At 52.3% G+C, this 111,110-nt stretch carries 127 protein-coding genes, 4 pseudogenes and 1 riboswitch (2 of these 132 only partly in view); of the genes and pseudogenes, 70 read left to right on the top strand and 61 right to left on the bottom strand.

What is annotated here, in order from left to right; genetic code table 11:
- Window positions 1-532, top strand: partial view of a glycoside hydrolase family 10-like protein gene (locus PU624_RS01230; RefSeq protein ID WP_502921563.1) — the final stretch only. 812 nt of this gene lie to the left of the window's left edge; only the last 532 of its 1,344 coding nucleotides appear in the window; the start codon falls outside the window, past its left edge; the stop codon is at window positions 530-532.
- 368 nt (window positions 533-900) lie between these two features.
- On the opposite strand, the gene PU624_RS01225 is transcribed toward PU624_RS01230, so the two are convergent.
- On the bottom strand, window positions 901-1,230 hold the full coding sequence (locus PU624_RS01225; RefSeq protein ID WP_283545046.1) for a hypothetical protein: 330 nt from the start codon (window positions 1,228-1,230) through the stop codon (window positions 901-903).
- Between the two features lie 207 nt (window positions 1,231-1,437).
- Here PU624_RS01225 and PU624_RS01220 point away from each other — a divergent pair, with 207 nt between their 5' ends.
- The 3 genes from PU624_RS01220 to PU624_RS01210 all read left to right on the top strand — a co-directional run bounded on the left by PU624_RS01220 (window position 1,438) and on the right by PU624_RS01210 (window position 5,499).
- Complete coding sequence (locus tag PU624_RS01220) at window positions 1,438-2,109, top strand: SOS response-associated peptidase family protein (protein WP_283545045.1); 672 nt, start codon at window positions 1,438-1,440, stop codon at window positions 2,107-2,109.
- Window positions 2,110-2,425: 316 nt separating this feature from the next.
- Entirely contained in the window at window positions 2,426-3,916 is a 1,491-nt protein-coding gene (locus tag PU624_RS01215; protein WP_502921562.1) for a sensor domain-containing diguanylate cyclase, read from the top strand.
- Between the two features lie 410 nt (window positions 3,917-4,326).
- On the top strand, window positions 4,327-5,499 hold the full coding sequence (locus PU624_RS01210) for a dienelactone hydrolase family protein (protein ID WP_283545044.1): 1,173 nt from the start codon (window positions 4,327-4,329) through the stop codon (window positions 5,497-5,499).
- A 350-nt stretch (window positions 5,500-5,849) separates the two neighbouring features.
- Here the strand turns inward: PU624_RS01210 and PU624_RS01205 are convergent, their stop codons facing one another.
- On the bottom strand, window positions 5,850-6,830 hold the full coding sequence (locus tag PU624_RS01205) for an NAD-dependent epimerase/dehydratase family protein (protein ID WP_283545043.1): 981 nt from the start codon (window positions 6,828-6,830) through the stop codon (window positions 5,850-5,852).
- 94 nt (window positions 6,831-6,924) lie between these two features.
- On the opposite strand from PU624_RS01205, the gene PU624_RS01200 reads away from it, so the two are divergent.
- From PU624_RS01200 to PU624_RS01190, 3 genes are all read left to right on the top strand, one after another.
- Window positions 6,925-7,884 carry a LysR family transcriptional regulator gene (locus tag PU624_RS01200; RefSeq protein WP_283545042.1) on the top strand — a complete coding sequence of 320 codons (960 nt, stop codon included), beginning with the start codon at window positions 6,925-6,927 and terminating at the stop codon, window positions 7,882-7,884.
- Between the two features lie 430 nt (window positions 7,885-8,314).
- A complete protein-coding gene (locus PU624_RS01195; RefSeq protein WP_283545041.1) occupies window positions 8,315-9,055 on the top strand; it encodes a nitroreductase family protein in 741 nt (246 codons plus the stop codon).
- A gap of 165 nt (window positions 9,056-9,220) precedes the next feature.
- On the top strand, window positions 9,221-10,423 hold the full coding sequence (locus PU624_RS01190; protein ID WP_283545040.1) for an MFS transporter: 1,203 nt from the start codon (window positions 9,221-9,223) through the stop codon (window positions 10,421-10,423).
- 63 nt (window positions 10,424-10,486) lie between these two features.
- Here the strand turns inward: PU624_RS01190 and PU624_RS01185 are convergent, their stop codons facing one another.
- On the bottom strand, window positions 10,487-10,702 hold the full coding sequence (locus tag PU624_RS01185; RefSeq protein WP_003848189.1) for a YdgH/BhsA/McbA-like domain containing protein: 216 nt from the start codon (window positions 10,700-10,702) through the stop codon (window positions 10,487-10,489).
- Window positions 10,703-10,911: 209 nt separating this feature from the next.
- Here PU624_RS01185 and PU624_RS01180 point away from each other — a divergent pair, with 209 nt between their 5' ends.
- Window positions 10,912-12,150, top strand: coding sequence for a tyrosine-type recombinase/integrase (locus PU624_RS01180; protein ID WP_283545039.1), 1,239 nt, complete (start codon window positions 10,912-10,914; stop codon window positions 12,148-12,150).
- Between the two features lie 593 nt (window positions 12,151-12,743).
- On the opposite strand, the gene PU624_RS01175 is transcribed toward PU624_RS01180, so the two are convergent.
- From PU624_RS01175 to PU624_RS01095, 19 genes are all read right to left on the bottom strand, one after another.
- Complete coding sequence (locus tag PU624_RS01175; RefSeq protein WP_283545038.1) at window positions 12,744-13,037, bottom strand: hypothetical protein; 294 nt, start codon at window positions 13,035-13,037, stop codon at window positions 12,744-12,746.
- A 172-nt stretch (window positions 13,038-13,209) separates the two neighbouring features.
- Window positions 13,210-13,440 carry a SecDF P1 head subdomain-containing protein gene (locus tag PU624_RS22265; RefSeq protein ID WP_502921561.1) on the bottom strand — a complete coding sequence of 77 codons (231 nt, stop codon included), beginning with the start codon at window positions 13,438-13,440 and terminating at the stop codon, window positions 13,210-13,212.
- Window positions 13,441-14,034: 594 nt separating this feature from the next.
- A complete protein-coding gene (locus PU624_RS01170; protein ID WP_283545037.1) occupies window positions 14,035-14,547 on the bottom strand; it encodes a hypothetical protein in 513 nt (170 codons plus the stop codon).
- Window positions 14,548-14,615: 68 nt separating this feature from the next.
- A complete protein-coding gene (gene afaD, locus PU624_RS01165; protein ID WP_283545036.1) occupies window positions 14,616-15,059 on the bottom strand; it encodes an AfaD family invasin in 444 nt (147 codons plus the stop codon).
- A gap of 11 nt (window positions 15,060-15,070) precedes the next feature.
- Window positions 15,071-17,554 carry a fimbria/pilus outer membrane usher protein gene (locus PU624_RS01160; protein ID WP_283545035.1) on the bottom strand — a complete coding sequence of 828 codons (2,484 nt, stop codon included), beginning with the start codon at window positions 17,552-17,554 and terminating at the stop codon, window positions 15,071-15,073.
- A gap of 26 nt (window positions 17,555-17,580) precedes the next feature.
- A complete protein-coding gene (locus PU624_RS01155) occupies window positions 17,581-18,357 on the bottom strand; it encodes a fimbria/pilus periplasmic chaperone (protein ID WP_283545034.1) in 777 nt (258 codons plus the stop codon).
- Between the two features lie 105 nt (window positions 18,358-18,462).
- Entirely contained in the window at window positions 18,463-18,771 is a 309-nt protein-coding gene (locus PU624_RS01150; protein WP_283545033.1) for a hypothetical protein, read from the bottom strand.
- Window positions 18,772-18,946: 175 nt separating this feature from the next.
- On the bottom strand, window positions 18,947-19,162 hold the full coding sequence (locus tag PU624_RS01145; RefSeq protein WP_283545032.1) for an ANR family transcriptional regulator: 216 nt from the start codon (window positions 19,160-19,162) through the stop codon (window positions 18,947-18,949).
- Between the two features lie 35 nt (window positions 19,163-19,197).
- Window positions 19,198-20,277 (bottom strand): RecT family recombinase, encoded by a 1,080-nt coding sequence (locus PU624_RS01140; RefSeq protein ID WP_283545031.1) that lies wholly within the window; start codon window positions 20,275-20,277, stop codon window positions 19,198-19,200.
- A gap of 14 nt (window positions 20,278-20,291) precedes the next feature.
- Window positions 20,292-21,095, bottom strand: coding sequence for a PD-(D/E)XK nuclease-like domain-containing protein (locus PU624_RS01135; RefSeq protein WP_283545135.1), 804 nt, complete (start codon window positions 21,093-21,095; stop codon window positions 20,292-20,294).
- Window positions 21,095-21,388, bottom strand: coding sequence for a host nuclease inhibitor GamL (gamL, locus tag PU624_RS01130; protein WP_033779864.1), 294 nt, complete (start codon window positions 21,386-21,388; stop codon window positions 21,095-21,097). Before gamL ends, PU624_RS01135 begins: the two co-directional genes overlap by 1 nt.
- A complete protein-coding gene (locus PU624_RS01125; RefSeq protein WP_122889479.1) occupies window positions 21,385-21,594 on the bottom strand; it encodes a hypothetical protein in 210 nt (69 codons plus the stop codon). The genes gamL and PU624_RS01125 overlap by 4 nt, the downstream gene beginning before the upstream one ends.
- A gap of 131 nt (window positions 21,595-21,725) precedes the next feature.
- Window positions 21,726-21,950, bottom strand: coding sequence for a hypothetical protein (locus tag PU624_RS01120; protein ID WP_283545030.1), 225 nt, complete (start codon window positions 21,948-21,950; stop codon window positions 21,726-21,728).
- A 244-nt stretch (window positions 21,951-22,194) separates the two neighbouring features.
- Complete coding sequence (locus PU624_RS22260) at window positions 22,195-22,401, bottom strand: ParE family toxin-like protein (RefSeq protein WP_071785044.1); 207 nt, start codon at window positions 22,399-22,401, stop codon at window positions 22,195-22,197.
- A 5-nt stretch (window positions 22,402-22,406) separates the two neighbouring features.
- On the bottom strand, window positions 22,407-22,550 hold the full coding sequence (locus PU624_RS01115; protein WP_022624506.1) for a hypothetical protein: 144 nt from the start codon (window positions 22,548-22,550) through the stop codon (window positions 22,407-22,409).
- 71 nt (window positions 22,551-22,621) lie between these two features.
- Window positions 22,622-22,888, bottom strand: a complete 267-nt coding sequence (locus PU624_RS01110) for a hypothetical protein (RefSeq protein ID WP_061703265.1) — start codon at window positions 22,886-22,888, stop codon at window positions 22,622-22,624.
- A gap of 53 nt (window positions 22,889-22,941) precedes the next feature.
- Window positions 22,942-23,232 (bottom strand): hypothetical protein, encoded by a 291-nt coding sequence (locus tag PU624_RS01105; RefSeq protein ID WP_129063276.1) that lies wholly within the window; start codon window positions 23,230-23,232, stop codon window positions 22,942-22,944.
- Entirely contained in the window at window positions 23,229-23,498 is a 270-nt protein-coding gene (locus PU624_RS01100) for a hypothetical protein (protein ID WP_283545029.1), read from the bottom strand. Before PU624_RS01100 ends, PU624_RS01105 begins: the two co-directional genes overlap by 4 nt.
- Window positions 23,499-24,258: 760 nt before the next feature.
- On the bottom strand, window positions 24,259-24,978 hold the full coding sequence (locus tag PU624_RS01095; RefSeq protein WP_010670524.1) for a LexA family protein: 720 nt from the start codon (window positions 24,976-24,978) through the stop codon (window positions 24,259-24,261).
- A gap of 77 nt (window positions 24,979-25,055) precedes the next feature.
- On the opposite strand from PU624_RS01095, the gene PU624_RS01090 reads away from it, so the two are divergent.
- From PU624_RS01090 to PU624_RS01055, 8 genes are all read left to right on the top strand, one after another.
- Window positions 25,056-25,283, top strand: coding sequence for a helix-turn-helix domain-containing protein (locus tag PU624_RS01090; protein WP_061703263.1), 228 nt, complete (start codon window positions 25,056-25,058; stop codon window positions 25,281-25,283).
- Window positions 25,284-25,334: 51 nt separating this feature from the next.
- Window positions 25,335-25,676: a hypothetical protein gene (locus PU624_RS01085; protein WP_129063277.1), complete on the top strand. Its 342-nt coding sequence runs from the start codon at window positions 25,335-25,337 to the stop codon at window positions 25,674-25,676.
- 148 nt (window positions 25,677-25,824) lie between these two features.
- Window positions 25,825-26,607: a helix-turn-helix domain-containing protein gene (locus PU624_RS01080; protein ID WP_283545028.1), complete on the top strand. Its 783-nt coding sequence runs from the start codon at window positions 25,825-25,827 to the stop codon at window positions 26,605-26,607.
- Window positions 26,604-27,374: a replication protein P gene (locus tag PU624_RS01075; protein WP_283545027.1), complete on the top strand. Its 771-nt coding sequence runs from the start codon at window positions 26,604-26,606 to the stop codon at window positions 27,372-27,374. Before PU624_RS01080 ends, PU624_RS01075 begins: the two co-directional genes overlap by 4 nt.
- A gap of 614 nt (window positions 27,375-27,988) precedes the next feature.
- Window positions 27,989-28,231, top strand: a complete 243-nt coding sequence (ycgZ, locus tag PU624_RS01070) for a regulatory protein YcgZ (RefSeq protein WP_283545026.1) — start codon at window positions 27,989-27,991, stop codon at window positions 28,229-28,231.
- A 37-nt stretch (window positions 28,232-28,268) separates the two neighbouring features.
- On the top strand, window positions 28,269-28,526 hold the full coding sequence (locus PU624_RS01065) for a hypothetical protein (RefSeq protein ID WP_283545025.1): 258 nt from the start codon (window positions 28,269-28,271) through the stop codon (window positions 28,524-28,526).
- Between the two features lie 78 nt (window positions 28,527-28,604).
- The gene (locus PU624_RS01060; protein WP_283545024.1) at window positions 28,605-28,853 is read left to right on the top strand and encodes a biofilm development regulator YmgB/AriR family protein; all 249 of its coding nucleotides are present in this window, start codon (window positions 28,605-28,607) and stop codon (window positions 28,851-28,853) included.
- 1,052 nt (window positions 28,854-29,905) lie between these two features.
- The gene (locus tag PU624_RS01055; protein ID WP_283545023.1) at window positions 29,906-30,181 is read left to right on the top strand and encodes a hypothetical protein; all 276 of its coding nucleotides are present in this window, start codon (window positions 29,906-29,908) and stop codon (window positions 30,179-30,181) included.
- A gap of 524 nt (window positions 30,182-30,705) precedes the next feature.
- On the opposite strand, the gene arsC is transcribed toward PU624_RS01055, so the two are convergent.
- The 3 genes and pseudogenes from arsC to PU624_RS01040 form a co-directional block, all read right to left on the bottom strand.
- The gene (arsC, locus tag PU624_RS01050; protein ID WP_283545022.1) at window positions 30,706-31,131 is read right to left on the bottom strand and encodes a glutaredoxin-dependent arsenate reductase; all 426 of its coding nucleotides are present in this window, start codon (window positions 31,129-31,131) and stop codon (window positions 30,706-30,708) included.
- Window positions 31,132-31,143: 12 nt separating this feature from the next.
- A pseudogene (locus tag PU624_RS01045) lies at window positions 31,144-31,503 on the bottom strand (ArsB/NhaD family transporter); the annotation flags it as partial.
- Window positions 31,504-31,541: 38 nt separating this feature from the next.
- Window positions 31,542-31,955 carry a winged helix-turn-helix transcriptional regulator gene (locus PU624_RS01040; protein WP_283545021.1) on the bottom strand — a complete coding sequence of 138 codons (414 nt, stop codon included), beginning with the start codon at window positions 31,953-31,955 and terminating at the stop codon, window positions 31,542-31,544.
- Window positions 31,956-32,068: 113 nt separating this feature from the next.
- On the opposite strand from PU624_RS01040, the gene namA reads away from it, so the two are divergent.
- Window positions 32,069-33,145: an NADPH dehydrogenase NamA gene (gene namA, locus PU624_RS01035; protein ID WP_283545020.1), complete on the top strand. Its 1,077-nt coding sequence runs from the start codon at window positions 32,069-32,071 to the stop codon at window positions 33,143-33,145.
- Between the two features lie 147 nt (window positions 33,146-33,292).
- Here namA and PU624_RS01030 read toward each other — a convergent pair whose 3' ends face one another.
- Window positions 33,293-34,552 carry a cation:dicarboxylate symporter family transporter gene (locus PU624_RS01030; protein WP_283545019.1) on the bottom strand — a complete coding sequence of 420 codons (1,260 nt, stop codon included), beginning with the start codon at window positions 34,550-34,552 and terminating at the stop codon, window positions 33,293-33,295.
- Window positions 34,553-34,662: 110 nt separating this feature from the next.
- Window positions 34,663-35,088 (bottom strand): VOC family protein, encoded by a 426-nt coding sequence (locus PU624_RS01025; RefSeq protein WP_283545018.1) that lies wholly within the window; start codon window positions 35,086-35,088, stop codon window positions 34,663-34,665.
- Window positions 35,089-35,291: 203 nt separating this feature from the next.
- Here PU624_RS01025 and PU624_RS01020 point away from each other — a divergent pair, with 203 nt between their 5' ends.
- Window positions 35,292-36,182: a LysR family transcriptional regulator gene (locus PU624_RS01020; RefSeq protein ID WP_283545134.1), complete on the top strand. Its 891-nt coding sequence runs from the start codon at window positions 35,292-35,294 to the stop codon at window positions 36,180-36,182.
- Between the two features lie 34 nt (window positions 36,183-36,216).
- On the opposite strand, the gene PU624_RS01015 is transcribed toward PU624_RS01020, so the two are convergent.
- From PU624_RS01015 to PU624_RS00985, 7 genes are all read right to left on the bottom strand, one after another.
- On the bottom strand, window positions 36,217-36,825 hold the full coding sequence (locus tag PU624_RS01015) for a flavin reductase family protein (RefSeq protein ID WP_283545017.1): 609 nt from the start codon (window positions 36,823-36,825) through the stop codon (window positions 36,217-36,219).
- Window positions 36,826-36,845: 20 nt separating this feature from the next.
- A complete protein-coding gene (locus PU624_RS01010; RefSeq protein WP_283545016.1) occupies window positions 36,846-37,286 on the bottom strand; it encodes an SRPBCC family protein in 441 nt (146 codons plus the stop codon).
- Window positions 37,287-37,319: 33 nt separating this feature from the next.
- Window positions 37,320-37,970: an NAD-dependent epimerase/dehydratase family protein gene (locus PU624_RS01005; protein WP_283545133.1), complete on the bottom strand. Its 651-nt coding sequence runs from the start codon at window positions 37,968-37,970 to the stop codon at window positions 37,320-37,322.
- 31 nt (window positions 37,971-38,001) lie between these two features.
- Window positions 38,002-38,661 (bottom strand): NAD(P)H-binding protein, encoded by a 660-nt coding sequence (locus tag PU624_RS01000; RefSeq protein WP_283545015.1) that lies wholly within the window; start codon window positions 38,659-38,661, stop codon window positions 38,002-38,004.
- Window positions 38,662-38,709: 48 nt separating this feature from the next.
- A complete protein-coding gene (locus tag PU624_RS00995) occupies window positions 38,710-39,096 on the bottom strand; it encodes a nuclear transport factor 2 family protein (RefSeq protein ID WP_222185871.1) in 387 nt (128 codons plus the stop codon).
- 69 nt (window positions 39,097-39,165) lie between these two features.
- A complete protein-coding gene (locus PU624_RS00990) occupies window positions 39,166-39,549 on the bottom strand; it encodes a nuclear transport factor 2 family protein (RefSeq protein WP_134824470.1) in 384 nt (127 codons plus the stop codon).
- 1 nt (window position 39,550) lies between these two features.
- Window positions 39,551-40,201 (bottom strand): TVP38/TMEM64 family protein, encoded by a 651-nt coding sequence (locus PU624_RS00985; RefSeq protein WP_283545014.1) that lies wholly within the window; start codon window positions 40,199-40,201, stop codon window positions 39,551-39,553.
- An 85-nt stretch (window positions 40,202-40,286) separates the two neighbouring features.
- On the opposite strand from PU624_RS00985, the gene PU624_RS00980 reads away from it, so the two are divergent.
- From PU624_RS00980 to PU624_RS00965, 4 genes are all read left to right on the top strand, one after another.
- Window positions 40,287-40,928, top strand: a complete 642-nt coding sequence (locus tag PU624_RS00980) for a TetR/AcrR family transcriptional regulator (RefSeq protein ID WP_283545013.1) — start codon at window positions 40,287-40,289, stop codon at window positions 40,926-40,928.
- A gap of 64 nt (window positions 40,929-40,992) precedes the next feature.
- Window positions 40,993-41,574 (top strand): TetR/AcrR family transcriptional regulator, encoded by a 582-nt coding sequence (locus PU624_RS00975; protein ID WP_283545012.1) that lies wholly within the window; start codon window positions 40,993-40,995, stop codon window positions 41,572-41,574.
- A 55-nt stretch (window positions 41,575-41,629) separates the two neighbouring features.
- A complete protein-coding gene (locus tag PU624_RS00970) occupies window positions 41,630-42,733 on the top strand; it encodes an alkene reductase (RefSeq protein ID WP_283545011.1) in 1,104 nt (367 codons plus the stop codon).
- A gap of 57 nt (window positions 42,734-42,790) precedes the next feature.
- Window positions 42,791-43,534: an SDR family oxidoreductase gene (locus PU624_RS00965; protein ID WP_277976811.1), complete on the top strand. Its 744-nt coding sequence runs from the start codon at window positions 42,791-42,793 to the stop codon at window positions 43,532-43,534.
- Between the two features lie 166 nt (window positions 43,535-43,700).
- On the opposite strand, the pseudogene PU624_RS00960 reads toward PU624_RS00965, so the two are convergent.
- Window positions 43,701-44,860 (bottom strand): annotated as a pseudogene (locus PU624_RS00960) (IS30 family transposase).
- Window positions 44,861-44,897: 37 nt separating this feature from the next.
- On the opposite strand from PU624_RS00960, the pseudogene umuC (PU624_RS00955) reads away from it, so the two are divergent.
- From umuC (PU624_RS00955) to PU624_RS00890, 14 genes and pseudogenes are all read left to right on the top strand, one after another.
- Window positions 44,898-46,004, top strand: a pseudogene (gene umuC, locus PU624_RS00955) (translesion error-prone DNA polymerase V subunit UmuC); the annotation flags it as partial.
- Window positions 46,005-46,169: 165 nt separating this feature from the next.
- Window positions 46,170-46,409 carry a regulatory protein YcgZ gene (gene ycgZ, locus PU624_RS00950; protein ID WP_283545010.1) on the top strand — a complete coding sequence of 80 codons (240 nt, stop codon included), beginning with the start codon at window positions 46,170-46,172 and terminating at the stop codon, window positions 46,407-46,409.
- 55 nt (window positions 46,410-46,464) lie between these two features.
- Window positions 46,465-46,743, top strand: a complete 279-nt coding sequence (locus PU624_RS00945; RefSeq protein ID WP_283545009.1) for a hypothetical protein — start codon at window positions 46,465-46,467, stop codon at window positions 46,741-46,743.
- An 849-nt stretch (window positions 46,744-47,592) separates the two neighbouring features.
- Entirely contained in the window at window positions 47,593-48,189 is a 597-nt protein-coding gene (locus PU624_RS00940; protein ID WP_283545008.1) for a helix-turn-helix transcriptional regulator, read from the top strand.
- Between the two features lie 16 nt (window positions 48,190-48,205).
- Entirely contained in the window at window positions 48,206-48,490 is a 285-nt protein-coding gene (locus tag PU624_RS00935; RefSeq protein ID WP_283545007.1) for a hypothetical protein, read from the top strand.
- 54 nt (window positions 48,491-48,544) lie between these two features.
- A complete protein-coding gene (locus PU624_RS00930) occupies window positions 48,545-49,246 on the top strand; it encodes an antitermination protein Q (RefSeq protein WP_283545006.1) in 702 nt (233 codons plus the stop codon).
- A 215-nt stretch (window positions 49,247-49,461) separates the two neighbouring features.
- A complete protein-coding gene (locus PU624_RS00925) occupies window positions 49,462-49,683 on the top strand; it encodes a phage holin (protein WP_283545005.1) in 222 nt (73 codons plus the stop codon).
- Window positions 49,684-49,686: 3 nt separating this feature from the next.
- Window positions 49,687-50,199: a lysozyme gene (locus PU624_RS00920; protein ID WP_283545004.1), complete on the top strand. Its 513-nt coding sequence runs from the start codon at window positions 49,687-49,689 to the stop codon at window positions 50,197-50,199.
- Complete coding sequence (locus PU624_RS00915) at window positions 50,180-50,581, top strand: DUF2570 domain-containing protein (RefSeq protein WP_283545173.1); 402 nt, start codon at window positions 50,180-50,182, stop codon at window positions 50,579-50,581. The genes PU624_RS00920 and PU624_RS00915 overlap by 20 nt, the downstream gene beginning before the upstream one ends.
- A complete protein-coding gene (gene lysC / locus PU624_RS22255; protein ID WP_283545003.1) occupies window positions 50,475-50,720 on the top strand; it encodes an Rz1-like lysis system protein LysC in 246 nt (81 codons plus the stop codon). The genes PU624_RS00915 and lysC overlap by 107 nt, the downstream gene beginning before the upstream one ends.
- Entirely contained in the window at window positions 50,717-50,974 is a 258-nt protein-coding gene (locus PU624_RS00905; protein ID WP_283545002.1) for a hypothetical protein, read from the top strand. Before lysC ends, PU624_RS00905 begins: the two co-directional genes overlap by 4 nt.
- Before the next feature lie 290 nt (window positions 50,975-51,264).
- Window positions 51,265-52,065: a TIGR04255 family protein gene (locus tag PU624_RS00900; RefSeq protein ID WP_283545001.1), complete on the top strand. Its 801-nt coding sequence runs from the start codon at window positions 51,265-51,267 to the stop codon at window positions 52,063-52,065.
- A 13-nt stretch (window positions 52,066-52,078) separates the two neighbouring features.
- Window positions 52,079-52,648: a hypothetical protein gene (locus PU624_RS00895; protein WP_283545000.1), complete on the top strand. Its 570-nt coding sequence runs from the start codon at window positions 52,079-52,081 to the stop codon at window positions 52,646-52,648.
- Window positions 52,649-52,663: 15 nt separating this feature from the next.
- The gene (locus tag PU624_RS00890) at window positions 52,664-53,113 is read left to right on the top strand and encodes a hypothetical protein (RefSeq protein ID WP_283544999.1); all 450 of its coding nucleotides are present in this window, start codon (window positions 52,664-52,666) and stop codon (window positions 53,111-53,113) included.
- A 91-nt stretch (window positions 53,114-53,204) separates the two neighbouring features.
- On the opposite strand, the gene PU624_RS00885 is transcribed toward PU624_RS00890, so the two are convergent.
- Entirely contained in the window at window positions 53,205-53,375 is a 171-nt protein-coding gene (locus tag PU624_RS00885; RefSeq protein WP_283544998.1) for a DUF2158 domain-containing protein, read from the bottom strand.
- Window positions 53,376-53,401: 26 nt separating this feature from the next.
- On the opposite strand from PU624_RS00885, the gene PU624_RS00880 reads away from it, so the two are divergent.
- From PU624_RS00880 to PU624_RS00820, 13 genes are all read left to right on the top strand, one after another.
- Window positions 53,402-53,974, top strand: a complete 573-nt coding sequence (locus tag PU624_RS00880; RefSeq protein ID WP_283544997.1) for a terminase small subunit — start codon at window positions 53,402-53,404, stop codon at window positions 53,972-53,974.
- Window positions 53,961-55,433, top strand: coding sequence for a phage terminase large subunit family protein (locus PU624_RS00875; protein WP_283544996.1), 1,473 nt, complete (start codon window positions 53,961-53,963; stop codon window positions 55,431-55,433). Before PU624_RS00880 ends, PU624_RS00875 begins: the two co-directional genes overlap by 14 nt.
- A 72-nt stretch (window positions 55,434-55,505) precedes the next feature.
- Window positions 55,506-56,849, top strand: coding sequence for a DUF4055 domain-containing protein (locus PU624_RS00870; protein WP_283545131.1), 1,344 nt, complete (start codon window positions 55,506-55,508; stop codon window positions 56,847-56,849).
- Between the two features lie 105 nt (window positions 56,850-56,954).
- Window positions 56,955-57,707 carry a DUF6651 domain-containing protein gene (locus tag PU624_RS00865; protein ID WP_283544995.1) on the top strand — a complete coding sequence of 251 codons (753 nt, stop codon included), beginning with the start codon at window positions 56,955-56,957 and terminating at the stop codon, window positions 57,705-57,707.
- 14 nt (window positions 57,708-57,721) lie between these two features.
- Window positions 57,722-58,888, top strand: a complete 1,167-nt coding sequence (locus PU624_RS00860) for a major capsid protein (protein ID WP_283544994.1) — start codon at window positions 57,722-57,724, stop codon at window positions 58,886-58,888.
- 46 nt (window positions 58,889-58,934) lie between these two features.
- Complete coding sequence (locus PU624_RS00855) at window positions 58,935-59,327, top strand: hypothetical protein (protein ID WP_283544993.1); 393 nt, start codon at window positions 58,935-58,937, stop codon at window positions 59,325-59,327.
- A 1-nt stretch (window position 59,328) separates the two neighbouring features.
- A complete protein-coding gene (locus PU624_RS00850) occupies window positions 59,329-59,970 on the top strand; it encodes a hypothetical protein (protein WP_283544992.1) in 642 nt (213 codons plus the stop codon).
- A 1-nt stretch (window position 59,971) separates the two neighbouring features.
- Window positions 59,972-60,775, top strand: a complete 804-nt coding sequence (locus PU624_RS00845) for a hypothetical protein (RefSeq protein WP_283544991.1) — start codon at window positions 59,972-59,974, stop codon at window positions 60,773-60,775.
- 44 nt (window positions 60,776-60,819) lie between these two features.
- Window positions 60,820-62,373, top strand: a complete 1,554-nt coding sequence (locus PU624_RS00840) for a phage tail protein (protein WP_283544990.1) — start codon at window positions 60,820-60,822, stop codon at window positions 62,371-62,373.
- A 33-nt stretch (window positions 62,374-62,406) separates the two neighbouring features.
- A complete protein-coding gene (locus PU624_RS00835) occupies window positions 62,407-62,838 on the top strand; it encodes a hypothetical protein (protein WP_033780351.1) in 432 nt (143 codons plus the stop codon).
- A 10-nt stretch (window positions 62,839-62,848) separates the two neighbouring features.
- Window positions 62,849-63,220 (top strand): hypothetical protein, encoded by a 372-nt coding sequence (locus PU624_RS00830; protein ID WP_283544989.1) that lies wholly within the window; start codon window positions 62,849-62,851, stop codon window positions 63,218-63,220.
- 35 nt (window positions 63,221-63,255) lie between these two features.
- The gene (locus tag PU624_RS00825) at window positions 63,256-63,402 is read left to right on the top strand and encodes a hypothetical protein (RefSeq protein WP_283544988.1); all 147 of its coding nucleotides are present in this window, start codon (window positions 63,256-63,258) and stop codon (window positions 63,400-63,402) included.
- The gene (locus tag PU624_RS00820; protein WP_283544987.1) at window positions 63,402-63,839 is read left to right on the top strand and encodes a phage virion morphogenesis protein; all 438 of its coding nucleotides are present in this window, start codon (window positions 63,402-63,404) and stop codon (window positions 63,837-63,839) included. The genes PU624_RS00825 and PU624_RS00820 overlap by 1 nt, the downstream gene beginning before the upstream one ends.
- Window positions 63,840-64,026: 187 nt before the next feature.
- Here the strand turns inward: PU624_RS00820 and PU624_RS00815 are convergent, their stop codons facing one another.
- From PU624_RS00815 to PU624_RS00800, 4 genes are all read right to left on the bottom strand, one after another.
- Window positions 64,027-65,103: a ParA family protein gene (locus PU624_RS00815; RefSeq protein WP_283545130.1), complete on the bottom strand. Its 1,077-nt coding sequence runs from the start codon at window positions 65,101-65,103 to the stop codon at window positions 64,027-64,029.
- A 167-nt stretch (window positions 65,104-65,270) separates the two neighbouring features.
- Complete coding sequence (locus PU624_RS00810; RefSeq protein ID WP_283544986.1) at window positions 65,271-65,462, bottom strand: hypothetical protein; 192 nt, start codon at window positions 65,460-65,462, stop codon at window positions 65,271-65,273.
- A 73-nt stretch (window positions 65,463-65,535) separates the two neighbouring features.
- Window positions 65,536-65,799 carry a hypothetical protein gene (locus PU624_RS00805; RefSeq protein ID WP_283544985.1) on the bottom strand — a complete coding sequence of 88 codons (264 nt, stop codon included), beginning with the start codon at window positions 65,797-65,799 and terminating at the stop codon, window positions 65,536-65,538.
- A 149-nt stretch (window positions 65,800-65,948) separates the two neighbouring features.
- Window positions 65,949-66,107 carry a hypothetical protein gene (locus tag PU624_RS00800; RefSeq protein WP_266306304.1) on the bottom strand — a complete coding sequence of 53 codons (159 nt, stop codon included), beginning with the start codon at window positions 66,105-66,107 and terminating at the stop codon, window positions 65,949-65,951.
- Window positions 66,108-66,731: 624 nt separating this feature from the next.
- Between PU624_RS00800 and PU624_RS00795 the strand changes: the two genes are divergently transcribed.
- From PU624_RS00795 to PU624_RS00750, 10 genes are all read left to right on the top strand, one after another.
- The gene (locus tag PU624_RS00795) at window positions 66,732-69,008 is read left to right on the top strand and encodes a hypothetical protein (RefSeq protein ID WP_283544984.1); all 2,277 of its coding nucleotides are present in this window, start codon (window positions 66,732-66,734) and stop codon (window positions 69,006-69,008) included.
- A 163-nt stretch (window positions 69,009-69,171) separates the two neighbouring features.
- A complete protein-coding gene (locus PU624_RS00790; RefSeq protein ID WP_283544983.1) occupies window positions 69,172-69,846 on the top strand; it encodes a thioredoxin domain-containing protein in 675 nt (224 codons plus the stop codon).
- Window positions 69,847-70,018: 172 nt separating this feature from the next.
- Entirely contained in the window at window positions 70,019-71,008 is a 990-nt protein-coding gene (locus PU624_RS00785; RefSeq protein WP_283544982.1) for a LysM peptidoglycan-binding domain-containing protein, read from the top strand.
- 86 nt (window positions 71,009-71,094) lie between these two features.
- A complete protein-coding gene (locus PU624_RS00780; RefSeq protein ID WP_283544981.1) occupies window positions 71,095-72,126 on the top strand; it encodes a phage late control D family protein in 1,032 nt (343 codons plus the stop codon).
- A complete protein-coding gene (locus PU624_RS00775; protein WP_283544980.1) occupies window positions 72,123-72,734 on the top strand; it encodes a phage baseplate assembly protein V in 612 nt (203 codons plus the stop codon). Before PU624_RS00780 ends, PU624_RS00775 begins: the two co-directional genes overlap by 4 nt.
- Window positions 72,735-72,737: 3 nt before the next feature.
- Complete coding sequence (locus PU624_RS00770) at window positions 72,738-73,103, top strand: phage tail protein (protein ID WP_283544979.1); 366 nt, start codon at window positions 72,738-72,740, stop codon at window positions 73,101-73,103.
- Between the two features lie 3 nt (window positions 73,104-73,106).
- A complete protein-coding gene (locus PU624_RS00765) occupies window positions 73,107-74,234 on the top strand; it encodes a baseplate J/gp47 family protein (RefSeq protein WP_283544978.1) in 1,128 nt (375 codons plus the stop codon).
- Entirely contained in the window at window positions 74,235-74,897 is a 663-nt protein-coding gene (locus PU624_RS00760; RefSeq protein ID WP_283544977.1) for a UCP028438 family phage-derived protein, read from the top strand.
- 68 nt (window positions 74,898-74,965) lie between these two features.
- Window positions 74,966-76,378, top strand: a complete 1,413-nt coding sequence (locus PU624_RS00755) for a gp53-like domain-containing protein (protein WP_283544976.1) — start codon at window positions 74,966-74,968, stop codon at window positions 76,376-76,378.
- Window positions 76,379-76,380: 2 nt separating this feature from the next.
- On the top strand, window positions 76,381-76,806 hold the full coding sequence (locus tag PU624_RS00750) for a tail fiber assembly protein (RefSeq protein WP_283544975.1): 426 nt from the start codon (window positions 76,381-76,383) through the stop codon (window positions 76,804-76,806).
- Between the two features lie 35 nt (window positions 76,807-76,841).
- On the opposite strand, the gene PU624_RS00745 is transcribed toward PU624_RS00750, so the two are convergent.
- The 4 genes from PU624_RS00745 to PU624_RS00730 form a co-directional block, all read right to left on the bottom strand.
- Window positions 76,842-77,444: an Ail/Lom family outer membrane beta-barrel protein gene (locus PU624_RS00745; protein ID WP_283544974.1), complete on the bottom strand. Its 603-nt coding sequence runs from the start codon at window positions 77,442-77,444 to the stop codon at window positions 76,842-76,844.
- Between the two features lie 626 nt (window positions 77,445-78,070).
- A complete protein-coding gene (locus PU624_RS00740) occupies window positions 78,071-78,403 on the bottom strand; it encodes a hypothetical protein (RefSeq protein WP_283544973.1) in 333 nt (110 codons plus the stop codon).
- 384 nt (window positions 78,404-78,787) lie between these two features.
- A complete protein-coding gene (locus tag PU624_RS00735) occupies window positions 78,788-80,350 on the bottom strand; it encodes an SNIPE associated domain-containing protein (RefSeq protein WP_283544972.1) in 1,563 nt (520 codons plus the stop codon).
- Window positions 80,351-80,641: 291 nt separating this feature from the next.
- Window positions 80,642-81,199 carry a hypothetical protein gene (locus tag PU624_RS00730; RefSeq protein ID WP_283544971.1) on the bottom strand — a complete coding sequence of 186 codons (558 nt, stop codon included), beginning with the start codon at window positions 81,197-81,199 and terminating at the stop codon, window positions 80,642-80,644.
- A gap of 406 nt (window positions 81,200-81,605) precedes the next feature.
- On the opposite strand from PU624_RS00730, the gene PU624_RS00725 reads away from it, so the two are divergent.
- Both PU624_RS00725 and umuC (PU624_RS00720) read left to right on the top strand, forming a co-directional pair.
- Window positions 81,606-81,983 (top strand): S24 family peptidase, encoded by a 378-nt coding sequence (locus PU624_RS00725; protein ID WP_283544970.1) that lies wholly within the window; start codon window positions 81,606-81,608, stop codon window positions 81,981-81,983.
- Between the two features lie 2 nt (window positions 81,984-81,985).
- Window positions 81,986-83,248: a translesion error-prone DNA polymerase V subunit UmuC gene (umuC, locus tag PU624_RS00720; protein ID WP_283544969.1), complete on the top strand. Its 1,263-nt coding sequence runs from the start codon at window positions 81,986-81,988 to the stop codon at window positions 83,246-83,248.
- 117 nt (window positions 83,249-83,365) lie between these two features.
- On the opposite strand, the gene PU624_RS00715 is transcribed toward umuC (PU624_RS00720), so the two are convergent.
- From PU624_RS00715 to PU624_RS00705, 3 genes are read right to left on the bottom strand one after another with little or no spacing between them, the layout of a single operon-like run.
- On the bottom strand, window positions 83,366-84,226 hold the full coding sequence (locus PU624_RS00715) for an SMP-30/gluconolactonase/LRE family protein (protein WP_283544968.1): 861 nt from the start codon (window positions 84,224-84,226) through the stop codon (window positions 83,366-83,368).
- Window positions 84,227-84,284: 58 nt separating this feature from the next.
- A complete protein-coding gene (locus tag PU624_RS00710; RefSeq protein WP_502921558.1) occupies window positions 84,285-84,752 on the bottom strand; it encodes a DMT family transporter in 468 nt (155 codons plus the stop codon).
- A 14-nt stretch (window positions 84,753-84,766) separates the two neighbouring features.
- The gene (locus tag PU624_RS00705; RefSeq protein ID WP_283544966.1) at window positions 84,767-86,164 is read right to left on the bottom strand and encodes an amidohydrolase family protein; all 1,398 of its coding nucleotides are present in this window, start codon (window positions 86,162-86,164) and stop codon (window positions 84,767-84,769) included.
- 129 nt (window positions 86,165-86,293) lie between these two features.
- Between PU624_RS00705 and PU624_RS00700 the strand changes: the two genes are divergently transcribed.
- On the top strand, window positions 86,294-87,211 hold the full coding sequence (locus PU624_RS00700; protein ID WP_283544965.1) for a LysR family transcriptional regulator: 918 nt from the start codon (window positions 86,294-86,296) through the stop codon (window positions 87,209-87,211).
- Between the two features lie 79 nt (window positions 87,212-87,290).
- Here the strand turns inward: PU624_RS00700 and PU624_RS00695 are convergent, their stop codons facing one another.
- Window positions 87,291-88,481: a CynX/NimT family MFS transporter gene (locus PU624_RS00695; RefSeq protein ID WP_283544964.1), complete on the bottom strand. Its 1,191-nt coding sequence runs from the start codon at window positions 88,479-88,481 to the stop codon at window positions 87,291-87,293.
- A gap of 87 nt (window positions 88,482-88,568) precedes the next feature.
- Between PU624_RS00695 and PU624_RS00690 the strand changes: the two genes are divergently transcribed.
- Window positions 88,569-89,363 carry an AraC family transcriptional regulator gene (locus tag PU624_RS00690; protein WP_283544963.1) on the top strand — a complete coding sequence of 265 codons (795 nt, stop codon included), beginning with the start codon at window positions 88,569-88,571 and terminating at the stop codon, window positions 89,361-89,363.
- A 600-nt stretch (window positions 89,364-89,963) separates the two neighbouring features.
- Here the strand turns inward: PU624_RS00690 and PU624_RS00685 are convergent.
- Window positions 89,964-90,881 (bottom strand): LysR family transcriptional regulator, encoded by a 918-nt coding sequence (locus PU624_RS00685; protein WP_283544962.1) that lies wholly within the window; start codon window positions 90,879-90,881, stop codon window positions 89,964-89,966.
- Between the two features lie 161 nt (window positions 90,882-91,042).
- On the opposite strand from PU624_RS00685, the gene PU624_RS00680 reads away from it, so the two are divergent.
- Window positions 91,043-91,723 (top strand): type 1 glutamine amidotransferase domain-containing protein, encoded by a 681-nt coding sequence (locus tag PU624_RS00680; protein ID WP_283544961.1) that lies wholly within the window; start codon window positions 91,043-91,045, stop codon window positions 91,721-91,723.
- Window positions 91,724-92,536: 813 nt separating this feature from the next.
- Window positions 92,537-92,770 (top strand): annotated as a pseudogene (locus PU624_RS00675) (phenolic acid decarboxylase); the annotation flags it as partial.
- On the opposite strand, the gene clcA reads toward PU624_RS00675, so the two are convergent.
- Both clcA and PU624_RS00665 read right to left on the bottom strand, forming a co-directional pair.
- Complete coding sequence (gene clcA, locus PU624_RS00670) at window positions 92,737-94,074, bottom strand: H(+)/Cl(-) exchange transporter ClcA (RefSeq protein WP_502921560.1); 1,338 nt, start codon at window positions 94,072-94,074, stop codon at window positions 92,737-92,739. The pseudogene PU624_RS00675 and the gene clcA overlap by 34 nt on opposite strands.
- 155 nt (window positions 94,075-94,229) lie before the next feature.
- Window positions 94,230-94,538 (bottom strand): YicS family protein, encoded by a 309-nt coding sequence (locus PU624_RS00665; RefSeq protein WP_283544959.1) that lies wholly within the window; start codon window positions 94,536-94,538, stop codon window positions 94,230-94,232.
- A gap of 165 nt (window positions 94,539-94,703) precedes the next feature.
- Between PU624_RS00665 and PU624_RS00660 the strand changes: the two genes are divergently transcribed.
- Both PU624_RS00660 and PU624_RS00655 read left to right on the top strand, forming a co-directional pair.
- Window positions 94,704-95,930, top strand: a complete 1,227-nt coding sequence (locus PU624_RS00660; RefSeq protein WP_283544958.1) for an FAD-dependent oxidoreductase — start codon at window positions 94,704-94,706, stop codon at window positions 95,928-95,930.
- Window positions 95,931-96,082: 152 nt separating this feature from the next.
- On the top strand, window positions 96,083-97,858 hold the full coding sequence (locus PU624_RS00655) for a sensor domain-containing phosphodiesterase (protein ID WP_283544957.1): 1,776 nt from the start codon (window positions 96,083-96,085) through the stop codon (window positions 97,856-97,858).
- Window positions 97,859-97,897: 39 nt separating this feature from the next.
- Here PU624_RS00655 and PU624_RS00650 read toward each other — a convergent pair whose 3' ends face one another.
- The 6 genes from PU624_RS00650 to ascF all read right to left on the bottom strand — a co-directional run bounded on the left by PU624_RS00650 (window position 97,898) and on the right by ascF (window position 104,199).
- Window positions 97,898-98,833 (bottom strand): ABC transporter substrate-binding protein, encoded by a 936-nt coding sequence (locus PU624_RS00650; RefSeq protein WP_283544956.1) that lies wholly within the window; start codon window positions 98,831-98,833, stop codon window positions 97,898-97,900.
- 23 nt (window positions 98,834-98,856) lie between these two features.
- Window positions 98,857-99,612: an ABC transporter permease gene (locus PU624_RS00645; RefSeq protein WP_283544955.1), complete on the bottom strand. Its 756-nt coding sequence runs from the start codon at window positions 99,610-99,612 to the stop codon at window positions 98,857-98,859.
- The gene (locus tag PU624_RS00640) at window positions 99,609-100,331 is read right to left on the bottom strand and encodes an ABC transporter ATP-binding protein (RefSeq protein ID WP_283544954.1); all 723 of its coding nucleotides are present in this window, start codon (window positions 100,329-100,331) and stop codon (window positions 99,609-99,611) included. Before PU624_RS00640 ends, PU624_RS00645 begins: the two co-directional genes overlap by 4 nt.
- Window positions 100,328-101,029: a TenA family protein gene (locus PU624_RS00635; protein WP_283544953.1), complete on the bottom strand. Its 702-nt coding sequence runs from the start codon at window positions 101,027-101,029 to the stop codon at window positions 100,328-100,330. The genes PU624_RS00640 and PU624_RS00635 overlap by 4 nt, the downstream gene beginning before the upstream one ends.
- A 69-nt stretch (window positions 101,030-101,098) precedes the next feature.
- Window positions 101,099-101,201, bottom strand: a riboswitch (TPP riboswitch).
- A gap of 61 nt (window positions 101,202-101,262) precedes the next feature.
- Window positions 101,263-102,693 carry a 6-phospho-beta-glucosidase gene (locus PU624_RS00630; RefSeq protein ID WP_283544952.1) on the bottom strand — a complete coding sequence of 477 codons (1,431 nt, stop codon included), beginning with the start codon at window positions 102,691-102,693 and terminating at the stop codon, window positions 101,263-101,265.
- A 36-nt stretch (window positions 102,694-102,729) separates the two neighbouring features.
- Window positions 102,730-104,199, bottom strand: coding sequence for a PTS cellobiose/arbutin/salicin transporter subunit IIBC (gene ascF, locus PU624_RS00625; RefSeq protein WP_283544951.1), 1,470 nt, complete (start codon window positions 104,197-104,199; stop codon window positions 102,730-102,732).
- Between the two features lie 255 nt (window positions 104,200-104,454).
- On the opposite strand from ascF, the gene PU624_RS00620 reads away from it, so the two are divergent.
- Window positions 104,455-105,471, top strand: coding sequence for a LacI family DNA-binding transcriptional regulator (locus tag PU624_RS00620; RefSeq protein ID WP_283544950.1), 1,017 nt, complete (start codon window positions 104,455-104,457; stop codon window positions 105,469-105,471).
- Here the strand turns inward: PU624_RS00620 and PU624_RS00615 are convergent.
- Together PU624_RS00615 and PU624_RS00610 are read right to left on the bottom strand one after the other, a co-directional pair.
- Entirely contained in the window at window positions 105,468-106,217 is a 750-nt protein-coding gene (locus PU624_RS00615) for a DeoR/GlpR family DNA-binding transcription regulator (RefSeq protein ID WP_283544949.1), read from the bottom strand. The genes PU624_RS00620 and PU624_RS00615 overlap by 4 nt on opposite strands.
- An 82-nt stretch (window positions 106,218-106,299) precedes the next feature.
- Window positions 106,300-107,562: a DUF1479 domain-containing protein gene (locus PU624_RS00610; RefSeq protein ID WP_283544948.1), complete on the bottom strand. Its 1,263-nt coding sequence runs from the start codon at window positions 107,560-107,562 to the stop codon at window positions 106,300-106,302.
- A gap of 254 nt (window positions 107,563-107,816) precedes the next feature.
- On the opposite strand from PU624_RS00610, the gene PU624_RS00605 reads away from it, so the two are divergent.
- Window positions 107,817-108,638 carry a Cof-type HAD-IIB family hydrolase gene (locus PU624_RS00605; protein ID WP_283545171.1) on the top strand — a complete coding sequence of 274 codons (822 nt, stop codon included), beginning with the start codon at window positions 107,817-107,819 and terminating at the stop codon, window positions 108,636-108,638.
- A 24-nt stretch (window positions 108,639-108,662) separates the two neighbouring features.
- On the opposite strand, the gene PU624_RS00600 is transcribed toward PU624_RS00605, so the two are convergent.
- Window positions 108,663-109,055 (bottom strand): winged helix-turn-helix transcriptional regulator, encoded by a 393-nt coding sequence (locus tag PU624_RS00600; protein WP_283544947.1) that lies wholly within the window; start codon window positions 109,053-109,055, stop codon window positions 108,663-108,665.
- A 111-nt stretch (window positions 109,056-109,166) separates the two neighbouring features.
- Here PU624_RS00600 and PU624_RS00595 point away from each other — a divergent pair, with 111 nt between their 5' ends.
- Window positions 109,167-110,216, top strand: a complete 1,050-nt coding sequence (locus PU624_RS00595) for an NAD(P)-dependent alcohol dehydrogenase (protein WP_283544946.1) — start codon at window positions 109,167-109,169, stop codon at window positions 110,214-110,216.
- Window positions 110,217-110,433: 217 nt separating this feature from the next.
- Here PU624_RS00595 and PU624_RS00590 read toward each other — a convergent pair whose 3' ends face one another.
- Window positions 110,434-111,110 carry the 3' portion of a RipA family octameric membrane protein gene (locus PU624_RS00590; protein ID WP_283544945.1) on the bottom strand. 10 nt of this gene lie beyond the right edge of the window, so 677 of the gene's 687 nt are visible here — the last part of the coding sequence; its start codon lies off the right edge, out of view; it ends in the stop codon at window positions 110,434-110,436.

Raw genomic sequence — 111,110 nt, 5'->3', positions numbered from 1 at the left:
AGCAGACTGGCGACGTCACAACACGCAGCAGCTGATTGAGCAGGTTTCACGGACAATTAAACAGCTGAAGCCGGAAGTTGAGTTTGGTGTCAGCCCGGCGGGCGTCTGGCGTAATCTGTCGCACGATCCTGCCGGTTCCGACACACGCGGCGCGGCCGCCTATGACGAAGCCTTTGCGGATACCCGTCGCTGGGTGCAGCAGGGCCTGCTGGATTACATCGCACCCCAGCTCTACTGGCCATTTTCCCGTCAGGCTGCCCGTTATGACGTGCTGGCAAACTGGTGGGCAGAGGTCGTGAAACCGACCAAAACCCGGCTCTATATTGGCCTTGCTCTCTACAAAGTGGGCGAACCATCAAAAATTGAGCCTGACTGGACGCTTCAGGGGGGCGTGCCTGAACTGAAGAAGCAGCTAGACCTTAATGAATCGAACCCCAATATCAGTGGCACTATTCTGTTCAGAGAGAACTATCTGAATCAGCCACAGACGCAGCAGGCGGTGAGCTATCTTAAAAGCCGCTGGGGTGGCTGAAAACGGCACGACAGCATGACCCGTGCGGTGAAGTTTTTGCCTGTGACTCACTGCTATGCTTGCGCTATATAACAGGCTCTTTCGATCTGGTTTATTTCGGTTCCCAGCTATTCCGGATATCTCCGTGATAGCTGGCGAATCGTCATAAAAACCCGTACCGTCAGGGCGCTTTCAGGGTCCACGGAAGTTGCAGAAAGGATACGTTCCCGGTTTACAGGCTATTCTGAATTCTCCTTCTGATAAGTCGGGAATGTATGACCAGACGATCACCAAAGATTACCGCACTTGTCTGCCATATACGCTCTGAACGGTAAACCTTATTGCCGTTCATCATGTCCCATTTTGTGAGTTGATATGACACACATAAGCTATCCCTTAAGCGGAGCGGGCTGGTGTGCCAGAATGGCCTGTTCTACCCACTCAACCTGTGGCTTTTCTCCTGACACAGCAATTAAATAGTCCTGTCCGGAATTTGAATGGAATGTTGATACCCGGAAACTGTGTTTAAAAGCCAGAGGTTCCGGTGCCGCAAGCTCAAGCTGACTCTGTGTGTATTCTATTTTCGACATATAGCTTATGTAATCATCAGGCCCGGCAACACGGCTTGACCTTTTCTCACCTTTCCAGCCTTCGCCAAAAAGCATTACATCTGGCATGAATACCTCTGCGATAAAATGGCGTGGTTTAACCTTATGCACAGATTGCCGATTCCACAATCTGTCTGACATCTCTCATTACGCTGATAAATCATAGCCAGCATGCCGCTGATAAAACCCTCTCAGGACATCTGCGAAATGCCTAAAGCCTCACTGCCTGTTGTCATATATTTCCCTGCCGGTTTGCTGAATACACGGTTATACGTCTGAACTTCGCATATCACACTATCCTCAATAGAGGAGGTGTCTATGTGTGGACGGTTTGCGCAGTACAGTAGCAGAGACGAGTATTTTGACGCGCTCGGGCTTAAATCAGATGAGATTATTTATGACCCGGAACCCATTGCGCGATTTAATGTTGCGCCGGGAACAAAGGTTCTCCTGCTGAACGAACGGGAGGATGAGTTTCACTTTGACCCGGTTTACTGCTATGGCCCGGAGTGGTGGGACAAACAGCCCCTGATTAATGCCCGCGGTGAAACAGCTGCAACAGGCCGTATGTTCAGACCGTTATGGGAGCACGGTCGTGCCATTGTGCCTGCCAATGGGTGGTATGAGTGGAAGCGGGAGGGTGACAAAAAACAGCCTTACTTCATCTATCACAAAAAGAAAGCGCCGCTTTTCTTCGCCGCGATTGGCAGGGCGCCTTATGGCCAGGAACACGGGCATGAGGGATTTGTGATCGTTACGTCAGCGAGCAACAAGGGCATGGTGGATATCCATGACCGCTGCCCGCTGGTTCTGACTGCAGATGCTGTACGCGAATGGCTGAGCGCTGAAACCACGCCGGAACGCGCGCAGGAAATCGCTCACGATGCCGCTTTGCCCGGGAAGGATTTCTCCTGGCATCCCGTTACAACAAAAGTGGGCAACATCCATAATCAGGGGGAGTCTCTGATTGAGAAAATCAAGCCTGAATGAGCAGTAAAAGGTTTTGATATTTTCGCTGAAAAGGCGGCGGTAATGCCGTCTGAAAACCCGCCGGAGCGGGGTATAACTGTTCATCTTTATCACGTTTAACCTATCGCGATCTTCTCTGCTGCGTGCTGCTGCATTCCCACTCATTATGCTCAATCCCATAGTCATAGAGAAGCTGCATCAGAACCATGCGGCATCGCTTGCGTTTACCTTATTCATAAATTATGTTTCAGTATCAATGTGGAGCGGAAAAATTGATTTGAACAGAAACCCCGGCAATTTTGCGCCATCAGGAATGCAGAGTTCACTGGGCCGTACCATGGCCTTCTTTCTTTCGCTCACCATATTTGCTGTTGTGATAATCAATATATGGACGCTCTGGGGATCATGGCAGCACAATCAGAAAGTGCGTGAAGAGGATGCCCGCAACCTGTCCGTTTCACTCGCTAAACAGGCAGAAGATGCGTTCCTGCAGGTGGATATTACACTGGCGGATGCCGTCAGGCAGCTCACTATCAATGGGCTGGATTATGCTGCAACGCCCGTCTTCGCCAATCAGCTTAAAGAGCAGCAGGGGAAGCTACGTCAGCTCCATGGCCTGTTTATTTATGATGCTCAGGGTAAATGGATTGCCACGTCGGGCAACTACGTTCCGGCAAAAGGCAGCAATGCCGATCGGGACTATTTTGTCTGGCACCGTACGCATGATGATGCCCGTGTCCGGATTGGCCATGTTATCCGAAGCCGGTCTACGGGTGACCTTGTTATTCCGGTCTCGCAGCGACTGAACGATTCAAAAGGTAACTTTGCCGGCGTTGCGCTGGCGACGGTCAAAGTTGACTATTTCCGGCAGTTTTACAACTACTATACGCTGGGTGACCGCGATGTACTGGGGCTGATTCTGTCCGATACTACCGTGCTCTATATACGGCCTTTCCCGGATACGGCCATTAACCACAGTCTGTCCACGAGCCCATTATTCACAACTGTCCTGAAAACATCCTCAAGTGGCAGTGCAACATGGCGCTCTGCACTGGATGGGGTAGAGCGGGTGTATGGTTACGCACGTCTTGAGCAGTATCCGCTTATTGTCACCGCAGGATATGATCTGGATAAGATCCGTTCAGACTGGTTCTCTGCCAATATCATTGACGTCCTGCTGAACCTGATACTGCTCGTAATGATTTCAGGAATGGGAATGTTTGTTCTCCGGCAGGTGAGAAAGAACGTCAGAAATCAGGTGGAATTAACACAAATCAGGGATGAGCTGACCACCATTAATCACACACTGCAGTCGCTGGCTCTGATTGACGGGCTTACCGGACTGGCAAATCGCCGCCAGTTTGACGCGATGCTTGACCAGATCCTGAAGCGCTCGCAGAAATCCGGTGAACCGGTTTCTCTCATCATGTTTGATATCGACTATTTCAAGCGTTACAACGACACCTACGGGCATGTCGCCGGTGATGTCTGTCTGCAGCGCGTCAGCACCATCCTGAAAGAAACTACGCAGTGGCAGGATGCGGTGGTCGCGCGCTATGGCGGGGAAGAGTTCGCCATTATCCTGCCATTAAGCGGCGAGAGTGACGCGAAAATGATAGCAGAACGCGCAGTGAACGCCGTCCTGGCGGCCAGAATACCCCACGAAACTTCCGGCCTTTCCGAACATGTCGTGACACTCAGCGCGGGCTACAGCAGCCTGATTTCGGATGGCTATTCAGACGAAGCCATAAGACTCAAGCAACAGGCCGATAAGGCCCTCTACGAAGCAAAAAACAATGGCCGTAACCGTGTGCATGGCCTGACATAATGGTGAACAAGGAGGCCATAATTTCATCCATTCGGGAAGGTTTGATCAGGATGACTAATCTAACATCACTATGGTCCCTCCATCCCTTAACGCCGGATTTCAACTGACAGCAAAGCTGGCTTATACCCGAAGCAGGCATGACAGTAATATTGTCCGCAGTGAGAGAAATCCGCCTTTGGACAGCAGCAAGCTCGTTCAACGCTTTACACATTCAGACGGCATCTGACCACATTATTTATTTACCTCCGGATACGACTCAAAAATGTCTGCTTACGCTATTCATCTTATTGTCACTGGAGGATTCTGGCCTCATGCGTCATTAATACCGACCATATAGGGCGGTGTCGCTGGATGCTCAGATAAAATCAAAAGCGATACGGGCACTGAAAAATAATTGAGAGGCCTTTAAAATGCCTGAACGTTTTACCGCATTTTTATTTCTTTCAGCACTTTCAGTCAGTTTAAGTTTTTCGTCATATGCAGGAACACAGTCACAGGATCCTGAATATCAGCAGATAGACGGACTTATAAGAGAGCCACTGGCATTGTCGGTCACTCTAAGTAATGGTGAGCCTGCGGTCCTGGATGCTTCGGTTACACGTCCGCTCAGTAACAAGCCGTTACCCGTGGTATTGATTACCAATGAAACGACCGGCAAGGCGGAGTTTGACCGCTGGATTCTCAATCCTGACCGGTATGCTTCAACAGCGATTACTTTTGCACGCCATGGTTACGCTGCAGTGGTCGTTCTTCGGCAGGGCTACGGACAGTCAAGTGGGGCTGCAGAATATGCAGGACACTCATGCAGCCAGCCTGCCCACATGCAGGCCGGTGAGCAGGACGTAGTGAACATCAGCGCGGCACTTGAGGCCATTCGAAGAAAACCCTGGGCAGAAGCAGATAACGTCACGCTGGCTGGCATGTCGGCTGGGGGATTTGCTGTTATCGCGACCGGTGCCAGAAATCTTCCGGGCGTGAAGGCCATAATCAATTTCGATGGTGGCAGAGGGGCTATTGACGGGAAATCTCTCTGTGACAAAACGGGTCTGATGCAGGCCTATGCACAATACGGAAAAACGACGAACACGCCGTCGCTGTGGCTCTACGCAGAAAATGATAAATCGTTTTCGCCTGATATCGGGCGTGAGATGTTTAACGCCTATCGGCAGAGGGAGAACGGAGCACAGTTCATCGTAATGCCGCCATATGGTAAGAATGGGCACACTTTCATGGATTCAGCGCCGGAAAGTTTCTGGTGGACCACGGTAGCTAACTTCCTCAGGCAGCAGCATCAGCCATACCAGGAAGTCATCAGCCTGCCGGTCACCAGACTGGCTGAGCCGCCAGCGCTGAACGCTGTGGGGAAAAAAGCATTTTCCGAATATGAATCAACACAGCGATATGAAAAAGCCTTTGCCACGGATTCTGATGGTGACTGGGCAGCATCATACTGGGCCAGAACCTCTCAGGAAGCGGCTAAATCAGCCCTGAGTAACTGCGTTAATGAACAGAAAAAGGGTGCGTCCAGATGCACGCTTTACGCGATCAATAATCATTATGCTGACAGTAAATTACGGGAGTAAATCTCATCGGGCCACTGCCGGTATGATTAAATTCGTCACCAGACCCCTTTTACTCCTCTGGCGACCAGCCATTTTAACGCAGAGGGGTATACCCGGCTCGATATGTTATAAGTGGCGAGGTATTTGCTCACCGTCTTTAACAGTTTCGGGCAAAGCCATCCAGGCGAACAGGCAGTAAAGGCAATAGGGTGAGAAGGAGGCTTTAATTCAACGACAGGCCCGCCTGAGAGAATGCACAAGTGTATGTTTTTTACTGGCTAATCTACGCTTTTTGCTCATGGCGGACCCTGATATGGCTAACTTTGCCGCTGCGCACCCAGGGCGAGGCGCAATGTCGCCCTCTGAACCGCTCATGAATGCGTGAATATCGCCTGATTAATGCAGCCCTGACCGATTAAAGTGGTGCGCACAGCATCAATGAGCGGGGTATGAGGTTCATGGCCTAAAAAATCGATCAGTTTTGTATTGTCCATCTGTATCGCCTTTTGCCATAAATAGCGCATTTCCAGCATTTCATACATCGTGGTGTTAAAAGGCGCCATTGCCGTGATAAGCCACCAGGGAAATGATGTCACCTTCGCGTGAATGCCCGCCAGTTGCGCGACACGCTGTATGGCTCCGGCCATCGCTGTACCATCGGCATCCCAGTGCCCACGCATCTGAAAACAGGCAAAAGGGTCAAGTTGCTCCCGACGTGCTAAAAGCGCAATCAGCGTTTCGGCGACATCCGGCAGATAGGCCCACTGGTGGCCTGTCCCCGGCTTGCCCGGATTCCTGATTATGCGGGGAGTCTGCCCTGGTTTGATCAGCCCCTGCGAAAACCAGTTATTGCCAGCCTGAGGGCCAAAGAAGTCACCGGCCCGCAAAATCAGCACTCTACCGCCACGCTGCGTCCAGGCGAACAGCGCCCTCTCCATTTGCACCCGTATTGCCCCTTTTCGGGTAACAGGATTTTGAGGGGATTTTTCCCGCAGGAGTGGAAAGGCATCCGGCCCGTAGTTATAAACAGTACCAGGGAAAATGATCAGCGCGCCATTCCGCTCTGCGGCCTGGATAGTGTTCTGTAGCATTGGCAGAACCTGTTGTTCCCAGTTTCTATAACCCGGTGGATTAACAGCATGAACAATCACACTGCACCCTGACGCGGCGGCCATGACTTGCTCACCATTCAGCGCATCACCCTGTATCCATCTGATATCACTATCCTGTTGATTCTTCTGTCCGTTGCGGCGCAATGCACAGACGTCCCATTTTTCGCGGATGAGTTTACGGGCGATTTCACCGCCGATTCCACCCGTTGCGCCCAGTATGAGTACCTTATTACTTTTCATTCAATTGCCTTTGCTGGATGTCAGATTGACATCCTAAAGCCAGTCCGGGCTAAATGTAATTGCATGAAATCAGACAGCAGGTATGCATTTTTGTATGAAGCAAAATATTCCATGGGAATGGTATCGAACCTTCCTGGCAGTGATGAAAGAAGGTTCCTTGTCGGGGGCAGCCCGCCTGCTGGCGATTACCCAGCCCACAGCGGGGCGCCATGTGGCTGCACTCGAATCCGCCCTGGGTCTGGTTTTATTTACAAGGTCTCAGACTGGCCTGCAGGCTACGGATGCGGCAGTTGCGATTCAGGGCCATGCGCAAGCGATGGAAAACACGGCCAAAATGATAGAGCGTTCGGCAGCCAGTTTTAGTATGACCACAGCGGATTTGCATGGCGTGGTTCGCGTTTCTGCCAGCGAAATTATTGGCACAGAAGTGCTGCCTCTGATGATCGCTGGCATTAAAAAAGATTATCCGCGACTGATCATTGAACTGGTGCTGTCTAACCGAATGCAGGATTTATTGAGCCGGGAAGCGGATATTGCGGTACGCATGGCTATGCCAGTGCAGGAACAACTGATTGCGCGGCGGTTAGGCAGTATTGAAATTGGCCTGCATGCCTCTTCGTCCTATCTGGCACGCCATGCCGCACCGGAAAATATTGACGCGTTGTTCAACCATACCCTGGTGGGCTTTGATAACACGACCCCCTTTATTTTACAGGCCCTGAAACACTTCCCACAGTTAAGTCGGGAACGCTTTACCGTGCGAACTGACAGTGATGTGGCGCAACTGAACCTTATTCGCGCAGGTGCCGGTATTGGGATGTGTCAGGTTCAACTGGCCGCTTCTCCTGTTCCGCTTGAGAGATTGATGCCTGATTTCTTTGCCTTTCATCTTGAGACGTGGCTGGTTATGCATGAGGACTTGCGCCATAGCAAAGCGTGTAAAACGGTATTCGATATTCTTGCAACCGGCCTACAGGGTTACATCAATAATGTGGGGAACAGGAAAACAGCCCCATCAGCGCCAGCAGATGACGAAATAGCTGATTCTACGTAAATACACCCAACCTCAATTTGGTTCGGGATAACATGTGAATCTGTTACAGCAGGCAGAACGTCTGGTTCTCGCTCTTAGCGGACCTGAGCAGCATTAAAAGCAGCTCAGTCATCCTGAATGGCATGATGATGCCAAACCCGACCAACATGAATGCATCGACACGCCTTATGGTTTCGCACTGGCAGACCGTTCACTTACGCCAGTGCCTGGCGACACCCAAGGGTGCTGGGTGAAATCACTACCACCATTTTGGCGGTACATTAACCGTTACGGTCTGCACTACAAATCCGGTGGCTTCGCCATAGATTTCAAAAGTGTACATAGACATGTACATAATTAAAAACAGTTACAAAATCCCGCTACAAACCCCTTCATTTACTAAGCGTGGAGACACAGTACTGTTATAGTTGCCCTTTATATGGGAGGAACCATGAGCGAACTGATTAATATTTTTACAAGTCATAAAAGTGAACGCAGTTTCACTGAGCAACCTGTCGATGAAGCCGTGCTGGATCGTATCCTCAGCACCGCTTACCGCGCACCAACATCAGTAAACTCGCAGCAGGTTTCTGTCGTGATTACGCGTGACGCAGGACGTCGCGCAGAGATCGCCGCCATCGCTGGCGGTCAGCCGTGGATTGCCAAAGCACCGGTGTTTGTCACCTTTGTGCTGGATATGCATAAATCAGCGGTGGGCATGGCCGCTGTCGATCAGCAGCAGATTGCCCATCAGAGCATCGAGAGCATCGTGTCAGGTGCTACCGATATCGGTATTGCGCTGGGATCGGTAATGGCCGCTGCACGTGCAGAAGGTCTGGGCATTGTGCCGATTGGCGGTATCCGTCGTGATCCAGAGGCGATGATTTCACTGCTGGAACTGCCGCCGATGACCTTCCCGATTGCGGGCGTGGTGATTGGTCACGTTGACGAACCGGCTCATCAGAAACCGCGTCTGCCTCTGGCAACGTTCCGCCATGATGAGACGTATCAGACCCAGGGTCTGGAGCAGCAGATTGCGGCCTACAACGAAGAAATGGTTCAGCACTGGAAAAACATCGGTCGTAACGACGGTGAGAGCTGGAGCGAGAGCGTCAGCGGTTACTACAAAAACATCTACTTCCCGGCTGTACTGCCAGCACTGCTGAAGCAGGGTTTCGGCACGGATAAATAATCCGCACGCTTTCCTGAGCGAAAAACAAAGGCCATCCGTACCTCGTGACGGGTGGCCTTTTTCATTTTGTTACTATAACGAAATGTGACTTTCCAGGTTGTAACACATAATTTCCCTGTTAACCGAAGCGCAACTGCCTTTAACACTTACTTCCAGGGAAATAACATGTCTCAGCGTTCACTCTTTGCGCTCTGTTTAATGAGCTTTTTTCTGGCCGATGTCCGTGATGGACTGGGGCCTTTTCTGGGGATTTTTCTCACAGAGCGACACTGGCGACCCGATGAAATTGGTCTGGTGATGACCTGTGGCGGGATCGCCGGATTACTTGCCACGCTGCCTGCCGGGATCGCCGCCGATGCAACCCGCCATAAAAAAATGATTGTGCTGCTGGGCTGTCTGGTGATTACCGTTGCCACGCTGCTGCTGTGGTACAGCAATCAGACCTGGACGGCGATGGTCTCGCAAATTGTGGCGGGCATTGCTGCGGCATTTATTGGCCCGACCGTGGCGGGGATCACCCTGGGTCTGACGGGACAGCGCGGCTTTAACCATCAGATGGGACGCAATGAAGCTTTTAATCATGGTGGCAACACCATTGCCGCCTTACTGGCCGGTTTTGCGGCCTGGTACTGGGGAATGGGTGCCGTCTTTATCCTCATGACGGTGATGGCTGTTTTCGCGGCTTTTGCCACGCTGGCGATTCGCGGTGATGAGATCGATAACGACGTGGCGCGTGGGTATGAACAGAATGAAGAGCGGCAGCCCGCGCTGAACTTATCGATGCTGATGCGAAATCCGGCGCTGATGATTGCGGGTGTGACGCTGCTGCTGTTTCATCTTGCCAACGCCGCGCTGCTGCCCATGCTGAGCATGCGCGTCGCCTCTGCAGGGGGCCAGACGGCAGTCAGCCCGGGCCTTTTCGCTGCAGCAACGGTAGTGATTTCCCAGTTGGTGATGATCCCGGTCGCGCTGTGGGTCTCTAAACGTGTTGAAACGCACGGCTATCGCCTGTTTATCATGGTCGCCCTGATAATCTTACCGCTGCGCGCGGTGATCGCTGCAGGCTTCGCTGAGCCGATTTTCGTCATTCCGGTTCAGATGCTGGACGGTATTGCCGCCGGGATCCTGGGCGTCGCAGTACCGGGCTACATCGTTACCCTGATGCGGGGCACCGGCCACGTAAATGCCGGTCAGAGCGTCGTTATGCTGATGCAGGGCGTAGGGGCGGCTCTGAGTCCCGCCATGACCGGCATGATCGCCGCTCGTTATTCTTACAGCACCGCGTTTGCGGTACTTGGTGCGATAGCCCTGGCGGCGCTGATTTTATGGTGGCGCAACGGGAGTTCGCCTGCCACCCGTCTTGCCTGAACAGGCACAAAAAAGGCTGCCCATTGGGCAGCCTCTTCTGGCAAATCCGTTTGCGACCATCCGTTATTTATACAGTTCTGCGGTCATGTGAACACGGTTGTTGGTGTTCGCTTCCGTGATTTTGTACTGCGCGCCCTGTTCCTGAGCCTGAGCAGCGATTTTCGATTCTGCACCATCCAGTGTTGAGGAAGTTACAGAAACGGTCTCAGCAAAGCTGCCGAAAGAGATCATTGAAAGAGCAGCGATGGCGGCGATTGAAAGTGCTTTTACGTTTTTCATGGTCATATTCCTGAGATATGCCAGTAACTATTCCTGACAGTGTCTGCTCATTCCCGACTGTTTACCTGAATCCCTGTATCAGTAGGGAATAATTGAAAAAATCGGTCATTAGCTGTTTATAATGTTCCTGTGCATTCACAATTTTTCCCTTTATTACCCCCTTTTTTGTGTACATACTGGTGTACATAATTTTCCACTTCAGAAGATTTATGGCGCTATCAGATGCGGCCCTCCGTGCGATGCTGGGTAAAGAATACGAAAAAGTGCAGGTCAAGACCGATCGTGAGTGGCTTTCTGCCCGCGTATCCTGCAAGGGTAAGATCACGTTTCAGTACCGTTACCGATGGAATGGGAAAGGGGAGCGCGTGGATATCGGTACATACCCGGCGACCAGTTTAAAAGAGGCGCGGGACGAGGTCATCCGGCTGCGTGGCGAGCTCGAACAAAACCGTAATCCTCGCATAGTGAAACGCAAGGCACGTGACGACGCTTTTTCCGCACTGACTGTTGAAGGGGTGATCAGGACATGGCTGGAAAAATACGGAGCTGCAAATAAGCCTGAACATCATGACGTTTTGCGTTCATTCGAAATACACGTTTTCCCCCATTTAGGCAGTGTTCCCCACGAGGATGCACCTGTACACATGTGGCTAAACGTTCTGGAACCCCTGGCGCGTAAAAAACCCGCTATAACTATCCGATTGCTGACGAATGCCAGGCAGGCCCATAACTGGGCAGTGCGCAGACGGCTGACAAAAAACACGCCGCTGAGGGATTTACGTCTCACAGATTTAGGCATCACACTGACACCACGCGATCGTGTTTTATCCGGTAATGAAATCGTGACAATTTTCCGGGCAATGGAAGCCAGCAGGCTTGCCCCCAAGTTTCAATTGCTGGCTAAGTTGTGCCTGCTGTTTGGTTGCCGGGTGGGAGAACTCTCAAATGCAGAAAAGGCTCATTTCGATTTTGAAAAAAAATTATGGTCAGTTCCGCCAACGCATTATAAAACGGGTAAGCGAACGCGCAGGCCGCTGGTAAGGCCTATCATTCCGGAAGCAGAGGAAATGCTTAAGGAACTATTTGACCAGTCACCGCGTAGCCGCTTTGCGATGGCAAACATAAAACATGATGCACCCCAGGCACGTTCGTCCCTGATCGATATTCCACCGAGGATCAGGCGGTCAGCACACCGCCACTTCGGCATTGAAATGGAACACTGGACATTACATGATCTGCGCCGGACAGCCCGCACCAATCTTTCCGATCTGACCGAACCACATATTGCGGAAATAATGCTGGGGCATAAATTGCCAGGTGTCTGGCAGGTGTACGACCGTTATGGGTATATTGAAGAACAGCGTCGCGCCTATTCGTTATGGTGGGCGCGTGTTACAGGGTGGATTAGTGGTGAAGGGACAGTATCAGCGTTGGCGCGCTCTTCGTGATAGCGCATGATGTCGCAGGTGCGAAACGTCAGACGGCTGCGGCGCACCGGTAACGGAAACGCGGGATTGTGGGGGCGCTGAGTTCGCCCGTTTACTGATACCCATTTGCGAATGGTTTGCGGTGCTACGCGAAGCAGCATGGCAGCTTCGTTCAGATTCACATACGGCATCTGTAAGAGAGTTTGAATATCAATTTTGGGATTATGCACCATTTCTGTCCAGACCTCTTTCATGGTGTTTGCCTCGGACATGCCCGATCACCCATACCCATGAGCTGGCCCGCAGGTTGTCAGTGCTATGGATGATTTGCCAGAACGAACTGACATCTGAATCCAGTTTCGGGCATTAAAAAACCCCGCAGAGGCGGGGTTTCATTGTTTATCTTTTTCGCGTTTATCCTGTTCTGGCTTCCATTCAAGCCCGCACATATCGCAGGAAAATTTGCCATCAGGGTGCTTACGTGGTCCCCAGAAATTGCAGAAGGGACACGTTCTCGGTCTGTAAGCTATTTTCAACCTCCTTATGTAAAATCAGGTCTGATTTCCGTGGAAACGGCATCGATCAATGATCTCAGGACCTAAGTCGCGGAGACGTTAAAGATTGTCTCGATGAAAAGCTTTTGCAGCTTTACTGAGTTCATAATTTCGTCGTTTTTCAATCATCCTGATGTAGAAGTCATAAAGCTCTTTGCGCATGTGCTGCTTCGTTTCATCAGGCAACGATTCCAGCGACTTCTTCCATTCATCCAGTTCTGGCCTGCAGGTTAGATAGGCCTTATCAACAATTTCTTTAGGCGGAATTTCCGACTTTATGAGTGGGATGGTGTGGTCATTCAGGCATTTCACCTCTGGCGTCTCGAATGACCGGTCCTCCGCTACTACTGTCATGGAAAATAACATTCCAGATAAAAAAATCCACCTCACCGTTTTTTCTCCTTGTGATCATTCGTGCCAGTGCCGCCCGGATACTGCAGCCCAAAGCGCCCGTAATACTTATTACACGACTGAATCTAAGTTAATCCTGTCGCGTTCGTCCATGCTTAAATCCTCTATCTTTCCACTAATTATGCTTAACCCCATAGTCATAAAGAAGCTGCATCAAAACTATTCGTGGCATCTCTTTACCGGAGATTCTGATAGTATTCCTGAGTACGGAGACAATATTCGCGCTGGATAGCAGATTGCCTTTGTAATAGATAGACAGCTTCTTACCAATGTTCTGCTTTGTCGTTACATTGAGCATTTTTCCACAGTCATCACTTAGGGAGAAATTTACATTCTCAGAACTCATCTCATCACTATCCACGTAACTTATTGATTTTATGCATTCTGGTGAGTATGTCTCCTTTGTGCCATTTACTTCAAATATAAAACTACCGGGCTCTGCGACAGAGGCTACAGGAAAGAGAAGAGCAGCGAGAAACAGCGTGGATTTAAGCATGCAATATCCATATTTTGAGCATTAAAAAGTTATCATAAAACCATGAGCGTGCATGTGAACACCATCATGCAGTCTGACTGATACAGGGCAGAACAAAGCGGAAAGATGAGGCATTTGATTGAGTCTTCCCCCGCCTTATGCTGGCGGACACAGGTCTTTGCTTAATGCCCATCACGTCTGTCGTCACGGTTGTGTCCCGTGTCAGGTTTAATGATAACGTTATAATCCTTATCTGTCCCCGCGGTGAAAAAAGCGGCTGCACGTCTTACGCTGAGGCCACTGCAGGCTCAGGGTCTTGCGATTATGCCAGCCGAAAATTAACCATGAGGTGAGCCTCGTCGGGGACAAAAAATCTTTTTTCATCTAATCAGAATGAACCAGCTTCATAGATAGGAATACAATACCGGTACGATTAGTATGTTAATCGTACCGGATGTGATAACACTAGGAAACAAATGCCGCGGCATCCAGGCTAATCGTGTACGTATCAGCAGTGACAGATTGGTCACCCTCAATGGTAATGATTCCCGTGAATACTTTTACCGGACCTTCTGATAAAAATGCCCAATGGCCACCTCCCGTTTCAAATCCTGTCATTCCATGATAGCCAGTGATACCAAGCTTGATCTGGTTTTTTGGGTTATTTTTACCGGGTATTTTTATATTAAAAAAATTGTCTTTTTGTATGATTCCGGAGTTGGGGGTCCAGCGTATACCTAAATTCATTGGTGATTTTGCAGAAATACTGAAAAACGCTACGGGGCTATTGTCTACATTGACTCCAGCCTCCAGGTCCGGCCTTGGTGTAAGCCTGAACATTAATTCAGGATTCTCTCTGAAAACCAGATCAACGGAACGACTTACCGGATCGCCTACAGGTTTGAATTCATCTTTAGCTGCGACCGGAGTGCACACAAATAATATTGCTACTGAGAATGCTATGGGAAGTAATTTCATTTTAACTCCTTTGGAGTGGTGTGCTAATTTAAGTTGTTAGTTTGAATTGGTTTTGTAATGTTGGTTATTTAGTTATTACGGCATTGAGCGGAAATTTGCATGGAAGAAATATGGCTTGCTATAAACTGGTCGCCATTACTCACAACATTTAATGTGGCGAGTTTTGATGTAAATGTTGACAACACGCCTTTTCCAGCCTGAGCGTCAGGTTTCCAGTTATCACCTGATAGTCTTACATTTAGTTCATTTACTCCTTTATTGCGGTCAGTTAATATATAATGTCCCGGCATAATCTCTTTACCGGGTGGTTCAATCCACACATTGAGCACGCAGGATTCTGACATCCCTGATACGTGGATTGTTGCCAGTTCTGCTCCATCATTTATTCTGCCAGCATACAAATCCTGTTCTGGTGTTATTGTGAGTTTAAGAGTATTTGCTTCAGGGCTCTGAAAAGAAACAATAAACATTATGACCAGAAGATTTGATATTCTTTTTAATCGATGATGCATAAAGCTTTCCTTTACTTGCACTTCGCGGTAAAGAAGTTGAGTCCGTGCGCTTCGTCATTTTTTATCAAATGGTAAGGGCATTTGAGTGAGTGTGTTTTACCTATGACGGTAAGATTTCCTTCGGGTGGTAATCCTGACATATAGACTTTCCCATCATTGTCAACAATACCCTCATTTCCTGAATCTGAACTCATTCGCACCACAGAGCCGAAAGGGACTTTTGTACCATCAGGCTGCAAAAGTGTAATGACTGCCTTCGCACCCACTCGTGTTTTAAATTTAACAGGAATGATAGCCCCTGCTGTAGGCACAACTTTACTGTCAGTGATTGTTATTTCAGCCTCCGACGGCAACGTTGTTGGATCTAATGAAAGAGAATTTTCATGGTAGGGGTTCAGCCAGGGCTGAACTGTATAACCACGATAGTCCGTAGCAATGCCCGGAAAACCCGATACCTTCACACCTGAAGCACCCTTGGCTTCAATGAGTGCATTGGTTTCGCCAAGGGCCTGCGTGAAAGTCATTCCATTGCGATGGGCGATAAGGCCGCCGTCTATGGCAACGGCACACTGCTGGTAATGGCGGTCATAGCTATAATCACCTGCGATGTGGCCGTAGGTTCCGGTCCATCCCAGAGATACGTCGCCATTGCTCCGGCTTCCTGCGTGTCCGGTGGTATAACGCTGATCAACATTCCAGCTGAGGCGCTGATCAAACGCATCACCGCTTAAGCCTGCAGATTGAGTGGCAGGGCCGGACGATAAATGCGTGAACCGGTACGACGCGCGCGTGTTGCCACCCATCCATTTTTTCAGCGGAACAGAGAGCCAGAGGCTCATCATCTGTTCCTTAGGATGGTGCCTGGTACGTTGACTGGCAGACCAGTTTAATGACAGCGTCATATCCCTGAACCGAACAGAGTATCCCGCGTTAAGGCGGCTTTCGCGCAGGCCGCGGTTCCAGTAGATATCCTGATAAGCACCTGCGTTCAGGTAACCCCATTTACCCAGTCCCTGACTGATGGATAGACCGGTACGGCTTTTTCTCCTTTTTCTGCGAATGCCTGGCGCCATTCCATCAATCCGCCAGCTCTCCAGTGTTTCAGCCAGTGTGAGATAGTCCGGCTGGCTGAACTGTAAATTGACCAGTGACAGCGAAGTATTTGTCCCGACAAACTCTTTGCTGTACCGCATACGCCAGGAATAACCGTGTACCGGGTCATGACCTGAGAGCTGGGCGTGGCTGAGTGTGACATCTGAAGAGAGTGCACCCCAGTTGCCTATGCTCAGCCCGGTACCCAGGGATGAAGACTGATAGTGCCGGGCTGCCTGGATTCCGCCATAAAGCGTGAATCCAAAGGGAAGACCGTACATGGCGGTGGCTTCCATGACCGGCGCTCTTGTCACTCTCCTGTCAGACGAACGATACTGCCCGGCCATCAGACTGTAGCGCAGGTAGCCCTCTTTAATGGCGACTGCTGGCGTCTGGAAAGGAACAGTGAAAACCTGAGGAACACCATCCGCCTCCCATACCGTAACCTGAAAATCACCACCTGCGCCGGCAGGATTGAAGTCAGTCAGGGCGAACGGACCCGGTGCGACGACCTGGTTATAAATAGTGTAGCCGTTCTGCTTTACCTCAACGCGGGCCTGGGTTCTCGCCACGCCACGTATGACCGGCGCAAACATATACTGGCTGGAAGGCACCATCCGATCGTCAGAGGCAAGCATGACGCCTCTGAAGGGAACGCTGTCAAAAATCTCAGAGGCGGTATAACGTTCACCCAGCGTCAGGCGGCTGTTGATGCCATTAATACCGCGCTCCAGATAAGTCGTCATGGCCTGCCAGCGTCCGGGCGTTCCACGTGTTTGCTGCCAGCTGGTGACGTTGCGAAGCCGCCAGGCACCGATGTTGACGCCTGGCGTCAGTTGCAGCCAGGAGTACTGAGATTTTCTTCCCCAGGGGCCATGGGTAATACTCTGGCTTGTCCCCGCACGGTAATTCATGATGAAGGCAGGTATGCCGTCGTCCCACAGTGTCCGGGGTGCGATGCCTTTAAACCCGGGCTTCAGATAAACCTGAGGAATACTCAGATGCAGTGACTGCTCATTAAAGTGGAAATCAGCCTGAGCGCCCGGTATCTGCGACAGATCAAAAAAGCCTGAGCGTTTTTCCTTCTCAGTAACCTTGAAGCTCTTCATGCGTACTCCGTAACCTGACAGCATGGGTCTACTGAGGTGAGGGACGAGTCTCTGACGATCATATTTATCCGGCCTTAATTTGTAACTGACTGGCCGGGAGTCGATGAGTGTGTTGTTCAGATAGATGTCAGTCGGATAAATGCCCGGTAGCTGACTGCCCTGACTGAAAAGCCTGAGGTCTGTTTCTTTATTACTTCCGGCAATGAGAGCCGGGTTGAAGGTATAGACTTTGCCTTCTGCCTGAACCGCAGCCAGCGTCAGACCGGCCACGAAAAGTGGTCTGTAAACAGTCATCGTTTGAATCCTGGCAGTGAGTACTCTCAGTGAGAAACAGGATCAGTGCTCATGTCGGACGTGAACGCTTTGCTGTCTCCGCCATAATCGGTAATCAGTCGCCAGTGCACCTGACCTGACGCATCCGCAGGTATGCGCAGTTCCCGTTTACCCATCGGAGGAACATATTCAGGGTTGGCCACACTCGATTTTCCAAGCTGAACACTTCTGAGATTCATGTAAAAGGGCGTCGGGTTGCTGACCGTGAGCGTCTCACCGCGTTTTACCCAGGTCAGGCTGGAGGCAAAGTCTTCGGGTGTGCCTCTGAGGGAGGATGGGCGTACAAGCAGTTTCAGGCAGCTTTTGATACGCAGTTGCGTCAGAAGGGTGGCGTGCTGCCCGGCCTTTTTCTTTTTATACGCATCACCCGTCCAGTCCGCATCCGCCTCAGGGGGGATGCCTGTTACGCAAAGCCAGTAAAGTGACTCTTTCGTGTCATTATTGTGGCTGCTGGTTGCGAGAACCTTTATCCGGCTCTGCTGATGACCGTCCAGACGGAACAGCGGCGGGGTGACAATAAACGGGGCCCGGGTTTTCCGGTCTTCCATCATGACTTCCGACTGCACCAGCATCGGATATGCCTGCGGGTTCATCACGGTCATTGAAGCACCATTCGAACCCACAGAATAAATAATCCGGGTTGCGCCGGTTTTTACAGAAAAGGACTGGAGTTCATTTTCCAGCGGCATACTTTCTCCCCTTGCAAGCTGGAGCGAGCACAGTATGGCCGCCACAATAATAATGGCATTCGTTGTTCTGGTCATTGAATTATTCCTGACTGCCCTGGTGCTGTGCTTTATTTCGAGTCACAATCATGACGCGTTAAATTTGCAGATTTAAGATAACCATTGCCTGCTTTTAATTAGAGACTAATCTTCTTCATCAGGTAATGGCGTCAAAAGCAGATGCCGGATTTCCCCTGCACTCATATCCACTTTTACCGTTGTGAAAAGTGGCGCGACATAGTCATCGCTGTGCCCCTGCTTTTCCAGAAACGCCAGTGCCTCTTCCTGAGACGTAAAGAGCCTGTCGTCTTTGCCAGTCGGGCGTTTGACGACCCAGGCTGCGGGTGCAGTGATGAGGCACAGTTTTGCGATGATATAAACCAGTTGCTGCAATGGCTCGGTAGAAGAATGGTATAAAAAGGTGTCGATATAGCTTAACAGTCTTGTGTTCATAGGTGGCGTCTTCTTAATTAATGTTACACTCAGGGAGCGCGCGGAGTTTTAATTTTATGTATATATTTATTCGCCTTCTGTAAAGAAACTAACACTCACTTTCATATCAGTGAAGTCAGAAAAGTGAATATAATATTCATAATGATGAGGGTGCCTCTGGATAATCACTGCTGGCTTAATCCCTGATATAAGACCATCCATTACGTAATGCACTCATACAACACTGACTGCGATGTTCTGCCCACTGGGCATTCATCGGTCTTACGGCCAGCTTCATTGCCCGCAGCCAGAGTTTCCCCGCCTGATCAAACTTTTCGCAGCGTTCGGCAAGTGCCGCCGCCTCGGCGACGGCGTAATAACGCTGGTTGCGGTCAGCCTTTCTCTGATTCATCGATAACTCCTGAATTGACGGGGTTCAGTAAGCCTCTATTTTCTGGCTTCTTCTTCAATCTCGGCTTTCCTGACCAGAAAAACATCTGTGGCTTTATCCAGCAGCGGTGGCACCGGTTTGAGTACCTTTGATGCGTAGGCGTAGCAGCGGGCGAGTGCGCTGACCGACTGACTTTTCATGGCTGCCTCACAAAAATCAGCGAGAAGTTCTTCTGAAGAACGTTCCCTGTCCTCAGCGCGTTCCTGTTCTTTACCCGGACAGTGTTTAGGCGAGGGCGGGGGTGCGCTTGCCGGCTGGTCAGGCGATCTGACCGGGCTGGCTGGTGGCGCTGCAGGCACGGGCGTTTCTGCTTTAATCTCTTCAGTTCGCAGGTCCGGGACAGAATGGTTTTGCAGCGGAACACCGTTCTCCGTGCTGGCAGACTGATTGATTAACCCATTCAAATCATTATGAGCTGGCGGGGTCACGTCGCGTTCTGCAGGCGATAACGTTTCAAGTTCATCCGGTGTGTACACCCCCAGAATGACGTCCGGGCAGTGCAGACGGGCCCAGCGTTTAACAGCGAGATAAGCCAGCTGCTGACGCGGATCGCTCGCCCAGAGTGTTGAGTTCCGCACCTGTGCCTGTGAGAGCAGCAGTTCCAGCACCCGCGGCTCCTGCTCGTTCTTCATTGTTGCCCACACCCGAACACCGCATCCGGATTCATCCTGCAGTGTCCAGTCCGGTGCGATGTATTTATTGCCTTTGGATGAGGTTTTCTCAGTGAATCTGCCGATAACATTTTCCCATGACCCAAACCATTCGTAATGCAGCCGATCCCGTGTTGGGGCCATGGAGTTAATGACCGCATTCACCAGCTGTGCCTCGTATCCCAGCACGCCATTCACCATGAAGGTTTTCTGTGCAACGGCGAACGGATTCATACGCCACTGCATGGCCTGCATGGTCACGGCCAGACAGTCCGCGGCTTTGCCCGCGAGGTGAGCAGGGACAGTGACTCTGCTGCTGGCCATGATTTCTGCAAAACGCATCAGTTTATCCAGGGCATCAGGGCTGAAAATAGTGGCAGTTGTGTCCGCGCTGTCCGGCGCAGAGATCATCAGTTGATTTTGCATAATGCTTACTCCTGTTAACGTGCCCATACAGGGCGCTGAATTATTTCTACGCCGCCCCAGTTATTGCTGAGGCGACAGGCATGGAATGTGCTCAAATCACGACGGAAGAGGGTGGAACCCGCGCTCATGTCATCGTCATGCAGCTCATACACCCGAACCGGATAGCGGCCACAGTCGATCGACTCGCTGACCGCAATAAAAACGAACTGCGGATACGTGCCAAAGCAGTGATAAAAGCCCTCGCAGTACATGGCTGCCTGAACGTGGTACCGGAACTCCCCGATGTGCCGGGCGAAGCGGGCCATATCACTGACCTTTTTCACATCAACAATGACAGGCCTGCCGGTCAGATATTTATCCGGACGGATGCGGCAGAGCTCCTCTGTCTCTGGATCGGACCAGTACATTGAGGATTCACACGGGCCTTCAGCCTCCAGAAAAAAGCGTGCAGCGTGATGCGCCAGCACGCTCTCTCTCATGAGCTGAAGTTTCCGGCCCTGTTCTGCATCCATAACAGTCATGTTCCGGATGCGCGTCTCATTCAGAAATGCTGCTTCGTCTGCTTTACCCTGAGAGGTGCGCCGGTTAAAAGAAGGAGCCACAATAAAGCGCTTATCAAACTGTTCAGGCTCAAGCAGCATGCAGTGCAGCGCGCTTCCCATATCCAGTGCGGCTGTTTTATCCGTATCCACAGGCGCATGTTTGCGCCAAAGGTAAATGGCCGGGTTAACCGCAATGTCATCGAGCTGCGATTTACTGACGCCGGGACCGGCGTGATAGGCCTCATTGCTGAGGCCTTCATAGATACCCGGTTTCATCATGCTGGTTCCTCCCAGCCAAGCAGCACCTGAAGGTCGTAATTTCGGGCCGCCTGCAGGTAGGCCAGATTCGTGATAAAGCTGATGTATTCCTCAGCGGCTTCAGGGTGGGCACAGCACTTCATCGCATCAGGATGCAGGTTCCAGTGACGGAACAGGTGAAGGTGGTCAGGAAAACAGGACAGCAGGCGCTGGGCTTCGTCATCGATCCACTGTTCTTTCCTGATTGCGTCCTGCTCCTGGGCATCCAGGTGGTCTTTATGACGTTCCAGCAAAGCATAGGGTGTGATCATGGCTTTCCCTCCTTAAGAAGAATGCCGACAAACCGGTCAAACACCACCTGCATCACGGGCAGAGGTGGCTGAGGTGGCAATGCCGGGGAGGTGGGCGATGAAAAGCTGGCACCATTGACAATGTTTTCAGGCGCAAACTCGATATCGCGGATGGCATTAAAGGGGCGAGCAAAAGCAGCATCGCCCCTGATGTCTGGTTGCATCATGGGAAATGGTCCTTTGAATAGTCAGTTAACCTGTTCCGGTTCTGATAAGTCCGGCAGTATGACGAGGGGCAGGGATGAGGTGTTTACTCAGGTGTCATTAAGGCCGTGCACGACGGCATCAGACCCTGCGTTTACTCTTCTTCTTCACGACGGGCCGCGCGGGTGGCTGCAAGGATTTGTGCCGGGTCTCCTGATATGCGCGTATGAATAACAAACGTACCAGTGTGGGTCACCCGGGCATCCGGTGCGGCCATGAGAGCCGCCCTGACAACACGTTCATGGATAAATGCCCGAAGAACGCAGGATTTGATATGGAGCGTGCCCTCTGTTGAGGTCGCGATGTACTGAATTTTCATCTTTTAATCTCCTTTAAGTGAAAATAACCGTTTAACTTCGGGGTTGGTGACCCGCCAGAACGGGCTGTTATCCCGGACCTGGTTTCTCCCGGATGCCGCCCGCTCTGATCGGAGCCAGGCTCCGGGTCTCCGCATTTGCGAGCCAGCGTTTATGGACAGCAGGGCGATGCTGTGATTTTTCAGCGTCCACTAGCGAATTTCTCGGTTTTGCCCTATACCGGTCATTACGGCTGAAACATCCAGACTAAATCTGATTGTCGTAATCCGCATGACTGAGTAATTCCCAGTTCTGTCCATTGTCTTTCGATAACAGTCTCCACTGCGGCGTAACCCTTAACGTAAGATACTGACCCCGATAGGTTCGCCTCGCCCGGATTTGCCCGGTACGCCATAAGCGCATAATGCGCTCAGCACGCCTTATTATCCGGACGGGGGCATGTGGCTTGGACATCACCGTTACCTCATTTCAGCGGCACAGGCAGCGGCAAGCTTCTGCACATACGTCCAGGCGATGCCTTCACTGAAACAGACAAAACGGCGGCTTCGGTTTAAAGAACTGGCGGTGAAGATGAACCTGCCGTTCCGGATATGAATAATCATGCTTTGTCTCCGTTGAGATATAAAAAAACCGCCCTGGCGGACGGTTTGCTCTGACGTATTCAGGCAGGCAGTTACGGCTGGTTGTTGTCTTCCGAGGCAGAAGAAGCGCAGCTGCATGCTGGTCGTAAATCAGGGTGCGTGGCGAAAATGGTTGTGAGAGTTGACTGAAGCAATTCATCCAGTGATCCCATCACACCCTTACGGTATGCGTCTGCTTCGTCCATACTGACTTTTCCGTCTTTCTCACTGGCATCAACCATCCTTACCGATGCCACCAGCTTGTTCGCCACTTCCAGCAGTGTTTCAGTGACTTTTTCTGCAGTTTCACGATGTTGCATAATGACCTCCGGGTCAGGTAATGCCCTTGCGGGCGGGGTTTACGAATGCCATCTCAGCGTTCATGGATGCCATCTTCATCAATAATGATGAGGCGCGTATTTTTGATGAAATCGCTCATGTTCACGCCTACATCGTGCCAGTGAGCCAGTGCCATCAGGACGTCACGACGGGACTGACAGTGACAGGCATTTACATACGCCTGTACATGAGCAAGGGCGAGGCGGCGCATTTCTTTTGGATTCAGGACGCATGAAGGTTTTTCTTTATGCATGGTGTTCTCCGGTTCCGGACGTAAAAAAACCGCCATAATGGCGGTCATGTGGACAGGTAAGAGAGCGATCACGACGTGCCGTTCCTGTCTGTCTCTGAAACGTCGCTACAGCAACATCCAGGCAGTAAGTCAGGGTGCTCAGTCATGATGGGATCCAGGATTTCGGTGAAGAGCACGTCGAGAACAACCTGGACTTTATGCATATGTGTCGCAGCCTGCTCTTCCGTGACTTTGCCTTCCTGCTGGTACTCAAACATCTGATCAGCAGAAACACTCAGTTCACGGGACAGCAACAATACAGTCTGGCTGATACGCACGGCAGCTTCGCGATATAACATCGTTACTCCTTAAGTGGATTTGCCATTCAGGCATTACGGAAAGGGTGATTGAGCCAGAGAGGCTTTGATGCCCGGCCGGACGTAACATATCCGGGGCAAAAAAAATCCCGCACGAGGCGGGAAAGTCATTCAGGCACTTGGTCAGACAGATCACACTCATAATTATACAATCAGGATGCCACTACTTTCGGTACTTCAGGCTGTCAGGCATTCGCTGACAGTGAAGTTATAGAGGTATTCCGTTTCATAATTCTGAATGAATTGAAAACCCTTCGCACCGACACCTCGTTTAAACTGCGAAAAGGGTTTCAGAGAAGCTGTCAATGTCGTGATGAGTCAGAGTAAGCAGGGTGATTTATTTTTGTAGGGCTTACTTTTCCCGAAACAGAGACGCCGGGCGTCGCGTATCAGGATTAACTCATGGCGTGATGCTGCGCTATGATGCTTTTTTATATGAATTCCGGGTGCTCTGGGATCAAAGTTGATTCCACAGACCGGGCACAGAACGCTGTGCTTTTTCATACTAACCTCCATCAACAAAGGAAATGACACTGGGCAGAGCCATCTCATTTGTTGAGAGGAAGGTGGGTTTTGCCACTTCGGGATCTCGCGCTTCTGCACTCCTCCCGCCCGACAGTATGCTGTGCCGTTCAGCTAATAACTCAATAATGAACTATAAGTACTATTTTGGTCAACACCAAAAGTACAGAAAATTAGTACTTTTCCGGGGTTTTGATTCATCTCATTGTTTTTGTTAATTTTAAGTGTGCGGTATCACACTGAGGCTTTGGGCGGGATCGGGGGAAACAAAGCTCATTCGGCACTCTATCACCACACCAATAAACTTGCAGGAATCATCAATTTCCACAGGTTTATAATTAGTATTCAATGGCTTGAGATACTTTCTGTTGATACCCTCATCAACAATGTACTGTTTAAAAGTCACTTCTTTTGCAGAAGCAAGTTTAGCAACGACTAATTGGCCATTTTCTGGAATGCGACCTGTGTCTATAAGAATCATGCTGTTCTCGGGGACACATGGGCCCGCGGGGCTCGTCATTGAGTCGTCTTTAACGACTAGCCAGAATGCCGGGGCATCTCCCAGTACAGCGCCGGAATAGAAATAACTGAATCTGTCCAAACCTTTCTCAAAAAACTGCGTGACATTAATAACCTCATCCCAGCCCATTAACGGAAAGCTACCGCGAAACAGGGCATGAGCTAACCTTTCTTCACCAGCATTAGCCTCATCTCCATGTTGCAGCCACAGTGGGTCTACGTTCAGAGCTTTAGCGATGTTTTTCATCATCGCAGCCCGGGGAAGTGACTCACCAGTCAGCCATTTACTGACAGCCTTCGATGTTACCCCCATACGCTGAGCAAGCATTACCCCCCGACCATGTGGCGGGTATTTGGCGTTGTTGAGCGCTTCAGTAAGCCGCGCTGCAAACTGCTGACGGATCGTTTCTGTTTGAACCATGGGTACAATGTTAACTGACTTGATAAAACTGTCAGTTCAAATTAAAGTGAACTGAAAGTACTATTGAGGGGGTTTTCATGTCATTCATTAACCTTGCAATTAAGTCTGTGGGAGTTGCTGAAGTTGCGAAAGCGTGTGGAATCAGTCCAAGAGCGGTCTACAAGTGGCTCAACAAGGGTTCACTTCCTAAAACAGAGTTTTATGGGGGAACTCAATATGCAATGACTATTGAGAAGTTATCTCAGGGGCAGTTCTGCTCAGATAAGTTACTGGAAGAAAGCCGGATATCTTTGCTGAAACGTTAGTTTAAGGTGACGTTTGGTCACTGCGTCACAGCCGACTAAGGAAGTTACATTGTGGAAACTGCAAAAACACGCAAGCAAGGATCATCAGTTCAGGGACGACATCTCCATTCACTGGCTCTAAGGGCCCTTTTTAACACGCGTCAATCGGTGGTTGCCCGCCGTCTCAACGTCGCTGATTCAACCATCTTGAGACGCACTGAAAAATACCCGGAAATCATGGAAACGCTGGCTGCCAGCGGTATTGAGGATTTCGTGATGAAGGGGGAGATGAAAATACCCCAGGAACAATATCGCTGGCTGATGAAGGTCGCTATCAGGTTTGCTGAGTATGAACTGGAACGAACCTGTAATGAGGAAGGCGATGAGCATCAGCACAGACAATCCTGTCCATGAGCTGGTGGTTTCAGGACTTCGCTTAATTCAGTGTGAGGGGGGAAGGGAAGCGACAAGAGTTGCAACGAGAGTTAGATCTTAGCCTCTGCACACATAGCGAGAATGCAATGAAACTTCTTAAAATTTTTATTTTGGAGGGACATATTAAATGAGTCGCGCAGCAACAGACTGGGCCTGGAGTCTTAATCTCAAGGCTTCCCAAAAACTACTTCTCCTTTCACTGGCTGACCGGGCCGACGAATACCACTGCTGTTATCCCAGCATCATGAGGCTCGTCAATGATACAGGGCTCGACAGAAAGACTATCGGGAAATGGATCAATCAGATGATTGAGGATGGTCTGCTTTCCGATACCGGTGAGCGGAAAGGTCCCACAAAACGGGTGCGTGTCCTGAAGCTGAACCTCGATTTTAAATGTGCCCAAAAACGGGAGGGTTCAGTAAAAGGTAATGGTCCCAAAAACGGGAATGTTCCCAAAATCGGGCCTGTTTCAATTAAGCCATCGAATGATCCCAAAAACGGTCTTTTGAACGATCCCAAAAACGGGCTTTTGAACGATCCCAAAAACGGGACACAGAATCAGTCATTAGAACCCAACATAGAACCTATAAATAAAACACCCGCCGCCAGGGCGACGTGTCAGGGGGAATGGCTTCCTTCACGTTATGCCTTCGAGGGCAAAGTCGTGAAGCTTAACCATGCAGACTTTGCATCATGGCAAAAACTTTACGCACATCTGGACCTGGTGTACGAGCTACAAAAACTCGACATCGAATTCTCATACCAGAGACCCAGACACTGGTTCATCACGGCCAGCCAGAAGCTCAGCTACCAGAACAAACAGGCCGCCTTGCGGGGCCAGATAGTGCCTGCTGGTAAAGGGACGCCACACTGGAACGATCGCAGCGAGTGGGAGAATAATTTCTTATGACGAAGCCAGAACCGGATTTTGACGAAGAACTGCGTAACGGTCACTTTGGCCCGAGCGGGGCTGACCAGCAGCAGTGCAGCCGTTTAATTGACTCAAACGCAGAGCGCCTGGTGGATACTCTCTTCGCCAGTCTGAAGGTTATCTTTCCCGCATCCTTCAGCACGGTGTTAAAGCATCCACGCGATGAAGCAACAGCTAAACGTCAGTGGGTCGCTGCGTTTATCGAAAACGGCATTACTTCGGGGCATCAGCTTTCTGCAGGGATGAAGCGTGCGCGTGCCAGCGTTTCACCGTTCTGGCCAACCCCCGGGCAGTTCATCAGCTGGTGCCGGAAGGGCGACTATGTCGCTGCAGGCCTGCCGGATGAAAATATGCTTTGTGACATGGTCATGCGTTACTGTGCACAACGGGGTTTATATCATTCCCCTGAAGCCTATCCATGGCAGGATAATACGCATTACTGGATGGTAACGAGCCTTTACAGCCAGATGACATCACATAATCTGTCTGAGAGTGAGTTACGTAAGGCGTGCGAAAAAGAGCTTGAAAAGATGTCCCGTCGTATTCGCGAAGGGGAGTCAATACCCCCACCGCGTGCACAACTTGAAAAAATCTATGAACCGGTGAGTCCTGAGAGGGCGAGAGCGCATATCAGCCGACTTAAAATGCTTCTGAAGAGAAACTCAAAGCATGACATGAAGCCGTTCAGGGCAACAGAACTAACTTCAGTTCTGAAGGACGCCAGCGGAATAGATACGCTCCACTGATTATCATGCAAGCCAGCTTTGAAATTTGTTGGCCAGATGCGCGCAGCTGAAAGTCAAAGTGTTTTCAGGCCCAGTAGAAGGGAGACACAGCAAGTGAAATTGAGTGCTACAGAGCGATTGAATCGCCACAGGTTTAACAGACACCTCAGAGGCCATTCTGCTCAACTGCAGGCTCAGTATCCCAGGTAAGAGAAGTGCGTACAGATTCAAATCTGCCCTCAGTATGCATCGAACTCTATACCTTCGCCAGAGAACCCCCAGAGCCTTGCACAGCTACCATCTCTTAAGATTAATTAATATAAAATGGTAATGACTTGTTTGATGTCGACAAATAATTGGCCGATCAGTCTCAGATTCGTGCCTGCCTTTTTAAGGGCAGGAGAGGACTTCGCTGCATGACTTCGGGGCTGGTTTATTAAACAATGAGGTGTTTGTACAATTTCAGCACTTAATGCCATAAATATAATTATTATCAAGTGCATGTTTATTAAGTGTTTATTTTATTCACGTTAAAAGAATCCTTTTTATCTCGGAAATTCCTGTACAAGTTCTCTGGATGCGTATAACTTTGCCCGATGACATGCTGATTAATTAACATACAGGGAGGGTCATTCATGCCGCAGAACATTTACGTTTCAAGCATGGTTAACGAAATCGCGGCATATTTCAGCCGTGCAACGTTACCTTCACAGCTGGAAACGTTAGGCGCGGTTGCAGTAGAAATTCTTCGTTCTGGTCGCAATCTGAACAGTAAATCAATTTGCTCCAGGCTTCTTATACGTCTTGAGCATGCCTCCAGCCCCGAAGAAGAACGGCATTACCATCAGCTGATTGCACTGCTGTTTGACCGGGACTGAACACGTACGTACACGCCCGAAAAGGGCAGAGAGTTTCATGAAAAACAGCGATGAAAATAAGCTATGCAATATTCTCATCGGCGAAGCTGTTATTGCGCTATTCAATGAGGGGGTTCACATCTCCTGGCGCAGGCTGCTCGGTAAACTTCAGACCGTGCTGGATGGCAGCGCGGATGATCTCAAACGCGCACATGCTGCAAGGCTGGCGATTCAGGATATCCAGGCTGAAATGGCGATACGTGGAGCTGGCCGTCCTGATAATGTGATTAGCATTAACAGCAGAACTTCCAGGTAAGACAACTTACCCGGCATTAAAAACCGGCTTCGGCATCGCAGAAGTCATTTTTCGCACCCTAACAAGGACACTAGTCATATGCAGCAGAGTAAAACGGATCATGAACTGCAGGCATTTCTTCAGGGTCCAGGCGATGAATATGCTGCGGAAAAAGAAATGCTGGGTATGCTTACTAAGCATATGCTTGCAGAAAAAGGATCGGTGACCAACAAAGACATCATCCTTTATCTGGTTGGTGAACTGGAAAGCACCAGTGACCATGCTTGTCTGAAATCACTGAGAAACTGCCTGGGTCTTGTGGTAGGCCTTACCTCAGAAGATGCATAACATTTACTGACATCGCTCCCCCATGCGGCGGAGCATCACTATTCCTGTTAAATGTTTCCTCCCTTTGACGTTGTTGCGCCGGCGTAGCCTTTAAAAACTCACATGCCTAATGTACTGGCATAATGCCTATCAGTCGCCCAATGTAAATCCCCAATCAATACCAATGACCAGACAGAATATGATGCCAAGTAGGGCTAAACACTGTGCTCAAGGCACTTTACGCATCAGTCAGGGAAATCTTTAAAGTGGTTTCCTGATTGTCTGCTTGGCTGGACTTCAGGAGCAACTGAGAGAACGCCTCAAAGCTGCCAGAGAGCTTATGCAGGGTGAAACTGCACTGCAACGCCTTCTGAAATGGCGAACGCCGGAGGAGCGATAGATATAAATCACGCGAATTTTATTTTCTGGACAGATACAAAGCTGTTGCTTCAAACGTTTACTGTGAGGGCTGGTTTGTGTCTTGTACACTGCGCGAATGCCCTGGCTATCACGACTGGCAGCTACCCATACGGCGCTTCCTCGGCTACTTATAACTGACCCGTTTCCTGAAAAATTAGCGGAAAAAGCATTAAAGCAGTGAGTTCCACGACCGGACTGCGCGTCGGTTTCAGATATAGTTTATGCAATATCTGTGGGGTTCGGAGGTGGGTAAGGGCAGGAGTGTTTGAAGTTCAATCAAAGATGGTTGCTTTGATAGTAAACGTCCGCTATGAGCGAAAAGCGGACGTTGCTAATAGCGTTCTGAGTAAATCAACGGCGAGCAGAGGTCAGTCTGCTTCTGGCACAATAGAACGTTAATGAGACCTAAATGCACATTATTTGATCTCGTAGAATCATCATCACCCCGGTGGGCCTGGAATAAAAGGGGTGACCGAGCTGATTAAACTTCGGGCAGGTTAGTCCAACTCTGTTACACTCAGGGCAGGCATGATTTCATAGTTTCAGCCAGGTTAGTGCTGTTGCTGAAATCAGGCAAAAACTATAACCATTCAAAAGCAATACTGCTTGTCCGCTGCGACGGACTCTTACCGCCGGGCAACAGGAAGTTTGATATGTCCAGAAGTGAAGAAGAAAAGATCAATATCGTTATTGGCGAAGCCATATTAGCGCTGCTTGAGGACGACGATGTCTTCAGCGCTTACACCCTTTCCCGACAGTTGAAACAGATGCTTAAAGTAGAGACAGAGGCTGCCCGTCGTGAAATCATTAAAGAGGCAATCAGACAGACCAGCAGACTTCTCGCCACAGCCCTCTGTTCCGGTAATAGCAGTGCTGAAATAAAGCGATTATCGCGCGAATTTTCTTGCCAGCAAAGTATTGGGTACTGATAGTTATCCGGCATTTTTACTTCTACTATTACGTTCTGCCTCACCGGGTCAGTGTACCCGGTGACTCAGCATCTGAATCGCCTTTATGATGTTTCCCCGCACACGCCGGTCCGCGGTGCTTTTTCTGAGCAGTTCCAGTGCATTAATCAATTCATCTTTCCCTACTGTGGCTTTGTGACTGAGCAGCCTGCGGGCAGTACTACCAATGAGATCTAGTGCTTTTTCATTGTCATCCTCGTCCGAATTCATAAATCCCCCCGTTAAACGAACCGCTGTGAATATAGCATTATGCCAGATAGGGGAAGGTGATTCTGTCCTTATCGGTGAGCTGATAACTTCATAAGCCCCGAGGGCCAAAGAGAGTAGCTTTCAGGCAGAGATTCAAACCTATGACCTGCTCCCCGTAAACCAACATACCATGATGAAAGCAACGTCCGCTTCTGACACAGCGGACTGATGGCAGGCTAAGGTCCGCTATGAGCGAGGAACGGACGCCCGGTGTCCGCTAATGTGAACTAGCCAGGTTACTTAAACCGTCTTCCTGCCTCATCAGTCACCTTTTCTCCATCCTCTTTGGTGAAAGAACCTTTCTGACCTTCAGGGAGAATATCCAGCACAATTTCTGAGGGACGGCAAAGTCGTGTCCCTAACGGTGACACTACTACCGGCCTGTTAATCAGGATCGGGTGCTGAAGCATAAAATCGATCAATTGCGCATCAGAAAATTTATCTTCATCCAGACCCAATTGCTCATAAGGCTCAACATTCCTACGCAGCAATGCACGTACAGAAATCCCCATTTCTGAAATCAGCAAGGTAAGCTCTTCTCGTGTCGGTGGCGTATCGAGATAATAAATAATTGTTGGTTCGGTGCCGCTGTTACGGATCATCTCCAGCGTGTTACGTGAAGTACCACAGGCAGGATTGTGATAGATAGTAATGTTGCTCATATCAGTATCTCATTACAAAGTGACAGAGAGCCGCCATACCAGCGCGGCCAGAGTGACGAACAGCACCGGCAGGGTCATAATTATGCCTGTCCGGAAGTAATATCCCCAGGTAATGCTCATGTTTTTCTGTGCCAGTACATGCAGCCACAGCAGGGTTGCCAGACTCCCGATTGGGGTAATTTTGGGACCTAAATCGCAGCCAATCACATTGGCGTAAATCATTGCTTCTCTGACGACGCCAGTCGCAGTGCTCCCTTCAATGGACAGCGCACCAATCAGCACCGTCGGCATATTGTTCATCACCGACGACATGAAGGCAGTCAGGAAGCCGGTACCGAACGTGGCGGCCCATAAACCGTTGTCTGCCAGCATAGTTGGGTCTGACAATTGACAGGTAAATTCAGGAATCATCACTGAACTCTATTTTCATCATATTCGCCCAACACCACTTTCAATTCATCCATATCTTCTTCAACGGCGGTTTTTAGACCTCGTCTTTCCAGCCACTTTCTGCCCCATATACTCAAATCCATGACAATTTTATTGAGCTCACGACCTTCTTCACTCAGCGAATACTCCACTTTAGGCGGAACAACAGGATAAACCTGACGCACGATCAGACCGTCCTCCTCAAGCTCGCGTAACTGCTTCGTCAGCAGTCGCTGGTTGATACTGGTCATACACCGCTGAAGCTCACTGAAACGTAGCGTACCGTCTTTAAAGAGATGATAAAGGATAACCCCTTTCCACTTTCCTCCCATTATATGAAGCGCTGCCTCCATTGAGCACCCAGGAGCACAGTCATAATTGCGTAATTTTTTCATAAATTCTCTTTGGTTACCTTTTGGTAAGTATAGGTAATTTATAACCGTATAAACCAGATTTGATCATATGGTACTTTGAGCGGGTCAAATATCAAACACTTTCCGGAGAATAAATGTCTGTCTTACTTTTTGAACCAATTACCATTCATGGAGTTGAATTCCGCAACCGCATTGCCATGTCCCCGATGTGCATGCACTCTGCTTCTGAAGATGGTCGTGTGAATGATTTTCATGTTATTCATTACGGCGCTCGTGCCTTGGGCGGTGCGGGATTGATTATGCTGGAAACAGCTTCCGTTCTGCCAAATGGCCCGATCGGCCCCGGTGATATTGGTATCTGGGACGACAGCCACATCGAGGGCCTTTCACGCGTGACGGACGCCATTCACCGTTTTGGTGCCAAAGCTGGCGCACAAATTGGTCATGCTGGTCGCCAGCTGGGCATTGACCTGCCATCTATTGCCCCGTCAGCGATTCCGTTCACGCCGCAGTCTCGCGTGCCTCAGGCCATGAGCGTTGAAAAGATCAAGGAAGTTGTAGAGGCATTCCGACAAGGCGCGCGTCGGGCACGTGAAGCCGGTTTCGATGTTATCGAAATCCACGGCGCCCACGGTTATCTTTTAAACCAATTCTTATCTCCGCTAGCTAACAAGCGTACCGACGAATACGGAGGAAGCCACGAAAACCGCTACCGTATTGTGCGTGAAGTTATTGATGTGGTGCGTAGCGAATGGAACGGTCCACTTTTCATGCGCATTTCCACGACTGATTATATGGAAGGTGGAAACCGGCCTGAAGACTTTGTGGTATTTGGTAAATGGATGAAAGAGCAAGGTATTGATTTGCTCGACTGCTCAAGCGGTGGAATCGCTATGGTGCCGGTAACTACCTATCCTGGATATCAGGTCCCGGCTGCTGAGTTACTGCGCCGTGAACTGGATATCAAAACCGGTGCGGTAGGTCTGATTGAAACAGGTCGCCAGGCAGAAGAAATTTTGCAGAATGGTCGCGCCGACATCGTTCTGGTTGGTCGTGATATGCTCAAAGATCCGTTCTGGGCACGTACCGCTGCAGATAATCTGGATGTAAAACTCCCGGTACCAGCACAATATACCCGTTATGGTTCTGGCTGGCAGCGCTCACAGCCTCGTGTGGCAGCAGCTGATCTGGATAGCACTGTAGAACGTTAATCGAGGCTCCTTCGGGAGCCTGTATTGGACAAATTAATCCAATATCGGTGCTCTTAAAAAGAGCATACGAATAAGCCGCCCAAATGCTCAAATCAGATGTAAGTTAGCTTTAAAGGGAACATGCACCGTTCCCCTCTTTTTTTTGCATCAGCGTTTATTCAGGTCCGGCTGAGAGCCTTCGAAGGACAGTGGCTCTTTTTCCCACCGGTTAATAACCAGTGGAGCAACAACGTTTCCCAGCACGTTGAGCGTCGTCGTACCGCTGTCGATGATACGGAATATCCCGGCTATCAGGGCAACGGCATCAAGCGGCAGCCCCGCAGATGCCAGAGTGGCGGAGAGGATCAGAATGGCGAACCCCGGTACACCAGCCGCCCCTTTCGAGGTCAGCACCATCGTTACCACTAAAATGACCTGCTGCATCAGCGTCAGGTCGATACCGTAAAGCTGAGCGACGAATATGGTTGCCACACCGAGAAATATCGACGCGCCGTCAAGGTTAAAAGCATATCCCACGGGCACCACAAAGCTGACGATCCGCCCCGGTACGCCATAACGTTCGAGCTTGTACATCAGCTGGGGCATCACCGCTGCAGAAGCGGCGCTTGAAAATGCCAGCACCAGTTCCTGGCGAAAATGCTTTATCAGCTTAAAAACGTTTTCGCCGATCAGCGCACAGATCCCGCCCAGCACAATCACGGCAAATAAAATCAGCCCCAGATAGACGGTGCCAATTAGCTTGAGCAGCGGCAAAAGGGAGGCAAAACCAAACGTGGACACCGTGGCACCAATCATGCCGAACACGCCAACCGGCGCGTATGCCATGACGATCGACACCACCCTGAACATGCCATCGGATACGCTCTGGAGAACGCCGAGGATGGGTGCCGTTTTGTTCCGTGGAAGGCCATTAAGCGCCAGACCGAACAGCACGGCAAAGAACAGGACTGACAGGAGTTTGCCCTCAGAAAGCGCGACAAACAGGTTATCAGGCACAATATTCTGCAGAATAACCAGAGCGCCACGCGCCGGCTCCATCTTCATGTGCCCGTCGCCGTGCGCCATTCCCTGAATACTGGTGCCTTCGCCGGGGGAAATAATGTTAGCCAGCACCAGTCCAAAGACGATAGCCACTCCCGTTACGGTAAAAAAATAGCCGAGCGCTTTCACGCCCATTCGCCCGAACGACCTATTGTCACCGCTTCCGGTTATGCCCAGAATCATGCAACAGAAAACAATCGGCACCACGACCATTTTCATCATTTTGATAAAAATATCGCCAAGCGGCTTGAGGATTTCATGGCTGACCCACTGCTGATACTCGGGGTGCGTATTGAAATACCAGCCCACAATGATTCCAAGTGCAAGACCAATAACAATCTGCCATACCAGTGTTATTTTTTTCATTACGCCCTCGGTTTGAACAGGAGCAACCTCCGCCTGAACGAGACAGAAGCCACGCTAAAATCGTCGGGTGAAGGTGTGATGTGGCACGGCCTGAAGCCGTGCCAGAGAGGTTATTTCGCGAAAAGCTGGCTCATATCCTTGAACGCCTTGAACTCAAGGGCGTTACCACACGGGTCGAATAAAAACATGGTGGCCTGCTCGCCAACCTGTCCCTTAAAGCGGATGTAGGGTTCGATGACAAATTTAGTGTTAAAGGATCTGAGGCGTTCAGCGAGGGCCTCCCACTCCTCCCACTTCAGGATGATGCCAAAGTGCGGGACAGGTACTTCATGACCGTCGACGGAGTTGGAGTGCACGCTCTCCTGCGATGCGGTTTTAGGATGTTCGTGAATGACCAGCTGATGACCATAGAAGTCAAAGTCCACCCACTGTTCGCTTGAACGGCCTTCACTCAGGCCAAAGACCTCGCCATAGAAATGACGTGTTGCTTTCAGGTCGTATACGGGGATCGCCAGATGGAAAGGGGAAAGGCTCATTTATGCATCCTCAGTAAGAATATCCGCCGGCTTGCGGCAGGATGAATAGTTTCAGGAGGCGCAATGCTTAATGCGAATTCGGAGTCAGGAGGCTCGTATGCATTAACATTACCGTCACAAATGAGCTTATGAATAATTTAATTTGATTAAAATCAATTTATATTTTTATATATAACAAATAATATTTGTGGATTGTGGGCGTGATGATCCGTGAACTAAAAACGTTTCTGATGGTGGCAAAGGAAGGGACTTTTGCGGCGGCAGGCAATAAAATCGGGCTGACGCAGGCGGCCGTCAGCGCCCAGATGCAGAGGCTGGAGGCCGACTTAAACTTTCCGCTGTTTGACCGGTCGGGAAGAAACGCTCGTCTGAACCAGAAAGGCGTGCAACTGGTCTCTCAGGCGCAGGAGCTTCTCACGCTGTATGACGGTCTGGGTGAGAGACTGAACCGGTATAACCCGGGTAAAACCATCACGATAGGGGCCATTGCCTCGATACAGCGAACGCTGCTTCCGGATGCGCTGACGACGTTCTGCAGACAGAGTGCCGGCTGCCGCATACGTGTTATACCAGGCCTGTCGATGGACCTGCTTAACCTCGTTGACGCAGGCGAAATTGATATGGCCGCAGTGCTGAAACCCCCTTTTGCAATGCCGGCAGGGCTGCAGTGGAGCACGCTGGCTCATGAACCTTTCCACCTTATCGTGCCAAAAGGTGTTGCCGGTGACGATATTGCCGCATTACTGAGCGCCCAGCCTTTTATCCGCTACGATCGTTCGTCATTCGGCGGGCGTCAGGTTGACCGGTTTCTTCGCGAAATGGGCCTTTCGGTCAACGAAATCTGCGAGGTGGACGAGCTTGAGGCCATCCTCAAGCTCGTCAGTAACGGCATGGGCGTTGCCCTGTTGCCCCGGACCGCCACCTGGCGGCGCTGGCCGGCGTCCGTGAGGGCAATTGGCCTCGGAGATAAGGTATTTTACCGGGACGTAGGGCTTATTCACCGCCCGCTTGAAAGCCTTGACGAGGACGTCCGGCGGATTTCTGAGCAGATTATCCTGCTGGCAAGCCGGCAAACCCGTCCGGCCACAGCCTGAACCTCATGCAGGCGTAGTAATGCACACATGAGGTTCAGCCCTGCGGTGCGCCTGGCGTCAGCTGTGGCGCATCGTGCACTTTCACAGCTTCTCCGGTAGCGTAAAAATGGCCGCCCGCAATGTAGTGCAGACTTCGCCAGTCTGCGGCTCCGCTTTCAAACTGCCAATGGCCGTCCTTAAAAGCGCGACTGTCCGCCCAGGCCGCTTTGATCTCGCCAATGAATAAATCATAGGCCTGCTGGTTATGGTCTTCAGGGATGAGTTCGCAATACAGCCACGCCGCACATCCTGAAACCCCCGGCACATCCGCACCAGGCAGCGCAAAAAGCGACACGCCAGACTGCGTGAGCTTATCCGCTTCGCAGGCCAGAGAATGCGATCCGAGGAAATGCACGAGTGATGCCTGGGCTGCCACCGGCACCTGAATCACAAACGAACGACTTTTTTCTATCAGCTCCCGTGTGTATGCGGTTTTGTCCAGCACGACGGTCAGCCGCGCCGGATCGTAGTCCAGCGCGCAGACCCATGACGCCGCCATGACGTTGTCCGTTCCGTTATAGCGCGCTGAAACCAGCGTCGCCGGCCCGTGATTTATCAGCCTGTAGGCCTTTGCCGGCTCGACAGGCATTATATGTTCATTCATTTCCGGACTCCGTTAAGCTGCTACTGATTTTCAAGGTAGGCAGCGAGGCTGAGGTGGCCTGACTTTATCAGCGCCAGCACGCTCGCTTCCATTGCCTGCACATCGCTGCGGGATCGGGATTCAAAAACTGCCTGCCACACGATGACCGTTTCGTCACGATCGCTCAGTGGAATAAGGCTGACCGTAGCCACATAGTCATCTACAGCCAGCGGCGCTTCAATAAAGCGATACGAGAAGGCACGTTTACCTGCATCCAGCATGAGGACCTCTTCGCGCAGGACGTCGCCGTTTTCAAGTACCAGCCGGCGCCGGCAGCCCGGGCGGCCGTCGGGCTGATTATCTTCGATTTCGCTGCTGCAGATAGCAGGATGCCAGTCGCTGATGCGTCCGAACTGGCTGAGCGTCTGCCATACGCGGTCCGCACGGGCGTTAACCACGGCATTAAAGTTCACTTCTGACATTACGGTTCCTTCTTATCATTCATCTTCAGAAAATTATCCTGCAGAATTTATTTCACCTGCAGAAACAATGTGAATGCCCGGCCTGGGTGGAGTCACCGCTCTGAGGAGATGGCGGGCTATGTCTTCAGCCGGGCTGAGCTGCCAGCTGCGTGGCAGAACCGGCGATAAGAGCCTGAGCACCTGCTTCAGCGCCGTTTCACCCGGGCGGGATTCAGCCCGATCGCCGGCAATAACGCCGGGACGGACCAGCGTCAGTGAGGTAAAACCTTCGCGCCTCAGCGCCTGTTCAAGCTCCCCCTTTACCCGGTTATAAAAAAATCTGGAGTCGTCATTTGCGCCGGTCGCCGAGGTCAGCGCGAACGCTGAGGCGCCGCCATTACGCGCCAGCCGGGCAAACCTCAGAGGATAGTCATGATCAACCCGCCGGAATGCCTCCCGGCTGCCGGCTCTGGCAATTGTGGTGCCGATCGCACAGATAACCGCGTCAACGCGCCACCCCAGAGCGTCAGCGTCGGGGGAATCAAAGTCGATCAGGGGATTAATAAGCCGGGTAGGGCCTGAGGCGCACCATGTGAGAGGTTTTCGCGTCGGCGCAATGACGGTACCGATGTGCGGGCTGGACATCGCCTGCTGCAGGACATGACTGCCCACAAGCCCCGTTGCGCCGAGCAGCAGCAGCCGCATATCCGGATCTGAATCAGCGGACCTGTCCATCTCAGCTTTCCGCCATCTGCTGAACCGCCTTTCGTACCGGCACCTCACCGTCGGTCAGCTCAATGATGACGCGGCTGACGCGGGGCTGAGCGATAATTTCAGCCAGCGTGGCCGCCACGTTATCCCGGGTGACCTCCCCGTAAGGTATGGCCAGCCCGGCGCGGACATATCCTGAACCTTTGTCATCCAGCAACAGGCCGGGACGCAGAATGACCCAGTCCAGCGAGCTTGCGGCCAGCATGACTTCTGCCTGCTTTTTCACCCGCATATAGTTTTCAAACGACGCCGAGGTGGATTCATTTCTTGAGGCCTCCGGAAAGGCCGAAACCAGCAGGAAGCGCGAAATGCCGGCCAGCGCGGCTGCCTCTGCGGCCGTCTTAAGCCCTTCTCCGTCAATGGCGTTCGTCATTTCCGGGCCACCTTTGCCGCCGGCACCGGCCGAGAAGACCACCACATCGCAGCCTCTCATCATGGTCGCCAGGGCGGCGGCATCCAGCTCCGTCAGGCTCCCGCTGACGGGCTTTGCTCCCTGCAGACGAATCAACTGCGCCTGCTCGGGCTGACGGTGCAGCGCATGAACAGCGAGCCCTTTCTCCGTAAGAATTCTGGCCAGGCGCCGGCCCACCTTGCCTGCGCCGCCGATAATAAACACCGTACTCATGGATAACTCCTTTGCGAGACCTGTTTTTTGCTAAAAAACTGCCGCCAGTCAGCCCGTAAACTGGTGATAGACTTTCGCAATCACCTGCCAGCGACCGTCAATGCGGATGAGGGTCAGGTAGTCGTTATAGTCGGCGCCGATAGCATCCTTTTCCATGTCCACGCGCACCACCGCCGTGGTCGGGGTGATGGCCAGCACATCCAGATGCGTTTCAATCTCTGGCGCACTGCCGTTTTCACGGACGAATTTATACAGGTTGTCGACAGACCCTCCCAGCAGCTCACCGTCAGTAAAACCGTACATGACGGCATCCTTGTGAAACGCTTCTGCCACCGTTTCGGCGCAGCCTTTTTTCAGGCCATCAACGTAGCGACGTGCCGTGTCGAGAACGGCTTCATAGGCAGAAACAGGGACGGTTTTGATATTCTGGCTCATGTTTTTTCCTCTCTGGGTTTTGCCGCGTCTGGCGGTCAGACGCGACGGATGAAGGGGGAATGGCTGATGTCAGGAAGCGGCGTGGGTATGGTAAATTTTGCTCACTACGGTCCATCGCCCGTTGACCTTCAGCAGGTTGAAAAAGTCCGTGAAGCGAAAGCCCGAAATATCATCGGTATCGACGCGCGCGCTTGCCGCGGTGCCTACGATATCAACGTGCACGATGGCGGCCTTCGCTTCCGGGGATGGGCGGAAAGCGGTATCGATGGTGTCGAAAAGTCCCTGAATAGGACCGCCGGTGAGGTTTGCATCACCGTCAACGCCAAAGATGGTGGCCTGCTCGCTGAACGCGGGCTTCATTATTTCGCTTTTGGCCTGCTTTCCACCTTCGTTGTACTGGCTTAGCACTTCCACGATGGCGCTGTATTCCTGAACATAAGTTACGTCGGTCATTTCATCTGTCTCCGGTTTTGTTGTGGCGGGTATCCGCAGGGATGCCCGTAATTCGCTTGAACATCTTGTTTATGACGAACAGCAGCATCAGTCCCGCCGCAACGGCGGCCATGCCGGTCAGCACATCAGCGCGCTGTAAAACGTCTCTGACGCTGAAACCGCCGTGCAGAAGCACCTGTAAGTCAGAAATAACGCTTCCGGCAGCGGCATAAACATACGTGCCGGGGATCAGTCCAGCCACCGTCGCCGTCGCATATTTTCTGAACGATACGCCGCTGATCCCCAGCGCGTAGTTCAGCGGCGCGAAGGGCAGAATGGAGCTCAGACGCAGCAGCAGGATCAGCAGCAGGGCATTGTTCTGCGACAGTGAAAGCAGGCTGTTCAGGTAGCGGTGGCGGCTGGCGGCGCGCGCCGCTGCCGGAAATAACTGGCTTTTGCTGATGCAGAAAGCGATCAATGCGGAGGTGGTACCCGCCAGCAGAGCCAGCGCAGTTCCGCCCGCCGCGCCAAACAGCCACCCTGACAGCGCGGTCAGCAGGGAAGCCGGGAAGAACATCAGCGTCACGGCGACAAAAATAACGAAGTACAGCACTACCCCCGCCGCGCCGGCGGACTGCAGATAGTGGCTGAGGGAGAACGCAAGATCTGACATGTGCCTCATGTATTTATGTAGTAATCACTATGTAATGTTCTTATTGTATAGTGATCGCTATGTAATGTGTCAAGAGAATGATTTTATGCCCGACGTGAAGACGAAAGATTCAGAAGTCAGCAGTCAAAAGCCCAAAGGGCGGCCGCGCAGCTTTGATCGCGACAGGGCCCTGATCAGGGCGCTGGATATCTTCTGGCGTAAAGGCTTTGAGCCCGCTTCGGTTGCCGAGCTCTGTGCTGCGATGGAAATTAATCCGCCAAGCCTGTACTCCGCCTTCGGTAATAAGGCGAAACTTTTCATGGAGGCCGTGAGCTATTACGAAAGGGTCTACTGGAAATCAACCTGGGAGCGGCTTGAAGAAGAGCCCGATATTACCCGGGCGATTGATAACTTCTTCAGCGAAGCGGCAGACATTCTGCTTTCCCCTTCTGCACCCTGCGGCTGCATGGTGGTGCTTGCGGCCATCAATGTCTCTCAGGAGTCCGCTGACGTCGTCGAAGCGGTCAGCGTGCTCAGGCAGGAAGGAAAAGATCTGTTTGAAAAGCGTCTTCGCAGGGCTGTCACGGAGAAGCAGCTGCCGTCTGATACCGCTACCGCCGCACTGGCTACCGTTCTGAATACGCTTCTGGAGGGCATGTCTATCGAGGCCAAAGACGGGGCCACGCCGGAAAGCCTGAGCGCAACCGGGCAGTTTGCGTCTCGATTGCTGCCACGTGAAAAATTCTGATCGCACAGAATGCAACCCGAGAAACTAGACGACCGGTCAGTTTAAACGTTATGCTACCCGGACTATGAAAAAACAAACGGCTAACGTGCGTCAGCACATCATTGATGTTGCCCGGACGCTTATTACACATAAAGGCTATAGCGCCGTCGGCCTGGCTGAGATTGTCAAAGCCGCTGGCGTGCCTAAAGGATCGTTCTATTACTACTTCCAGTCCAAGGAAGAGTTCGCTGAAGCCCTGCTGGAAAATTACTTCATCCACTATCTTATTCAGGTTGAAGAGCAGCTGCGCGGCAGCGAACCGGCCAGAGAGCGCCTGCTGCGCTACTTTGCATTCTGGAAGGTCACACAGGGTGCCGACCTGCCTGAAAGCAAGTGCCTGGTCGTTAAGCTCGGTGCAGAAGTCTGCGATCAGTACGACAGCATGCGAAGCGTTCTGGCAAGCGGAACCCGTGAAATTATCCTTCGGATCACGGCGTGCATACATCAGGGGCAGAGTGATGGCTCACTGCCGTCCGAAGTGGACGCAAAGGCCCTTGCAGAAGAGCTTTACCAGCTCTGGCTGGGCGCGTCCCTGATGGCAAAAATTCACACACCTGATCAGGCGTTTGATAAAGCAATGAGTGCAACAAAGCGGCTGCTCGCGTAGCCGCGTTTTTTTCTACCAAATTACTAGTCGACCGGTCAACTATTTAGGAGTAACCATGACTGATAACAGTACCCGTACAGATCTCTTTTCCCCCGTGGCAATGGGAAGCCTCCAGCTTGCCAACCGTATCATTATGGCGCCTGTTACCCGCAGCCGTTACGGCGAAGATGGCGTACCTGATGAGCTACATGCAACCTACTACGCCCAGCGTGCCAGCGCCGGCCTGATTATTTCTGAAGCCACGAATATCTCAGCTCAGGGCCGTGGATATGCGGCTACGCCGGGGATCTGGAGCGAAGATCAGGTTGCCGGCTGGAAAAAAGTCACCGATGCCGTTCACGCAGAAGGCGGAAAAATCGTCTGTCAGCTCTGGCATGTGGGCCGTTTTTCAAGCGTTGAACTGCAGCCTGACGGCGAGCGTCCTGTCGCTCCATCTGCAATCAAGGCCGAAGGCCAGACCTATACCGTCAATGGCTTCGTACCGGTATCGACGCCACGCGCGCTCGAAACTGACGAGATCCCGGGCATTATTGAGCAGTATAAGCGTGCCGCAGAAAACGCCCTGCGCGCAGGTTTTGACGGCTTGGAAGTGCACTCTGCAAACAGCTATCTGCTCGATCAGTTCCTGCGCGACTCAACCAATCATCGTACTGACGCCTACGGCGGCTCTATAGAAAACCGCGCGCGCCTGACGCTGGAAGTCACTGAAGCGATCGTCAACATCTGGGGCAATGACCGCGTAGGCATCCGCCTGTCACCGGTAACTCCTGACGCAGGCAACACGCCGCCGGACAGCAACGTGATGGCGATGTATGGCTATCTCATCCAGCAACTTAACCGTTTTAATCTGGCATACCTGCACTTCGTTGAGGGTGCCACTGCAACATCGCGTGACGTGCCTGCCGAGGTGGATATGGATGCGCTGAGCGCGCAGTTCAGCGGTCCGTTCATCGGTAACAACAACTATGACCTCGAAATGGCGATCAGCCGCCGTAACGCAGGGATCATCGATGCCGTTGCCTTTGGCCGCCTGTTTATTTCCAACCCGGATCTGGTTAAGCGTCTGCGTTATGGCGCCGAGCTGACCATCGCGCCTAAGGAAGCCTACTACGGCGGCGGCGCGAAAGGTTACACCGACTGGCCGGAAGCGAATTACTGATAAATACAACCGGCGGGATCTTCCCGCCGCCTGTACCTCATCCAAAAGGATAAGAATATGAATCATCTGCAGAACAAAACCGCTGTAATTACTGGTGCGTCATCGGGCATTGGCGCCGCGACCGCGCTGGAACTTGCACGTCATGGTGTGAATATCGTAGCCGCAGCACTGGATCAGACCGGCCTCGATAAGCTGGTAAAGGATATTGAGTCAGCCGGCGGCCATGCTTCCGGTCTGGTGACGGATGTGACTCGTCTTGAAGATACACAGGCGCTGGTAAAGCATGCTACCGATACCTTCGGTACCGTTGATATCCTGATTAACAACGCCGGGCTGATGCTCTTTTCAGCCTGGAGTGACATCGCGTGGGACGACTGGAACAAGATGGTCGACGTCAACATCAAGGGCTATCTGAACGCCATTGCTTCGGTACTCCCGGTTATGCTCAGCAAAAGTGACGGCCAGATCCTGAACATGGCTTCTGTGGCAGGCCACCAGGTTGACGCCGGCGCGGGTGTATACAGTTCGACCAAATTCTTTGTTCACGCCATGACTGAATCGATGCGTAAAGATCTGGGCGTGAATAAGGGCATCCGTGTCAATACCATCAGCCCTGGCGTTATTAACACGGGATGGGCTGATAAAGTGAGCGATCCGGAAGGGCGTAAGGTGGCGCAGGAGCTGACAAAAATTGCTATCAGCCCGCAGGATGTGGCAAATGCGGTGGTCTATGCACTCAACCAGCCCAGAAACGTGACCGTTAACGATCTCATCGTGTCCCCTACTAAGCAGAACTGGTAAATCAACAATGGCAGCCGGCTGGCTGCCACTTCATCTCTGAAATAAAAGGCGTCAGCCTATCGTCGTCAGACCTACGCGGTCTGCAAGGCTCTAATTCCAGCCAGATAAACATCATTTTCCAGCACCCTGCGCATCTCGCTGCATAAGTCCGGTTTGCAGTGTGAGTTCAACCGATGGATGCAACACATTGGTTAAAACGCTCTGCGGGTGATTCATAGTCTAGCGTTTTCCTTGGTCTCTCGTTGAGCTGTCTGGCAACATTATTTAGTCTTCGCTGACTGTGAACGGATAAGTCAGTTCCTTTTGGAAAATATTGTCTGAGCAATCTGTTCGTATTTTCATTTGAGCCCCGTTGCCACGGAGATTGAGGATCACAGAAATAAATCTGGATGTCTGTGGCTACAGTAAACCGGTTGTGGCTGGTCATTTCAGACCCCCGATCCCATGTCAGTGTTTTATAAAGCTCAACGGGTAATTCCCGGGCTTGTTTGATGAGTGCAGATATAACCGTTATGGTCTTGTTGTCCCTGATTTTAGCCAGCATAACAAAGCGGGAATGGCGTTCTACGAGAGTGACGATATAGGAGTTTTTCGAGCCCTGGATTAGGTCGCCTTCCCAGTGACCTGGTATGGCTCTGTCTGCGGCTTCAGGTGGCCTTTCCCTGATAGGTATCGCATCCGGGATTAACCCTAATCCTTTCCCTTTAAGCGATGACGTTCTGGATCTACGCACAACTCTTCCGCTTCTGAGGCATTGCTGTAGTTCTTTTTTTAATGCTCCCCGGGTTTGTATAAAAAGCGTTTTGTAAATCGTTTCGTGTGACACATGCATTTCCTGATTATCCGGATGACAGCGTTTCAGCCAACCGGCGATTTGTTCCGGCGACCAGTCTGATGCATCTTCTCTGCAATGATTTTACACAATGCGGGGCATTCAATTAGCTTACAAGGCTTTGGTCTCAGAGCACTGTCCCACGCGTCCTTATCCGCTTTTGCAGCACGGTAATGTTTTGTACCTCCATGCCTTTTGATCTCGCGGCTAATCGTAGAGGGAGCTCTTAATAATCCATCAGCGATGTCCCTGATGCTACGTTTTGCTACCAGCCCTCTGGATATCTCCTCTCTTTCATCAAGTGAAAGAGCCAGTCGGTGCCGCTTTCGAACAGGAGGACGATACCCACCAGTCTGGTGGATAGTCGGCATAATAGAAGAATGAAATCTGTCGAACATTCTGCCGATATCATGCAGGGAATCACCTTGCTTATATCTGTCCCAGATAATCGCTTTCTGTTCTGGCGTATAGTTAATTCGAGTTCTTCGTTTCATGGCAACGTCCCCCCTTGATTAAGGATAGCGTTGCATCGACCCATTGAACTCACAGCTCATAGCGGACCTTAAAGAACCAATAATTTCTGTAGATTTTCCATTCCACATAAATGCCGACATGAGCAGCCGGGTAATAACAACGCTGGAGCAGATGGCCCCCTGCGTGGAAGTCTATTCGATTGATGAAGCGTTCCTGGACCTGACCGGTGTACGCAACTGCATGGTGCTGGAAAACTTTGGACGGGAAGTGCGCGAGACGATCAAACGCAACACGCATCTGACCGTGGGTGTTGGCATCGCCCAGACCGAAACATTGGCTAAGCTGGCAAACCACGCCGCCAAGAAGTGGAAGCAGACGGGCGGCGTCGTCGACCTGTCGAATATCGACCGGCAGCGAAAGCTGATGGCGCTTGTGCCTGTTGAGGATGTATGGGGAGTGGGGCGTCGTATCAGCAAAAAGCTCAATGCAATGGGCATCACCACGGCCAGAGACCTCGCAGAACAGAGCACCTGGATCATCCGCAAACATTTCAACGTCGTACTGGAGCGTACTGTCAGGGAGCTGCGCGGCGAGTCATGTCTGGCGCTTGAGGAATTTGCACCCACCAAACAGCAGATTGTCTGCTCACGCTCGTTCGGTTCACGTATCACTGAGTACACGTATATGCGGCAGGCGGTATGCGCTTTTGCCGAGCGTGCCGCTGAGAAACTGAGAAAAGAAAGGCAGTACTGCAGGCAGATAGCAGTTTTTGTCCGGACCAGTCCGCACGCCGTCGGTGAGGAATTTTACGGTAATCAGGCAATCGGCAAACTGATTACCCCCTCAAACGATACCCGCGATATCATCCGCGTCGCTATGGATGCGCTCGACCGGATATGGGTGGACGGACATCGTTATATGAAAGCGGGCGTGATGCTGGGTGATTTCTACAGCCAGGGCGTGGCTCAGCTCAGTCTGTTTGATGAATACCGCCCGCAGGCGAACAGTGAGGCTCTGATGCGCGTGGTGGACGGGCTTAATCAGAGTGGCAAAGCCAGTCTTTTTTTTGCGGGGCAGGGAATCCAGAAGTCCTGGTCAATGAAAAGAGACATGCTGTCGCCTGCCTACACAACCCGTGTGTCTGACTTGCCATGGGCCAGATAAGGCTCAAATCACGCTGTAGCAGTACTCCACTCTGAAGGATACTTTCCGGGCAACTGTTCTGGCCAGCAATTATTGTAAGCGGAACGGATATACCTGTACAAACCTAAATTTTTTGTATAACTTACGAAAAACAGATCATTTTAGAATCATATAGGGGAGTCAGTCATGCAACTGAATCTGAGCAGCACAGGTTTCAACAGCGATATTGCTGACTATTTCAGCCGTGCAAATCTGTCCTCGCAGCAGGAAATGCTTGGTTCAGTTGTTGCTGAGATCCTCCGTTCAGGTCAGACACTGAACCGCAAAGCAATCTGCCTGAGGCTGATTGTACGTCTTGATCAGGCCTCATCTGATGCAGAAGAGCAGCAACTCCAGGCGCTGATTGAGCTTTTGTTCAGCAGATGAGTGTATTTCACTGCCCATCTTTTCAGTGTCGTGAGACAGGAGTCCAGCTGCAGTCATGACAGAACAGGATATGCAGTTATTGCGTGATGTGCTCATCGGGGAAGCGACTCTCGCCATACTCAATGACAACACACGTGTCTCATGGCCGGGCATATTGAACAAGCTGAATAGTTTTCTCAGAAAAGAGAGTGATATACACAGGATTGATGCCCTGAAACTGGCTATCAATGATGTCAGCGACGAAATCAAAAGGCGCGATGCACTACAGAGAAGTGCCATGAGAGAATTCACCATGAACTCAACCGACAGTTACGATTACCTGACCTGGCATTGAACGTCTTTTCATATTCCTTTTTGCTGATGACAGTACAGTGGCTGCGTGCGGTGTCTGCAGAGGTATCCCGACAGGGGGCATGTTCTCTCTGATGACTTAAAGGGAGATGTGTATTGACCTTCTCAGTCCTGGTGCGCTGCGCTGCTGTATGGAAATTCTGATGGGCCTCAAAGATGCAACGGGATCATCCTGATCGGCTTACAGCGGTCGCCAGACCGGTTTTAACTAATTCATTTCATCTGCTGTTTAATGAATTTAAGACAATTGGAGCAGGCTATACTGTCAATGGTGCTATCACGCAGTCACTGAATTGCACGCGTAATGGTGTCAGCTGTTTCAGTATTGTTCCGTGTCGGCACCCCCGGTCTTGCCAGCCATCTCATCTGAAGTAATATGCGCTTTCTTTTTTAATTTGTCTCAGGATGGTTCCAGAGATACCCCATAGCATCAGGTAATACTTCCTTTCTGTAAGTGGAAACACAGCACTCATCTCATTATCTTCCCTATTTTTTTCATGACTGAAAGGTGATTTTCACGATGTGAATTTAACCGATATGTGAGTGTCTGTATGAAAGTATAAATCCGCCTTCTTATATTCAGGCTCGTCAGAATTCATTTTTGGGTAGGAATGGGTGCTAACAGGAGTCTGAAAGTTAATCCTAATACTTTTCCTGGTATAAATTTAACCCCTTTTAATCAACAGGTTAAAAGAATTATTTAGTTTTTCATTTCTGTCGGGCAAATGATTGCATTGAATGTCCTGCAGGATATGAGTAGTAATAATACGCGTCATTAGGAGGGTGGATGTAAATTCTTTTGGGATGAACTGCTTAATACGGAAGGCAGGATATGAAAAGCAAAGAATGCTGTATTGTCGTCATCGGAGACAACAATGTTTTACATTTTGGACTATTTAGTCTTATACACACCGCATGCAGTAAAAGAAATCTGACAGTATTATCGTGCGGAGATGGACAGAAATTCAGCAGTCATGCAGCGAACAGATATCCGGGTTGCTATCATCTCGCCGTTATCTGCCTGGGGTACGATGACTTCTTTCCGGACTGGTTTAGCTTATTTCTCACGCTGGTGCGTAAAACAAACGGTAACGTGCTGGTTTTTTCAGACAGTCAGGCTCTTCTGGACAGCCGGAAAAGAAATCTTCTGAACAGGGTATGCGATATGGAATATGTTCTGGATGTGTCCTTGCCTGTTTCCTGCATCTCATTCGTCCTCAAACGCTATCTGGACAAGAAACCTTCAGACAGGAAAAACTGCAGATTAACGCTGCGTGAGCATGCCGTCATTGATGGCTTTCTTGACGGCACAGATGTCAGTCATCATTGCTCAGCACTGGGTATACAAACCAGAACGCTTTACCAGCACCGGAAAAACTGTGCTAATAAGCTGGGCGTCAGAAATCTCAAAGATTTACTCAGGCTGTAACAGCAGGGGAAGTCGCGTGCCCGTCATCAATATTCATAAAATTGACTGGTTCCGGATCCTTACGGATATGAGCCGCTTAGGTTACTCTTTGCAGGATATCGCGGATGAACTGGATGTGGTGGCTTCCACACTTATCGGGTGGAAAAAAGGGGCCAGCCCCCGCCACCATACTGGTGAGGCACTCATCGAATTATGGTGCCGGGTGACAAATAAGGGCAGGCATGAGGTGCCCAAAGAAAAATATATTCAGAAATTCATTTTTCACTCCGCAAATCGTGGTTGCCGTCATTCAGAAAAATGAATCTTAACCGACTCATAGTGCCGGTAACTTTCTTACCGGCACAGAGTCACTACGATGAAACTTGAAAGTGTTGTTAAGTATCACAGCCCGCGCTCCGTTTCGCCTTTCACCCGCCAGTCCTCCCGTTCACCTGATGACATGACCGGCAGCGATGTGATGGCTGCACTGGGTATGACACAGAAACGTGCACCCCTCGGTTATTCCGCCTTCTTTGGCAAAATGCAGCTCAGTCACCATGACAGAGACCGCGCTGTACGGTTGCTCACTGTGACCGGAATGAAGGCATCAGTACATTATCCGGCCCTCTCTAAATTGCCCGAAGATGAGCGAATGGCGGTGGTTACGGTCATCGCGGGCTATGCCTTTCTCGATTATGCGCGCAGCCCGGATACCGAATCGCCATGTCATACCTGTCACGGCACAGGGCTGCGCAACGGAAAGTGCTGCAGCAAATGTAACGGAAAAGGTGTCGTGCGGGCAGCCTGCAAGGACTGCAAAGGGCGAGGGGAAGCGGTTAACCGTGTGATGACGCGATTTCAGGGTGTACCGGTTTATCAGCCCTGTAAGCGGTGTTCCGGGCGCGGCTTTGAACGTATCCCTTCCGCTGTTGTGTTCAGGGCGGTGTGTCAGGTCACGCAGGCTGTTACGCTGGATACGTGGAACAAAAGCGTGAAGCAGCTGCTGGAGTTTCTGGTCGCCGAGCTGCATCGGGAAGAAGCCTGGGCCGAGAAGACGTTATCGCGCATTACTAAATAGCGAGCGATAATCCATGTAGCGATGTTATAGCTCGCTATTTACTTTTCCATTTTTTGTGTTAGATTGGCTCCAACGATGGGTAAATGACCCTCGAGAGATTTCTATTCAGCCCTGGCATTTTGTCAGGGCTTTTTTTTATGACCGGATGCCGTCACTGTATCCTGCTCATCCACCGGCTCCGGCTATCTTCCTCCTATTCTGCGCGACAAATCCTGATGAGCAAACTCACAACCGGCGTCGCTTACAGCGTATCCGCAGGCGAAGTTGTCCATGGCGTCCTGACCTTTTTCAGCCCGGAAGAGTGGAGTGCGGTGGGCGTTCTGGCCGGCATAAGCCTTGCGACTATCACCTGCATCATCAACGGGTATTACCGGCGCAAGGCATCACTGGCAGAAATCAGGGCACTGCGCTGCACCTGCCAGGACAAGGCGAATTAATTCATGGCCATCTCCGTCGTGCTGCGTAACAGACTTCTGGCTGCAGCTGGTGGAGGGGCGCTGACTCTGGCAATGATACTGCTGGGCGGTCCGGATGGTCTGGAAGGGCGTCGTTATGTTCCATATCGGGATGTCGCCGGTGTGCTCACCGTCTGCGATGGTCACACCGGCCCCGATATTGTCAGAAATAAAACCTACACCGCCAGGGAATGTGATGCTCTTCTGCGCGAAGACCTGAAACCCGTTCAGGCAGCTGTTGACAGTCTGGTCACTGTCCCCCTCAGCGATTACCAGCGCGCTGCACTCTACAGCTTTAGCTTTAACACCGGTACTGACGCTTTTTCCCGATCTTCCCTTCTGAAAAAGCTCAACGCAGGCGACAATACGGGTGCGTGCAGTGAAATGCGCCGCTGGGTCTTTGCGGGCGGCAGAAAGTGGAGAGGGCTGATGAACCGCCGTGAAACTGAACGTGCACTTTGCCTGGCGGAGAACAGCGATGTCCTTAAGCCGCGTTAAGTGGGGTGCCGTCACCATCACAGGGCTGCTTCTGCTGGTCATTGCGCTTGGTGTCATCCTGAGGCTTCAGTCTTTATCGAAAGCGCTGCTTACCCAGCAGAACAGGCAGCTTGCGCAGGAAAAAGTTTCAGCTGAGATGATTGCGAATAACGTCCTCAGGGCAACGGTACTCTTCAGCGACATTGCACAGGCAACCCACAATGCGAATCAGGTCAGTAATGCAGAGAGCGAGCGCAGAGTGGTGGTTATTCGCAAGCTGGTCAAAGGTAGCAGCTGTGCCACTGAACTTGTGCCTCGTCCTGCTGCTGACCAGTTGCGTGCGCACCGGGACAAAGTACGTACCGGTTCCGCCAGTACCGATACCGGTGAGTCTGCTGGCTGACTGCGCTGTGCCTTTGATTCCTGACCCGTTGACCTGGGGAGACAGCCTGGAGCTGAATGAGCATCTGCTTAACGCTCTGGAGCAGTGCAACCACGACAAGGCCGCCATCCGGCAAATCGAACGGGAACGGCAGAAATGAATTTCCTCCAGTGGCTGAAAGGGCAGTTTATCCACCCTGAAGAAGCGAGGACTGAATTGTCAGAATCAATGAATGACGAAGTTGTTGAACAATCCGAATTCTCTGCCGAAGCAGCGCAGATGCCCCCATCAGCTGAAGTCAAAGTGGGCGTTCATGATTTTGAAACTGCGCTGGCGTTTGTTGAAAGTGGGGTTGCTCTGCTGGACGAAGCCGCAAAGGACGATGTTAAAGCACTGGCGATTAAGCATCTGTAAACATGATTGGCCATAATTCATTGTGTAAGGCAGACATACTAGTCATATCAGTACATGAGAGGTTAGTTTAACTAGGCTTGTAGTATTGAAAGTGAGTTTAATTTAGAAACAAGTTATTGTTTTTCAGGATGTTACGATTTGACTTAAATACTACGAAAAAGGCTCAATCTAGAGCTAAGCCTAGGAGCTTAATCATAAATGGTATAGAATCAAATACAGAATTCTTCTTCGTTGCTCATTAACCAAGCATCGAAGGCGTGAACATGTACGGATGAGCCGACAGGAATAGTATGAACGAAAAATTTGCGAATTCACCATTGGTAGAACTCGTAGCGGAAGTACGCTGGAAGACTGATCATCAAGATAAGAAGCCCATTATGGATGGCGATGAGCTAGACTCGCAGGAGCTTTTTTTCTCAAAAATCACAAGTGATCTGGCATCTAAAGGCTATGTTACTTCTGAACGCCTTATTCCTAAAGGCCTCCCACTCATGGCTGGAGCTCCAGTAGTTCGGTTTAAGAAATCTCCACCAGATGGTTCACCTGAACAAAAAGCTAAAGAGCTTTCCACATTGTTTCAGGTGGGCGTTGGCGTTTTCACAATAAATGGTATTCAGCCTTATAGTTGTTGGGATGACTTTATACATGTCATAAGTACAGGTATTAATGCGTTATTAGCAACAAACCTCATCAAAGCTGAAACTGGCTATAAGGTTAGCGTTAGGTACATCAATGCCTTTGGTGAGAGTTTTACAGAAGGATTGAGCCTTAGACGTTTTTTATCTGAAAAACTTGGTTTAAATATTGCTCTACCTAAAGCCTTTGATGATGAGTTCTCTCATGGAGAAAGCGATTTGCCGAATCTTCGTGTAAGTTCGCCGCTTAAATTTGGAACGCACATCGTTAGTTTCACTGAAGGTAAAGTAAAGAATCAATCAGTTTTTTTGATGGAAAATGCAGTCAAGATTAATAAAGTTATTGAGGTTGATGCCGATAAAATTATGGCTGAAATGACAATAGCTAGAGATGTGATACACAAGCGTTTCTTTTCAGTTACGCAAGGATTACACTCAGTGATGCAGTTAGTCTAGCTAAGGAGCAGCAATGGAATACGCATTTTCAAGTTCTGGGGATTCTTTCTTCTCACCTTCAAGTACGTTACTTGTCGAGACATCCATTCTTGGGATTGATGATTGTTGTGGCGTTGAGTATGGTTCTGCTACGGCTGAATTGCAGTATGCCTATTTAAGTTCTAGGTTAGAAAAGACTTATTACTCGGGTGTTGAACTTGATGATTTGGCTGTCTTTGACAATTTGTTGATAGATGTAAAAGAACTCTACCTACAAATCCTTATTGACGTGTTCCCTAAGCTTGGCCATCGTTTGTCCGCTTTAGCAAAAGTAGAAGATGGATGGGATGGACATGATGCTAATTCAATGTCTTTCGAGTCGCTAGGTACTTTTAAAAGATTCCTTTTGAAGGCAGATTTATTTGCTGACGACATTGGCATTTACCTTGATCACAACGGATCTTTTATAATTAGTTATACTGACCCTATGCATGGCTTGGTTGATATGACTTTCAATAATCAAGTGATCGAAGTGTGTGCTGATGAGCTTGAGATGGACATGTCCATTGCAGACGCTGTAGCATTTGTTAAAACAAAGCGATAAGGCACTGTTTGGCAGATGAAATTTATCAGTGATGATGAAACTGTAGGTCGAGCACTGTTTGTACCTGACTGGGATCCTGGCGTGAAGCGCCTTACACCTAGTGCTTTTAAAAGGTGTGATACATCGGTGACTAGACTTTTGGATGGCGAACAAACTCTCATAAATTATCTTAAAAATGACGTTGAAAATGGGAAGGCAGTTGTTCAGGCTGTAGGTGTGATTAGTGTATCTAAAATCAAGGCTATAGGCTTGATTACTGATAATAAAATTCACTTTGGTGTTAAAGAATCAATAACCTTAAAAAATCCTCATCATGCTGAAATAATTCCTTTTTCTGATGAGCAAAAAACAAATATAAAATCGAGCGTTTCAAAAGGGGTTTCCCGAAAATTAGTAGACGCATTGAACTTATGGATAGTCGATACTGCGGGTTTAATAACTGAACGAATTGAACCAAAATCGTAATTACCTGACTTAATTCCCTTATGTGGATAGCTGTTTAGCTTACAGGGCGACCCTTCTCGAGGGCGCCCTAAAATTTGAAGTCATTATTTTCTTAGTGGCACTCAGAAAGTGAAGCGCCACTGAAGAAACCTGATTTCCGGTCATCTTTAACGAACCATTCGCAGTAGTATTGCGCTCTTTCTTCGTCGTAAAAACTGATAGTCATCAATGGCCCACCGGATTTAAGTTGAACCACGGTCCCATCATCGAACTTTTGTGTCATATAAATTCCTTTATCCAAAGGTAAACATGAAACTCACCGACAAACAAGAAATGTTCTGTCGAGAGTACCTTATTGATTTGAACGCAACGCAAGCGGCCATACGGGCGGGGTACAGCGCAAAAGCCGCGAATGTGCAGGGTGCTCAAAACTTATCAAAGATTAATATTCAGAACCGTATTTCAGATCTCAAATTGAAGCGTAACGAAAAAATAAACATTGATGCTGCATATGTTCTTAACCGCCTGATCGAAATTGACCAGATGGACGTGCTCGACATTATGACTGATGACATGAGCATCAAACCTGTGTCGCAATGGCCTTCATCATGGCGTCGGTATCTGAGCGGATTCGATCTGGCTGAGATGTTTGAAGGCCGGGGAGAAGAGCGCGAGATGGTCGGTATCCTGAAAAAGATTAAGTGGCCGGACAAAGTCAGGAATCTGGAGTTGCTCGGCAAACACATTTCCGTGCAGGCATTCCGCGAACAGGCGGCGACGTCACTGACAGGCAAAGACGGCGGCCCGCTTGAGGTTGCGCTGCTCACACGCGAGGAATACCGGCAGGCGCGCCGGGAAATGCTGGAGGATGACGACTGCTGACTTTAAGACCGCTGCACGCCGCATAGAGTGTGAAGAGGACGGGCTCTATTTCACCCGTTACTTCTTCAAGCAGCGCAGCGGCAGCAGAATGATCGTCGCGCCTCATCATCAGGTAATACAGCGGACGCTGGACCGGGTGATTGATGGCGACATCCGGCGACTCATCATCAATGTGCCTCCGGGCTACACCAAGACGGAACTGGCCACCATTAACATGATGGGCCGGGGGCTGGCGCTGAACCGCCGCGCCCGCTTCATGCATCTGTCCTATTCCCACAACCTGGCATTACTGAACTCATCAATTACGCGAAGCATCGTGAAATCTGCCGCCTTTCAGGCCATGTGGCCGATGGCACTGCGCGATGATGCTGACAGTAAAGCCATGTGGTGGACCGAATACGGCGGCGGGGTGTATGCCTCGTCCGCTGCCGGACAGGTCACCGGCTTTCGTGCCGGTCATATGGAGCCGGGCTGGCAGGGCTGTCTGATTCTTGATGACCCGGTAAAGCCAGACGACGCCTATAGCGAAACCATACGTGTCGGGGTGAACACCCGTTTCAACGAAACCATACGTTCCCGTCTGGCTATTGAGACCACACCCATCGTGGTCATCATGCAGCGCATTCACTACCATGACCTGAGCGGATACCTGCTGCGCGGTGGCAGTGGCGAACAGTGGCATCATCTGAACCTGCCGGTGCTGATTGATAACAGCGAACAGTATTCAGTACTGTACCCGGAAAACTCGCATGCGATACCCATTGAACATGGTCTGCCTGACGGCTGGCTATGGCCGTACAAGCACAATGAATCACATCGCACCTCATTGTTTTCACACCGGCGAACCGCGGAAGCGCAATACATGCAGCGGCCCCGACGGTTCAATGCTGACGGCGCGCTCTGGACTGAATCGATGGTGTCCGGTGCGCGTGCGCTGGATATCATCCTGCTGCCGTCCCGGACGGTCGTTGCCATTGACCCGCAGGCGACCAACAGCGAAGACAGTGATGAAACCGGTATTGTCGTGGCGAGCAGTTACGGGCGCGGTAATGACCGGTTATTCTCGGCTGACGCGGATTACTCCGGGAAATACTCGCCGAACGGCTGGGCGAAGCGGGCAGTCCGCGCTTATGAAGAGCATCACGCTGAAGCCATCGTCATTGAAACCAACCAGGGCGGCGACATGGCTGAAGATACGTTGCGCAATGCAGGCTTCCGCGGGCGCATCGTCCGTGTCCATGCCAGTAAGGGTAAGTTTGCCCGGGCTGAGCCCATTTCAGCGCTGTATGAGCAGGGGCGGGTGGCGCACCGAGGCAACCTCTACCAGCTCGAGAACCAGCTGCTGGAATACGTGCCCGCTACCGCGAAGAAATCACCCGACCGCCTGGATGCGCTGGTCTGGGCCATCACAGAACTGTTCCAGCCGAAGGGCACAACAGTCCGTCCATTCTCTGCCTGACAAAACATCAATATGAGCAACGACGTCCGGAAGCGATCGCCCAAAATCGAGTCGATGGCCGAATGCTGGCCGATGATAAGCGTGCTGCTGGGCGGCACAGCGGCAATGCGTCAGGCAGGCAAAATGTATCTGCCGAAATGGCCCAGTGAGGAAGAAGTGTTTTATAAGAACCGGCTGGCGGTGGCGACGCTGTTCCCGGCCTTTTCGCGTACGGTCGAGGTGCTGAGTGGCAAACCTTTTTCCCGCCCGGTCACCTGGAATGAAGACGCGGTGCCTGCGCGCATACGTGAGATGTTCGGGGATGTGGACCTGCAGGGTACTAACCTGCACTCCTTTCTGGCTGACACCTTTGAAGAGGCAATGGCCTTTGGCCTCTGCGGCATCCTTGTCGAACATCCACCTGCGGATAAAAAGCTCTCTCTGGCTGAAGAGCGCCAGCGCGGGCTGCGGCCTTATTTCGCCAGGGTGAATGCCACCAGCCTGCTGGATTACGACTCAGAACGGGTCAACGGACAGGAGACATTCACGCTGCTGCGCTTCGTCGAGACGGTCAGTGAGCGCGACCCGCAGAATGAATTTGTCGTGAAAAATATTGAGCAGGTCAGGGTGCTGAATCCCGGCCGCTGGCGGATCTATCGCGAAAAGCTGAATGAAACGAGCGGGGTGCTGGAGTGGCAGCTGCACGATGAAGGCACCACCAGCCTGAAGAAAATCACCTTTGTTCCGGTCTACGGTGACAAACGCGGGTTTATGAATGGCCGGCCGCCGCTGGCTGAACTGGCCTGGCTCAACGTTGAACACTGGCAGTCCCGCAGTGACCAGCAGACCATTCTGCATGTCGCCCGTGTACCGGTGCTGTTCGGCAAAAAGCTCGGTGATGGTCCCATTTCGGTGGGTGCGGCATCGGCAATCCTGTCTGAAGAAGATGAAGCGGACCTGCGTTATGTAGAGCACAGCGGCAAAGCCATCGAGGCGGGACGCACAGACATCATCGACCTTGAAGAGAAAATGCGCCAGATAGGGGCGGAGCTTCTGGTGGTAAAACCCGGCCACCGCACCGTGGTGCAGACGCTGACCGATAACGAAGCGGGCACCAGTGCGCTGCAGCGCATGGTGTGTGACCTCACAGATGCGGCCCGGCTGGCGCTGCAGTATCTGGCGGAATGGATTGGTGAATCCGAAGGCGGGCACGTCACTATCTTCAGTGATTTTGGTGCCACTACCCTTGCTGAAGCGTCCGCTGACTTCCTGGTGGACATGTATAAAACGCGGGCACTGTCTGACGAGACGCTGTTCAACGAGATACAGCGCCGTGGCCTTATTAACAGCGAACTCCGCTGGGCGGAAGAGCAGGCGCGTATCCGCGCCATGCCGCCGTCTTTGCCAGCTAAGCCGGTAACCACATCCCCGGTTTAGCCCTCTCCGGGCCCGTGCAGAGGCAGGGGTCTTTTTATTGCCGTTCGCTGCGGATGCAGCACGGTGCCACGGGCCGGATGGCTCTTACCTGGTTGGATGACCCTGATGAAACTGAAACTCGATGAGAACGGCCATGTGGTCGTAAACGATGGCAAACCTGTGTACGTGCAGGATGACGGCAAAGAGGTGGTGTTTGATGCCCCCGGCACCCTGCAGACCATCTCGCGTCTTAACGGTGAGGCAAAGTCGCACCGTGAGCGTGCGGAAAGTGCTGAAACGCAGCTGAAGACCTTTGAAGGAATTGATGATCCGGCCGCTGCGCTGGCAGCACTGGATACCGTGAAGAACCTGGAAGACAAAACGCTGGTGGATGCCGGTGAAGTCGAAAAGGTCCGCACTGAAGCCGTACGTGCGCTGGAAGAGAAGTATGCCCCCATCGTGAAAGAACGCGACGACCTGAGCCAGAAGCTCACGGCGGAGAAAATTGGCGGCAGTTTCGCCCGTTCAAAATTCATCGCTGAGAAGATGAGTATTCCGGCTGATCTGGTGGAAGCCCGTTTCGGCAGCAACTTTCAGGTCGTCGGTGACGCCGTCACGGCGTTTGATCGCGACGGAAACAAAATCTTCAGTGCGGCCAGACCCGGTGAAGCAGCGGGGTTTGATGAAGCGCTGAGCATTCTCGTTGAACACTATCCGTATAAAGACCAGATCCTCAAAGGCACCGGCGCATCAGGCGGCGGCTCCTCCGGCGGAAATGGCAACAGCAGCTCAGACACACTTACCCGTGCACAGTTCGAATCCCTCAGCCCTCAGGAGCAGAGCGAACGCGCCTGTGCGGGTGTACAGATTACCGATTAACTGGATAACCCTGCATGTCTAATACCCTGACTCAACTCATTCCCGACCTGTACCAGTCGCTGGATATCGTCTCGCGCGAACTCTGCGGTTTCATTCCCTCTGTTACACTGGACGCCACGGCAGAGCGTGCAGCGCTGAATCAGCCGATTCGTATCCCTGTGACGCCGGCTTCAGACGCTGAAGATGTTAAGCCCGGTCAGCTGCCGCCGGATGACGGTGACCAGGATATTGGTAATGTGCCGCTAGCCATTACCAAATCGCGTATGGTGCCGTTCCGCTGGGAAGGCGAACAGCAGAAGGGCATTAAATCCGGTCCGGGTTACCACGGTATCCGCCGCGACCAGGTTACCCAGGCGATGCGCACGCTGGTTAATGAAATCGAAGAAGATTTGGGCGAGCTGTTCCGTCGCGCTTCACGCGCATCCGGTGAAGCGGGTAAAACACCATTTAAAGATACCCTGACTGACACAGCACAGGTGCGCAAAATCCTGACGGACAATGGCGCACCGCTCAGCGATTTGCAGTGTGTCATCGATACCACTGCAGGCGCGGCACTGCGAACCATGGCGCAGCTGACCAAAGCCAATGAGGCCGGAACCACAGCACTGCGTTCTCAGGGCACACTTCTGGAGTTACATGGTTTTACATTGCGTGAATCAGCCGGCGTCGCTCAGGTGAAAAGTGAGTCGGGTGAAAAGCCACTTAAGGACAGAACATTAACTGTTGCTGAGGATTGCCCGGAAGGAAGTCTGTCTGTAAAAATCCAGCCTTCAGATGGCGACAACAGTAAATCCAGCGTGCCTGACTTTGTTAAGCAAGGGTGCGTCGTTATCATCGGAAAGGACAAGTATGTTGTTGCTGCTAATAGTTATAACACCATTGAAATTTATGAGCCGGGGCTGATGGAAAAGGTTAAAGCAGGAACCAAACTGGAGGTTGTCAGTGAATTTATTGCCAACTTCGCCTTCAGCCGCTCCGCCATCATCCTGGCTACACGCGCCCCCGCGCTGCCAGAAGAAGGCGACATGGCGGATGACCGCATGATGATCACCGATCCGCGCACCAACATGTCCTTTGAAGTTTCCATGTACAAACAGTATCGCCGTGTGCGCTATGAAATCGCCGCGGCATGGGGATGCCAGAACATCAAACCGGAACACAGCGCCCTGTTGCTGGGTTAGTCCTGGTCAGCCACTTCAGACAAAATCCTTTCAGATGAGGTCATACATGCTGACACCCCAGCAGCAGGCCGACGCACGTCGCTATATGGGCTATCCCACGACCGGCGACACGTCACCTGACGATCGCAGTGATGCAGCTTACGCACAGGTCACATCAGGCCGGTTCCAGACGCTGGCTCACAGGCTGACTACGCTGCGGGCTGAGGAGGAAGCCATCGTGGTGAACTATCTGACGACACTGGCCAGTCTGGAATGGGGGATTACCCATGCGGCAGACAACCTTGATACGGATAAAGCGGCTGTCTGGCAGCGGAACCGGTCAGAAGTCTCAGACCGTACGCGTCTCTACAATCAGTGGCGGCGTCAGCTCTGCGGACTGCTCGGCATCCCGCCGGGCCCGTCGCTGGGCAATGGCGTATCCACTGTGACACGGTGCTGATATGGACGCACATCAGCTGGCGGCGAAGGTAAACCAGGGTAACGGGAAGGCCGCGAAGCGCCTGGGCGGTACGGCCCGTCATTACCGGGCGACATCACCCTTCAGCCCTCTCGACGCGCAGCCGCTGCGACAGCTTTCGGCCTCATTCACCACCGATTACGGCTACATGCGCGCAGCCCGGTTCGGACAGGCCACCCGTATTGGCATCTTTGATGCGGCGGGGTTTGAGGTAGGCGATATCCTGGTGTCTACCGAGGGGACTTTTTACGTGGCAGCCATGCCACTGTTACAGCCCATTCTGTGCGTCAGAGCTGAGCGGCTTGTCAGCGTCCGGCGTACCGCGCAGGCAGGTTCCGATAGCGGACTGCAGGATTATGGCGGCACCACAGCTGCCTGTGAGACGCTCATCATGTCCGGCTGGCCAGCCAGCATTCTGCTGAGCCGTGGCGGTGAGCACAGCCCGCTTAAGTTGCCGGGTGAGATGCGCAGCGCGTGGCACAGCATTCTGATGCCTACGTTCGAAGGCCTGTCTCTCCATGCCGGGGATTTTGTGACGGATGACGCCGGGCATCGGTTTGTCATCAGCGGCACGGAACTGACCGACATGGGCTGGCGTCTGACGGCGCTTCAGGTGACGGCGTAACATGGCAAGTACCGATGATGTTGCCCGTTACCTGGCAGGCCGTATTTCAGATGCAGTGTATCCCGGTGGCAGCGGGCTTCCGGGCATCATTAACGCCGCAGTGAAAATCTATCCGGGCTGGCCGGTGCCGGGCATACTGCAGCAGGATATCGAGAACGGTGGTGTGCACGTCTCCGTATGGCCACTGCTGACAGAGCGTAAAATCAGCACGGCGCTTGGCAGGCCGTTCCGTTTGATGGCGAAGGGCAAACCCTCGCTACAGTTCACAGTGAACGGCACCGCGATAAGTGTTGCCGGTGTGGCGTCGGCACTGACTAACGTGCAGATAACCCTTAACGGGAAAACATACACCTTCCACTTCCAGGCAGGCACTACAGCCGAAAAGGCACTTTATATTCTCTCTGTCAGACTGCCCCGGTCATTCACTATAAGCAGCAGTCTCTGCATTATGCTGGTGAGACACATCAGTCTTTCCGTCTCGACCGCGGGTACTGCCGTCAGGGAGCTACGCAGGCAGATAAAAGATTTCCAGGTTACTGTCTGGGCACCCACGCCTGGCCTAAGAGACCGCATCGGCAGTGCCATTGATACGGCGCTCTCTGAACAGTGTCACATTGACCTCAACGACGGCGCGCCCGCGCAGCTCCTGTATGCCCGGCAGTTTGATTCGGACAGGTCAGAGAACTGGCATGTCTACCGGCGCGACCTGATTTTCAGCGTGAATTACGCCACCACCCAGACCATTACCGCACCTGAGGTGACCAGCACGGTTGTCACCGTTAACGGCCAGCAGACTACGCGGTAACCCTCTTCTTTCCAGCATCAGCTCACTCATCCGGAGTCTCACTCATGCCGATTTATTCAACCGGCGATCTCAACACGTCTGCACTCACGGCACCTGACCTGTATGTTCAGGTTGTTCCGCCCCGGGCACGTTACATTAACGGTGTACCCACTGACGGGCTGGGGCTGGTGGGTGTGGCAGGCTGGGGGCCGGTAAACAGCGCCTTTCGTATCACGTCAGATAACGACATTGCATTCTTTCTGGGCACGCCTGAAAACCGTAAGTATGACCTGGCGACAGCGGCTGCCATTTCACTTCAGCTCGGTGCGGCGAACCTGAACTGTGTGCGTGTGACAAACGGTCAGGATAAAGCCGCCAGTGGCCGGCTCTGTGAAAATGGCAGCAAGTCAGGCCTGCTGCTGACCGCACTCTACAGCGGGACGCGGGGAAACCAGATAATTGCAGGTATCGGCAGCGGTACCGCGGTGAACTCGAAAAAGCTGACCATCAGTCTGCCGGGCGTGAGTGCCGAAGTCTTTGATAACCTGCAGGGTGAAGGGGATGCGCTATGGAAAGCGATGGCAGAGGCCGTAAATCACGGTCAGATGAATATCCGCGGTCCCAGCCAGCTGGTACGCGCGAAAGTAACCGAATCTGAAGCGCCCGCACAGGCCGCGGTTAAAGAGATCACACTTAGCGGGGGCACCGACGGCGCGACCGGTATCACGGATGCCACGCTACTCGGTACAGACGGCACTGATGCTCCGCGTAAAGGCATGTATGCCCTGCGTGGCACAAATTCACAGGTCATCAACCTTGCCGATGTGACCGATAAAATGTGCTGGCCCGCCATGGCGGCGTTTGCGCGCTCCGAAGGTGCCTATGTCATCGGCCAGGGCCCGGCCTCCGCTGGCTGTAAGGCGGTGTCTGAAGCGCTTAACAGCTCAGGCGTGGACGACTGGCATTTCAAGCTGATAGTGGGTGACTGGCCTTACTGGAAAGATACCGCAAACGGCACAAGCCGCATGATTGCGCCCGCCACGTTTGAAGCGGCAAACATTGCCGCCCGGGCACCGCATATCTCCACGCTCAACAAACGCATTCCCGGCATCATTGCCACCGAGCGGCAGCTGGCGGGGCGTCCTTACTCCGTGCCGGAAATCGGGGCCATTAACTCAGCCCGCCTGGATGTCATCACCAATCCCTGTCCGGGCGGCAGTTACTTCGGCATGCGATCCGGGCGCAATACGTCATCGAATCCGACCCAGAACGATGATACCTACACCCGCATGACCAACTTCCTGTCGCTGACCATCGCGGCGAGCTTCGGCAGTGTCGTGGGTGATAACCAGACCACGGACCTGCGCCGGGAGACCAAAAGCACGCTGGAGTCTTTCCTGTCGAATCTGGAGACGCTGAAGATGATTGGCGACCCGAATGGCGGACCAGCCTTTGCGGTGCGCCTCGATGCGGCCAATAACCCGGATGCGCGCGTAGCACTGGGCTACATGACAGCCGATGTGCAGGTGAAATACCTCAACGTGGTGCGCTACTTCCTGGTGAACCTGGAAGGGGGCGGCAGTGTGTCCATTTCCGTCTCAGACAGCTTGTCGCGCTGAACTGTGCCTCACTTATTACTCCGGAGATAAACCATGCCAACCCTTGGCTATACCGTGGGGCGTGATATTGCTGTCGATATCAATACGCCGACGGGAAAACTGCGCATTCCCAAAATCATGAGCTTTGACTCAAAGCCGCAGGTCTCGACCCATAAAATTACGCCGCTCAATGGCATTACCGATGAACTGCAGATACCCGTTGGCTGGAATGGCACCATCGCTGCTGAACGCATGGATGCCACGCTCGATGACTTCTGGGCAAAGTGGGAAGACAACTACTACAACGGCATCGATCAGCCCCGCGGCACCATCACCGAAACCATCACCGAGGCAAACGGCACCGTCAGTGTGTACCGCTATGAGGGCGTGTCGTTTCACCTTACCGATGCCGGTAACAAGCAGGGCGAGAAGACAGTGAACCAGACCCTGTCATGGACAGCCAACCGCCGTAAAAAAGTGAACTGAGGAATAAACAATGGTGCAGGTCAGAGTGCATGAGACGCCGCTCGCCGTGGCGGAATCGCCAGTGAAGTCAAATCAGGTCCGGGATGCCAGCGGGCGTGTCATTACCCTGCGTGAGCTGGACCCGGTGCAGGAATCCCGCCTGACGGTTGCGGTGGGCCCTGAGATGGCCATCAACGTGATGTACATGAACATGTACGCCTTTCCGGCGGCTGCTGTGGCTGATATCGACGGCGAGGAATACCCGGTGCCGCAGAACCCGAAGCAGATTGAAAGCATGCTCGCCATCCTGGGCAAAAGTGGACTTAAAGTGGTCAGTGCCTCCCTGCGTGTCATGTCGAACGACAGGGACGATGAGGCCACGGAGACTGCCGCAAAAAACTAGCGCAGAACCCCGGGTTTGTTAACCAGTGCTGGCTGATGAAAGCCGGGGTTCCGTTCAGCGTGATTTTTCCGGGTCTGACAGCACTGATGCCCCATGAGCGCATTGCTATGGGTGTGGTCATTGGCGAGCTTGAGGGTGGCACCTACAACTGGAACACACGCAGATGGGAGGAGGGTAAGTAGTGGACCTTGAGCAGTTTGCGCGTGAATTGTCGTCTGCCTCAGCCACCATTGCCACCGGTCTGGAGGCGGGGTTCCGCGTCATCGTGAAAGAAATTGAGGAAACAGCGAAGGAAGAAATCGGCGTTTACCAGCCAGCTTATGGGCCCTTTGACGCATGGGTATCGCTTGCTGAGTCGACCAAAGCCGACCGAGTACGTCAGGGGTACAGCGAAGACGAGCCGCTGCTGCGTTCAGGTGAACTAAGAGACTCAATCGAAAGTGAAGTAGTGGGACTGGCGGCTATCGTGGGCACCAAAAGTCAGATTGGATTCTGGCAGGAAGTTGGTACCGATAGCATTCCGCCACGCCCCTTCATCGGTCCAGCGTATGTGCGGAAGATCAACCCGTTGATGGAGGCAACGGGTCTGGCGATTACTCGCGGGTTTAGAGGGTATTAAAAATAAGAGCCCTGCAGATATGGCATATGGGCTATCAGAACCACATGCCAAATACTGGTAATGAAAGGCGGTCTCGTTAAAGAGAATAAAAGAAATTCTTTAAACAGTAAGTTCTCACGAGATTAAATGCTAATCAGCAACGTTGTTTATGGATATACTGACAAGGCCCGGCAAAAGCCGGGTCTTATTATGAGGTTAAATTTAGTACCCTTTGAGCTAATCCTTTAAACTGGCCATCGAAAGAATCTCTACTAGCTTTCATTGTGCTCAATGCATGCCCGAATTGACCAGACTCTTTAATTTGTTGGTCGCTAATCGAAAATACTGGGGTTGCTAATTGCTGACTAATTGCTATTAATGAGTTGAAATCGGAAATGTGTGCAAGATCATAAGCTGATAGATCACCAGTTCCATTGGTAAGGTCAATCGCTTCTTGAACATTAGCCCTAGGCATAATGCAATCTATTTTCTCTAAGTTTGGAACGAGAATCTTATCAACAGCGTCACGTATCGCAGTCATCCACTTTTCGAATGATTTTACTGGGGCACCCTTTCTTGGTCGATACCTTTGTTGAATCATTCCCAAGAACTTAGGACTATTTTTTATCGACTGAGCAGAATTACCATCATTATTTTCTTTGAACATAGTTAATTCCCTGTGCCATCTGGGAATATTTTTTGCCAAAGAACGTATAGCTTGCCAGCAGAAAAAGTCAGGGGCCACTGGCACAATAAAGTAGTCACTAGACATCAAAATAACCTCATTAAGTCCGCCAACATTCGGGCTGAGATCATAAAGGATGTAGTCGATATTGTTTCTCTCTGCAATCAATTGCAATATTTTGGGTAAGTTACCAGGAATATTCCTCGTGGCCGGAATACCTGCTGCAATTTTAAGAGAAACACTGATTTGAGAATCCAAGTCGGAAACATCTAGGTGTCCAGGTAGGAGGAGCAGATTTTCATGTAGAGTGGGGTGAAGCTTTCCATTATCAGACTGGAGGTAAGCTTCTGGCTGTCCGCCGTTAATAAGAAATTCAACAATAGGACCTAAAGTGAGATTATCTCGACTGTTATAAAATGCATCAAGCCCGTCATCAATTTTATCGTAGCCGAGAACCATACCTGTTAGGTTGCATTGCGAGTCAAGATCAACCATCAAAACTTTTTTACCTTGCTCAGCTAAAGACCAGCCGAGGTTAAAAGTGGTAGTGGTTTTACTAACACCACCTTTATGATTGAAAAAGCATATTGATTTTGGCATCGAAGTTTTTTCCTGTGCATTAATATTTTGCATACTTGTCCCTATTTTACATTCAACCGACTAATAAAAAAATTCAATATTCAACTGATATGGTATTTTCTTCTCTTACCTTCAGAATAAGCGCACCTCAATGGGTAGGCATAGGTACATTGAAAGATGGTCAGAACTTATTGATAAGGTGCGTTCGGCCACTTCCTGTAAGCGAAGACGTAGAGCATGATGAAATGTATGCCCGGACAGGAAAGGAGCAACGCCATCTTCCATCCGAAACCAGCTTTCTGAGCCATGCGGAAGCATGGGATAAACATCAAAAACCAGATGATCGACGACAGGACTGCGAGAGGGTTTGTTTGTTCCATTAAGCGTTCTCCTTGAGTTGCATGCCTTTGGCATCGGCAGCAGGCCTGATTATGTTCTGGGAATCAACACTGCTCATTGGTTGCGTAGCAAATCAATCTGAGCAAGCAGGCGCTGTAAAGTGTGAATGTTTTGGTGAAGCAGGTATTGCATTTCAACATCCCAGTCAGGACATGTAGCAAGATCTGCATTGCACAGTTTTATCACAAAGTGAATTGCAGCTATTTCGTCCCGGCGACAGTTTCCAGCGATTGAACGGAGTTGAGCATCACTAAGTATCCCATATGGCGTTTCAGCCCAAGCTTTTTCAAAGTGCCGGTAAATGGTTTCTACTGACATGATCGTCTTTCACATGATTGGCTCAGGCGTACTATTGATTTTCGGCGCACTGTTAGAAAACTTTAACTTTTCTTTAGCTTGTTCACTCTGTCAGCACAATTAAAAAAGCCCAGTAGAGTGGGCTTTGAGTAAAGATTCCATACCATTAATCAGTGTCGCTTCTCATAATGGTTGCCGGTACGAGCATTTTTATACTTGCCATATTTATGAGAAGAGCCATGTCCGCCTGCATAATGACCACCGCGTGCAAAACTGACAGATGGTACCAGAAGAGCCAGAGTGATTAGAGCCACGATTGTTTTTTTCATTTATGATTCTTAAACCTTGCCATACGGGAAGACCCCATTGGCAATATACGCTTAAGCTTGGGAATAGGAATCCTGATAAAAAAACAGGTCTTTCGCAATAATTAGAATTTGTGAATGCTCAAACGATGAGCCGGAACTAATGGTGTAAAGTGTCTGGTTCTGGCAGATAGAGCGGAAATACTGAGCCGAAAAAATGAGTCTGATAATTAAACGCTAATAGCTCGCTGGCTCAATATAAAATATTGTTATAAAAGGGATTTTTTGGCATGGATTACGGCTATTGGTTCACTGTAATTGCAATTTTTCTCACGGGGCTTCTAATGATTAAGCAAGCAATCAGTTACTACCGAACTGGTGTCTACACCAAGACTTTCAAAGGCACGTCCAGATGCGAGCTTATCAAGAAGGCTGACCGGCCTCACGCATACTGGTTCAATCTTAGCTTGCATATGCTCGCTGGTGTTGGAGGGGTTTACTTCAGTCTGTGGTTTTTGCAATTCGATCCAACAGTGAAGGAATGGTATGAGGCTCTTATAGAGTCCCTGTCGCATCGAATTTTGATGTTATTTTCTTAAAACCCGACCCGCTCCGGCGGGTTTTTTATGCCCGTAAATTGAGGTTCCTATGGATATTCAGGCTTACCGTGTAGCCGTGCGACTGGCGCTGGATGACCAGATTACGCGCAACCTGCTGCAGGTGAGCCGTGATGCGATTGAACTGAATAAGAAGTTCGTCACCATCACCAGGAACATTAAAGCACTGACTAGCGCGGCTCGTGAGGCCACATCCGCACTGCGGGCTCTCAATCGCTCGCTTAATAATGAGTTTTTCGGTGCGTCCCGCGGTGCGCGTGAATATGCCGGAGCCATCCGCGAGATAGCTGACCAGACTCAGCGTATCAACCGTGCCTCGCGTAATGTCCCGCTGCTGGCGGGTGGTTACGGTGCAGCTATTACACTGCCCGTTCTGGCAGCAGGGGCCGCCGCTGCAGGTGGAAGCGGTGGATACGGCAACAATGGCGGTGGACCTGCGCTGCCTCCACCTTCAGGAAGCAGTCGCTGGTGGCATGGCTGGAATAGCGGCGTCCCTCCAGGTGGATGGGGTGGTGGCGGTTCTGGCCACGGTGGCGGTAATGGCCGGCCACCTGGCGGTGGCTCATATTCAGACGGTATGACCAATCTGGCCACCGGCTATCTGGGTTTCAGAATGCTGAAGGGCTTTGTTGATGAAGCTGCCCGCTACCAGACCATGACCGAGAAGTTCAGGCAGTTCGGCATGGGTCAGGCTGCGACAGATGAAGCACTGCGTTTCGCAGAAACCACACGGGTCCGGGGCTCCTCAGCCACTGACATGCTGAAATATCTGGTGGAAGCGCAAGGGGTATTCAGCGAGTCCGGTATGAAATCTGTGGAGGAGCAGCTGCGCGCGGCGAAACTGGCGGCACCGGTGCTGGCGCGTATCACCTTCGCCTCCCGCGGGCTGGATGAGCATCAGCGTGAGGCCACCACGGCGAAGCAGATGGATATGCTGCGCTTCACCGAGACGGCGGGCGGACTCAAAAGCCCGGAGCGTTTTAATGAACTGATGGACGCGGCGTTCCGTGCCATTCAGTCTTCAGGCGGCAATGTCGATTTCACCCAGTACCGTCAGTTTATGGCCAAAGCGGGCACCTCGGCCTTTAACCTGAGCAATAAAGCCCTGTTTGCTGAGCTGGAGCCGATTATCGGTGAACTGAAGGGCAGTTCAGCGGGTGATGCGCTGATGACCGCTTATAACCGGTTAAACGGGATTGTGAAGCTGCCTAATCAGGTCACCCACGACCTGATGACGATGGGTATCTGGGATGCCAGCAAGATAGAGCTAAACAGCCTGGGCGGCGTGAAGCGTTTCCGGGGCAATCCGCTTATTAACGCGCAGCTCTTCAGCCAGTCGCCTGTCGAATACTATGAAAACGTCATCCTGCCACTCTACCGCAGACACCATTACACCGAAGAACAGAAGCAGCGTGAGAACGCCCTGATATTCGGGCGTACCGGCGGCAAGATGTTCAGTCTCATCGACAAACAGCTTGAGACCATCCATCACCGTATCGATGCCTACGGTGTCGCGCGCGGCCTGAATGATGCTTATGGTGCGGTCGGCAGCACTTACAACGGTAAAGCGATCGACTTTCACAAGAAATGGCAGGACCTGCAACGGGTGATGGGGAAGGACGGCGGCCTGCTGGACACGTTCACGCAGGGGCTGGAGACACTCACGCACTCTCTTCAGCAGATGGCAGACATTGCACACCGGCATCCGGAGATGGCGAAGTTTGCCGGACAGGCTGCTCTGACCGTGACGGGCCTTGCAGGCATCAGCGGCGGATTCTGGCTCATCAAACATGCCACGGGCGCACTGCTTGCACCGCTTAAACTGGCGGGCTGGGGCATTGACCTGCTGATCGGACGAAGCGCCACAACGGGTCTGACAGGACTCACGGCCGCGCTTACCGGTCTGCCGGGCATAATCTCTGCCGTAACGCTTGCCGCCCTTTATCCGGGCAGCACGGTATCGCAGAGCCGGGAAATGGCAGAGCGTGACAGACTGGCCCGGCAGAATGCGCTTGACCACGGGGTTGCCTATAAACCCTGGTTGCCGACTCAGGCGGACTTTGACAGACAGCAGCAGCGGGAGCAGGCGTATCGTAAAACCGGTAGGTACCCGCCGATACCGCCTGTCTCTGTAAGCCACGGAGCGCAGCCCGTAAATCTGCTTATGACGCATGAAGGGCGCCAGGTACTGGTAGCCACTGTCATGAGTGGCATCAGTAAGCAGGCCGCCAGAGCACCGGCCTCAACCAGCACCTTTGACCCCACAATGCTGATGGTCTATCCCGGCCAGGCTGGCAACCTCTCATAAGTATGACTGCCGGCAGTGAATGTCTGACTCGGCCCCAATAAATGTTTTCAGACGTTCCGTTTTTCAGAATTCTGAAAGCCATTCCCGGCATGCTGACTCAACTGAATTTCTCATTCACTGCCACTATCCTCGGTTTCCGTGAAATTGCCCGTGGAGTCCCGATATGCTCAATGAATACCTGTTCATGCTGATGCTCATTAGCGCATGGCCTGCACCAGCAGAGGTCACGAATCATCAGGTCATCAGTGCCGTTACGTCAGAACAGACTCAGCCTCTGTCGCAGACTGATGCAATGATCCGCCTGAAATTGCTTAACGATCCGCTCTCTCCTGTCGTCGGTGCAGAGCAGCCAGAACTAAAAATTGTCAGTTTCGTGAATTACGACTGTATTCACTGCAAACGTCTGGATACCAGCCTGGAAAGGCTTTTAAAGGCCTATCCTCAGATTGCCATCACCTACAAACTGATTTCGTGGGGGCCGGAAGCCTCAACCGCCGCTACCCGCCGGGCTCTTTCAGTCTGGATCGAGCAACCCGAAAAATTTCACGCATTCCATCACGCGCTGATGTCAGACAGCGGTATGGATAATGGATTGCGTATCTATTCAGCCCTGCATGCTGCCGGGATTTCACTCAGCACGTATCCGCTCAATACGCAGAATATTATTGAAGTGAATAAAGAATTGATGAGAAGGCTTCATTTTACAGGTACGCCGACGACCATTATCGGAGACAGTGTGCTGACGGGTGAAGTGACTTACGAAGTACTTGAAGAAGCCGTCAACACCGCACTGGCAGCGGCTAAGGACGAGAAACACCTGGCCATCCTGACAAAGTAAATATCCCAGGCTGGACTGGCGCTTAAGTAAGCTTGTTTTGCACTGAATGAGATGACCGGGTATCAGTATTCTCTGTCTGCTGACTCACCTGGCTCTGACAGAGGTTATCGCACATACCCGTCAGTAGCTTCCCTGTAACCGTCAGTCTCCCTCTGAACCAGGCCTACTCTGTATGTCATATCTCAATTCACTGGCGCCGTTCGCGCAGGGTGTCGATCCGACTGGAACCCGGCTGATGCTGGGCGACTTCGAGTTTTTGGAATTTGAAGTCCCTGAACAGATTGCCATCCACGGCAGGCAGAAAACTGTACAGCATCAGCTGATTGGCGGCAGCCGTATTATCGATGTGCTGGGTACGGAATACGAACCGCTGTTCTGGTCTGGCATCATCACGGGCGCTCAGGCTGGTGAACGCGTCAGTGTGCTGGAACGCATGCGGGATGCAGGGCACCCGGTGGTGCTGACCCTGGATGATTACCGTTTCAACGTGGTGATTACGGCATTTAACCCGGTCTACGAGTTCATCTGGCGTCGCCCTTACTCCATTGAAGTGGCGGTTGTCCGCAATGAGGGCTCGCCAGAGAAGGTGGATGCCCTGACCGGCGCGCTACAGGGACTGATTGACAGTGACCTGGGCCGGGCACTGGGCCTTGCCAGTATCATAAACATTGATGTCGTGGCGCAGGCCGTCAGAAATCTGCATCAGGCGGTAAAGGCGGTGACGAATTTTGCGCATGCCACGGTCGCGCAGGTGCAGGCCGTTGTCCGGCCCATCATCGCTGCACGCAACATCATTCAGCATGAGCTCGCGCTGCTTGAAGCAGAGGCAGGTGAGATTACCTCACTTGGAGGAATGGTGCCCGGCAACCCCGTTTCAAAGACCGTCAGTAATCTGCTCCTTCAGTCAGACCACGCTACCCGCATCCCGGCCCTGTATCACCTTCAGGACGTGCTGGGCAGACTGAACAAAAATGTTAATGCAGGGCAGGCCGCCAGTGGTGTCAGGGCAGTAACGCTGTCAGGCGGCAATCTGTATCAGGTGGCATCAGAGCAGTATGGTGACGCTTCTTTATGGACCAGCATTGCCGAGGCCAATGACCTGGCCGATCCGCAACTGAGCGGCATTCACACGCTAAAAGTACCCACCAGCCCAGCGAGTTAACGATGGACGTCAACAACCCCATTACCAAATCCAGCGCCCGCCACGTCAGCGGGCGATGTCTTTTAAATGGCACAGAGGTGCCCTTTGTGTCGTTCAGTGTTGAGAGCAATGCCTTTCGCGGTGCAGGTACGTTTGAGCTTACGCTGGCGATTTCAGCGCTGCCGCCAGGTATGCAGCTGCTTAACTGGTGGGCGGTGCAGACCACGATCAGGACCGAGCTGTTCATTTCGATTGCGACACCGGCGGGGGTTAACGAGAAAAAACACATCACGGGCAACATCGATACGTGGCATTACGAACCTGCACGCTTTGAGATCTCCGCAGAAGGGCGCGATTTCACCGCAAAACTTATTGATGCGAAGACCCTGGGCGAAAGCTTTAAAAATCTTACCAGCTCACAGATAGCCACTACGCTGGCGCAGCGACACGGCCTGACACCGGTTGTGACGGCGACGACACAGCGCGTCGGTGAGTACTACCAGATTGATTCGACTCACCTGACAGGCGAACAGACGGAATGGGACCTGATAACCAGTCTGGCGGGGATAGAAAACTTTTCGGTTCATGTGGAAGGTGACAGCCTGCATTTCGAACCCCGACGCGACCCTGCCGGTAATGACGATTATGTTATCCGCTGGCAGCCCCCCGGTGAGCAGGCGTATCCCCGTTGCAATGTCTCCGATGACCTGAATTTTTCAAGAGCATTGACTATTTCCAAAGGCGTGACGGTGGAAGTGCTGAGCTGGAATGCAAAGCTGAAAAACAGACAATTTACTGCTATCTACCCGTCACCCGCTGGAGGGACCGGACCCGGTAAAGCCACATCAGACCGACAGGTCTATCGGGTGATCCGTAATGGCCTGACCCCCGATGCAGCGCACGCGCTGGCGCAATCAATTTACCGGCAAATTATCCAGCATGAGATGACGTTCAGCTGCTCAGTGGCCGGTGACAACCTGCTTATGCCAGAAACTTCCGTACGCATTGAGGGCACTCAGAGCCTCTTTGACCAGGGTTATTTCTGCGATCGGGTGCGTCGTACGCTGAGCGCGGACTCAGGCTACAAAATGATGATATCGGGCAGAAATCACAGCCCAGCACTGGAGGTTAACCGTTGAGAGCACTGATCAACACCATGGCGGCAACGGCCCGTCAGAGCCTGTCCGGCAAAAGCGGCACACGTCAGGGCATTATCACGGCATACGATCCGGCCAGTTATGCAATAAAAGTTCAGCTCCAGCCGACCGGTGAGGAAACGGGGTGGATCCCCCTCAGCACGCCATGGGCAGGCAACGGCTGGGGACTGGCTGCAGGGCCGATGCTCGGCGCGGTGGCGGAGGTGGGATTTGATTCTGGCCTGACTGGTGTAGGAATGGCAGAAGGGCAGTTCTATAACGATGCTGATCGCTGCCCGGGCCCACCCTCCGGTGAGTTCTGGCTGGTGCACCAGAGCGGATCGCTTTTGAAGTTTCTCAACAGCGGGGAAGTCCTGCTGTCCGCTAAGGAAAAGCTCACTTATGACGCGCCTGCACACCACTTTACCGGTGGTAACGTGCGCATTGATAAAAATCTTACCGTCGGGAAAGACATCCGCGACAACGATGGGCGCTATGGCACGGTTCATCGTATCCGCACTGTTTATGACGGCCATAAACATCTCGAAAAAGGGCAGGGCAACTTTACCGCCCCGCCTGAGCAGAAAATTACAGCCACTCTCCAGAGTTAAACGATGCACGACCTCTATCACTTCCCGGGCGGAGACCTTGACTCTTCATCCACAGGCGACTTACGCACGGCATCCGCCAGCGATCGCACGAAACAACGCATTCTGCGGCGACTCCTGACCAATCCTGGCGACTACGTTTTTCATCCGGAATACGGGGCAGGACTCGGGAAGAAAATTGGTGAAGCCTTCAGGCCCGGAGAGTGGAAGGCGCTCATCAGCGGCCAGATGTTGCTGGAAGAGGCTGTCGCCAGCCATCCGCCGCCGGTTGTAAAACTGAATCGCATTGAGGGGGGGATCAGTGTGTCAGCGTCCTATACGGATGCCATGACCGGCAACCCGGAAACCCTCATCTTCGATGTCACGAGGTAAACAATGGCACCCCTCAATATAAAATCCTTTACCGATCTTGTGAGTGAGCAGGTCACGGCTATTCAGGCCAGGGCACTGAAGCTGGTGGATTTCTCCATTGGCAGCATTCTCCGGTCGCTGGCAGAGTCGAATGCGGGTGTGGCCATGTGGATACAGCAGCTGATTGTGAAGCTGCTGGTGACGACCCGCGCCGCGACATGCTCCGGCGAGGACCTGGACAGCTGGATGGCTGATTTCAGTTTTCCGCGGCTCTCTGCCGTGCAGGCTATCGGGCAGGTCACTTTCAGTCGATTTACAGCCACCAGCAGGGCATTGGTCCCGGTGGGTGCGCATGTCACCACCACAGACGGTGCCCAGCATTATGCTGTGATGGCTGACACGTCGATTGATGCCTGGGATGCCGAGCAGTCAGGTTATGTCATCGCGGCGGGCGTCAGCTCGCTTGTGGTTCCGGTCAGGGCGAACAGAGCAGGCGCTGCGGGTAATGCGCAGCCGGGAACGGTGACGGTCATTTCAGGGGCAATTTTCTATGTAGACACCGTAACCAACACCGCCGCGTTTGTTAACGGCAAGGATGCAGAGGGTGATGACAGCTACCGGGCGAGATTTGTGCTGTGGATCGCCTCACTGTCGAAAGCCACCAAAGCGGCTATCGGCTTTGCCATCAGCAATCTTCAGAGTGGGGTCAGTTATACCCTGACGGAAAATGCCGTGTGGGATGGCTCCTATCAGCCCGGTTATTTTTATGCCGTGGTGGACGATGGCAGTGGCAGCCCTGATGCAGCTTTTGTCCAGCGGGCAGCGATGGCCATCGATGCCGTGCGGGGATTTACCGTCACATTTGGTGTATTTCCGCCAGATGTAATTAAAGCAGATGTCATTCTGGTTATCTCCACCGATGGGACAGCTGATCATGGCGAAATCGTCACGCTGGTCAGAACTGCGATTATTCAGTGCATCGGCAGCCTGGCGCTGGGGAAACTGCTGGCATACACCCAGCTGGTAAAAGTGGCCTACAGCGCCAGTCCGCTGGTGACCAATGTTTCGTCACTGACGCTGAATGGCGGCACTGCCGATATGGCAGCCTCTCACAGGCAGGTTATTCGTCCTGGAACGGTGAAGGTGAGCTGAATGGCCAGAGGCGATCAAAACGACTTTTACAACCGGCTTCATACCCTTCTTCCTGCTGGCTGGTTTGCTGATGAAAGTCCGGTTCTGTTCGGCGCGCTGGCGGCATGTGCGAAATCGCTGGCCTGGTGCTACACACTTTATCTTTATGCCCGGTCGCAGACACGCATGGCGACGGCCACCCATGGCTGGCTTGATCTCGCGGCCTATGATTTTTTTGGCAGTGGCCTTATCAGGCCCGCAGGGATGGACGACGAGCCATTTCGGGATCAGATCAGAACGAATCTGCTTCGCGAACGAGGTACCCGGCAGGCGATCATCGATATCATTGAGGCCCTGACAGGAATTACACCGGTTGTGTTTGAGCCGTTGCGCCCTGCAGATACGGGCGCGTATGGCGGACCGTCAACCGGATATGGTTCTGCTGGCGGTTATGGATCCCTTTATCTTCCTTATCAGGCCTTTGTTATGGTCAGCCGCCCAAAAGGCGAGGGCATACCATGGGTGGCGGGCTACCATATTCCCTCATCCGGCTATAGCAGGGCATCACGTGGCGAGTATATATCCAAAAACATGTTCACCGGCGGCATTACGGATGCTCATATTTATGCCGCTGTCGCAGCCTTCAAAATGGAAGGCACGCTGGTCTGGGTCCGGATTCAGTAAGGTGCCCGATTCAGAATAACTGGCTCATTCTGGCCATCCTGCGGGTGGCCTTTTTTATGGGGAAATGTATGGACCGTCAGATTGTTTATCCGGGTGCCATTCCGCTCGAAACCGACCTGCTTAATACCAATAAATTCGCCATGACAGGTATGGCAAAGCTTGCCATGGCCGTACTGGGCTCCGATACCTGTCTGTATGGACTGCATTGCACACCCGACAGCCCTGCGTCCATGCGGGTCATTGTCGGCTCTGGACAGATTTACAGTTTACAGAATACTGATAACACACCGTATTCATCACTCCCGGCAGATACGTCACTGCTTATCCTGAAGCAGGGACTCATCTGTGAAGCAACCCCGCTCACGCTAATCGCACCTGCTTCAGCAGGTCACAGCATGAATTATCTGGTGCAGGTCGGGTATGAGGATGTGGACTCTGATGAAACGGTACTGCCTTATTATAATGCGGCAAACCCGGCAATGGCCTACAGCGGTCCCGGTAACTCAGGCAAAGCTCAGCCAGGGAAACGGTCAGGTGTCTGTCGGCTGATGTTAAAGGCAGGAGTGTCTTCGCCCATGGGGTCACAGATTACGCCTCAGCCTGATGCGGGATATGTAGCGGCGTGGGGAATTACTGTCACTGCAGGCATGAAGGAGATCACGCAGGCCAGTATTTTCAGAATAGAAGGTGCGCCATTTCTTCCTGATGAAGGAATTATCACTGCTGTGCAGCAGGGACGTCTTAACAACTGCAAAACCCGAACCGAAGGCGATAACTATCATCTGTCCTGTCAGCCTCCAGTCACAAAGCTTACAGATGGTATGCGTCTGTTCTTCCGGACACCAGTGACAAATACGGGAACATGTAAACTTCGCGTTGGCGATTTGCCTGCATACCCCATCTATGACAATGCCGCCAAAGAACTTATCAAGAGTACTCTCAGCATCTGCCAGCAAAATGAAGTGGAGTGGAATGCGACACTGAATGCCTGGATCCTGTGTAATAACCAGCAACACATTGACTGGGTCGACTTTGATCACCGCTATGTGTCTGTAAGTGGTGGCGAGATAAACGGGGATATAAAAGTTGAAGGCTTCCTGAGTACCGACAAGCCTCTGCAAATAGGAAAAGCGGAAATTACGACACAAGGTGACTTGTCTGGCGAAGCCTGGGACGGAAGTCTGCATACCTGGCTAAAAAATCGTTCAACCAGTCTTTTAAGGGTGAGTGGCTCACCCATGTATTGGAAAGATCCGGTCAGTAAGCTAATCATTCAGGGGGGCCAGCATCACTCGGGTGGAGGTGAAGTTGCCTACCCTGTTGTTTTTCCCAGCAGCTGTCTCGTCGTGCTGATCACTCAATCTGGTAAACACGGTCAGAGTAAAGACAATTCGTATATTGATGATGTCAGCAAACAGAAATTTACCCTGCATGCAGGCAGGGGGGAAACGTCCTTCTATTGGCTGGCTTTGGGGTATTAATAATGGCCTTCGGATATAGCGCTAAAAAAAATGCATTTTACTTACTTGATGAAGAAGCGGCTTACAGGGCAAGTGGCAACTGGCCTGACGATGTTCGTCCCGTTTCGGATGACATCTGGCAAAAGTTTGCCGGTACCCCTCCTGAAGGAAAGCAGCGTGTGGCAGGAAAAGAGGGGACGCCTGTGTGGGTTGACCTCCCCGAACATGAGGAAAGAACCATTGAGGAGAATCAGGCGGTAAAGAATGCATTACTGGAAAAGGCCGATACGGAAATACGTATGCTGTCTGTAGTTCAGGAAGTATATGGGCTAAGTGATGATGAAAAACAAAGACTCGGGGCGTGGAAGAAACACTTAGCTGAAGTTTACAGATTGAATGCGAGTGTAAGGGAGAAAGTGGACTGGCCAGTTGCACCAGTCCACAGCTAAAGAAGCCCGTTTCGCACGAGCCCTATAATTAATATTTAAAAACGATAACCGACATTGATGAAAATACTCTTCATATCATGTTTTTTTGATGTGAAAGCGGCTTGCGAGCCTTCAAAGCCTACCGTTAGCGCCAGGTTTCTGGTTGCATCAAATGTCAGGCCAGTACTGTATGCAAACTGGTTAGAAGATGTTGACCCGTCTTTCTTCTGGACGTTATTGATATAATCAAAAACTAATGGATTATCTACTTTTGTATGAGAAATCCCTCCCAAGGCAAACACACTCAGTTTGTCTGAGATGCGATAGGTCGGTCCGATAAGCGCAGAGTAATATTCTGCATTCCTGTCTGAACGATGTCTTTCATTATAATTATCCCTGCATTTCGCATCGTTTCTTTTGCATTCGGTATCAGCATCCCGCCAGTTTCTTTTCATTGCTGAAAGCGATCCCATCAATCCCCAAGGCGACGTCGTTTCATATTGAAATCTGAAGTTTCCCCCCTGAATTTCACCAAAATCCTTGATATTGCCACGCTGATAACCAAAAGACATCGTTGGCGTCACATCAGGCTCATCGGCCATCGCAGAGTTACACAGCATTGAAGCCAGTAAAGCCACTGAAATTTTTCTGAACAACATCTGAACTCCTTTTAGAAGTGGGATGCAAATTTCGGCATGCATACCCGTTGAGGTACGCTCATTTTTAGTCAGAATGCAGTTCAGAAAAGTGAAAATTACCCATTATATTTCAATGCATTAAAATGAATATAGTGGTGGCAGTGCTGTTATTTTAATGTTTAGTTTAAAGATGCCGGACAATAGCAATCAATCATGAGTGATGAAGACAGCGTGTCAGCTTAACGTCGGTAATCCTGTTTAGGGGCATAACATCCTGACTCTTTATGGAGAAGCCGGGGCCATACAGCTCAGGGAGGTGTGCGCAATATCGTTGTAGTGCTGCATAATGGTTTTAAAGTCAGCTTTTTGAGTTCGATGCAGATAATTGGGTTTTAGGAACAGGCGTGTAAGGCAGCATGCACAATGATGGGTGAGGCTGTCTGGCAGTTTGTGGCTGGTAATAAAAGCGTATCTCAGGAGGCAATTGCCAGAAAAGTTGTTGCTAAATCACAGCATCGTGATGGTCTGGCGGCAAGCATTGCACTATGAACAGTGATGCAGGTTTAAAAATAGACGCGACGGGCAGGCGGAGCAATCCTGAAAGCTATCAACGTCAGCTTTGTGCCAGAAGCGGACATTAAGGATGTCTAAGCAGGATCATACTCCCACTCAGATGGGGTGCTGTAAATATTTCCATCGTCGTCCATTACCTGGGCGTTAAGGCACTCGGCTATATACAACATCTTTCTATATAGCTGTGTGTCTGGCCATTTGGTGTAAATATTGCCGTCACTCCAGTCAAGCCATGCCTCTTTATGCGACGAGGGCCCTGACCACAGAGCATGATAGTCGCCATTATCAAGGTTCCTTGTTAAGTCGCTGTCGCTATCAATGAAGGCAAGCCACTCTTCAGGAGTGATTTGGGCTTCTTCATTTTCAGCCCAAAAATCAGCTCGTGTTATATAGAACTCTACACCCATGAACTCTCCACTAAATTTTCAAACATTGTTTTCGATCAACGGCTTCACTTATAAGTTAAAACACAGGCCTGTTTTTAAGTGAAGCATACCCAGGCGCCAGCATATGATTACGTCCGCTTTTCGCTCATACCGGACGGACATTGACCTATTCGTGGGTCAGTTATGTCCCGAGTGCTGACATTTCAGATACCAGCCAGTTAGCTGTTAAGTCTAATTCGCTGAACCGAGTGTTTTCAGGGAGAGCTTCTAAAAGCCGTAAAAAGTACGCCGCAGGAATGCTAAAAATTAATGGCTTTTTTTACCAGAATGCTCATAGGCCTTTCCTCCCCCCTTACTAGCTAAACGAAAAAACTGCCTTTTAGGCGGTTTTTTTCGTTCCAGGGATTAGATAGCTTCTGCAAAGCGTGGCTGTTTCTTCTCAACTTCAACCGGCATCGCAAGAGCGTCAGCCTTTTGTTTCCGCATTGCCACCGTCTCATGATAGTGCTGTGCAGTCGCCGTCTCAATGAAGTCCACATCATCACCCGCCACATCAAACACGGCTGCTTTAATCTCTTCCAGACTCACGTTAAAGAATTCTTTGCGTCTGTTGATGAGGTTAGTGCGATTTTCAGCGAAATGCTGGTGAAGGGCATATTCCATTGCCGGTGCATCTTCACTGTGGATCATGGCATGGATATCAAATAAGAACGGCACCGATGCACTACCCAGCTCGTCAACGCGGTCCTGAGGGTCAAGGCGGCGTGTCATGCCAATTTTAAAGACATTCTCACCAAAAGAGCCGATGTTAGAGATAACGTAAACGTGGCCCCGCTTGGTTTGTTGCGCCATGCTCAGGGCTTTTAGTCCTTTCAATTCTGCTTCGGTCAGCGCCTCTTGAAGGTAATCGATCTTCTCCTGATACTTTTCGGCCTGAGCGGCGGTCATTTTCGCCAGTTTTTCATTCATTTCTTTCCGGGCTTTATCTAGGGCTTTCTGGGCGCGGCGTTCTTCTTCTTCAGCCTCACGAAGAGCACGGTCGATCTCTGCCTGGGCTTTGCGTTCCTCGGCCATCTGGGCGCGGATTTCACGTTGTTCTTCTTTTTCTTCCTGCTTTTTGGCCCGGTATTCATAGGTTAAACGCAGTTCGGTCAGCTTTAGATCTAAGAAGGCATGATTAATGTGGATCTGGTTTACTTCATTGAGCTTGTTTAATACTTCAAAAGCTTTGTAGATGCGCGATTCCATGGTGTTGATGTTTTTAAAAGTGACATTGGCAATGGCCGCATCACATTCACCGTTAAAGGCTCGGGCAGTCATGTTTATGCCTCGCGTGGTCATTTTATTACCTTCTGCCTTTGAACCACTTACCGTCCATTCTGTGGTGCAATAGATGGCCCCAAAAGTGGTCTTATTGCGAAGCAAATCTTTCTGCTGCTGCCGATTGCTACGGATAGATATCTGGAACATTTCAGACGTATCGAAATCGAAATGCGGCGCGTAGAAGCCCATTTCTGCAAAATCCATATCTTCTTTGTATACAGAAAGCACAGACTCTAGCTCGTCATACGTGATTTTCTTACTGGCGTAAGAAGCGCGCAGAGTTTGGATCTGCTCTTCAATTTCGACTTTTTTTGCGAGCTGCAGGGCAACGGTTTGCTGAGTCTCATTACTGAGTTTTTCAGCAGCCGTGCGGGCATCTTCTAACGCAGCATTCGCTAAGTCAGTAATGAACTTCGCTTCTGTTTCGCTTATCGAAATGGTGGTGGCTGCTTCCGTCTTTGCTTGAGTCATGATGCGCGCCGCTTCATCTTCAGCATCAATAATGACAGCATAACGCGCCAACTGTACTGACTTATCGGTAAAATCCGTCCTGGCTATTTTCAATTTCTTCGCGGTAACAATTAGGGCTGCTAAAATGCCCACAAAAGCGATAGCTCCTGCAACCGAAAAATAAATAACGTTCATTAAGTTAAACCTTTTTGAGTAATTTTTTACCGGCGCACCCAGCTGCTGCGAGGAAATGTACATATACAGCACTAAATCAGCAATTGCATTGATTACAATCTATGTCGTTATAGATTTTATTTGGGGGTTTTATACTTTAACTCATGTAGTTCTCGCAAAGATTAATCGAATGTGAAGCGCAATCTTTCGATAATGCCCGCTCATCGCTGCCCTTGCCTGCGAACAATCTCACTGGCCGAAACGTGCCAGAAGCGGACGTAACTAAAATATATTGCTATCCATATTATCCCATTAAGCGATAGTCGGTTCCTTAGTGAGTTGGTAAACATCATACATGGATGAACTTTTCATAGGTTTAACCGCCCAATGAAAACGCACCCCTTTGCCAATCATGATGGCGTTACGAATTTCGCTAATAGGATGAAACTCGTGATTCGACTTCTGAAATTCCATTTGCTTGTTGCGCAATGGAGCCGCGCCGTAAATGTCTCGAAACTCATTAATGAGCATCGCTTCGAATTCAGAGTAAACCTTTAAGGCGTTTCTCGCCCGAGGGAAACAATAGCCAATGAGGAACTCATTCTCGCCTTGAAGATCCGCGAGATCCATCAGCCAGTTCTTATGCTGAGTAATACGTTGTTCAAAGTTTCCTTCGCCGATATAGACAGTAGGAGAAATACCGCGTGGATATTCAATTGCGAATAGGCCATCGAGCTTTATGACATAAACGCACCGTTTAAGATCCTCTTGGCTAACGCCTTTGCTTTGCAATACTGGAAGGATATCTTTTTTCCAAGTCTGACTGCAGTTCCACTGAATCCAATCCCATTTAATTCGTACATCTGCCACTTAATCACTCCTTATCAAGATTGTTTTGCCCGCGCTACACTAGGCAGTTGAATTTACGGCTTGAACTTATCTGGCGGTTGTCAACGAAGTTGCAAATGGCTAGCCAAGTCAATGCTGGTTTTCCACACGTAAAAATATGTATGTTATATCGGCACAAAAACCACTTTCATGAGCAGTTATTTTAATTTGTATAGGGCGCCTCACTAGATTGTGGTTCAGTCAATAGCAATCAGTCCGCTAATTGCTCTTAGCGGACATAGGCCTGACGTTAGTCCGCTTAGTTTCAAAAGCGGGCATTACCCCCATTACGACATATACTGATATCAGGAGTAGTCAATGTGTCTGTGTGGAGGATGCGCAGGCTTTAATAGATAGGCAGCTAAGCTGGTCAGAATGGAGCATTAGAATGGCCTTTCAGAATCCCGCCCAGAACTATACTGAAACGCGCCTTAATCTGGGCGATCTCGTTCATCTTTCCCCTTATTCAACCTATCTGATGCGCAGCGAAAGCGACTGTCCCGGTGCCGGGATTGTCAAAGGGTCCGTGCTGGCAATCGATCGGGCGCTGACACCTGAACATGGCCAGCTTATCGTTGCAGAGTTCGATGGAGAACTGACTTTGAGACGCCTGCTGCTCAATCCGGTTCCCGCCCTGCAGGCGCTGGACGCGGATGAGACTGTGACGCTGCTTGATGTAAGCCAGGCGCTTCCCGTGTGGGGTGTTGTTGCCTACGCTCTGACTGATGTTGCCGGAGTGGGATTCAACGGACCAGCAGGGGATTAACTATGTTTGCGCTGGCCGATGCCAACAACTTTTACGCCTCCTGCGAAACTGTATTCAGGCCCGATCTGCGCGGTAAACCCATTGTCGTCGTGTCGAACAACGACGGCTGCGTGATCGCACGCTCAGCGGAGGCAAAGCGCATGGGCATCAAAATGGCTGCGCCGCTGTTTAAAAATGAGCGTTACTTCCGGGAGAACGGGGTGCACGTATTCAGCTCCAACTATGAGCTGTACGGCGACATGTCAGCACGCATGATGGCAATACTGGGCGAGATGGCTGCGGGTCAGGAAGTCTACTCCATTGATGAGTCTTTTCTGGACGTTACCGGGATTGGCAACATTATCCCGCTCGAGACATTCGGGCAGCAGATGCGTGAGCGCATCCGGAAGGAAACCGGGCTGATAATTGGCGTGGGATTCGCACCGACCAAAGCGCTGGCCAAACTTGCTAACCACGCGGCCAAGAAGTGGACACAGACTAACGGCGTCGTGGATTTGTCTGACAGAAGCCGGCAGCGAAAGCTCCTGCATCTGACCGATGTCAGCGATATCTGGGGAATTGGTCAGCGCATCAGTAAGCGGCTGAACCAGCTGGGAATAACGACTGCTCTGCAGCTGGCAGACAGCAACGTCAGCATGATACGGAAAAATTTTGACGTTGTTGTTGAGCGTATTACGCGTGAGCTGAATGGCGAGTCCTGCATCGCGCTCGAGGACGCGCCGCCGCCGAAGCAACACATACTGAATTCGCGGTCATTTGGCGAGAGAGTCACAAAACTGGAAGGCATGCAGCAGGCTATCGTGCTGTATGCCACACGTGCGGCGGAGAAACTCAGGGAGCAGAATTCGCGCTGCCGCCATATCAGCGTGTCAGTTGCTACCGGCAGGCACGGCGATGAGCCGCGCTATTCAAATACTGCATCATGCATGCTCGACTATCCGACCAATGATACGCGGGACATTATCGAATCTGCTCTTCATGGTCTTGGCACTATCTGGCGGGATGGCTTCCGTTATGCCAAAGCAGGGGTAATGCTGGGTGACTTTTACCAGTCAGGAATGACGCAGTTTGACATGTTCAGCGAGCAGCAGCCGCGCGCTAACGCTGACGCGTTAATGGCTGCGCTGGACAGAATCAATCGTTCAGGTAAGGGCAAGGTCTGGTTTGCGGGGCAGGGAGAACGAGACAGCGCATGGCAGATGAAGCGTGAGATGCTATCACCACGATATACAACGAGATTAAAAGATATTCCTAAAATAAAGTAACTCAAAAGAATAAAGCAAAAGTATCGGGTTAGCTCATTAGCTGGAGGTCCGCTTTGTGCCAGAAGCGGACGTTTTCCTTGAGCCTGAACTGCCAAAAATCGATCAGAAGCAAAACCGTTAAACTGAGTGTGCAGCAAAGGTGGTTTCAGGTAATCCGGGACTGAGATCAGATTCAGCTTTTAGTAATGAACCGTCATATTCAGACAGTGCAGTAAGTCCCACTGTAGCCGTGGTGCAATAGAGACGGGTAAAACCCTCACCGGCAAGTGCCGGACAGGTGCTCTGCAGTCCGGGTGATGTCAGAATAGCAGCGGTGGTCCCATCCGGGCGGTAACGGACAACACGGCTCCCTCCCCATTCAGCATTCCATAGATATCCCATCGCATCCACGCAGGAGCCGTCAGGCGCGCCGCTGCCTTCGGTTTCTGCGAACACGCGCTGGTTCTGCAGCGAGGGATAATCACAGCACATTATCCGACCCTGCAACGAGTCACAGTAATAGAGCGTGCCACCATCGGGGCTGAAACAGATGCTGTTCGGGATAGCGACATCGGGCAATACAAGCGTCTCAACAGTCAGCGTCGCCGCGTTGAGCCTGTGAAACTTACCGATGGCTTTGACGGGATAACCGTCATCCATCGTTCCAAAGACAAAATTACCGGCGCGGTCACACCGTCCATCACCTATACGGGTGCCGGCGTCTCCTGGTGAAGCGGCCACCGGGGTAAGCAAGCCGCTATTGAGATCATAAAAAGCCAGCCCTGACGCGAATCCCATCAGCAGAATATGACTTTGTTTAGTCAGTGCAAAGGAGCCAAGGCGTTCAGGCAGCGACCAGCGCATTACAGCATCATTGCCTTCTTCTATGGCGAGTAGTTCACTGGCTTCAATGTCAGTCCAGTAGAGCCTGTGGGTTCTTTCACACCACAACGGGCACTCTCCCAGTTTATTCCTGACATCAGCTGCAATTGAAAACATGTTAATCCTCCGGATAAATAAAGGTCCTGTTGCGCGTTAACAGACGTGACTAACGCGGTCACTGCAGAAAACGTGCAGAGAGTCGATCGCCGAAAAGCATGACGGCCAGTCCGGCCAGCATGACAACCATTCCCCCCAGCCTGAGGAACGAAACCGGGCGACGTATAGCGCCCAGCAGGCCAAAATGGTCAATGAGCTGTGAAGAAAGTAACTGTCCGACAATCGCCAGCCCGAGCAGAGCTGAAAATCCGATTTTCGGCGCCAGCACGACATAGCTGAAAAGTGCACATGCGCCTATCAGTCCGCCCGCCAGACTCCAGAGGGGTTGCGAAGGGATCGCCACTAACGATGTCATTAACCCACCCCGCAGCAGCGCGTAAATCCCCAGACTGAACGCGCCCGCCGTGAAGGAAAACAGCGCCGCAGTGACCGGATCGCCGCCCAGCCCCTTTGCCAGCTTGCTGTTCAGGGTCGTCTGAAGGGTGATCCCCAGACCTGCCGCAAAAGCGATTACGTAATAGATCATGCTTTTCATCCCGGTCAGTCTGTCTGCATCAGCGGCAGGAAGGCGTCAGCAAAAATGTCGGGCTGGTAGCCAGATGCGGCAAACAGGTGCTCACGCGACTCATCAATCGCCGCACGCAGTCGCTCGCTGTCCAGGCCCAGCACCGTGCCGTTCTGTTTAACGATGCGCCCGCCAATCATGACGGTGTCGATGTTGCTGCGCTCGGCGGCATGAACCACCGTGCCAAAGGCGTTGCCGGACGGGTAAAGATTGAGATCACTGGCGTTAATCAGCACCAGGTCGGCCTGCTTGCCTGGCGTCAGACTGCCCACTGTATCCTGTAACCCTGCACAGGCTGCGCCATCGAGAGTCGCGGCTTTGAGGAGTTGCGCCGCCGGAAGCGTTTTCAGCGCATGTTCAGAATCACAGCACTGCTGCTGATGCATGCCCATCACCCGCTGCAGGTAGAAGGCGACGCGCATCTCCATAAACATGTCGGTGCTGTATGAGGTTTCATTGTCTACGCTCAGACCGGGATTGATGCCATGACGCTGCGCGGCCTCAATGGCAAACATTCCGCTTTCGATCCCATAGTGCGAATCTGAGCGTGGGCAGACGTTCACCCGGACACCCGCTTCCCGCAGAATTTCCCATCCCCGGTCGGGCAGCGCCGTGCAGTGATTGAAAATATTGTCCGGACCCAGCAGTCCCTGCTGATGCAGCGACTCAAGTTCAGACCCCATCTCAGCGCCAAAGAACTCAGTGACGATCGACAGTCCCAGTCGGCGGGCTTCAGCCCACAATTCCGGCTCCAGCTGCGCCATGACGGCGAGAGAAACCAGGCTTTCAGGGTTATTTTTGAAATACTTCTCCTGCAGACGCTGCCAGTTTCCCGGCCAGTGCGCTTTATCCCATTCGCCGGCTACCGGTGCACCGGTAGCATGAATGGCGCGAATGCCGGTATCAAGCAGGGCCTCGACGGCGGCATCGGAATGCGCTGCGGTCCGGCTGTTGTGCGAATTATCAATCATCGTGGTGATGCCCGCGTCAATAGCGCCCAGCGCCGTCAGCAGATTGCCGACATAGATATCGGCAGGACGGTAATATTTAGCGAACGAGAAATGCGTGGCGTTGCTGTAGTCGTCAAGGCAGGTGGCGTTGGGGTTAATGCGTCGCAGCTGTCCTTCCCATGCGTGACGATGAGAATCGACCATTCCCGGCATGGCAATCATGTTGGTGGCATCAATGACATGCGCACCCGGTACATTAAGGTCCTGCCCCACGGCGGTTATCGTTGAGCCGTTGATGAGAATATCGCCGCGCTCAATGTTACCCACGCTCCCGTCCATGCTCAGTATCGTCGCGCCGCGAATCAACGTAGCCTGTGAAGTGACATTCTGATTGTTAATAATATTTCTGATGTAACCGGTCATTAACTTGCCTCTTTCCTGATTAATGAGGAAACGATACGTCACGCCATTAACCTGAAAAAGATGCTTAAAGCGTTTTCATCATTCATAATTCACGAATAATCAGACCTACTTTTATCCGGGAACAAGACAATGGATCGGATTCAGGCTATGCAGGTTTTCACGCGGGTTGCTGAGGCCGGGAGTTTTGTTCGCGCGGCAGAAACACTGTCACTGCCTTCTTCCACCGTTACCAGCATGATTAAAAACCTGGAGAAATACCTGCAGGTGCGCCTGCTGAACCGTACCACAAGGCGGGTCAGCCTTACTCCTGAAGGCCTGAAGTATCTGGCGCAGTGCCGGGAGATCCTGTCGCTGATCGAACATAGTGAATCCAGCCTGACCGATTCCATCAGACGCCCTCAGGGACGGCTGCGGGTTGATATGCCCGGTGGGATTGCCCATTTCATCGTCATGCCTAACCTGAAAAATTTTTACCGGCTCTATCCGGATATTTACCTGATGATTGGTGTCAGCGACCGGCAGGTCGATCTTGTTCAGGAAGGGGTGGATTGCGTCATACGAACCGGTGAATTAACCGACTCCACGCTGGTTGCCCGTCCGCTTGGCCGGTTTCGCTGGGTGACCAGCGCCTCACCTGACTATCTCAGGAAGTTTGGTATCCCTGAGACGCCGGAAGCGTTGTCACAGCATCGGGCGATTCATTACTTTTCCGGTTCGGGAAGACGCACTAATGAACTGCGTTTTACACAAGGCACTGAGGCCTTCTCAGTTCCGGTTGAGGGGGATGCAGCTGTTAACGAAACGGGACTCTATATCAGACTGTGTCTTGAGGGTTTTGGGCTGGCGCAGCTTGCTGAGAATGTGATTTCGGAGAATCTGCAGCAAGGCAAACTGGTCGAGGTTCTGGCGGACTGGCAGCCACCCTCAGTGCCGGTGACGATGCTCTATCCGCATCAGCGTTTTCTCTCCCCCGCCGTGCGTGTTTTTGCTGACTGGGTCGCCGGACTTTTAAACGATGGCAAAGGTGAGACGGGGTCTTCCCGGTAAAAGAGGGTCCTGAAAGCAGGAATACGTTTCAGAACACCTCAGCAGAGGAACCGAACGTTCCTCTGCAGTGTCAGCGAATTCAGCCCGGCTGTTGTGCAGGTTCCAGGTGAGCGTTTCGTCCGGCAGCCATTCCGGTGCAGGCACCTGCGACTGCGATTGCTGCGGTCATCAGTAAGGGCACCGTCCAGCCTCCGGACAACTCATGCACTTTGCCCAGCAACAGCGGCCCCATCGCCGCCATCAGATATCCGACACTCTGCGCCATGCCTGACAGTGCGGCAGCATCACCGGCGTTTTTAGTACGCAGACCGATGAAGGTCAGACCCAGCATCATGCTGGCACCTGAGCCGAAGCCGAGAAGCGCAGCCCACAGCATCGCCAGATTTGGCAGGTACAGAATGCCGATAAAGGACACTGCGGTTAACAGGCTGACGCCAGCAGCGGCTAATTTCTGATCGTTAAGACGACGCAGCGTGGCCGCCAGAATCAGGCCGGGAATGGCGGTGGTCAGCTGAAGGATGCCGTGTACCTCGCCAGCCTGAGCTGAGGAGAGTCCACTGTCCGTAAGAATGGCTGGCAGCCAGCCGACCGCAACATAAAACGGCATCGCATTCAGACCCATAAACAGGGTGACCTGCCAGGCCAGAGGCGAGCGCCAGACCGCGACGGTCGCTGCTTTTTTCTCACCCACTGCTGGCAGCTGATGCTTCTTCGATAACTGGGGCAACCATAAAAGCAGCGCAAGGAGCGGTACAATAACCAGCATGGCTAACGCGATGTTCCAGCCCCAGCTCTGCGTAAGAGGAATGACAATGGCTGAACCAATGGCACCAGCGGCACCCATGGTGATGGAATAAGCCCCCGTTACGGAAGCCACGTTGCCGGAAAAGTCACGCTTGATAAGACCTGGCAGCAGAACATTGCCCAAGGCAATCCCGATGCCTATTAACAGGGTTCCGCCATAAAGTGCCCAGACACTTCCTGTGGAGCGAAGCAGGATGCCCGCTGAAATTATGGCCAGGGCACCAAAGAGGGTGCGTTCCAGACCGTACTTCCGCGAGATGGATGCGCTCAGCGGAGAAAAGGCGGCAAAGGCCAGTAATGGCAGTGAGTTAAGCAATCCAACGGCTGTGATACTTAGCCCAAAATCATGGCGAATGGACTCTAAAACGGGTGCAATAGCGGTAAAAGGAACACGCAGGTTAATGGCAATAAAAAGGATGCCGGTCACAAGTATGACTGAAGACCACTTGTTCGTCGTCTGGAACATAAATTCTGCTTTCTCTGGAAAAAAGAAAGACTTTAAAGGACGCATGAGTTACAGAATATAGATAACCTGACAACATATAACTAAATCATGCCAGTTAATAAAGAACCGGTGACCTCACCTGAAGAGTTTGATGCTGATGCTTTCAGTCAGGCCGCTATCGCCCTGCATGTTTCATCGTCAGGCGAGTATGCCGGACAGAGTCCGCACGCTCATCGTAAGGGTCAGCTTATTCTCTCTTTGCGTGGTGCAGTGAGCTGTGAGGTACAGGATGCGCTGTGGCTTGTTCCACCGGGACATGCTGTCTGGGTTCCGGGTGAAATCCCACATAGTTGCCGTGTTACAAAGAATGCGGATACCTGCTTTCTGTTTATCGAACCTGGTGCGGCAGCGATGCCGGAAACCTGCTGTACCCTTGCTATTTCCCCTCTGGTGCGCGAGCTTGTTCTGTTTCTGGCAGAGCAGGAACGGGCTTATTCTCCTGACAGTAAAACCGCGAGGCTGGCAGAGGTGCTGCTGGAACATATTCCGGATGTGCCGGTTGAAGCGCTGCATCTGCCGGTATCAGACCATCCTAAAATCCGGAGTATGGCTGAGGAACTTTTTAATGATCCTGGTGACCGGCGAACGCTAAAGCAGTGGGCTGCGTATCTGGCAACCAGCGAGCGATCTCTGGCGAGACTGATTAAAGAGGCAACAGGAATGAGCTTTGGTCGCTGGCGTCAGCAGTTGCATTTAATGATTGCCCTGAGCCATCTGGCAGAAGGGCAGTCTGTGCAGCGCATAGCCGGAATGCTGGGATATGATTCGGTCAGTGCGTTTATTACGATGTTCAGGAAAGCGCTGGGTCAATCACCGACTCAATATTTTTCATCTCTAAACTAATCCAAAACGACACAAACTGGAATTTTATAAACAATACCTACGTCCGCTTTTCGCTCTTAGCGGACCTTAGCTGCATTATAAAGCAGCCCCGGCCATCTCGAATGGCACGATGATGGCGAATCCGGTAAACATGATGCGCATTAATACGCTTTACGGATACATGTCAATTAACCGGGCACCCAAGGCTTAGCTTGGCTACCTGGCAGAGTTCAAGCTCGCTAGCTCGCGAAAAAATAAATGATAAGGTGGTTATTTCGGGGATACATCTCATGACGGAAGGACGACCGACGGGGAAGGGCATAAAGGAGAATACTGTTTGGCAAAGTAATGGCCACTATCATGCCGATTTACGAACCGATGCTCCCTACTAATTAGTTTTGAAAGAGAGGCCATTAAGTTCTGATGTGTACATATCCGTGTACATATTCAAACTCTAGATAAGCTATCACGCTTTCAAAACGCAGTAGTGGCGCGGTTCAACGCGGCTTTACTGTCATATTCCTGAGTTATGAAAGAGGAGGTTGTTTGCCTCCGATGGGAATAATAGTAACCCAGGTTATCATATCTATATTAACTATTAGTGCGGCAATGGTGATCATGCTAACTGTTTATCTCCGGGTCAGAAAGCGCCTTTGCCGTCTCTGTCATCAAATTCCTGAACCAGCGATGGGCAGGATCGTCGCGATAACGTGCATGCCAGCCCATCTCGACCGGAAAAGTACCCAGGTCAACCGGTGCGGGGACGATTCTGAGCCGCTCATCGCGTGAAAGATGCTGACAGATCAGACGCGGCAGGGTCGCGCAGTAGTCTGTCACCGCAATCATCTCCGGCACGGCCAGAAAGTGTGTGACAGAGACAGCAACCTGTCGACGCAGGCCGCGTTGCTCAAGCGCCTGATACAGACCCGCGCGCATACGGCCAGGCGGCAGGACGTTGACGTGCTTTAACTGCTCATACTGTTCCGCGCTGAGGTTATCGCCTGCCAGCGGATGATCTGCGCGTAATACGCAGGCCAGGCCTTCATTCATCAGGTGCTGCACCACCAGATTATCGGGAGGATCAACGATACGACCCAGCACCATATCGGTATTGCCTGAGATTACGCCGGTTTCCGTGACGTCATTGCCAAACGGGGTGAGGCGAAGTCTGATGCCGGGCGCGCAGGTCCGCAGGCGAGCCACAATGGCAGGCATCATGATGAATTCGACATAGCTGTTGGGTGCGAGGGTGAAGAGACGGGTGGCGTGCAGCGGGTCAAAGTCCTGCTGGCCAAGAATCACTTTATCGATCGATGACAGGGCAGCCCCGACGACCTGAGCCAGCTGTTCCGCTTTTGGCGTTGGCCGCATCCCGTAACGCTCACGGATAAATAGCGGATCGTTGAGCGTTTCCCGCAGCCGGTTCAGGGCATTTGAAAGCGCCGGCTGGGTAATACCAAGCCGTTCCGCTGCGCGGGTGACATTGCGCTCTTCCATCATGACCAGCAAAACTGGCAGTAAATTCAGATCATATTTCATTAAGTTATAATGCTATGTGAATAGCTGAAATTGAAGAAATAAATTTCATAAATATTCGTAAGCCCGCCATGATTAACAGGTCAACGCAGAAGAAGGCGGTTAACACGCTGGTTCTGACTATCCTTACACCTGAGACCGACTGACTGTTATATGGAGCGTAAATGAAAATTTTAATGGTTTTGACCTCGCATGATGAGTTGGGCACCACTGGCAAGAAGACCGGTTTCTGGCTGGAAGAGCTTGCGGCTCCTTACTATGCATTCCTGGATGCGGGTGCTGACATTACTCTGGCTTCGCCGAAGGGCGGACAGCCTCCACTCGATCCGAAAAGCGATGAGCCCGATTCTCAGACTGATGAGACCCGCCGCTTCCATGCCGACTCTGCGGCTCAGGCCGCGCTGGCCTCAACCATCAGGCTTGACTCGGTGAATCAGGAAGCTTTTGATGCCGTGTTCTATCCTGGCGGTCATGGTCCATTATGGGATCTGGCAAACGACAAACATTCCATCTCGCTGATTGAGCAAACCCTGCAGGCGGGCAAACCGGTTGCGCTGGTCTGTCATGCTCCGGGTGTCCTGCGTGATGTGAAAAATGCCGATGGCACGCCGCTGGTGAAAGGTAAGAAAGTTACTGGTTTCACGAACAGCGAAGAAGAGGGCGTTGGCCTGACCGACGTGGTGCCATTCCTGGTAGAAGATGTGCTGAAACAGAATGGCGGCCTTTATTCACGAGGTGATGACTGGCAGTCCTACACGGTTCAGGATGGCTTGCTGATTACCGGTCAGAACCCGGGTTCGTCGGCCGAAACCGCGAAGGTGTTACTGGCGAGCCTGGCGAAATAACGCGCCTTCTGGCATAGAGAGTTTTGAGGGCGCCTGCGGGCGCCTTTTTTATGGCTGGCGTTATGTAATCAGGTTGATAGTGACAGGGTGAATTATTCTTTTTGAATAGATTTGGATTCTATTTTTCCTGGCATTAATAATAAACTTCTGGTGAATTTTCAGCGCTAAATTATTGTTCACGCAGTTCCACTGAAAATATAAACATGTCTTTAAAACCAGTGTTGACATCGTTTTTTATATCCGTAAAGTAGAACTCATCAGCGGCAAGCAATCGCCCTGATAGACTGAAAACCAAAGGTGTTATGCGTAAAAGGTGCCGACAAGTTTTGAGTTACAGATTGTCGGTGGTTCTGTTAAACATTGTTCTTTGAAACTGTTCGTTAGTTAATGATAACCCTGTTAAATGGAGTCGAAGTAAGTCTTTGAGAAGTATGCAGTAACGATGTACGTAGTTTGTAGTATCGCGTCGCGATGATGTAAGGCCTCGTAGTTCTGAACGTTACGTTACGACAGGATACGATTGCGGTTTAAACGTCGTAATGAAAGTAAGGCAACGCATCAAAAGTATATATCGCGATGGGGGTGTGCAGATTTATACGGGCCTGACCTGTCTTTGTCTCCTGAAAGACTATCAGGTGGTTGAAACCGCTAATGATAATGACATTTTACTATCGTGATCATTATTATCCGCAGGATCTGTTCATAAATAGCAGTACCGAAGCAGTACCTATCAATTAAGTTAGTTAATGGTAAACGTTAAATCTGTAGTACCTTAAAAGCCCTGACTACCACAGTCAGGGCTTTTATCATTTCTGCTATCAGAATAACTTTACCGAAGATATGCATCGCTTCGATGCTGATGGCCCGGCTTATCCGTATATGATTATTCCTGAGTCTGCGAAAGTGGCTTACATGAAAAACGAAGGACCTGATAACGATGAAGTGATCAATCAGGCACCTGGACAGATGCCTGCTGACTATTTTGATGGTAAGTCACTGACCGGGCTATCCGCTCATTGTGAGCGCGCCGCTTCAGCTTCAGCCTGACGCGCCAGCGTACGGGCCAGAATCGAGGAATAAAGTGGTTTTCCCCCCAGAAACTGCGCCAGCAGTGTCGCGCCGAGACAGGTAATGATCATCGGCAATATCAGTTGATAGTTATCGGTCATCTCCAGCACCAGCACGATACCGGTCAGCGGTGCCCTTACTGAAGCCGCAAACAGTGCGCCCATCCCCGCAATCGCAAAGGTCCCTGCTTCCAGATGATAAAGCGGAAACAGGTCCGTCATTGCCACGCCAAAGGCTGTTCCGAGCAGTGTTCCCAGTGCCAGCATTGGCGCAAAAATCCCACCCGGCGCCCCTGAGCCAAAACAGAGCAGCGTCGTCACCAGTCTGACCAGGAAGATCACCAGCAGCAGGGCAAACGGGAAGACGCCATGAACCGCCTGTGGAATTAGTGCTGAACCGCCGCCTGCGCCAGGCGCGAAAAGCAGAGCCAGAATCCCGCAACCACCGCCGAGCAAAGCACCCGCCAGCACGACGCGTGCCGTTTTACCGGCATAAAAGCGGGCAAAAAGATCCTGAGTGATAAATATCAGACGGTTAAACAGCACACCGACCATGCCGATAACCATGCCGAGTACCAGATACAGCCACAGCGTCTGCACTGGCGCATCAGCCAGCTTGCCGACGGAGATCACCGCCTGTTCACCGTTAAAACAGCGAAACACGATGCTCGCCATAATCACGCCGGTAAACACGGCTTTAATCGAAATCAGGTTATAGCGGAACTGCGGGCGCATCTCTTCGATGATAAACAGGATGCCCGCCAGCGGCGCATTAAACGCCGCTGCCAGACCGGCCGCCGCACCGGTTGCCAGCAGCGTATGACGCGCTTCATTACTGCGCATCCCCAGAATATCAATCACCATCCGGCCAATGTTCCCGCCCAGCTGCACCGTTGGTCCTTCACGGCCCAGCACCATCCCGGCCCCGAGCGTCCCTAACCCGCCAAAGAATTTTACCGGAATCACCCGCCACCAGCGCACCGGTCTCAGCTCTTCCAGCGCGCCTTCGATTTCAGGGATGCCCGAACCGCCAGCTTCGGGAGCAAAGCGTCTGACCAGAAAATAGCCGACCATTGCCAGCAGCGCCGAGATGACAAAGGCCGCGGCGTAGAGCATCCAGCCCTGAATGTGTTCAGGAGTGAGCGTGTCGGCGCGCCACTGCTGTATGGTCTCAACGGCCCGAGCAAACGCGACGCCCGCCAGACCTACCAGCGTACCGACCAGTGCGGCACAGAACAGCATCGCCAGCGGCGTTTTATCCCGATGGAGCAGGGCACGAAACATCCGGCTACGCGCCGCGATGGAGCGGGGAACATACACCGGCTGCGGTAATTCTTCATTCATTGAGAGACTTTCTTGTTCAACCAGACCAGCGTGCCAGTTTACTGAGTGATAAGGGGAAAACAAACGTCAGGATCAATTCCTTCTGAGGAAAAGTGTTAATCAGTTTGTGGTGGACAAACCACTTGCGCCATGCGTTCGCGGTAGGCTGGGTTATCCTGTTTTTTCAACGCCTGAACCGCTGCGTTCAGCGTAGACTGGTTCTGTTTCAGGTTCTGTTTGTCGTTGAGAAACATCTGCCGCAATTGTTCATCCGGGGTGGCTGGCGGTAACTGACACTTCTGACGCAAATCGTTGATAATTTGCTGCTGACGCAGCGCAAACTTCAGCGTGTCATAGGGCGCGGCTGCCACAACCAGCGGGCTTAACAGCGGCAGAATAAACAGCGTGTTGCGGATCACATTCATGATGGTCTCCTGACTGCGAAAGAGAGGAGTAAGTCTTCGGCAGTTTTCAGTTGAGTTTACTCGTATTGAGTGATTAGCCTGAGCACAGCACCATCGACCGACTGCGGCAACATCGCCACGGTTGACGCAATAATCATAGCAATACTGGCGCGACAGGGAGCTGACATGCAGCCACATTCCACTGAAATTATTACCGCTGACTGCTGTATTGTCGGCGGTGGCCCGGCCGGGTTGATGCTGGGCTATCTGTTTGCCCGTGCGGGCCTGCGCGTCGTCGTCATCGAAAAGCACGCCGATTTTCTTCACGATTTTCGCGGAGACACTATCCACCCGTCGACGCTGGAAATTATGCATCAGCTCGGACTGCTGGAAACCTTCCTCACTCTGCCGCATCAGCGTGCTGAAAAGTTGGAGGCGGAGATTGCAGGACAGAGTGTTACGATGGCCGATTTCTCACGTCTGCCGGTTAAATGCCGCTTTATCGCCTTTATGCCGCAGTGGGATTTCCTGAACTATATGGCTGAACAGAGCGCCCGCTATCCGGGCTTCTCTCTGTTGCAATTGACGTCATTTGAATCGCTGACTGATGAAAATGGCACGGTCAGCGGTGTGACGGCCTCACGCGGCAACCAGCAACTGCACATCCGCTGCAAACTGGTGGTCGGCGCCGATGGGCGTCATTCACGGGTGCGCGAAGCCGCCGGGCTGACCGGTCAGGAGTTTGGCGCGGCACGCGATGTCATCTGGTTCCGGTTGAGTAAGCAGCCGCACGATCCCGATCTGGGCATGGGCCATAAAGGGCCTCGCCAGAACTTTATTGTTATTGATCGTGGCGACTACTGGCAGTGCGGACTGACCATTCCGAAAGGGGAGTTTGAGGCGAAACAGGCCGCCGGACTCGATGCATTCAAAGCAGATGTGGCGGCGCTGTCGCCATTTGAAGCGACGCGCGTAGCGGAAATCACCAGTTGGGAAGCGTTTAAGCTGCTGTCGATTAAGATTGACCGGCTGGATAAGTGGGCGAAACCCGGCCTGCTCTGTATTGGTGATGCTGCACATGCTATGTCGCCGATTGGTGGGGTTGGCGTCAATCTGGCGATTCAGGATGCGGTAGCGACGGCGAATCTTCTCAGCGACCCTTTGAAGCGGGGAGAACTGCAGCTGCGCGATCTGGAGAAAGTGCAGAAACGTCGGCAGTTCCCCACGGTCGCCACGCAGTTTTTGCAGATCAAAATGAGCCGAGGCAAAGCCAAAAGAAAACCCACGGGAAGCAGCAAGGTGCCTGCGATTATCCAGCGCCTGCCGTTCCTGCGGTTTGTGCTGGGACGCCTGATTGGCCTTGGCTTCCGGACGGAGTCGCCGCAGGTTGCGCGCGTGAAAGAAGAACGTTAAATGATTTCGACAGCGATCCTATATCGTGCGACACTGTTTCGTTGTGAAAGTACTGTCAGGTTGAGCCGCTATTCATCTGATAATTGGGCGCTAATTGAGCATTGTTAAGCTAAATTATTTTCGATTTTTGCGCCTGCATAGGAGAGGTTTCAGTGCATAACGAGCAAAATGGCAGCGACGTAAAACGTCTGAGCGCAATTAAGGCACTTTTGTCACCGGATGAAGTCCGGGATAACGTGCTGGAGAGATTCGTTAATCTCGCCAGCCAGGTGCTGGGTATTTCAGGCAGCTTCATTTCGATTATTGACGATCATAATCAATACATTAAAGCGTCACGGAATTTCGATCTCAAACAATCGACCCGTGATGAATCTCTGTGCCGCCACGTCGTCGATGGTGAAGGGCATCTGGTGGTGGTTGACACGTTGCTGGATGAGCGCTTTGTCACCCACCCGTTCGTGAATGGCGATCCACATATTCGATTCTATGCCGGTGTCTCACTGCAGAATCTCGACGGCGCCACACTCGGAACGCTCTGCGTGACCGACACGCAGCCACATCCCTTTACGGACGAGAAACTCGCCACGCTGCGCTCACTGGCAACGCTGGTGACCTCTTTTCTGGATGCGTGGAACAATGCCGGGTTTGCCGACGTCATTACGCACCTGCCGAATCGGCCACGACTGATTCGTGACGTTCAGCAGCTGACCCTTACCGCGCCTCACCGTCGCTTTCGCCTGATTCTTATCGACTGCCTCGACATCATTCGCGCCTATGAGCTTTCACGCGCGGTGGGTATTGCGCCGATGGAGAAATTGCTGAAGCAGATGGCGCAGGATGTGGCACATCGGCTCATGCTGCCGGACAACGAAACGCTCTACGCTTTTGCCCCGGGCCGTTTCGCTATCGTGCAGCCTTATTCAGGTCGTTATAACGCGCATAATCTGCCCGACCTGTTTAAGGGCATGAAGGCCGATCTGGCGGAAAATATCACGCTCGACCTGGATGTCTTCACCGGTGAAACAGAGTTTGTGCCGGACCAGATGGATGCGAATGAAACGGTGCGTCAGGCGGTGAGCGCGCTGCATGAGGCCATTGATGAGAACATCAGTGCGATGTCGTTTGACGAGAGTTACGACTCCCGTCGCACCGATGACTTTATGATCATGAACGATCTGGCTCAGGCGCTGAAGAAAGACGAAGAGCTTTACCTGGCCTGGCAGCCAAAAGTCTGTCTCAAAACCGGTAAAACGGTCGGGCTGGAGGCGCTGATCCGCTGGAATCATCCTGAGCGGGGTGAACTCTTCCCATCAGAATTTATCCCGTTAGCGGGTAAAACTAACCTGATCTCCGATCTGACCAGCTGGGTTATCGATCATGCCGTTGAGCAGCTGGCGAGCTGGAATCGCGAGTACGATCTGATTCCTGTCTCCATCAACGTCAGCGAGCGCGACTTCGCCAGGGCCGATTTTGCCGAACAGCTGGTGGCGAAACTGGCGGCGGCACAGTTGCCCAACGCTATCCTGGGCATTGAGTGTCTGGAGAATGAGTTGATCACCAAAAGTGATGTGGCGATCAAAGGGCTGGAAGCGCTGAAATCGCACGGCTTTGTGATCTCGCTGGATGATTTCGGCGTTGGTTACAGCAACATCAGCTATCTGCAGGATATCCCGCTGGACGTGATTAAGATTGATCGCTCACTGATCTCACGTATGGGTGAAGATGAGGCATCAAAAATCATCGTCAGATGCATTATTCAGATGCTGAAAGAGCTGAATTACACCGTGCTGGCCGAGGGCGTCGAAACAGAAGCGACCCTGGGATTACTGAAAACCTACGGTTGCGATCAGATTCAGGGCTACTTCTTCTCAAAACCGCTGCCCGCCAGCGACATTGAACACTGGCTGTATCAGAAGTCACATCAGTAATCCGTAACCAGCCCGCAGCGATCGCTGCGGGCGCATTGATCACTGACTGCCGATGGCGTAGCGCTCAACCGGAGTGATGCTTTTAATCAGTTTGTTATCAAACAGAAATTGCTCATAGGCCTGATAGCGTGCGCGATCCAGTTTTGCCGGATCGGCGGCAAACAGGGGCAGCGTGGCACGCCATGCCTGATGGTTTAGCGGCGTGTTCAGCTCCGGATGCGCGCGGGCAAAGGCCAGCCAGCTCTCCTCAGGATGCGCCTGCAATTCGGCATTTCCCTTCTTCAGTGCCCGCAAAAACTTCTGAATTTTCTCCGAGTGTGCCTCATCACGATTGGCGACAATAATCAGCTCGTCATAGGCCGGAACACCGTAATCCTCAACGTTGAGCACCACCGGCGCTTTGCCCGCGAGTTTCAGCTCCAGGGCTTCGATATTGCGATAGCCGCCGATCACCGCATTCACCTGGCCGGTCATCAGGGCGCTGGTGAGCTGAAAATTGACGTTAACCAGCTTCACCTGATCGGCTTTGACACCGTCATGGGCCAGCATGGTCGCCAGCGTTGCCTGTTCAATGCCGCTGACCGAATAGCCGATACGTTTACCTTTTAAATCTGCCGGTTTTTTTACCGTTTTGTCTAACGTCATCAACGTATTCAGCGGTGTGTTAATCAGCGTGCCTACCCGCATCAGCGGCAGGCCCTGATCGGCGAAGAAATGCAGCTGCGGCTGATAGGTAATCGCCAGGTCCGCCTGCTTTGCTGCCACCAGCCGCGGCGGCAGCGCCGGATCGGAAGGCGGCACAATGTTCACGTCCAGCCCTTCGGCTGCAAACGCGCCGGTCTGCTGAGCCACCATAATCGGCGCGTGATCGGGATTGATATACCAGTCGAGCACCAGCGTCAGTTTTTCCATCGCCTGAGCCTGGCTGGCTAAGGAGGCGCTGAACAGCAGGGTAAAGAGGGGCAGTTTAGTCATGGTTTTTCTCATTTTTCAGGTGATTAAATTGTCTCAGGTGCCCAGGTAATCAGGCGGCGCAGCAGGAGATCGACAGACAGCCACAGCGCCAGCGTCATCAGCACCAGAATGAAGAGCGCGGCAAAACACATGTCGCTCTGCATCCGCGCGTTAGCATTCAGCATCACGAAGCCCAGCCCTTCGGCTGAGCCGACCCATTCACCGATGATCGCGCCGATTGGCGCGACGGCCGCCGCCATCCGCAGGCCCGAACCCAGCGCGGGCAGCGCCGCTAACAGTCGGACATGACGCAGTTGTGCGGTGGGTGAAGCGCCCATAGTGCGGGCCAGATCGAGATAGCCGGGCGTGACGCGACGCAGGCCATCAAAAAAGGTGGAGGTTACCGGGAAGAAGATCACCAGCACGGCCATCGCGACTTTGGCGCTCATACCAAAGCCAAACCACAGCACCAGCAGGGGGGCCAGGGCAAACACCGGAATCGCCTGGCTGGTAATCACCAGCGGCATCATCCAGCGCTGTAACCACGGCGAAAACGTCATGCCCAGCGCCAGCACACTACCCAGCAGCACGCCGAGCGCCATGCCGCTGAGGATCTCAATCAGGGTAATCAGCGTGTGATGGCTCAGATAGTCCGCGTTCTGCCACAGCGCGGCGGCGACCGCAGCGGGCGAGGGCAGCAGAAACGCCGGAATAGAGGTCAGCGTGGCGAGCCACCACAGCGCAATCAGTCCTGCAAACAGCGTGACTCCCCGGTGAAGTCCGGCTAAACGTGATCTCATCCGGCTATCCTGCTTAGCTGTTTCAGCAGGGCGGCCTGACTCTGGATAACATGGATGTCATCGGCTGCCCGCGGTGGCTGACCCTGGAGTGGGGATGCGGCTTCTATTCCCGCAGAACCGATCACCAGCAGATGATGACTGAGCCGGCAGGCTTCTGCGGCATCATGGGTAATCAGCAGTACGGTGTGACCGACCAGCACTTCCGCGGCCAGCGTCTGGATCTGCGTCCGCGTCAGTGCATCCAGCGCGGAGAACGGCTCATCCATCAGCACAATCGGCTGACGGGTGTATAGGGTGCGAGCCAGCGCCGCACGCTGACGCATCCCGCCGGAGAGTGTCGCGGGCCGCGCGCGGGCACAGTGACTCAGACCTACCCGTTCCAGCAGATGCTGCGCCCAGTCGCGATCGGCTTTCTTCCCGTTCAGGCGACTCGCGAGGCAGACATTCTGTTCCACCGTGAGCCAGGGATAGAGCAAATCCTGTTGCCCCATCCAGGCGATGCGCCCGGTCAGCGGCAGGCCATCGCTGCCGCTAATCTGTCCGGAGGTCGGGGGTGTCAGACCCGCAATGACCCGCATCAGGCTGCTTTTACCCACGCCGCTGGCACCCAGCAAAGCGGTAAAAGCGCCGCCCGCGATCTCCAGATCAAGCTGGCTGAACAGCTGCTGCTGACCCAGCGTCAGGCAGAGCTGGCGAACTGAAATCCCCGGCGGGTTCATGGACTGACCTGAAGAGGGGCAGCACTATTGAGACCCATCTGCCAGAACGCCGCTTCCAGCCGGGTTGCGGTGGTGAAAATCTCAGTCAGCGGGTTAAAACGTTGTTCACCCGCGCGCTGCTGAGCCAGGGCTTCAAACAGCAGGAGTGAGGAACCGACGCCCGCCAGGTAAGATTCATCCCCATAGTTCTCTATCCATGGAGCGTACGGATTTCCCTCAAAGCGTGTCGCAGGATCGTCCAGCAGCGTCAGGCCAATTTCAGCGTAACCAGCAACACAGGGCATCAGCGCAGTCATCAGTTCCAGCGCGTCCCCGGTGTGACCCACGTCCAGCACGTAGCGGGTATAGTTGATCGTTTCCATGGCCTCGGGTTCGCTCGCCATTGACGCCTCGCTGATGCCCCATTGCTGGCAGTAAGCCAGATGCAGCGGCAGTTCGCTGACGATGGCGTTGAGCGATGCCGTCGCGCTGCGCAACGCGGCTGGCTCTGAGAGTTTGCTGATCAGCAGACCCCAGGCACGGGCAAAGTGCAGCAGGAAGAGATAATCCTGGGTGAGATAGTGGCGGAATGCGGCGGGTGGCAGCGTGCCCTGACCGAGCTGCTGCACAAAATCGTGCGCGACATAAGCGTGCCAGTGACTGCCCGCCTGCTGGCGCAGACGACCATAAAAGCCGGTTTCGAAAAGCGGATGTGACATGGGATCTCCAGTAACAGGGAGATCCGGGCATACGGTCTGGAACAGGGGATAGTGCAGGAGATAATGCAGAAAAATCTGCCGACCCGTCCCTTCGCTGGCATGACCCAGATCAGGTTCAAAGGGTTCGGCTTTCGCCATCTCAGCCCATTACAGGACACCCCTCGGAGACATTCGTTATACGATAATTAGTGCCGGAGTACAACGGCACGCGTGCGCGATATTAAGTGACATTGTCACTCAAGATCGGCCCCGTTACTGGCAATCACTTTCTTATACCACCAGAACGATTTCTTGCGCGTGCGCGCCAGCGTGCCGTTGCCCAAATCGTCACGGTCAACGTAAACGAAACCGTAGCGCTTGCTCATTTCACCGGTTGAGGCGGCAACCAGATCGATGCAGCCCCAGCTGGTGTAACCCATCACCGGCACACCATCTTCGATGGCATCGCCCATGGCGCGGATGTGTTCACGCAGATAGCTGATGCGGTAATCATCATTAATCTCGCCATTCGCGTCGATTTCATCGCGCGCACCCAGGCCATTTTCGACCAGGAATAGCGGTTTCTGGTAGCGGTCATACATCATGTTCATGGTAATGCGTAAGCCGAGCGGATCGATGCCCCAGCCCCACTCGCTGCGCGGCACGTGAGGATTAGGCAGGGATTTCACCACGTTGGCGGCACTGCTGTTCTGCTCATTCATCTCCGCCGAGGCGCAGCGTGAAGCGTAGTAACTGAACGAGACGAAATCGACGCTGTTTTTCAGAATGTCGGCATCACCGGCTTCGATCTCAAGCGTCACGCCTTTTTCACGGAACACCCGCGCGGCATAGGCCGGATAAGCGCCGCGCGCCTGCACATCGATAAAGAACAGGTTTTCGCGATCTTTCTCCAGCGCCGCCCAGACATCTTCCGGTTTACTCGACCACGGATAGAAGTTGCCACCGGCCAGCATGCAGCCGACCTGGTTAGCCGGATTGACCTCATGCGCGATCCGCGTGACCAGTGCGCTGGCAACCAGTTCATGATGTGCTGCCTGGTATTTTACCTGCTCCTTATTCTCACCCGGTTCGAATACCAGACCGGCGCCGGAAAACGGGCTGTGCAGCAGGATATTGATCTCGTTAAACGTCAGCCAGTACTTCACCAGCCCATCAAACGCTTCGAAACAAGTGCGGGCATAACGGGCAAAAAAGTTCACCATCTTGCGGTTACGCCACGAACCATATTCCGTGACCAGATGCATCGGCACATCAAAGTGGCAGAGCGTGACCAGCGGTTCGATATGATATTTCCGGCACTCCTCGAAGACCGCGCGGTAAAAGGCGATGCCTTCCGGATTAGGCGTCAGTTCATCCCCATTGGGATAGAGACGGCTCCAGGCGATCGAAGTGCGGAACACGCTGAACCCCATCTCCGCCATCAGCGCGATATCCTCCCGATAGCGGTGATAGAAATCGATGGCATCATGGCTGGGATAAAATTCGTCGTCACGCAGGGTAAAACGCTTTTCCAGACCCAGTTTGACCGGCATACGATGCGGGCCATGCGGGATCATATCGACGGTGGTTAAGCCCTTTCCGCCTTCACGAAAGCCGCCTTCACTCTGGTTGGCGGCCAGTGCGCCGCCCCATAAAAATCCTTGCGGGAACCTTGAATAAGACATGCAATCCTCTTTTCCGGGTCAGCGTGACCCTTTCCTTTAGTGACTATTAATCGCGTTAGTGCGTTCGGTAACCGGCACAGGTTGCGCGGCGGTTCCGGCTTCGGATTTCGTTTCAGTTTCAGTTTCAGGAATATCTTCAAACCCTAACAGCAGCGTCAGCACAAATGACAGCACCACCGACAACACCATGACCGCACCGACCCAGACGATACTCATGGGATTAGCCGGGTCGAAGAACTGTACGCTGGTGAACAGACCCGGTGAGGCCATTGAGTGGCTGGCCAGCCCGCCAATGCCCGCGACCGCGCCGCAGATAAAGCCGCTGATCAGACAGGCGATCAGCGGGCGTTTAAGGCGCACCGCGACGCCATATAGCGCCGGTTCAGAAATGCCGGCAATGATGGCCGAGGCCGCCGCCGCCAGTGCGGTCTGGCGCAGTTCGCGATTTTTAGTCCGGAACGCCACCGCCAGGGACGATCCGCCCAGCGACAGGTTGGCCCCAATTTCAGACGGCATCACCATGCCTTCTTTGCCGGTCTCGGCGATGGTCTGGATGATGGTCGGCGTAAATACCCGATGCATCCCGGTCATCACCAGCAGCGGCCAGATGGCACCCATAATCGCAACCGACAGCCAGCCAAGATAGCCATGGACGGTGTAGACCAGCGCGGATATGCCGCTGCCGATCCAGATGCCAATCGGGCCAATCAGCACAATCGCGATGGGCGCAGCAATCAGCACGATCAGCATCGGTTTCAGGAAGTTTTTGGTCACGGCCGGGGTAATGCGATCCACGCCGCGCTCAATGTGCGACAGGATCCAGGTCATCACCAGCGCCGGGATCACCGTGTAGGTATATTTCACCGCTGTCACCGGGATAAAGGCGAATTCAACGTGCTGACCCTGTGCCGCTTTTGCCATCAGATCAACAAAATTGGGATGGACCAGCACACCGGCAATGGCGATTGCCAGCGACATATTGGTTTTGAATTTCAGCGCCGCAGAGGCCGCCACCATGATCGGCAGGAAGAAGAATGCGCCGTCGCCAATCACGTTGAGGATCACCAGCGTTGACGAGCCTTTTTCGAAGACGCCCGCCATATCCAGGATCATCGCCAGCAGCTTAACCATCGACCCGCCAATAATGGCCGGGATCAGCGGCGACATGGTGCCTACCAGCGCATCCAGGATGCCTGCGCCGATGCCTCGCAGGGTAATTTTGCGTTTTACCGGCACGGTCGGTGCAGCGCCGCCGGGCGATCCCAGCGCTAGCACGGCCTGATAGGCCTGCGACACGTTGTTCCCGATGATCACCTGGCACTGAGTGTCGTTGTGTACCACACCCATAACGCCTTTAATCGCTTTGAGGCGGGGCATGTCGATCTGCGTTTCATCTTTCACCACAAACCGCAGACGGGTCATGCAGTGAGTGACGGCTTCGATATTGGTGAGGCCGCCCAGCGCATCGACAATGGCGCGTGACACCTCGGCATAGTTCATGGGCATGATCGTTCTTCTCTGTAGGGTAAATCGGTCAGGGTTTTATGTTTTTGCGCCTGCAAGCAGGCAAATAGGAAACCGGTTTCACAAAATCATGAAGGGCTTTAATCGCGCCGACAAGAGGTGAAATCAGGCAGATTTCTTTTTTGTGAGGTGCGTCACCCGACTGGCGCCGTTAACTTCGTGCGCAGGCCGGGTAAATATTTCCAACATTGAGAGGCTTAGGTAGACTGCAGGACGACGCAGCAAAGGAGCATCACCATGGCAACGATTCAGGAAGTGGCAGACAGGGCGGGCGTCTCGAAAGCGACAGTGTCACGTGTGCTCTCTGGCAATGGCTATGTCGGGCAGGAAAAACGTGAAAGGGTGTTAAAGGCGATTGCGGAAACCGGATACCGACCCAATCTGCTGGCGCGCAACCTGGCGACGAAAACCTCTCAGACCATCGGACTGGTGATCACCAACACGCTCTACAGCGGCAGCTACTTCACTGAATTAATGGCACATTCCGCGCGCATGATGGAGCAGCAGGGCCGCCAGCTGATTCTGGCGGACGGCAAACACACCGCTGAGCAGGAAGAGGCGGCGATTCAGTTTCTGCTCGACCTGCGCTGTGACGGTATCATTATCTACCCGCGCTTTCTGAGCATTGACGCGCTGGATGCGATTATCTCCCGCCACAAACAGCCGATTCTGGTGATCAACCGTCGGCTGCGCGTCAACCACAGCTACTGTATTTACAGCGATCAGCACGCCAGTAGCGCCACGGCGGTCAGCCATCTGCTGAGTCAGGGACATCGCGATATCGCCTTTATCACCGGCTCACTGGATTCCCCGACCGGCGTCGAGCGCCTTTCCGGCTATCGCGCCGCGCTGGCTGCTAAAGGTATTGCAGCCGATGACCGCCGTATTGTGGCCGGGAAATGGACGGCGCAGAGCGGCATGGCGGCCGTGGACCAGCTGCTGAAACGCAACGTTCCCTTTACTGCGCTGGTGGCGAGTAATGATGAGATGGCGATTGGTGCCATTAAGCGGCTGACCGAGTGCAACATGGCGGTGCCCGGTCAGGTCTCGGTGATTGGCTTCGATGATATTCCGCTGGCGCCCTATATCACGCCGTCGTTATCCAGCATGAAACTGCCGGTCACGGAGATGATTGATGAGACGATTAACCGCCTGCTGACCATGCTGGACGGCGGTGACTGGCACACCCAGGCGCCTTTCACGGCCAGCCTGATGCTGCGCGATTCCGTCACCAAAGGGCCCGTGGCCGATTAACCCGCCGCGATCTGCATCACCTCAATCGACTGTTCACTGAGCTGTCCGACTGTTGCCGCATCCAGCGTCTCATCGGTAATGACATGACCGACCTGATAACCGGATGAGAGCGGATAGGGATGAATCTGCCCAAATTTAGAGGCATCAGTCAGGGCGTAGCTTGCAGCGCCTTTCGCCAGCACCGCATCCACCACATCACAGCGCAGCATATTGCGGCCAGTGAACCCGGTCTCCGGATGCCAGCCATCCACGCCAACAAACGCCCGGTGAAAATGTACCTGCTGGAGGGAGTAACGGGTCAGTGGGCCGACCACCGACTCACTGCTTTTCTGCAGCAATCCCCCGAGCACAATCACTTCACAGGCGGCTTCCCGAAGAAGCTGGGCAATATAGTGGCTGACGGTAATCAGCGTAAGATCGGCCCGGTCAGCCAGCGCACGGGCCAGCAGCGCATTGGTACTGCCGCCCTCGATAAATATCGATTCCCCCGGCTGCACCAGACTGGCCGCATGCTGCGCCAGCGCCTGCTTGAGGGGATAACGGGTATTCATGCGGGTGCCGACGTTATCGCTGTCCAGTGCCAGCGCTGAGCCGTGAACCCGGCGCAGCAGCCGGTCACGCTCCAGCAGCGTCAGATCCTGCCGCACCGTCACTTCGGAAACGCCGGTGAGCTGCGCCAGGTCACTGACCGTTACGCTGCCACGGCTATTAACCAGTTGAATAATCTGATGATGTCGCGGGTTCATAAGTGAGTTTTCATCGTAAAAAAGCAGCCAGACAGCAGTGTATCAGGATTACCCCGCGCCGGGGTGCGACGCGGGGTCCGGCTCAGGCTAAATCCAGTGAGCGCCGGCCATTCAGATTGAGATCTTCCGGCTTAAACCGCTGCTCCCACGTCGCTTCATAATCTTCCGGCGGGAAATCGCCAGGCGAACGACCCTGTTCCAGGGCCTGTGCAACCCGCCGGGCATAGGCGCGGTTTTTGTCACACATCGGCGCCGCGGGGATATACATCACGTTGCCCCAGCCCTGCTGATCTTCCACCGGCGCCACCGCGTGGATCACATCACAATGCCACCACACCGAATCACCCGCCTCTAAGGCCGGTATCGAACAGAGCCCGGCTATCAGGTGCGGATGCCACTGTTCATTAATGGGCAACACCCGCCCCGGCGCGACGCCGCAGAGTTCATCTTCCGGCACATCCGACAGCAGCGGCCGCAGTAACACGTAAGCCATCGCCTGCGGCACCGGCACCACATGCAACAGCCCCTGACCGGGGATCATATCGGAGAGCGCGGTCCAGCCCTGGAACGTCCGGAACACGGAACATTTAGTCGTGCCAGGCAGATCATACTCATCCACTTCAGTCCGGTGAGCCGCATCCCAGGGATCGTAAGCGGCAAAATCGCCGTGAAACAGCTTACCGAAGACCTGCTGATAAGCCGGCAGTAACCAGCGTTCCAGCGCGCCGGAATCGGTATGGGCACCCAATCCCTTTGAGGTCGTGCCTAGCAAACGGCGACGGATGCGATCGGGATAGATCACGCTGATATCCGGATCGAACCACTGCTTACCCTGTGATTCAAACGTCCACAACCGGTTCAGAAAGGATTGCGCGTCAGCCATGGCCGCGCTCTGCCGCGCCTGCATTTGTGCCTGCGACCAGTAAATCGGATAGATCTCCGGGCGGGAGGCAGCGAGCGTGCCAAAAAAGTCATCACCGGGACCGCGATACTGTTCGTCAAACCGGTTGTGATCCAGATAGTCGAGCATCGACTTATCCCAGGCCAGCGCCTGATCGCGCGCGAAGTGCTGCTTAATTACCATGCAGCCCCGACGCTTAATCCATGCCCGTGTTTCATCCGAAACCTTTCCTTCTGCAATGTCCTGCATCGGGACCACTGGCCAGGCGCTGCCGGTTCTGTCTTCGTCCGCTTTTGCTTCAGCAATCGCAGCAGTGATGTTGTCGCACACCTGCCGGAACAGGGCCTCGACATCACCGATTTGCTGGCGTAACTGGCTTTTCATCGTGCGGATAGCGGCTTTGACGTCGTCAGGTAAGGGGGTAGATCGGGATTCATCACGCATCTCATGTTCCTCAGGGTTCGGGGTTGAGTTACGAATGTAATTAAAATAACCTTCATTCGTAATATGTGGCTGAGGTTAACATTCTTTTAACGCTTAAAACCGTGCGTGATAACACAACTCAGGCACCGGAACGCTCTGAAATTCATTAGCAACGTCACTATTTGCATTCTCATTAATCCACACAGCGAGTAAGCTTTATGAATCAAATCAATCAGCCGAAAGGACAGAACGGCGAACGTATAGGGGCAGGCGAGATGGCGGTTAAGATGATTGCGGTGGATATGGACGGCACCTTTCTGGACGACAACAAGCAGTACAACGTCCAGCGGTTTTCACGTCAGTATGCGCTGCTGAAGCAGAAGGGCATCCGTTTTGTGGTGGCCAGCGGTAATCAGTACTACCAGCTGCAGCGCTATTTTCCCGATATCAAAGATGAGATCGCTTTCGTGGCAGAAAACGGTGCCTGGGTTTCTGACTGCAACGAAGAGATCTTCTGCGGAGAGTTAGCGCAGGCGAAGGTGCATAAGATTCTCGACATCCTGGCGCATGAACCCGACATCGCGGTGGTGGTCTGTGGACGCAATGGCGCCTATATGCACACATCTGCCTCTGACGAGATGATGGAGCAACTGGCCAACCACTATCACCGGCTGGAAAAGCGCGATGACCTCTATGCCATCGATGACACCATCTTCAAATTCTCGCTGAAGCTGGAGCATGAAGGGGTGGATGCGCTACTGCAACGGCTGCATGCCCGTCTGGGCGAGCTGGAAAACATCATGCATCCGGTTTCCAGTGGCTTCGGCTTTATCGATCTGATTATTCCCGGCTGCCATAAAGCGCATGGCATTGCACTGCTGCAGGAGAAGTGGGGCATCAGCGACTGCGAAGTGCTGGCGATTGGCGACAGTGCGAATGACATCGAGATGCTGCGTCAGGCCTGCTTCAGCTTCTCCATGGCCAATGCGGCTGACGCTGTCGCCGCCGTGGCGCGCTATCAGACTCAGAGCAACAATGACGAAGGTGCGCTGAATGTGATTGCACGCGTACTGGCGCGCGAATTCCCGTTCGATTAAACCCGCTATGCGTCACTGGCGGGATCAACCGTCTCTTTCATGATGGCTGCGCGCGTGATTTTCCATCTCGTCCAGCGCAGCCTGATTCTCCAGACCCCACTGATACATCTGCTCAATCGGCTCTGCAAAGGTATGCCCCAGCGCCGTAAGGGTGTATTCCACTTTTGGCGGCACTACCTGCCACACCTGACGCGACACCAGTCCGCGCTGCTCCAGCTCGCGCAGCGTCTGAATCAGCATCTTCTTTGAAATGCCCTGCAGACTGCGCTCCAGTTCCCCCGTGCGTGCGCGATTTTCCGGCCAGTGATAAAGCGCATGCAGCACCATCGTGCTCCACTTGACCGAAAAAAGTTCCAGCAGGCGGCGCGGCGGTGAGTCCGCATAAAAGCACAGTTTTCCTTCTACCCAGACCGGCATACTCTCTCTTCCTGTTTAATGGTAACCAAAAGGTAACTACTACCAAACAGGAATCCATGTGTCTATAGTGGGCCGCTTTCTTTAAGACCATCAGGTGAAAAGAGGCAACAGATGAAAATTAATGCGCTGGTAGCCACAAGGGCAGATCAACCGCTGAAGGCCGGTCAGATTGAGTTACGTGATCTGCAGGCTGACGATGTCAAAATCGAAATCCTGTATTGTGGCGTCTGCCATTCTGATCTTCATATGGCGCGCAATGAGTGGGGCGTCAGCCGCTATCCGCTGGTGCCGGGTCATGAGATTGTCGGGCGTGTCGTCGCTACGGGTGACAACGTCACGAAATTGTCCATCGGTGATACGGTGGGGGTGGGCGTCATGGTCGATTCCTGCCGTGAATGCCACTTCTGCAAGCAGCAGGAAGAGCAATATTGTGAAGCAGGCTTCACGCCGACCTACAACGGCACCGATAAATATACCGGTAAAACAACGTCTGGCGGCTATGCGCAGCACGTTATCGCTGACCAGCATTTTGTGGTTACGGTGCCCGACAATCTGGCGCTAAACGCGGTGGCACCGCTGCTGTGCGCGGGCGTGACCGTCTGGTCACCGTTGCAGCACTTCAACGTCAAAGCGGGCGATCGTGTCGGGGTGATCGGGCTTGGCGGACTGGGTCATATGGCGGTAAAGCTGGCCAGCGCACTGGGCGCTGACGTCACCCTCTTTACCACCTCTCCGGCGAAAGGGGCGGATGCGCGCCGCCTTGGTGCCAAAAACGTGGTGATCTCGCGAGACGCAGCACAAATGGCAGCCTGTCAGGCATCGCTGGATATCATCCTGGACTGTGTTGCCGCGCCGCACGACCTCGATCCTTATCTGAACGCACTGAAAACCAACGGTCAGCTGGTGCTGGTGGGGATCCCCGATCAGCCGCATCCGTCACCGAATGTCACCCCGATGGTGTTTCGCCGCCTGAGTATCACCGGCACCTCGATTGGCAGCATTGTGGAGACGCAGCAGATGCTCGACTTCTGTGGTCAGCACAACATCACGGCTGACGTAGAGATGATCACCGGTGAAGAGGTGGAAACGGCCTTTGAACGTATGCTGACCAGTGATGTGAAATATCGTTTTGTCATCGATATGCAGAAAACCCGCTGGTAAGTCCTGAGGCCCGCTGTAAAGGCGGGCCAGTTTCATACTGCCAGCAGGCCGCACACGAAGAGGTCAACAGGTCCTTCATAGTTACAACATACTGTTAGTTGATCGCTTAACGGCGTGCCTGCATCAACACCGACACTCGTTTTGTCTGCCAGCGAAAGCCGGGCAAAAAAATACCCGGCACGATGACCGGGTATCTCTATTGCCGTTCAGAAGGCCGTTAATCCTGCTCTTTATCCGCGTCGCTCTTTTCTTTTTCATCCTGCTCAGCCACATGGATAAAAGGCTTAAGCAGCTGAATATCCAGGATCACATACACCATGGTGCTGATGAACAGTGAAATCACACTGCCAAACACGCCGCTGGTGGTAAACGTCAGATAGTTGTAAATCACCAGCCAGGTTACGCAGATAAACAGCGCGAGCGAGATGGAAAGGTTCGGTAAAGAGTAATTACTGGTGCCGCCGCCCTGGGTGTGCGTCGCTTTAAACAGGTTGCCGATAGAGTACTTCTCCAGCACCAGAATGCTCTTTTCCCAGTTACGCTGTTTCCGCGCGCTGGCGCGGGTCAGGAACAGATAGAGAATGGAGATGAAGAAGCCGGAGAAGGCGATGAGCACCGGAATCGCTTCCAGCGCATAGGCAATACTTTTGTGGGTCGTGCCAGCGGTGCTGAGATCAAGCGTCAGTGAGGCACCCAGCGCCGCATACAGAAAGAGAAACAGCAGCAGAAAGGTCAGGCTGCGTTTCCAGTCGCCATCGGCCTCTAATCCTTTTTGCTGAATAGCCAGCTGCAGCGATTGCTGAATCTGTTGAGCCTGGGGTGAATCTGTTTCAATGGTGTGGCATGGCGCAGCAAAGAAGTTGTGCATAAACAACTCATCTTCTTTGTGAATGG

Source organism: Pantoea sp. Lij88, from assembly GCF_030062155.1.
Classification (GTDB): domain Bacteria; phylum Pseudomonadota; class Gammaproteobacteria; order Enterobacterales; family Enterobacteriaceae; genus Pantoea.
The sequence above is the reverse complement of the archived record's forward strand: the minus strand, read 5'-3'. Positions and strand labels throughout refer to the sequence as shown.

Coding starts and splice junctions, on each gene's coding strand:
- PU624_RS01220 (WP_283545045.1), top strand. CDS start 1,438: ATGTGTGGACGGTTTGCGCAGTACAGTAGCAGAGACGAGTATTTTGAC.
- PU624_RS01215 (WP_502921562.1), top strand. CDS start 2,426: ATGGCCTTCTTTCTTTCGCTCACCATATTTGCTGTTGTGATAATCAAT.
- PU624_RS01210 (WP_283545044.1), top strand. CDS start 4,327: ATGCCTGAACGTTTTACCGCATTTTTATTTCTTTCAGCACTTTCAGTC.
- PU624_RS01205 (WP_283545043.1), bottom strand. CDS start 6,830: ATGAAAAGTAATAAGGTACTCATACTGGGCGCAACGGGTGGAATCGGC.
- PU624_RS01200 (WP_283545042.1), top strand. CDS start 6,925: ATGAAGCAAAATATTCCATGGGAATGGTATCGAACCTTCCTGGCAGTG.
- PU624_RS01195 (WP_283545041.1), top strand. CDS start 8,315: ATGAGCGAACTGATTAATATTTTTACAAGTCATAAAAGTGAACGCAGT.
- PU624_RS01190 (WP_283545040.1), top strand. CDS start 9,221: ATGTCTCAGCGTTCACTCTTTGCGCTCTGTTTAATGAGCTTTTTTCTG.
- PU624_RS01185 (WP_003848189.1), bottom strand. CDS start 10,702: ATGAAAAACGTAAAAGCACTTTCAATCGCCGCCATCGCTGCTCTTTCA.
- PU624_RS01180 (WP_283545039.1), top strand. CDS start 10,912: ATGGCGCTATCAGATGCGGCCCTCCGTGCGATGCTGGGTAAAGAATAC.
- PU624_RS01175 (WP_283545038.1), bottom strand. CDS start 13,037: ATGACAGTAGTAGCGGAGGACCGGTCATTCGAGACGCCAGAGGTGAAA.
- PU624_RS22265 (WP_502921561.1), bottom strand. CDS start 13,440: ATGAGTTCTGAGAATGTAAATTTCTCCCTAAGTGATGACTGTGGAAAA.
- PU624_RS01170 (WP_283545037.1), bottom strand. CDS start 14,547: ATGAAATTACTTCCCATAGCATTCTCAGTAGCAATATTATTTGTGTGC.
- afaD (WP_283545036.1), bottom strand. CDS start 15,059: ATGCATCATCGATTAAAAAGAATATCAAATCTTCTGGTCATAATGTTT.
- PU624_RS01160 (WP_283545035.1), bottom strand. CDS start 17,554: ATGACTGTTTACAGACCACTTTTCGTGGCCGGTCTGACGCTGGCTGCG.
- PU624_RS01155 (WP_283545034.1), bottom strand. CDS start 18,357: ATGACCAGAACAACGAATGCCATTATTATTGTGGCGGCCATACTGTGC.
- PU624_RS01150 (WP_283545033.1), bottom strand. CDS start 18,771: ATGAACACAAGACTGTTAAGCTATATCGACACCTTTTTATACCATTCT.
- PU624_RS01145 (WP_283545032.1), bottom strand. CDS start 19,162: ATGAATCAGAGAAAGGCTGACCGCAACCAGCGTTATTACGCCGTCGCC.
- PU624_RS01140 (WP_283545031.1), bottom strand. CDS start 20,277: ATGCAAAATCAACTGATGATCTCTGCGCCGGACAGCGCGGACACAACT.
- PU624_RS01135 (WP_283545135.1), bottom strand. CDS start 21,095: ATGAAACCGGGTATCTATGAAGGCCTCAGCAATGAGGCCTATCACGCC.
- gamL (WP_033779864.1), bottom strand. CDS start 21,388: ATGATCACACCCTATGCTTTGCTGGAACGTCATAAAGACCACCTGGAT.
- PU624_RS01125 (WP_122889479.1), bottom strand. CDS start 21,594: ATGATGCAACCAGACATCAGGGGCGATGCTGCTTTTGCTCGCCCCTTT.
- PU624_RS01120 (WP_283545030.1), bottom strand. CDS start 21,950: ATGAAAATTCAGTACATCGCGACCTCAACAGAGGGCACGCTCCATATC.
- PU624_RS22260 (WP_071785044.1), bottom strand. CDS start 22,401: ATGTCCAAGCCACATGCCCCCGTCCGGATAATAAGGCGTGCTGAGCGC.
- PU624_RS01115 (WP_022624506.1), bottom strand. CDS start 22,550: ATGATTATTCATATCCGGAACGGCAGGTTCATCTTCACCGCCAGTTCT.
- PU624_RS01110 (WP_061703265.1), bottom strand. CDS start 22,888: ATGCAACATCGTGAAACTGCAGAAAAAGTCACTGAAACACTGCTGGAA.
- PU624_RS01100 (WP_283545029.1), bottom strand. CDS start 23,498: ATGTTATATCGCGAAGCTGCCGTGCGTATCAGCCAGACTGTATTGTTG.
- PU624_RS01095 (WP_010670524.1), bottom strand. CDS start 24,978: ATGGTTCAAACAGAAACGATCCGTCAGCAGTTTGCAGCGCGGCTTACT.
- PU624_RS01090 (WP_061703263.1), top strand. CDS start 25,056: ATGTCATTCATTAACCTTGCAATTAAGTCTGTGGGAGTTGCTGAAGTT.
- PU624_RS01080 (WP_283545028.1), top strand. CDS start 25,825: ATGAGTCGCGCAGCAACAGACTGGGCCTGGAGTCTTAATCTCAAGGCT.
- PU624_RS01075 (WP_283545027.1), top strand. CDS start 26,604: ATGACGAAGCCAGAACCGGATTTTGACGAAGAACTGCGTAACGGTCAC.
- ycgZ (WP_283545026.1), top strand. CDS start 27,989: ATGCCGCAGAACATTTACGTTTCAAGCATGGTTAACGAAATCGCGGCA.
- PU624_RS01065 (WP_283545025.1), top strand. CDS start 28,269: ATGAAAAACAGCGATGAAAATAAGCTATGCAATATTCTCATCGGCGAA.
- PU624_RS01060 (WP_283545024.1), top strand. CDS start 28,605: ATGCAGCAGAGTAAAACGGATCATGAACTGCAGGCATTTCTTCAGGGT.
- PU624_RS01055 (WP_283545023.1), top strand. CDS start 29,906: ATGTCCAGAAGTGAAGAAGAAAAGATCAATATCGTTATTGGCGAAGCC.
- arsC (WP_283545022.1), bottom strand. CDS start 31,131: ATGAGCAACATTACTATCTATCACAATCCTGCCTGTGGTACTTCACGT.
- PU624_RS01040 (WP_283545021.1), bottom strand. CDS start 31,955: ATGAAAAAATTACGCAATTATGACTGTGCTCCTGGGTGCTCAATGGAG.
- namA (WP_283545020.1), top strand. CDS start 32,069: ATGTCTGTCTTACTTTTTGAACCAATTACCATTCATGGAGTTGAATTC.
- PU624_RS01030 (WP_283545019.1), bottom strand. CDS start 34,552: ATGAAAAAAATAACACTGGTATGGCAGATTGTTATTGGTCTTGCACTT.
- PU624_RS01025 (WP_283545018.1), bottom strand. CDS start 35,088: ATGAGCCTTTCCCCTTTCCATCTGGCGATCCCCGTATACGACCTGAAA.
- PU624_RS01020 (WP_283545134.1), top strand. CDS start 35,292: ATGATCCGTGAACTAAAAACGTTTCTGATGGTGGCAAAGGAAGGGACT.
- PU624_RS01015 (WP_283545017.1), bottom strand. CDS start 36,825: ATGAATGAACATATAATGCCTGTCGAGCCGGCAAAGGCCTACAGGCTG.
- PU624_RS01010 (WP_283545016.1), bottom strand. CDS start 37,286: ATGTCAGAAGTGAACTTTAATGCCGTGGTTAACGCCCGTGCGGACCGC.
- PU624_RS01005 (WP_283545133.1), bottom strand. CDS start 37,970: ATGCGGCTGCTGCTGCTCGGCGCAACGGGGCTTGTGGGCAGTCATGTC.
- PU624_RS01000 (WP_283545015.1), bottom strand. CDS start 38,661: ATGAGTACGGTGTTTATTATCGGCGGCGCAGGCAAGGTGGGCCGGCGC.
- PU624_RS00995 (WP_222185871.1), bottom strand. CDS start 39,096: ATGAGCCAGAATATCAAAACCGTCCCTGTTTCTGCCTATGAAGCCGTT.
- PU624_RS00990 (WP_134824470.1), bottom strand. CDS start 39,549: ATGACCGACGTAACTTATGTTCAGGAATACAGCGCCATCGTGGAAGTG.
- PU624_RS00985 (WP_283545014.1), bottom strand. CDS start 40,201: ATGTCAGATCTTGCGTTCTCCCTCAGCCACTATCTGCAGTCCGCCGGC.
- PU624_RS00980 (WP_283545013.1), top strand. CDS start 40,287: ATGCCCGACGTGAAGACGAAAGATTCAGAAGTCAGCAGTCAAAAGCCC.
- PU624_RS00975 (WP_283545012.1), top strand. CDS start 40,993: ATGAAAAAACAAACGGCTAACGTGCGTCAGCACATCATTGATGTTGCC.
- PU624_RS00970 (WP_283545011.1), top strand. CDS start 41,630: ATGACTGATAACAGTACCCGTACAGATCTCTTTTCCCCCGTGGCAATG.
- PU624_RS00965 (WP_277976811.1), top strand. CDS start 42,791: ATGAATCATCTGCAGAACAAAACCGCTGTAATTACTGGTGCGTCATCG.
- ycgZ (WP_283545010.1), top strand. CDS start 46,170: ATGCAACTGAATCTGAGCAGCACAGGTTTCAACAGCGATATTGCTGAC.
- PU624_RS00945 (WP_283545009.1), top strand. CDS start 46,465: ATGACAGAACAGGATATGCAGTTATTGCGTGATGTGCTCATCGGGGAA.
- PU624_RS00940 (WP_283545008.1), top strand. CDS start 47,593: ATGAAAAGCAAAGAATGCTGTATTGTCGTCATCGGAGACAACAATGTT.
- PU624_RS00930 (WP_283545006.1), top strand. CDS start 48,545: ATGAAACTTGAAAGTGTTGTTAAGTATCACAGCCCGCGCTCCGTTTCG.
- PU624_RS00925 (WP_283545005.1), top strand. CDS start 49,462: ATGAGCAAACTCACAACCGGCGTCGCTTACAGCGTATCCGCAGGCGAA.
- PU624_RS00920 (WP_283545004.1), top strand. CDS start 49,687: ATGGCCATCTCCGTCGTGCTGCGTAACAGACTTCTGGCTGCAGCTGGT.
- PU624_RS00915 (WP_283545173.1), top strand. CDS start 50,180: ATGTCCTTAAGCCGCGTTAAGTGGGGTGCCGTCACCATCACAGGGCTG.
- PU624_RS00905 (WP_283545002.1), top strand. CDS start 50,717: ATGAATTTCCTCCAGTGGCTGAAAGGGCAGTTTATCCACCCTGAAGAA.
- PU624_RS00900 (WP_283545001.1), top strand. CDS start 51,265: ATGAACGAAAAATTTGCGAATTCACCATTGGTAGAACTCGTAGCGGAA.
- PU624_RS00895 (WP_283545000.1), top strand. CDS start 52,079: ATGGAATACGCATTTTCAAGTTCTGGGGATTCTTTCTTCTCACCTTCA.
- PU624_RS00890 (WP_283544999.1), top strand. CDS start 52,664: ATGAAATTTATCAGTGATGATGAAACTGTAGGTCGAGCACTGTTTGTA.
- PU624_RS00885 (WP_283544998.1), bottom strand. CDS start 53,375: ATGACACAAAAGTTCGATGATGGGACCGTGGTTCAACTTAAATCCGGT.
- PU624_RS00880 (WP_283544997.1), top strand. CDS start 53,402: ATGAAACTCACCGACAAACAAGAAATGTTCTGTCGAGAGTACCTTATT.
- PU624_RS00875 (WP_283544996.1), top strand. CDS start 53,961: ATGACGACTGCTGACTTTAAGACCGCTGCACGCCGCATAGAGTGTGAA.
- PU624_RS00870 (WP_283545131.1), top strand. CDS start 55,506: ATGATAAGCGTGCTGCTGGGCGGCACAGCGGCAATGCGTCAGGCAGGC.
- PU624_RS00865 (WP_283544995.1), top strand. CDS start 56,955: ATGAAACTGAAACTCGATGAGAACGGCCATGTGGTCGTAAACGATGGC.
- PU624_RS00860 (WP_283544994.1), top strand. CDS start 57,722: ATGTCTAATACCCTGACTCAACTCATTCCCGACCTGTACCAGTCGCTG.
- PU624_RS00855 (WP_283544993.1), top strand. CDS start 58,935: ATGCTGACACCCCAGCAGCAGGCCGACGCACGTCGCTATATGGGCTAT.
- PU624_RS00850 (WP_283544992.1), top strand. CDS start 59,329: ATGGACGCACATCAGCTGGCGGCGAAGGTAAACCAGGGTAACGGGAAG.
- PU624_RS00845 (WP_283544991.1), top strand. CDS start 59,972: ATGGCAAGTACCGATGATGTTGCCCGTTACCTGGCAGGCCGTATTTCA.
- PU624_RS00840 (WP_283544990.1), top strand. CDS start 60,820: ATGCCGATTTATTCAACCGGCGATCTCAACACGTCTGCACTCACGGCA.
- PU624_RS00835 (WP_033780351.1), top strand. CDS start 62,407: ATGCCAACCCTTGGCTATACCGTGGGGCGTGATATTGCTGTCGATATC.
- PU624_RS00830 (WP_283544989.1), top strand. CDS start 62,849: ATGGTGCAGGTCAGAGTGCATGAGACGCCGCTCGCCGTGGCGGAATCG.
- PU624_RS00825 (WP_283544988.1), top strand. CDS start 63,256: ATGAAAGCCGGGGTTCCGTTCAGCGTGATTTTTCCGGGTCTGACAGCA.
- PU624_RS00815 (WP_283545130.1), bottom strand. CDS start 65,103: ATGCCAAAATCAATATGCTTTTTCAATCATAAAGGTGGTGTTAGTAAA.
- PU624_RS00810 (WP_283544986.1), bottom strand. CDS start 65,462: ATGGAACAAACAAACCCTCTCGCAGTCCTGTCGTCGATCATCTGGTTT.
- PU624_RS00805 (WP_283544985.1), bottom strand. CDS start 65,799: ATGTCAGTAGAAACCATTTACCGGCACTTTGAAAAAGCTTGGGCTGAA.
- PU624_RS00800 (WP_266306304.1), bottom strand. CDS start 66,107: ATGAAAAAAACAATCGTGGCTCTAATCACTCTGGCTCTTCTGGTACCA.
- PU624_RS00795 (WP_283544984.1), top strand. CDS start 66,732: ATGGATATTCAGGCTTACCGTGTAGCCGTGCGACTGGCGCTGGATGAC.
- PU624_RS00790 (WP_283544983.1), top strand. CDS start 69,172: ATGCTCAATGAATACCTGTTCATGCTGATGCTCATTAGCGCATGGCCT.
- PU624_RS00785 (WP_283544982.1), top strand. CDS start 70,019: ATGTCATATCTCAATTCACTGGCGCCGTTCGCGCAGGGTGTCGATCCG.
- PU624_RS00770 (WP_283544979.1), top strand. CDS start 72,738: ATGCACGACCTCTATCACTTCCCGGGCGGAGACCTTGACTCTTCATCC.
- PU624_RS00765 (WP_283544978.1), top strand. CDS start 73,107: ATGGCACCCCTCAATATAAAATCCTTTACCGATCTTGTGAGTGAGCAG.
- PU624_RS00760 (WP_283544977.1), top strand. CDS start 74,235: ATGGCCAGAGGCGATCAAAACGACTTTTACAACCGGCTTCATACCCTT.
- PU624_RS00755 (WP_283544976.1), top strand. CDS start 74,966: ATGGACCGTCAGATTGTTTATCCGGGTGCCATTCCGCTCGAAACCGAC.
- PU624_RS00750 (WP_283544975.1), top strand. CDS start 76,381: ATGGCCTTCGGATATAGCGCTAAAAAAAATGCATTTTACTTACTTGAT.
- PU624_RS00745 (WP_283544974.1), bottom strand. CDS start 77,444: ATGTTGTTCAGAAAAATTTCAGTGGCTTTACTGGCTTCAATGCTGTGT.
- PU624_RS00740 (WP_283544973.1), bottom strand. CDS start 78,403: ATGGGTGTAGAGTTCTATATAACACGAGCTGATTTTTGGGCTGAAAAT.
- PU624_RS00735 (WP_283544972.1), bottom strand. CDS start 80,350: ATGAACGTTATTTATTTTTCGGTTGCAGGAGCTATCGCTTTTGTGGGC.
- PU624_RS00725 (WP_283544970.1), top strand. CDS start 81,606: ATGGCCTTTCAGAATCCCGCCCAGAACTATACTGAAACGCGCCTTAAT.
- umuC (WP_283544969.1), top strand. CDS start 81,986: ATGTTTGCGCTGGCCGATGCCAACAACTTTTACGCCTCCTGCGAAACT.
- PU624_RS00715 (WP_283544968.1), bottom strand. CDS start 84,226: ATGTTTTCAATTGCAGCTGATGTCAGGAATAAACTGGGAGAGTGCCCG.
- PU624_RS00710 (WP_502921558.1), bottom strand. CDS start 84,752: ATGATCTATTACGTAATCGCTTTTGCGGCAGGTCTGGGGATCACCCTT.
- PU624_RS00705 (WP_283544966.1), bottom strand. CDS start 86,164: ATGACCGGTTACATCAGAAATATTATTAACAATCAGAATGTCACTTCA.
- PU624_RS00700 (WP_283544965.1), top strand. CDS start 86,294: ATGGATCGGATTCAGGCTATGCAGGTTTTCACGCGGGTTGCTGAGGCC.
- PU624_RS00695 (WP_283544964.1), bottom strand. CDS start 88,481: ATGTTCCAGACGACGAACAAGTGGTCTTCAGTCATACTTGTGACCGGC.
- PU624_RS00690 (WP_283544963.1), top strand. CDS start 88,569: ATGCCAGTTAATAAAGAACCGGTGACCTCACCTGAAGAGTTTGATGCT.
- PU624_RS00685 (WP_283544962.1), bottom strand. CDS start 90,881: ATGAAATATGATCTGAATTTACTGCCAGTTTTGCTGGTCATGATGGAA.
- PU624_RS00680 (WP_283544961.1), top strand. CDS start 91,043: ATGAAAATTTTAATGGTTTTGACCTCGCATGATGAGTTGGGCACCACT.
- clcA (WP_502921560.1), bottom strand. CDS start 94,074: ATGTTTCGTGCCCTGCTCCATCGGGATAAAACGCCGCTGGCGATGCTG.
- PU624_RS00665 (WP_283544959.1), bottom strand. CDS start 94,538: ATGAATGTGATCCGCAACACGCTGTTTATTCTGCCGCTGTTAAGCCCG.
- PU624_RS00660 (WP_283544958.1), top strand. CDS start 94,704: ATGCAGCCACATTCCACTGAAATTATTACCGCTGACTGCTGTATTGTC.
- PU624_RS00650 (WP_283544956.1), bottom strand. CDS start 98,833: ATGACTAAACTGCCCCTCTTTACCCTGCTGTTCAGCGCCTCCTTAGCC.
- PU624_RS00645 (WP_283544955.1), bottom strand. CDS start 99,612: ATGAGATCACGTTTAGCCGGACTTCACCGGGGAGTCACGCTGTTTGCA.
- PU624_RS00640 (WP_283544954.1), bottom strand. CDS start 100,331: ATGAACCCGCCGGGGATTTCAGTTCGCCAGCTCTGCCTGACGCTGGGT.
- PU624_RS00635 (WP_283544953.1), bottom strand. CDS start 101,029: ATGTCACATCCGCTTTTCGAAACCGGCTTTTATGGTCGTCTGCGCCAG.
- PU624_RS00630 (WP_283544952.1), bottom strand. CDS start 102,693: ATGTCTTATTCAAGGTTCCCGCAAGGATTTTTATGGGGCGGCGCACTG.
- ascF (WP_283544951.1), bottom strand. CDS start 104,199: ATGCCCATGAACTATGCCGAGGTGTCACGCGCCATTGTCGATGCGCTG.
- PU624_RS00620 (WP_283544950.1), top strand. CDS start 104,455: ATGGCAACGATTCAGGAAGTGGCAGACAGGGCGGGCGTCTCGAAAGCG.
- PU624_RS00615 (WP_283544949.1), bottom strand. CDS start 106,217: ATGAACCCGCGACATCATCAGATTATTCAACTGGTTAATAGCCGTGGC.
- PU624_RS00610 (WP_283544948.1), bottom strand. CDS start 107,562: ATGCGTGATGAATCCCGATCTACCCCCTTACCTGACGACGTCAAAGCC.
- PU624_RS00605 (WP_283545171.1), top strand. CDS start 107,817: ATGGCGGTTAAGATGATTGCGGTGGATATGGACGGCACCTTTCTGGAC.
- PU624_RS00600 (WP_283544947.1), bottom strand. CDS start 109,055: ATGCCGGTCTGGGTAGAAGGAAAACTGTGCTTTTATGCGGACTCACCG.
- PU624_RS00595 (WP_283544946.1), top strand. CDS start 109,167: ATGAAAATTAATGCGCTGGTAGCCACAAGGGCAGATCAACCGCTGAAG.